The organism is Micromonospora sp. NPDC006766 (assembly GCF_040636055.1).
In the GTDB taxonomy this organism is placed as follows: Bacteria; Actinomycetota; Actinomycetes; order Mycobacteriales; family Micromonosporaceae; genus Micromonospora.
On the sequence record NZ_JBEYIX010000016.1, the window covers coordinates 1 to 109,800 of the forward strand.

Consider the following 109,800-nt stretch of genomic DNA (forward strand, 5'->3'; position numbering starts at 1 on the left):
AAGATCGTGGCCGCCGCACTCATCCTGCTCCACACCGAACACGACCGCACCACATGATCACCTTCGGTGATCAGAACGTTGCGCTGAATGCCTCACTGAGTGACCACGAAGCGGCGAGTCGCAGACGACGGAGTGCGGTGCCGAAGGATTCGGCGCCACCTGCGTGCGACGAGGTCACGATATCGAATCGTAGGGATGTCCGCTGGATGCGCCAAGCGGATTCTGGTGACCATGATGGTGTGCTACTTGCGGCGAAGCCGTCGCAGGACGGTCTCGAGCACGGTGTCGTCGGCGGCCGCGATGAACGGTCCGATCCGGCGGGCCAGCGGGTCAGCCCCATCGTGCTGTTGGAAACAGCGCAGCACGTTGATCTCGGTGTCGGTGAAGTCCACGACGAGACCACCGGCCAGCACCAACGGGATCAGGAAGGCGGCGTCGTGCAGTTTCACGGCCCGGGTCTCGACGACCGAGCCGAGCTGGCCCACCAACAGCGGCGCGATAACCGGGTTCCCCGCGAAGGAGGAGACGTAGAGCCGGCTTTCCCCGTCGTCAGCGCGGGGCTTGAAGTCGAAGTGGTCGTCGAGGTCGGCACGCCTGCCGGTGCTGTACGACACGGCCGCCATCCTGGTGCTCAGTCCGTGGTGAATTTCCGCTTGCGGCCGTCCAGCCCAGGACCCGCCGGCCCGGCGCTTGCGGGCGACCTGTATCCCGAGGGGAGGTCGGGGGATCTGGGTGGCCGGCTGAATCGTGTCCGTCTCGGCGGTCGCGTCGGTGGTCGGCCAGTCGAAATTCTCCGGCCAGTCGATCCAGACCTCGCCCTCGCCATTGCGGAAGTTCTGCCAACTCACGATGGACCCATCGGATGAGGCGATCGCGCCGCCCAAGTGATCGAACTCGTTGCCGGTAAACCGGTCGAAGTACAGCACGACCGAGTAGGCGCCGAACATGGTGAAGGCATTGGTGGTGCCGTCGAGTGGGTCGGCGATGGCGTAGATGTCGCCCGGATCCGGCGACACGGTCTTGCGGTTTTCCTCGCTGATGTAGGTGGCCCCCGGGGACAACTGCCGGACTCGCTGCTCGATCAATCGGTCCATGACCGCGTCGATCCGGGTCGGGCTGTACCCGTCCTGTTCCGAGTCGGCCTGCACGGCCAGCGGGTTCACCTGGCCCGAGACGATCTGGCTGCGCAACTCGGTACGAACGTAGTTCAGCCCCTCGCGCACGATCTGCACCGCGGCGGTGCGGTAGTACGCGGCCAAGGCCATTCGGCCCTCGGGGATTCGCAGACAGGTCATCGCTGCCTCCCGATCAGAAGGGGGTGGGGCGGGTGAACGCCGCCGCGCCGATGGGGCTGGCGGTGGTATGCGATTCCCAGCCTCGCCCGCCGCGCAGCCTTTCGGCAGGGGTGCGCTGTCGCACGGTGTTTCGGAAACACCTGCGCAATTGGCCGGTGCCAGTCACCGGGCATGTCGGGGGCCGCGCCTGCCGCGCGGCTGCGGCGAGTTCCGCTGGTCAGCCCACAGGGGCAACGCTCATTCGCGCGGCGGCAGGTGTACGACCTGGGGCGCGATCGCCGGCCGGACGTAGGTCGGCCGGCCGGTGATGGTCCGGAGTAGATCCGCCGCCCCGTCGATGGTGAAGCCGGTGACTGGGTAGTGGTCGGCCGTCTGGGGCTGGACGAATGCCGGAAGCTCGTCGGCGGACCGCCCGGGTAGGACGACGGGCAGCAATTTCCGCCGCCACGTGGCCCGGTCGCTGTGCAGGCGCTCCCGGATGAGAGCGATTTCCGACTGCATCCCCCGGTTCTTGTCGTTGGCGACCCGCCCTTCCCCCACGGCCTTGCAGATCGGCGAGGCGACCATGATCACGAAGTCGGCTTGGTCGACCTGATCCATAGCCCACAGGTACCAGTCACGGCGCATGTTGAGATCCCACCGATCCATGTGCACGTCGATGCCGCAGGTGAGCAGGAACTCGGCGAACAGGCGCACCTTGTCCACGTGGATCTCGTCGTCATGGGCGTACGAGACGAAAACGCGCGGCGCGCGGGGAGCGGCCAGCGGCGCAGGGGCGTCGACCGCTGACGGGGGCATGGGCGGAACGGTCACCGGTGGCTCATGTCCCGTCAGGTCGAGCGCGAAACTGGCCGGTTGCGTGGCGGGAAGGTAGCCGAGGGTGTCTTCGAGTGCGAGGTCAAAACGCGCGTGCGCGGTGACCCGGAGTGTCTCGGCCCCCGGTGGCAGGAGTAGAACCGCCCAGTGCGCATATGACCCGCATCGGACGGAGTCACCCTGCTCAGCAAAGTGCCGCCAGCGGATCTCATTGCCGCCGATGCCGAATGTCGTGATGGATGACGCACCAACCGACAGGTGGACGGCGTCGTCGCGCTCTGCTCCGGCGGGAACGAAGTTGAGATGAGCATTGACGTGGTACGCCGTGGCAGGGTTCGGGCCCAGGTGTGGCCCGGGGAGAGCGTCGAGGACCGACGGCGTACCGATGTCGGTAGCCAACCGAAAACCGATCTCGAACCAACGCGGAGGTGGGCCGCCCGGCTCGGTATCCAGATCAAAATTGACCTTTATCAGATAGGCATCGGTGTGTCCGAACACTTCGGGTACCGGGCGTACCGGTGCGATCTGCCATCCGGCAAGTTGGATAGCTCCCACCCGTAGCGTGCTAGGTGAAGCGTCGACCCACCTACTGCCCTCGTCAGTCAGCAGGAATCCGATCTCGGCTCTATCCATTGTGTAACTCCAGGCGCGGCCGATACTGGGGGGATGGTATCACCGGGCACCTCGACAAGCGCTGGGGATCAGGGCCGCCGCGGGTACGAACTCATTCAGACCTACCGGATGACGGGAGAAGAGGCGGCGCTGAGGGAAGCGGTCCGGGAGTTCCGGGCCGTAGTTGACAATGCCCGTGACCCGGACGCGTCCGCCTGGTCCAACTTGGGGGCCGCGCTGCAGATGCTCGCGGATCGCAGCGGCGATGCCACTGACCGAGCCGAGGCGGTTCAGGTCAGCCAACACGCCGTCGACCTGACCGCACCATCGGACCCTGAGCGTCTCGGGCGCCTGTCGAACTTGGCGCTGGGCCTGTCGGAGCTGGGCATTCAGCGAAAGGATCGGCCGACGCTGGAACGAGCGGTGGCCGTAGCGGCAGAGGCGGCGAAGTCCACGCCGCCTGGCACCGAGGACAGCGCCGCCCGGGTCACGAATCTCGCGGTCACCCTCCAGGCCCTCTACGACCTGACCGGCGAGGTGGAACTCCTTCACCAGGCGGTGACGCTCACCCGAGAGGCCGCACGAGGCGTCTCCACGGTCGCACCCGGCGCCGAGGCAGTGTGGGCGAACCATGCCGCGGCGCTCAACGCGCTGTTCCAACGTGATCGGGATCCCGCGGTCCTGCCAGAGCTGGTGAACACCTGCGTCGAGGCGCTGTCGTGCGTACCCGGTAACGCCCAGGCGAGGGTGGTGTTGCTCGGTAACCTGGGGTTGGCGTTGCTGAATCTGTACGAGGTGACGGATGAGGCAGATCTGCTCGCGGCGGCCGAACAGGCCACCCGTCAGGGCATTGACGCTGCTGGCCTGGGATCGAACCGGTATTCGCTGCTGTCGAATCTGTGTACCATCCTGCGAACGCGCTTCGGTCGTGACGGCAACATCACCCACCTCGATGAGGCCGTCGAGGCGGGGCGGTCAGCGGTGGCCGGCCTTGATCCGCAGAGCCCACACCTGGTGGCGGCCATGGCGAATCTGAGTCTGGCCGCGGACGCCGCGTTCGGTGTCACCGGCGATATCGACCTTCTCCACGAGGCTGTTGCCGCGGGAGACCGGGCCGTGCGCGCGACGTCCCCCGATCACCCGGAATGGCCGGGGCGGCTGTCGAACTACGGCATCATCCTGCGCAACCTGTTCGAACGCACCAGAGACCCCCAGGTGGCGGTCTCGGCCCTGACGATCCTGCGTCGGGCCGCGGACGCCAGCTCAGGCCACCACCCGCATCACCCGGCGGTCCTGTCGAGCCTGGTCCTGATGCTGCGCAGTGCCGGCCAGGCCGCGGGGGACGCCGCGATGATCGACGAGGCCCGCCGCGCCAGCGATGAGCTGCTCGCTACGACCGCCGTCGATGATCCGGATCGTCCTGGCAGGCTGTCCAACCACATGATCATTCTTCGCTCCGTCTTCGCTGGTAACGGCGACGAGGCGGCTCTCGATGAGGCGGTCATCGCCGGCCGCGAAGCGATCGGACGACTTGACGGCGGTCATGCCCAACTATCGATGATCGCGGCGAACCTGGGCCTGGCGCTCAGCACGCTGGCGACCGTACGTGCCGACGATGAGATGCTGGCCGAGGCGGCAGACAACTACCAGCTTGCCGCGCGGGAACCCGCGGCACCGGTGCTGCTGCGCATCTGGTCGCACCGGGCCCGCGCCAGTCTTGCGGCCGAGCGCGGCCGACTTGAGGAGGCGATGGCGGCGCTGGAGGAGGCGGTAGACCTCATGCCGCGGCTCGCCGGCCGGTGGCTTGACCGGGACGACCGCGACCATGAAATGAGCCGGATCAACGGCTTCGCCGCACAGATAGCCGGGATCAGTGCCCGGTGCGGGCGCGCCGAGCGCGGCGTCGAACTCATGGAACAGGTCAGGACGCTGCTGCTGACGGAGGCCATCCACCAGCGCTCGATAGACCAGGCCGCGCTGGATCGCGTATCCCCGGCACTGGCACGCAGGTTCCTGCGCCTGCAGGAACAGCTCCACCAGCTGGAGCGCGAGCCAGGCGGCACCGCCATCGGCGACGGCTGGGTGCTGGACGCACAGGCTGCGCGTGCCGCAGGCACCCGGTCCCAGCGTCGGTCGGCGCTCGACCGAGAGTGGCGAACAGTGGTGGCGGAGATCCGCGAGGCGGGATACCCCGAGTTCCTGAACCCTGTGCCCTTCGCGCGCCTACGGGAAGCCGCCGCCGACGGTCCCATCGCCTATGCCTTCGCAGGCGAGGCGGGGTGCGGCTTGCTGGTCATCCACCACGATGCGCCGGTTTCCGCCATCGTATTCGAGGGTGCGACCGCTAAGGATGTCTTCGCCGAGGCCAACCGGTTCCGTGCCGGTCTGCAGGCGGCCACCACAGCCGACACCTACGCGGGCAGACGCGCCGGCCAGCAGCGGATGAGCGACGTGTTGGAGTGGCTGTGGGACACCTATGCCGTGCGGGCGCTGGCCGTGCTGAAGCCCGGCGCCCAGCCCCGGCGCCTCTGGTGGTGCCCGGTGGGCGTCCTGTCCTATCTGCCGCTGCACGCCGCCGGCTACCATCGCGAGCGCGCCGGTCGCACCGTGCTGGACCAGGTGATCTCGTCCTACACGCCCACACCGCTGGCGCTGCTGTACGCGCGCCGCCACCGGCCGCACAAGACACCGGCGGTGCTCGTCGTCTCGGTTCCCGAGCCGGCGGGCGCCGCGCCCATTCCGCAGTGCGGGCGTGAGGCATCGGGTCTGGCCGCGATGCTGCCGGACGCCACACTGCTCCAAGATGATGACGCAGCGCACACCGCGGTCCTGGAGGGCCTGCGTACCGCGTCGGTGGTGCATTTCGCCTGCCACGCCGTCGTCGACCTGACCGAGCCGTCTCGAAGCCGTATCCTGCTCGCCGATCACGAGGCAAACCCGATGACCGTACGCAGCTTGGCCCAGGCTGAGGCGCCCCATGGCGCACTGTGTTACCTGTCGGCTTGCGCCACCTCCGACTCGGCACCCCGGATGGCCGACCAGGCGGTGCATCTGACCTCGGCGTTCCTGCTCGTCGGCTTCCGGCACGTCGTCGGGACGATGTGGCAGGTGGACGACCGGAGCGCGGCACGCGCCGCGACCGGGTTCTATCTGACGCTCTGGACCGGGCAGGAGCTGCCCGTCGACCGGGCCGCCGAGGGTGTGCGAACAGCAGTAACCGCGCTGCGCGACCTCCTGCCGGGCGCGCCCTCCCAGTGGGCGGGCTACGTGCACGCCGGCGCCTAACGTGATCTTCGACCGGTTTCGCCTGCTGACGTATGGCCCGGCGACCGCGCTGGGTCGCCGGGCCGTACGTCGTCTATTGGTCAGCAGCGCGGCGTGGAGACCTGATTGGCGACCAGGGACGAGTGGATGTAGCCGGTCGTCGGGCTGTTCACCTTGAACCAGCGGTTCGAGGCGTAGTTCGACTGCGGCGGGTAGACCCACTGCGTGTCGGTCCAGCACACCATGGTCACGCTGGTGCCGTTGCCGTAGTACCCGTTGGAGGTGCACCCGGTGTCGGCGCAGCTGCGGATGTTCGCCCCGCCGGAGTTGGAGCTGATGTAGGGGCCGGCGGCGAACGCCGGCACACCCATCAGCGCGACCGCTGCACCCGCCGCACTGGTGACGGCGGCGAGACGGCCGAGGCGCGTCGTGATCGTCTTGGTCATGCTTCTGCTCCTCGCAGATCGAAGGGACGGGCGACCTTTGCCGGCTCCGGCATATCCCGAGACATCGATGACAGGAGGCCGGTTTCGGTACCTTCGAGACTCGGCCTCACCGAGGCGCACGGGAAGCGGTTGCATGTTGCATGGCCGAACAGGAAACACCTGACGAGCGACCGGTCGCCGTCGTGCGCCAACTACGCCGCGCCGCCGGGCTGTCCCATCACGCCGTGGGTCGGAACTCCGCCCGCCGTACGCTGGCTGACCGTGGATCGCATCATCTTCGGCCGGCCGCTGCGCAGCGTCGCCTTCGACGTGGCCGTCTCCGGGCTGGTGGCGCTCTTCGCCGTCCTCGGGGCCGTCGCCCAGCCCGGCGGCTGGAGCGCCACCCTGGTCGGGGTCGGAATGGCCCTGGTCCTGCTGGTGCGGCGTACCCACCCGGCGGCGGGGGCGGCGGCGGTGGGCGGGCTGGCGCTGCTGCAGGTGGTCGTCGGCTGGGGTCCGCTGGGCTACGACGTCGCCGTGCTGATCGCCCTTTACAGCGTGGTCAAGTACGCCGACCGGCTCCGCGACGGGGTGATCGCCGGGCTGGTCGCCGCGGTCGGCGTGGTGCTGGCCGCCGTCCAGGCGTCCGGCCCGGCGCCCTGGTGGGCGAACACGATCGTCTACGGCCTGGTCACCGGCGCGGTGTGGCTGGTCGGGCTGAACGTGCGGACCCGCCGGCTCTACGTGCTGAGCCTGGAGGAGCGGGCGACCACGCTGGAACGCGAGCGGGAGGCGGAGGCCCGGGCGGCGGTGGCCGAGGAGCGCAGCCGGATCGCCCGCGAGTTGCACGACGTGGTCGCGCACAGCATGGCCGTGATGATCGTGCAGGCCGACGGGGTGCGGTTCACCATCGATCGGGACCCGGCCACCGCCCGCGAGGCGGCCAAGGTGGTGGCGGACACCGGCCGCCAGGCGCTGGAGGACATGCGTCGGCTGGTGGGCGTACTGCGGGAGCCGGGCCGGTCGGAGCCGCCGGGCGTGGCGGCCGAGCCCGACGGCGGCCCTTCCGCCGAGCCGGCGCACCGCCGGCCGGCGCTGGTGGAGCTGCCCGCCCTGCTGGACCGTTTCCGCGCCGCCGGCCTGCGGGTCAACTACGGTGCCACCGGCGAACCGGCCCCCTTGCCGCCAGGCCTGGAGTTGACCGTCTACCGGGTGGCGCAAGAGTCGCTGACCAACGCGCTCAAGCACGCCGGGGTTGGCGCGTCGGTGGAGCTGAGCCTCAACTGGTCCGCGAGCGACGTCGTGGTCCGGGCCGTGGACGACGGGCGCGGCCGGTCCGTGGTCCGCCCGGCGCCGTCCGGCGGGCACGGCCTGCTCGGCATGCGGGAGCGGGTCGGGGTGTACGACGGCAGCCTCACCGCCGGCCCCACCATGGGCGGCGGCTGGCGGGTCGAGGCGCGGCTACCGCTACCGTCGACGCCGGGGGTTGAGCAGGGGGAGGCGGCGTGACCGTTCGTGTGGTGATCGTCGACGACCAGGCGCTGGTCCGCGCCGGGTTCCGCATGGTGCTGGACTCCCAGCCGGATCTGACGGTGGTCGGCGAGGCGATCGACGGCGCCGACGCGCTGCGGGTCCTCGACCGGGTCGAGGCCGACGTGGTGGTGATGGACCTGCGAATGCCGACCATGGACGGGGTGGAGGCGACCCGGCGGATCTGCGCGCGCCCGCCCGCCGGGCGGCCCCGGGTGCTGGTGCTCACCACCTTCGACACCGAGGCGGACGCGTTCGCCGCCCTGCGGGCGGGGGCCAGCGGGTTCCTGCTCAAGAACGTCCCGCCGGAGGAACTGCTCGCCGCGATCCGGGTGGTCGCCGAGGGCGACTCGGTGGTGGCCCCGTCGATCACCCGGCGGCTGCTCGACCGGTTCGCCGGCCAGCTCGGCCCCGGTCCCACCGAGGATCCGCGGCTGGCCCAGCTCACCGAGCGGGAACGGGAGATTTTGCTGCTCGTGGCGCAGGGGCTGTCCAACGCCGAGATCGCCGCCCGGGTGCACGTCGCGGAGGCGACGGTGAAGACCCACGTCGGCCGGATCCTGGCGAAGCTCCAGCTCCGCGACCGGGTGCAGGCGGTGGTGCTGGCGTACGAGAGCGGCCTCGTCACCCCGGGCGGCTGAGCCGGCGTACGACCCGGGTCGTACGGGTTCGCCCGGTCGGGGGCGACCCGGGGCGCACCGAGGTCGAGCGCGCAGGTGGAGATCAGTCCGGGGGTGCCGCGCATAGCGTCGGAGACATGCTGCGACTGATCCTGCGCCAGGCCCGCGCCGACGGGCTGCGCCTGCTGCTCTCCTGCCTGGCCATCGTGTTGGGCGTCGCCTTCGTCGCCGGCACCCTGATCTTCACCGATGGCATGCGGGCCGGGGCGTACACCCGGGCCGGCGCCTTCGACCGGCACACCGACCTGGCCGCGTACGCCGGGAAGGAGCCGTTGCCACCGGTGTCGGTCGAGCGGGTCCGGGCGGTCGACGGGGTGGCCGCCGCCGACGGGGAGCTGCTCGGCTCCGCCGGAGTGGTCGGCTCCGACGGTCGGCCGGTGCTCGGTTTCGCCGTGCTCGCCGCCATCCCCACCGACCCGGCCCTGCAGTCGTACGACGTGGTGGCCGGGCGGCTGCCGCAGCGCCCGGGTGAGGTGGTGCTCGACGCGGCCACCGTCACCGCCCAGGGCTTTGCCCTCGGCACGCCGGTGCGGGTCGGCGGGTCCGACGGCCCGGCCCGGCCGTACACCCTGGTCGGCGCCGTCGACGTGGCCGGCACGTCCCGGGACCTCGGCGGCCCGTTCATCGGCCTGGTCGGGGCCGACGCCTTGAACGTCGGCGGCGAGTCGGGGTACGGCCGGGTCATGGTGGCCGCCCGACCCGGCGTGGACCGGGCGGCGCTGGCCGAGCGGGTTCGGGCGGTGGTCGGTCCGGGGGTGACCGTCAAGGACCGGCAGACCATTCTCGACGAGGCCGTCGCCGACGCGGTACGCAACCGGCAGCAGTTCGGCCTGTTCCTGCTGGCCTTCGCGGCCGTCGCGGTGGTGGTGGCGGGCTTCGTGATCGCCAACACCTTCGCCATCGTGCTCGCCCAGCGGACCCGGCGGACGGCGCTGCTGCGGCTGGTCGGCGCCACTCGGGGGCAGGTTTCCCGGGCCACCCTGGGCGAGGCGGCGGTGACCGGCCTGGTTGCCTCGGCGGTGGGTGTGCTGGCCGGTGTGGGGCTGGCCGTGGGGACCGGCGCGCTGCTGTCCAGGATGGACGTACCGACCGCCGGCACGCTCGTTGTGTCTGCCCGTACGGTGCTGCTCTGCCTCGGCCTGGGCACGCTGCTGACCGTGCTGTCCGCCGCGGTGCCGGCATGGCAGGGCACCCGGGTCGCGCCGGTGACCGCGCTGACCGACGCCGCCGTGCAGCCCGCTCGTGGGGCCGGCCGGGTACGCCTGGCGGCCGGCGGGGTGCTCCTGGCCGGTGGGGTGGCGGCGCTGGTCGGGGCGGGCGGCACCGGCCAGGTGCTGCTGGTCGTCGTCGGTGGGGTGCTGGCCTTCCTGGGCATCGTGCTGTTCGGTCCGGTGCTGGTGCCGGCGCTGGTCCGGGTGCTCGGCTGGCCGGCGCGTCGGTTGCTCGGCGCGACCGGCGGGCTGGCCGTGTCGAACGCCGTGCGTAACCCGCGCCGGATCGCCGCCACGGCCACGGCGATGGTGATCGGGATCGGTCTGGTGTCCGCGTTCGTCGTCGGTGCCGCCAGCGCGAAGGCCGGCATCGAACGCGCGGTGGACAAGCGGGTGCCGGTGGACTTCCTGGTTGTCGGGATCGGCGGGAAACTGCCCGCGCCGCTGGCCGGTGACCTGGCCGCCCGTCCTGAGCTGGGCGTCGTACACGAGCAGCGCAGCCGGGTGACCGACGGTGTCGAGCTGCACGCCGTCCACCCGGCGCTGGTGCGCCGGACGCTGTCCGCGGTGGACGCGGGCGACCTGGCCGAGCTCGGGCCGGGCACGGTGCTGGTGCACCGCGAGTTGGCCGCCGCGCGGGGCTGGACGGTCGGCGAGACGGTTACGCTCGCGGGTCGGCCGTTCCGGGTAGCGGCGCTGGTGGCCGCCGAGGAGCCGGTTCTCGCGGGCGGTCCGGTGCCCGCCGGGTACGTGGTCGACGTCGTCGACGTGGACTTCGACCGCCTCTTCCCGACGGAGCGGGGTTACCTGATCGAGGTGGATCCGGCGGAGGGGATTTCCGTGGGCACCGCCCGAGCCGCCATCGAGTCGGTGCTCACCGGATACCCGACGGTCAACCTGCTGGATCAGACCGCGTACAAGAAGATGCTCACCGGGACCGTGGACATGCTGCTGGCCCTCGTCACCGCGCTGCTCGGCCTGGCCGTGGTGATCGCGCTGGTCGGGGTGGCGAACACGCTCAGCCTGTCGGTGGTGGAACGTACTCGGGAACACGCCGTGCTACGTGCGGTCGGGCTCACCCGGGGCGGGATGCGGGCGGTGCTCGCGGTGGAGGCGGTGCTCACCGCGCTGGTCGGCACCCTGCTCGGCATCGCGCTGGGCACCGGGGTGGGCGCCGGCGCGATGGCGGTCATGGCCCGGATCGGTGGTGATTTCACCCTGGTGATGCCGTGGGGACGGCTCGGCCTCGTCGTCGCGGTGGCGGTGCTGGCCGCGCTGGCCGCCAGCGTCCTGCCGGCCCGGCGGGCGCTGTCCCGGCCGGTCGTGGCGGCGCTCGGCGCGGAGTGACCGGAGCCGGAACGCCGGTGACGGTTCAGCCGCCCGCGCCCATGGGCGGCTGGTTGCCCTCACCGGCGTCCGGGGTGCCCGGTGTCGTGGTGCCGGCCGATGGCGGGTTGCTCGGGGTCGCGGTCGAGTTGCTCGGCGGCGTCGCGGTCGGGCCGGTCGGAGCGGACGACGGCTCCTCGGACGGCGGCTCGGCCGACGCGCTCGGGGAGTCGGTCAGGGGCGGCGTCGGGGTCGAGGTCTCCGACGGGCGGCTGCCCGGCTCGGGCCGGAACGGTTGGTTGCTCTTCTCGGCGGGCACCGACTCGACGGTTGCCGGCGCGTTGTCGCTGGGGGCGACGGCCGGTGAGTTGGTCGGGATGGTGGTCGCCGGGTCGCCGAGGTTTCTGGAGGCGGCCAGCGTCGCGCCGAGCGCGGCCAGCGCCACGAGCGCCGCGGCCAGCGCGCCGATGAGCGTGCCCCGCCGGCCGGCACGCTCCGGGCGCAGCGGCGGTACGACGGGAAGGTCGTCCCTGGTGTCCGTCGCTCCGGTCGGATTCCGTAGCCGGGCCGGCACCACCGAGGCCGGCGAATCGGCGGCCACCGCACGGGCGGCGGCGGCCATCGCCGCGCCGCTGGGGAAACGGTCGGCGGGGTCCTTCGCGAGGGCCCGGGCGACCAGGTCGCGGACCGGCTGCGGGATGTCCGGCGGCAGCTCCGGCGGCTCGTCGTCCAGGTGACGGACGGCCACCTGCAGTGGGTTGTCCCCGGTGAAGGGCGGGCTGCCGGTGAGGCAGCAGTAGGCCACCGCGCCGAGCGCGTAGACGTCGGTGGCGCCGGATACGGGGCGACCGGCGGCTTGCTCGGGGGCCATGTAGAGGGCGGTGCCAGGGACCGCGTTCGTGCTGGTGATGCTGGTTACATCCGTCGACCGGGCCACCCCGAAGTCGATCAGCACCACCGTGCCGTTCTCCTGCACCAGCAGGTTGCTCGGCTTCACGTCCCGGTGGACGATGCCCCGGGCGTGCGCGGCGTGCAGGGCCTGGGCGACCTGCGCCACGATCGACATCGTCTCGGCGACCTCGAGCCGTCCGGCCGCCTCGATCCGCCTCGACAGCGGCTCGCCCTCGACGAACTCCATGACCAGGTAGTCGGCGCGCCCGCCGTCGGGCAGCTCGTCCTCACCGCAGTCGAACACCTGCACGACGCCCGGGTGGCGCAGCGCCGCCATGATCCGCGCCTCGCCCCGGAAGCGGGCGATGAAATCGGGATCGGAGACTAGCGCGGGCAGCAGGATCTTCACCCCGACCTGGCGGCCGAGCACCAGGTCCGTGGCGCGCCAGACGTCGCCCATGCCGCCGGTGGCGACACGGTCGTCCAGGCGGTACCGCCCGCTGAGCACGACCTCCGAAGACAACACCTCCATACCGTACCCAGAGCGGTCGTGAAGTATTTTCCGTGATCTCCCTCATTCTCGGTCGGCTCTGTCGGTGGTGTCGCCGGACGCCGACCAAATTCCGGACAAACATTCATCTCTCCGGCCGCGCGTGTTCCGTCTGGTAGACAGACGATGGTAAGACTGTGCGTGGTTTTTTGATGACACTGCGTGCCAGGCGGTGCAGTGGTCGCCACCCGCGGAGAGGAGCCATCTCTTGGTGATGTCGCCGGAGCTGGACCGGGTCACCGTCCTGCGGGACCAGGCCACCGCGGCCGGGCACCTCGCCGGGATCTGCTTCAAGACCGGCCCACCGATGCTGACCGGTGTCGAGCTGGAATGGACCGTGCACGACGCCGCGGACCCGGCCCGTCCGGTCGACCGCGAGCGACTGCGCCGGGCGCTGGGGCGGCACAGCCCCGTCACCATCGACCCCGGCAGCCCCGCCCAGCGGCTCCGGCACGGGGGTGCCGTGACCGTGGAGCCGGGCGGGCAGGTCGAGATCTCCTCCGCGCCGCGACCGTCGGTCGCCGCCCTGATCCAGGCCACCGAGGCAGACATCGCCGAACTGACCGCCGCCCTGGACGCCGACGGTCTCGTCCTCGGCGGGACCGGGATGGATCCCTGGCGGGCCCCGCGTCCGGTCGTGGAAACACCCCGCTACCAGGCCATGCGCTGCGTCTTCGACCGGCAGGGCCCGGCCGGCCGCGCCATGATGTACAGCACTGCCGGCCTGCAGATCTGCCTCGACGCGGGAGAGCCGGAACGGCTGGCGCAACGGTGGGCGGCCGCCCACGCCGTCGGGCCGCCGCTGCTGGCCGCGTTCGCCACCGCGAGCCGGCACGCGGGCCGGCCCACCGGATGGGCCTCCGCCCGGATGGCCGCCTGGCTGGCCATCGACCCGACACGCACCCGCCCGGTCTGGTCCCCCGACGGGCCCGACCGCGACCCGGTCGCCGCCTGGACCGACTACGCACTCGACGCACCGCTGCTCTGCGTGCGCGGCGACGGCCCCGACTGGACCGCGCCGACCGGCGTCACCTTCGCCGACTGGCTGGCCGGAGCACTGCCTCGCCCACCCACCACCGACGACCTGGAATACCACGTCAGCACGCTCTTCCCACCGGTACGCCCACGGGGCTACCTGGAAATCCGCTACCTGGACGCCCAGCCGGGCCGGGAGTGGATGGTGCCCCTCGCCGTGCTGGCCGGGCTCTTCGCCGAGCCGGCCACCACCCGGGAGGCCCTCGCGGTCGCCGCCCCGGTCGCCGACCGGTGGCACGCCGCCGCCCGGCACGGGCTGGCCGACGCCGCGCTTGCCGCCGCCGCGGCGGCGCTGCTCGAGCTGGCCCTGGCCGCCCTGCCCGGGCTGGACCTGCCGGCCGGGATCCACGAGGAGACGAGCCGAGGAATCCGGCGGCGCCGCGTCGCCGCGGAGAGGAGGCACCAGTGACCACGACCGAGCGGCCGGCTACGGACAGCGAACGGCTACGCAGCCGGATCGCGGTGGAGCTGGATCGCACCCGGGCCCGCACCGCCCTGCTGACCGACGCGGTGGACGACGACGACCTGGTGCGGCAGCACTCCACGCTGATGTCGCCGCTGGTGTGGGACCTGGCCCACGTCGGCAACCAGGAGGAACTCTGGCTGGTGCGCGACGTCGGCGGGCGCCCGCCGGTCCGCCAGGACATCGACGACCTGTACGACGCATTCAAACAGCCGCGCCGGGACCGGCCGGCGCTGCCGCTGCTGCCCCCGACCGAGGCGCGGGCGTACGTGCGTACCGTCCGGGACAAGGTCTACGACCTGCTCGACGGAATCCGGTTCACCGACCGGAAGCTGGTCGAGGACGGGTTCGCGTTCGGCATGATCGTGCAGCACGAGCAGCAGCACGACGAGACCATGCTCGCCACCCACCAGCTGCGCGCCGGCACGCCGGTGCTGGACGCGCCGCCGCCGCCCGAGCCGCGCGTCCGGGTGGCCGGTGAGGTGCTGGTGCCGGCCGGGCCGTTCACCATGGGCACCTCCACCGATCCGTGGGCGCTGGACAACGAACGTCCCGCGCACACCGTCGAGCTGCCGGCGTACGCCATCGACGCGGCGCCGGTCACCAACGGGCAGTACCGGGCCTTCATCGCCGACGGCGGGTACGACGAGCCACGCTGGTGGAGCGTGGCGGGCTGGCGGCACCGGGTCGAGGCGGACCTGACGGCGCCGATGCACTGGCGGCGGGACGGCGACGGCTGGGCGTACCGCCGGTTCGGCCGCTGGTCGCCGGTCCGCGACGACGAGCCGGTGGTGCACGTCTGCTGGTACGAGGCGCAGGCGTACGCGGCCTGGGCCGGCAAGCGGCTGCCCACCGAGGCGGAGTGGGAGAAGGCGGCCCGCTTCGACCCGGCGGCCGGCCGCTCCCGGCGCTACCCGTGGGGCGACGGGGACCCGACGATCGCGCACGCCAACCTGGGCCAGCGGCACCTGTGGCCGGCGCCGGTGGGCGCCTACCCGGCGGGCGCGTCGCCGCTGGGCGTGCACCAGCTCATCGGCGACGTCTGGGAGTGGACCTCGACCACCTTTCGGGGGCACCCGGGCTTCGTCGCCTTTCCCTACCGGGAATACTCCGAGGTCTTCTTCGGCGACGACTACCGGGTGCTGCGCGGCGGCTCGTTCGGCACGGACCGGTCGGCCTGCCGGGGCACCTTCCGCAACTGGGACTACCCGATCCGCCGGCAGATCTTCAGCGGCTTCCGGTGCGCCCGGGACGCCCGGCCGGACGAATCGCAACCCTGATGTGCCGCCACCTGGCGTACCTCGGTCCGCCGGTCCCGCTGCGCAGCCTGTTGTACGACCCGCCGCACGGGCTGGCGCGGCAGTCCTGGGCGCCGCAGGACATGCGCGGCGGCGGCACGATCAACGCGGACGGCTTCGGCATCGGCTGGTATCCGGGCGGCGGCGACCCGGTGCGCTACCGGCGGGCGCAGCCGCTGTGGAGCGACACCACCCTGCCGGACCTGGCCGCGGCGACGGCCGCCGGGGCGGTGCTGGCCGCCGTCCGATCCGCCACCGTCGGCATGCCGGTGCAGGAGACGTCCGCCGCGCCGTTCGCCGAGGGACGCTGGCTGTTCAGCCACAACGGCGTGGTCCGGGGCTGGCCGGACGCGGTGGTGCCGCTCGCCGCCGAGCTGCCGGTACGCGACCTGCTGACGCTGGACGCGCCGACCGACGCGGCGTTGCTCTGGGCGCTGGTGCGGCACCGGCTGCGCGCCGGCGCGGATCCGGCGCGGGCGGTGGCCGCGACCGTCGCGGCGGTCACCGCGGCCGCCCCCGGGTCGCGGCTGAACCTGCTGCTCACCGACGGCACGACAGTGGTGGCCAGCACGGCCGGGCACGCGCTGTCGCTGCGGCGTACCCCGAGGTCGGTGCTGCTGGCCTCGGAACCCCTGGACGACGACCCGGGCTGGCGGGCGGTGCCGGACGGTCAGTTGGTGGTGGCCACCGCGACTCGGGTGCGACTGCGGGACCTGATGGCCGCCGAATGCGAATCTCACGGGAGGGACACACATGAGCGCGGAACCGTTGGAGATCTATCTGGAGGAGCAGGACCTTGGCCGCAGCCTGCGGGAGGACGTACGGGTCGGGCTGACGGCGCGGCCGAAGTGGCTGCCGCCGAAGTGGTTCTACGACGCCCGGGGCAGTGAGCTCTTCGAGGAGATCACCCGGCTGCCGGAGTACTACCCGACCCGGGCCGAGCGGGCCGTGCTGGCCGAGCGCGCCGACGAGATTGTCGAGCTGACCGGCGCGAAGACGCTGATCGAGCTGGGCTCCGGCTCGTCGGAGAAGACCCGGCTGCTGCTGGACGCCTTCACCCGCCACGGCGAGCTGGGCACGTTCGTGCCGCTGGACGTCTCGGTCAGCGCGCTGCGCCAGTCCACCGGGCAGATCGCGGCCGAATACCCCGGGCTGCGGGTACGCGGCATCGTCGGCGATTTCACCCGGCAGCTGGATCGGCTGCCGACCGGCGGCCGGCGACTGGTGGTGTTCCTCGGCGGCACGATCGGCAATCTGCTCCCGGTGGAGCGGGCCGAGTTCCTCACCGCCATGCGCGCCGCGCTGGAGGTCGGCGACTGGCTGCTGGTCGGCACCGACCTGGTCAAGGACCCGAAGATGATCGTGCCCGCGTACGACGACGCGGCCGGGGTGACCGCCGACTTCAACCGCAACGTGCTACGCGTGCTCAACCGCGAGTTGGGCGCGGATTTCGACCCGGCCGCGTTCGCCCATGTGGCGCTCTGGAACCCGGAGCACGAGTGGATCGAGATGCGCCTGCGCGCCGAGCGGCCGATGCGGGTGCACGTGCTGGACCTGGACGTCGAGTTCGCCGCCGGCGAGGAACTCCGTACGGAGATCTCGGCGAAGTTCCGGCCGGAGCGGATCTCGGCGGAGCTGGCCGACGCCGGGTTCGAGCGGCAGGCGTTCTGGACCGACTCGGACGGGCTGTTCGCCGTCAACCTCGCCCGCGCCGACTGAGCGCCCGCCGCCGATGGGCCGCAGCGGCGGGTGGGTTAGGCTGGGCGGCGCGAAGGGGAGTAGCCCAAAATGTCGTGGTCGACATACTGATGCGTCCGCATCCGGCCACGCGGCCTCGGTTTCCGCAGGCGGGCGAGACCTTCGACTCAGGCTGTCGTAGCCGGGTCGAGGGTTCCCCATACCTCTCCCGGCTTGATCGGGAAGGTTCGGATGGACGGTTTCCTCGTCGCGCTGGTGGTCAGCTTCGGCGTCATCTTCGTCGCCGAGTTGGGCGACAAGTCCCAGCTCATGGCCCTGACGTTCGCCACGCGGTTCAAGCCCCTGCCGGTGCTCGTCGGCATCACCGTCGCCACCGCGCTCGTGCACCTGGCGTCGGTGGGCATCGGCTACGGGCTGCACGCCGCGCTGCCCACCAGCTGGATCTCGCTCATCGCCGGTCTGGCGTTCCTGGGCTTCGGCGCGTGGACCCTGCGCGGTGACAAGCTCACCGAGGAGGAGCAGCGCAAGGCGGAGAAGAGCAGCCGCAACGCCGTCATCGCGGTCGGCGTCGCCTTCTTCCTGGCCGAGCTGGGTGACAAGACGATGCTGGCCACCATCACCCTGGCCACCAAGTACGGCTGGTTCGGCACCTGGCTCGGCTCGACCCTCGGCATGGTGGCCGCCGACGCGTTGGCGATCATGGTGGGCCGGCTGCTCGGCCGGCACCTGCCGGAGAAAGCCATCCGGTACGGCGCGGCGATTCTGTTCGCCATCTCCGGCCTCTGGCTGATCATGGAGGCGGTCGCGAAACTGACCTGAGCCGGTGCGGGATCCCGTCGGTCGGGCAGGAACGCAGCGGCGCTGCCGATCAACGCCTAGCTAGCGCGTGTTTCGGAAGTGTCGTAGGTGGCGGGCATGCTGTGGGGCTGTGGGGAGGTTTGCCGCGTTCCGGTTCACGGTTGATGCGTCGCCGTCGCCGTCGCAGGTGGTGGTGTTGGCTCGGCATGCGGGGGCGGCCCGGTTCGCGTTCAACCAGTGCCTGGCTTTGGTGAAGGAAGCCTTGGATGCGAAGCGTCGGGGCGTGCCGGTGGTGGTGCCGTGGTCGGGTTTCGACCTGATCAACGCGTTCAACTCGTGGAAAACCTCGGCTGCGGCGGGTCGCCGTTTCGTGGTCGACGCGGCAGGTTCCGTCGAGATCGTGGCGACGGGGTTGTCGTGGCGGGCGCAGGTGTGTCAGCAGGTGTGTGAGGAAGCCGCTGTCGACGTGGGTCGTGGCCTGGCGGCCTGGGCGGACTCTCGGCGGGGGGAACGGTCGGGCCGTCGGGTGGGGTTCCCGAGGTTCAAACGCAAGGGCCGGACCCGGCCGTCGTTTCGGATCCGCTGCAGAATGAAGGCCGGGCGGCCGAGTATCCGGGTGGGGGATCCGACGGCGGGACCTCGGAGTGTCTGTCTGCCGAGGATCGGGGTGCTGAGGGTGCGGGAGGACACCCGCCGACTGCGGCGGATGATCCGCACAGGCCGGGCCCACATCCGGTATGCCACCGTCTCCTGCAAGGCGGGCCGGTGGACCGTCACCGTGACGGTGGAGGCGGCGGACCTGCATCCCGCCCGCCAACACCCGCCCCGCCCCGACGCCGATGGCGGTGGTTGGGTGGGCGTCGACCGCGGTCTTGCCGCTCTCGTCGTGGCCGCCGACACCACCGGGCGGGAGGTGGCGCGTGTCGATGATGCGCCGCGTCCGCTGCGGGCTGCCCTGCCCCGGCTGCGGCGGCTGTCCCGCCAGGTCAGTCGTAAACAGCGAGGCTCGCGCAACCGGGCCGAGGCTGTCGCCCGGCTGGGGCGTGCCCACCTGCGTGTCGCGAATGTGCGTCGCTACTTTCTGCACGAGGTCGCCAACCAGCTGGTCAAGACCCACGACCGGCTGGCTCTGGAAACCCTGCACACCGCCGGTCTGCTTCGCAACCGGCGTCTTGCTGCCGCTATCTCCGATGCGGGTTGGGCTGACCTGGCCCGCATCATCGGCTACAAGCAACGCTGGCGGGGCGGGCGGGCCACCCGGGCACCCCGCTGGTATCCGTCCACCAGAATGTGCAGTGCCTGCCGCATCGTCGGCCCCGCCCTGCCCCTGTCCGTACGTGTCTTCCGCTGCGGCGAGTGCGGGCATACGGCGGATCGGGACGTCAACGCGGCGGTCAACCTCGCTGTCTGGGCCGAGCAGCACCATGCCCAGACCCGGCACCCCGAAGTACGAGGCCCGGTTATCAACGCCTCCCGAGGGGACGGCTCTGGCCAGCGCCCACGCGCCGGTGAAACCAGCCCCGACGACGGAGGAACCCCGCCGCCACGAACACCCGTGACGGCAGGGACGCCCGAGAAGGGCGGTGTCTCATGACCCAACCGACTTATGAGACACGCTGTAACGTGACCCCACGAGAGGCGAACACTGCCCACGAGCGGAGGTCGAGCGCATGAGCAGGCACGACGAGCCCAACGAGTACGGCTTCGCCGGTGACCCCACGGCTCCCGAGCCACCCCCCGGCGGGCGCCCCGACGAGCAGGACAAGGCCGAGTGGCTCGCGGTGCCGGCCGACGACCTGATGGAGCCGTACGCCGAGGCGGTGGAGGAGGAGACCGAGGAGGAGCCCGAGCACAAACACCGGGGGTGACCGACCGCGTCAGGCGGTCTCCCCCTGATAGACGTCCGGCACGCCGTCGCCGTCGCTGTCCTGGCTCTCCCGTTCCGAGATCCGTCGGTAGACCCGGTTGCGCCGCACCAGCACCGTGCAGGCGAGCAGGGCGGAGACCAGCGACCCGAGCAGGACGGCGGCCTTCACCCGGTCGTCCTCGGGGCTGCCGGCGCCGAAGGCCAGCTCGCCGATGAGCAGCGAGACGGTGAAACCGATGCCGGCCAGCAGCGCCAGCCCGAACAGGTCCGCCCAGGTGATGTCCTCGTCGAGTTCGGCCCGGGTGAACCGGGCGAGCAGGAACGTCGAGCCGAACACGCCGACGGTCTTGCCGAGCACCAGCCCGGCGACCACCCCGAGCACCACCGGGTCGGTGAGTAGGCCGACCGGGTCCACGCCGACCAGCGACACGCCGGCGGCGAAGAACGCGAAGACCGGCACCGCCAGGCCCGCCGAGACCGGCCGCCACCGATGTTCCAGCCGCTCGGCCAGGCCCGGTCCGCCGCCTCGGCGGGGCCGCACCGGCACGGTGAAGCCGAGCAGCACCCCGGCGACGGTCGCGTGCACCCCGGAGGCGTGCACCAGGCCCCAGGCGAGCACGGCGAGCGGGATGAGCGCCCACCACCAGGTCGGCCGTCGCCGCACCAGTAGCGCGAAGACGGCGATCGGCGCGAGCGCCCCGAGCAGCGGCAGGAAGTGAAAATCGGCGGTGTAGAAGACCGCGATGATGATGATCGCGAAGAGGTCGTCGACCACGGCGAGGGTGAGCAGGAAGGCGCGCAGGCCCTGCGGCAGGTGCGAGCTGAGCACGGCCAGCACGGCCAGGGCGAAGGCGATGTCGGTGGCGGTGGGGATGGCCCAACCGCGCAGCCCCGTCCCGCCGGCGGCGACGGTCACCGCGACGTAGCACAGGGCGGGCAGCAGCATGCCACCCAGCGCGGCCACCACCGGTAGCGCCGCCCGCCGGGGATCCCGCAGGTCCCCGGCGACGAACTCGCGTTTGAGTTCCAGGCCCACCACGAAGAAGAAGATCGCCAGCAGCCCGTCGGCGGCCCAGGCGGCCAGGTCGAGGTCCAGGTGCAGGGGGGCGCCACCGGACCACGGCACCCAGCCGGCGAGTGCGGCGTACCCGGCGCGCCAGGGTGAGTTGGCCCAGGCCAGGGCGACGACCGCGCCGAGCAGCAGCAGGCCGCCACCGACGGTCTCGGTACGCAGCACGTCGGCCAGGAAACGCGCCTCCGGCCAGGAACGGCGGGCGAGCAGGCGCTCTGGCCGGCGGGACGCCGGGGCACCGTTGGTCATGCGGGTGTCACCTCGGGAATCGGGGCTGTCGTTGGACAATCGCCGACCAGACTTCCCGGCACACCGCTTCTGACCCTATCCGAGCCATCGCGTGGGCAGCGAATCGGGCCCCGGTGGGACCTTCGTCTCCCGGGGCCCGACGCCGGCCTCAGCGCTGTCCGGGCAGCACCGACAGTGGCGCGCCGCTGCCCTGGCAGAGCGCCGCCAGCCGCTTGATCAGCTCCTCCGGGTCGGCGTACGGGTCCAGCGCGCGGGCCTCCTCGGGCCGGAGCGCCGGCACGTGGACGTGTGAGATGAGCGGGTGCAGCCGGCGGTGGTCGGTCTCGTCGGGCCCGAACAGGTGCTCGTGCAGCTTCTCGCCGGGTCGTAGCCCGGTGTAGACGATCTCGACGGGGGTGTCCGCCTCGGCGGCGAGCCGGCGGGCGACGTCGGCGATGCGCACCGGCTCGCCCATGTCCAGCACCAGCGCCTCGCCGCCGCGGCCGATGGCCGCCGCCTGGAGCACCAGGTGCACCGCCTCCTCGACGGTCATGAAGTAGCGCGTCACCTCTGGGTGGGTGACGGTGATCGGCACCCCGGCCCTGAGCTGCGCCTGGAACGCGGTCAGCACCGAGCCCCGGCTGCTGAGCACGTTGCCGAAGCGGACGCTCAGGTATGACTCGCCGAGCCGTTCGGCGTAGTGGGCGGTGAGCCGCTCGGTGATCCGCTTGGAGTAGCCGAGGACGCTGATCGGGCTGGCCGCCTTGTCGGTGGAGATGTTGACGAACTGGGCGACGTCGCGGCACGCCTCGAGCACGTTGAGGGTGCCCCAGACGTTGCTCTTGATCGCCTCGCCGGGGTGTCGCTGGAGCAGTGTGAGGTGCTTGAGGGCCGCCGCGTGGAAGACCACGTCCGGCTGCCGGTCGGCGACGAGCCGGGCGATGGCCTCCGCGTCCCGGATGTCGGCCAGGATCAGCTCGGGGCCGTCCAGCAGCGCCCGGCCGTGCAGCGACATCTGGAGGGCGTGCAGCGCCGACTCGTCCCGGTCCAGCATCATCAGCTCGCCCGGCTCGCAGCGGGCGATCTGCCGGCACAGCTCCGAGCCGATGGAGCCGCCGGCTCCGGTGACCAGGACCCGTCGTCCGGCCAGGCCCTTGCGTTCCACGGCCAGCTCGGCGACCCGGTGCGCCCGGCCGAGCAGGTCGGTGATCTGCATGTCCCGGACGTCGGTGACCGTGACCGGACGGTCCAGCAGCTCCCGCACCGGGGGCAGCACCTTGAAGGCGGCGCCGGCCTGCAGGGTGCGACCGCGTACGTCGCGCAGCAGCGCGGCATCCGCGCCGCTCATCGAGAAGATCACCGTACGCGCTCCGGTCCTGCGCACCGCCGCGCCGATCTGCTCCCGGCCGCCCAGCACGCGCAGCCCGTTCAAGCGCAGCATCCGGTTGTCGGGGTCGTCGTCGAGCAGGCCCACCGGCAGGTACCGGCTCTGCGGGTCGCCGAGGAGCACCCGGATCAGCCGCTCGCTCGCCGCGTCCACGCCGTAGACGAGGCACCGTTCGGCGCTGCGTACCGGCCGGCGGTGCCGGTCCTGACGACCCCGCCACAGGGCGCGACCGGTGGCCATCAGCACCAGGGCGACGGCGCCGCCCACCAGGGGAGTGGTGGCCGGCACCGGATGTTGGGCGAACGGCAGCAGGCCGGCGAGCGTGGCCAGGGCGGCGATCGCGGTGGTGCCGGCCAGCCGGCGGGCCTCGCCGGCGCTGCCGACCGGGTGGCGTCCGTGCGTCCGGAACGACAGCAGGGTGAGCGCCGCGTGGATCGTGGCGCAGGCCAGCGCGACGGTCAGCACCCGCGCGCACTGGTCGGCGGTGAGCTCGAACTCGTAGCGGGTCCAGGCCGCTCCCAGAAATCCCCCGCACCAGGCGGCGGTGTCCAGCGTTAACAGGGCGAGGGTGGCCGCGCGGCGGGTGACCCAGTCGCGGGGTCGGGCGGCGTCGTCTGTGGCGGCGGTGGCTTCGCGATCCATGGTTGCCCTTCGCGTCAGATCCGGATTTGGAAGGATTTAGACCGTCTATGCGCCTTGGGTCGTTTACATTCGGCGAGGCGCTTGCTGTGATGTTTAGGCGGTTTGGATCCTGACACGATTAATGGATGGTTTGAGCGCTTTAGGGGGTTTCGTGCAGTTTCATCGGCTGATCGGCGTGTCGCGAGGGGGAACGTGATGGAGGTTCTCAATTACCTGCGCCTGATCCGACGGCACTGGTGGATCGTTCTGATCACCGTGATGGTCGCCCTGGGGACAGCGGCGCTGATCACCGTCCGCACCCCGGCCCAATACCAGGCCTCGGTGACCTTCTTCGTGACCACTCCCAGCCAGGGCGTCTCCGACGCCTACGCGGGCGGCCTCTTCCTCCAGCAGCGGGTCAAGTCCTACGCCGACCTGCTCACCAGCGACCGGCTGGCGCAGAGCGTGGTGGCGGCAAGCCCGCTCGGCCTCACCGCGGACCAGGTGCGGGGCCACGTCAGCACCTCCACCGAGACCGGCACCGTGCTGCTGAGGGCCACCTTCACCGACACCGACCAACCCCGGGCTCTGAAGACCACCGAGACGCTCTCCGCGAAATTCGTCGAGCTGGTGCAGAAGGTGGAGACGCCGCCGGACGGCAGGTCGCCACTCATCAAGATCGAGGTGGTGAGCGGCCCGCGGGTGACCGCCAGCCCGGTGTCGCCACAGCCGGTGCGGAACCTGGCCGTCGGCGGGCTGGTGGGCCTGCTGCTCGGCGCGGGGCTGTCCGTGCTGCGCGGGGTGGCCGACGTCCGGATGCGGGACGCGGCCGGGCTCCAGCGGGTGACGGGCAGCCCACTGCTCGGCGAGATCCCGTTCGCGGCGAACGCCAAGTCGTCCCCGCTGATCGTCGGCGAGGCGGCCAACTCGGCGCGCGCCGAAGCGTTCCGCAAGCTCCGGACCAACCTGCGCTTCGTCGACGCGCACGAGCCGGCCCGGGTCATCGCGGTCACCAGCGCACTGCAGGGGGAGGGCAAAACCAGCGTTGTCTGCAACACCGCCATCGCGCTGGCCGAGGCGGGCTGGCGGGTGCTGCTCATCGACGCCGACCTGCGTCGGCCCAAGGCCGCCGACTACCTCGGCCTCGACGGCGCGGTGGGCCTCACCGACGTGCTGGTCGGCGACGTCCAGGTCGGCGACGTGGTGCAGCGGTGGGGCGACAAGTCGCTGCTGGTGCTGCCCAGCGGCGCCACCCCGCCCAACCCCAGCGAGTTGCTCGGCTCCAAGGCGATGTCGGACCTGCTGGCGGCGCTGCGGGAGTCGGCGGACATCGTGGTCATCGACACCGCGCCGCTGCTCGCCGTCACCGACGGCGTGGTGGTGGCCGTGCAGGCCGACGGTGCGCTGTTGGTCACCCAGCAGGGCCGGACCTCGCGCGGCCAGGTGGCCGCCGCCGCCCGCGCGCTGAACTCCGTCTCGGTGCGCATGCTCGGCTGTGTGCTCAACATGGCCAGGATCGCCAAGCTGGACGCCTATCAGTACGAGGCGTACAAGGTGGTCGTGCCGCCCGCGCCGTCGGTGCCCGCCGACCGGGCCCGGGCCGTCCGACACGACGAGGCCGTCGCGGCCGGGGTTCCCGACCGTACGCAGGAACTCACCCGGCTGTCCCGATGAGCGCCAGCAGGGGGAGCCCGCGGTCATGAAGATCGGCATCCTGTCCTACCACTTCCCGCCGGAGCCGGCGTTCATCCCGGGCAGCCTCGCCGAGGAGTTGGCCGCCCGAGGCCACGAGGTACGCGTGCTCACCGGATTTCCGGACTATCCCGGCGGGCACGTGTATCCCGGCTGGCGGCAACGCTGGCGGCACCAGACCCACAGCGAGCGGTTGACCGTTCGCCGGGTGCCCCGCTACGCCAAGGGCGACGGCTCGGCCAAAGCCCGGATGGCCAGCTGGCTCTCCTTCGCCGGCAGCGTGGCGCTCACCGGCCGCCGCTATCTCGGGGACGTGGACGCCCTGTACGTCTTCCAACTGCCGGCGGTGACCTTCGCAGCCGCCGGCCTGCTGCGTCTGCTCGGCCGGGTGCCAACGGTGCTGCACGTGCAGGACGTCTGGCCGGAGGAGGAGCTGGCCCCGGTCGACGAGACTCGTCAGCTCTCCGGACGGCTCGGCACCACCCTGCGCCGGATCTACCAGGAGGCCGACAGCATCGCCATCAGCGCTCCGTCCATGCGGGACCTGCTGGTCTCCGCCGGCGCCGAGCCGGACCGGGTGCGGGTGGTGCTCAACTGGACCGACGAGCGGATTTTCCGGCCCGCCGAGCCGAGCCGGGCCGCCCAGCGGTTGATCCGCCGGGACGACCGCTGCGTGGTCATGCACGCCGGCACCATCGGCGTACGCCAGGGCCTGGAGACCGCTGTGCGCGCGGCGGCGGCGCTGGGCGACCGGATGGACCTGGTCCTGGTCGGCTCGGGAGCGGCGGAGCGGCGGGTGCGGGGGCTCGCCGCCGAGCTGCGGTCCGACAACGTCCGGTTCGTCGAACGGCGGTCGCCGCTGGACATGCCGGAGCTCTATGCGGCGGCCGACTACCAACTCGTCATGCTGCGGGACCGGCCGGAGCTGCGCGGCATGATGCCCGGGAAGCTGCAGGCGGCCCTCTCCTGCGCGTCGCCCGTGGTCGCCTCGGCCGGCGGTGACACGGCGGCGGTCGTGGAGCGGGCCAGGGCCGGGCTCTCCTGTCCACCCGAGGACTGGGCCGCGTTGGCCGACCGGTTCTGGCTGGCTGCGGCGATCCCCCCACCGGCGCGGGTCGAGATGGGCCGGCGGGGGCGCGACGCCTATCTGCGGGAGATGTCGCTGCGGGCCGGCGTCGACCGGATCGAGCAACTGCTCCACGAGGTCACCTCGCGGACTGCCCGCCCGCGCCGGTGAGCTCACCTCGCGAAACACGCCGCCAACCACCAAAAAACCTGATAAGGGGTGATACCTGCCTGTTTGATGCTAGAAAGCGATTAATCGACAAGCCTGTCTGGTTTCGACGTGGGGAGAGTGGTGTGACGGATAGTGGGGTGTCCCGCCGTCGACGGCGAAACTCCCGGCGCTGGTCCCGGGCCCGCGTACGCCGGACCCTGCTCACCGGCCTGGTGGTCTTCTCGCTCCTGCTGGCCCTCGGTGGCTGGGTCGCCTTTCGGGGCTGGCAGGCCCGGGCGCACCTGCTCAACGCCGCCGGTCTCGCGCGCGAGTTGAGTTCGCAGGTCGTGGGCGGGGATGCCGATCGGGCCCAGCGCACCCTGTCCGCCCTGCAGGAGCAGGCGGGCGCGGCGCGCGCCGCGACCGGGGACCCGGCCTGGTGGCTCGCCCAGCGTGCGCCGTACGCCGGGGACGACCTGGCCGCCGTACGCCAGATCGCCGTGGCCGTGGACGACCTTGCCCGCCGGGCCTTCCCGGCCCTGCTGCGGATCGACATCGCCTCGCTGGTGCCCAAGAAGGGGAGCCTGGACCTGACCCGGCTCCGCGCGGTGTCCGGCGAGGTCGCCGCCGCCAACCAGGTGGTGCGGGAGACCGGCGAGCGGCTGCGGGCGGTGCCGACCGGGCATCTGCTCGGGCAGGTGCAGGTTGCGCTCAGCGGCCTGCGGACCGAATTGGACAAGCTCGCCGGGCTGACCGCCGCCGCGGATCAGGGTGCCCGACTGCTGCCGCCGCTGCTCGGCGCCGACGGGCCCCGCCGCTATCTGCTCGTTTCGCAGAACTCCGCCGAGCTGCGCTCCACCGGGGGCATGTTCGGCGCGTACGCGGTGCTGCGGGCCGAGAAGGGTCAGATCCGGATGGCCCAGCAGGGCGCGAGCTCCGAGCTGGGACGGTTCGATCCGCCGTTGCGCGTGGATCAGGAGGTGCGCGGGCTCTGGTCCGACCTGCCGGGGATCTTTCCCGCCGACGTCAACCTGAGCCCGGACTTTCCCGCCGCGGCGGCGCTGTACCGGGAGATGGTCCGGCGGCGGACCGGCACGACGGTGGACGGGGTCCTCGCGGTGGATCCGGTGGCGCTGTCGTACCTGCTCGGCGTCATCGGGCCGGTGGCCGTGCCCGGCCGGCCCACGCTGTCTGGGGGCACCGTGGTGCAGACGCTGCTCAGCGACTCCTACCGCACCCTCGATGGGCAGGCGCAGGACGAGTACTTCGGGCAGGCCGCCGCCGCGGTCTTCACCGACTTTTTCACGAAGGCTGTCAATCCTCGCGAGCTTTTGACCGTTTTCACCCGGTCTGTCGACGAACGTCGGATATTGTTCTGGAGTGGACATCCCGAGGAACAGCGCGTTCTGGCCGGCAGCCGGCTGGCCGGAACGCTCCCCGAGAAGGACACCGTGCCGACGGTCGGCGTGTTCCTCAACGACGGCAGCGGCGCGAAGCTCGGCTACTACCTGAGGTTCTCAGCAAACCTGACGCTCGGCGACTGCCAGTCGGACGGGCGCCGGGAGCTGCGCCTGCGCGTCACGGTGCGCTCCACCGCGCCGCGATCGGGCCTGAACAAGTCGGTCACCGGCCTCGCCCTCTCCGGCGATCCGTACACCGCCCGCACCCTCGTGTCGGTGTACAGCCCGACCGGCGGGGCGGTGCTCGGCGGCCGGCTGGACGGGCGGGACACCGCGCTGGGCAGCGGTCTCGACCATCGCCGCCAGATCGCCGTGGCGAACGTCGAGGTCAAGCCGGGCCAGACCCGCACCCTCGACGTCTCGCTGCTCACCGGGCAGACCGGTGCCGGCACGGCCGAGCTGGTGCTCACGCCCACCGTCACCCCGTGGACCACCCAAGTTGCCACCGCACCAAGCTGTGAACAGTAGGAGGGAATCCATCATGCGGCTATCCCGCATCATCATGGCGCTCACGGTCGGACTGGCCGTGGCGGCCGTGCCGACCGTGGCCGGGGCGGCGCAGCCGCAACCGACGCCGTCGGCGTCGCAGCCACAGCCGTCGCTGTCGCCGTCGCAGCCGCAGCCGTCGGTAACGTTCTATCCGCCCGGCCAGGGCCCCGCCACCCTGACCGTCACCCTGGCCACCATCCGACTTGGCCAGACCTTCACGCTGCACGGCAGCGGCTTCGCGCCGGGCGAGACGGTGGACATCGACGTCTCCATCTCGGCGTTGCCGGGCGCCGCTCCCGCAGCGGGTACGGCGCGGCGCGGCGACGGCAGCACGGTGGCGCTGGCTCCGGTGGCCTACGCGCGGCCGCTGGACGCCCAGCCGCAGCCGGCGCCGCTGCACTTCAAGGTGGTGGCCGACGCCACCGGTGCCTTCACAGTCAAGTACCGGCCGACTGAGGTGGGGCGATACACCTTCACCGCCACCGGGGAAAGCTCGGGCCGGACGGCCAGCGCGACGGGCACCGTGCTTCCGCTGGCGGGGACCCCGTCACCGTCGCCGACCGGGGGAGGCCTCCCGGTGACCGGCTCGAGCCTCGGCACCCCGCTGAAGATCGGTGTCGGCCTGGCGGGCGTGGGCGCGCTGCTGGTGCTGCTCTCCCTGGCTTGGCGTCGCCGCTCCGGGATGGGCTCGCGCTGACCTTGAACGCACCGGGCAGGGCCCGGACCGCCGAACGGGTGCCCGCCGGACGACCGTCCGGCGGGCACCCTGCTTTGAGCAGGCAATATTCGCCGATCGTGATGCGAGGAAAGGAGTCAAATTTGGCTGATGGCATGGACATGAACCCATGGACGGATGGTATAGAAATATAGGACTAGCCGGATCTATCGCGAAAAACAGTCGCAATCTGCCACACGTCCGTCCGCGCGTACATCGAGCGCCGGCCATGCCGTTCGGCGTCGGCGCTCAGCTAGGAGCAGTTATGTCCCTGTCGCACCGCATCCGTCGGCTGGCCGCACCCGCGGTCGCCCTGACGCTGGCGCTGGCGGGCGTGTCGACGCCAGCCGCAGCCCGGGCTCCCGTCCAGACCGGACGAACACCGGCTGTCACACCGGCCGCGGCCACCGCCGCGCTACCCGAGGTGAAGCCGGTCGTCGCCGCGCCGAAGCCGGTCAAGCCCGCCGCCCCGGCCGCCCCGACCGCCGCCAAGAAGGGCGCCACCGCCGTGGTGACCTGGAAGGCCCCGAAGGACAACGGCAGCAAGATCACCGGGTACGTGATCACCTCGTACCGCAACGGCAATAAGGCCACGAAGCTGTCCTTCGACGCCTCGACGACCAGCCGGAAGCTGACGCTGCCGGCGGCGACGGGCACCTGGACCTTCACCGTGGCGGCGAAGAACGCCGCCGGCGTCGGCCCGGCCAGCAAGCGTTCCGCCGCGCCCCGGATCCTCGCCCTGCCGACCGCACCGACCATCATCGCGGCGACCGGCAGCACGGCCAGCGCGACGCTGACCTGGCTGCCGCCGTCCTCCAACGGCGGCTCGCCGATCACCAACTACATCATCTATCCCTACATTGGCGGGGTGCAGCAGTCGTCGCAGACGGTGGGCAACGTCCTCACCGCCACGGTGGGCGGCCTGTCCGCCAACGTCACCTACACCTTCAGGGTCGCCGCGCAGACCGGCGAGGGCGTCGGGCCGCAGTCCGCGCCGACCTTCCCGATCACCACCGGGGTCTCGCCGTCGGTCAACTTCGTCGGCGGCAACGCCGAGGTCGGTGTCGCCTACACCGCAACCGTCCAGACCTCCCTCGGCCGGCCGCCCTACACGTTCGCCATCACCTACGGCAGCCTGCCGCCGGGGCTGACCCTCAACACCAGCACCGGCACCATCAGCGGCGTCCCGAGCGCAGCCGGCACCTACGCCTTCGTGGTCCAGGCGACCGACACCGGCGGACTGCGCGGCAGCCTGCTGATCGGCATCACCGTCATCCCGGCGCCGACAATCGTGGTCACCTCGGTGCCACTCGGCGAGGTCAACGCCTCCTACTCGTACCGTCCCACGGTGGTCGGCGGTGTGGCGCCCTACACCTGGGCGGTGACCGCCGGGCCGATCCCGCCCGGCCTGACCTTCAACCCGTTCACCGGTGAGCTCACCGGCGTACCCACCACGCCCGGCGTGTACGGGCTCAACTTCCGGGTCACCGACGCGGCCGGGCTCACCGACGTCAAGCCGGTCACGATCGTGGTCCAGGCCGCCAGCATCGTCACCCTCAGCGCCTCGTCGACGTCGGTCTTCTTCGACAGCCCGATCACCCTCACCGTCTCCATCAATCCCGGCGAGGGTCAGGGCACGGTGACGCTGTTCGACCGGCAGCCCAACGGCGTGACCGCCAACCTGGGCGTGCAGACCGTGGTGCTCAACCAGGCGAGCTTCTCGGTGAAACTGCCGGCGTTCGGCCTGAACCAGATCTCCGTTCGCTACAACGCCACCAACACCAACGCCGTCGTCACCTCGAACACCGTCAACATCCAGGTCAACGGCAAGGACGCACAACTGCTCATCGACCAGTTCCGGCAGTCCGGGATCGCCGGGCTGCTCGACCAGTACGTCGTGCTCTACAACAACACCTCGATCGACATGCAGATGGCCGGGGTGATCGTGGAGGCCCCCGGCGGCATCTCCTGGACGATTCCCGCCAGCGCGCAGCCGCTGAACCCCAGACGCGGCTATCTGATCGGTGCGCCGGACTATGCCAACCCGACCATTCCCCCCGACCTGACCGTACCCAACCTCGGGCCGGTGCCGAACAACGGCACGGTCGGCCTCCGGGTGCGGGTGCCGGACGCGGCGAAGACCATCACCGACCTGGCCGGCAGCGTGCCGGGCTTCTACGAAGGCACCCCGCTGCCGTCGTTCACCAGCCCGCCGTTCGTGCGCAACGCGTGGACCCGGCTGCGGGTCGCCGGCGTGCCGCAGGAAACCGAGGACAACAAGGCCGACTTCCGGTTCGTGGCGGTCGTGCTGGGCCCGATCAACGGGGTGCCGTCCGCCCTCGGCACGCCCAATCCGCTGCGGCAGTTCGGCCCGTACGAGCAGAGCGACCTGCTGCAGACCACCCTGCTCGACCCGACCCAGAGCCCCACCGCGGCACCCAACCAGGAGGTCGTCCCGGCCAGCGGCAGCACGCCGCGGAAGCTGATCATCCGCCGGACCGTCACCAACCGGGGCGTCACCCCCGCCTCCCTGGTGCGGATCCGGATCACCTCGCTGAGCCAGCCGAACGGGGCGCCCCTTCCGGGCGGGCCGCAGCCAGTGAACCCGGCGCAGCTGCGGGTGGCCAACCCGACGAACCCGACCAGCACCATCATCGTCGGCGGCCAGCCGGTCACCGTGCAGAACCCGAGCATGGACTTCGGGGCCACGGACCCGCCGGGCGGCGGACTCTCCACCGGGCTGACCCTGGAAACGCCGCTCGGCGGCCTGCCGCCAGGCCAGTCCATCAGCTTCTCGCTGACGTTCTACGTGGACCAGGGCGGCACCTACTGGGTCGGCTGGGACATCGACGCCCTCGGCGCCGGTCCCGTCGTACCACCCAGCCCGGCGGCGGCCGCGGCGGTCACCGCAGCCAAGAAGCAGGCGGCCAAGAAGGCCGCGCAGCAGGCGGCGAAGAGCCGCAAGCTGACCAACGTCACGGGCACGCTGCGGCGCTGATCCGGTCGCGGCGTCGGGTGGGGGGCAATCTCGCCTCCCACCCGACGCTGTCCGCGTTCCCGACCACTCCCACGAAGGTGTGACATGCCAGTCAGATCCGCCTACGGGCTGCACATCCGCGGCCTGGACGGCGTCGCTGAACTACCGGCCGCGACCCACCCGCCCGGGAGGAGCCGGACGGTGACCGTACGCCAGCGCCACGCCCCACCCCCCGAACCCGTGCCACTGGACGCCGACCGGATGGTGCGGGTGCTCACCGACGGTCGCACCCTGGACCTGCACCGCCGGCGGGGCACCGCCACCTTCTACGGCCCGCCGCTCGCCCCCGACGTGCTGGCCCACCCGTACCTCGGCCCGGTGGCCGTCACCGTCAACCGCTGGGCCGGACGGGAGACATTCCACGCCGGGGCCTTCGTCCACACCGGACGGGCGTGGGTGGTGCTCGGTGTCCGTACCGCCGGCAAGAGCAGCCTGCTCGCGGCGCTCGCGGCCCGGGGCGTGCCGGTGCTGGCCGACGACATCGTTGTCCTCGACGGCGGCGACGTGCTCGCCGGCCCGCGCTGCGTCGACCTGCGCGAGCCCATCCCGGGCGTGGACCTCACCACCCGTCCGGTACGCCAGGACACCCGGCTGCGGATCACCCTGCCGGCCGTGCCGCAGCGGCTCCCGCTCGGCGGCTGGATCTTCCTCGGCTGGGGCGAGCGTCCGGCGTTGACGCCCATCGGCCCGGTGGAGCTGCTGGCCCGGCTCGCCGCCCGGCGCTCGCTGCCCGAACTGCCCTCGGACCCGGCCGGGCTGCTCGCCCTGGCCGGACTGCCCGGCTACGACCTGACCCGACCCCGCGACTGGGCCGTCCTCGACGACACCTGCCGACTGCTGGACGCCGCCCTCGCCCCCGCCGAGGCACCGCGATGACCGACGCCACCACCGACCTCGACGTGGGGATGGCGCTGCGCTGCCTCGCCCTCGACGCCGCCGCCGCGACCGCCGTCGACACGCTACGCCGGGCCGACGTCGACAGCGTGCTGCTCAAGGGAGCGGGGCTGGCCCGGCGGCTCGGCACCGAACGACTCTACGCCGACGTGGACCTGCTGGTCGCGCCGGCCGCGTTCGGCCGCGCCCAGGCGGCCCTCGCCGCCGCCGGCTTCCGGCCGCATGTCTGCGACGAGTTGACCGGCGAGGGGGATGCCTGGCACCAGCGCTCCTGGTACGCCCCCGGCCCCCTGTCGCTCACCGTGGACCTGCACCGCGGCTTCGCCGGTGTGGACGATCCCGAGGAACTGTGGCGGGCGCTGCGCGCCGGGGCGGAACCCATGGCGCTGGGCGGCGGCACGGTGCCGGTGCCGGACACGGCGGGCTGCGCCCTGCTGGCCGCCCTGCACGCGGCCAGTCCGGGCCGTTTCGTCAAGCCCGCGGCCGACCTCGCCCTCGCCCTCGACGTGTTGCCTGCTGGCGCCTGGCCGGCGGCGGCACGCATCGCCGTCCGCTGCGCCGCCACGCCCGCGTTCGCCGTGGGGCTGCGGCTGCTGCCGGCGGGCGCGGCGGTGGCGACCCAGCTCGCCCTGCCCACGTCCGGCCCGCCGCTGCCCTGGCTCACCGCACACGGGGCCACACCGACCGCGATCACCCTGGCCCGGCTCGCCGAACTGCCGGGCTGGCGGCGGCGGCTTCGTCACCTCGCTCGCCTCCTGCTGCCCTCGGCCACCTACCTGCGTTACGTCGACCCGCGTGCCCGCACCGGTCCGGGCGGGCTACTGCTGGCCCACGCGCGACGGTACGGCCGGCACACCCGCACCCTGCTGCGGGCGCTGCGCGAGCTGCACACCGCCCGGCGGCTGAACCGTGGCTGACCCCGTACGCGCGCTGCGCGCCCTGATCCGGGTGACTCGCCGGCACGGGCCGCCCGGCCTGGCCCTGGTGGCCTGGACGATGCTGGCCTGCCGCCGGGTGCGCCGACAGCTCGCCCGGGGCGGACTGGACGCGGTGCGCATCCCCGCCCCGCCGGCCGGCGGCACCGACGCCCTCGTGCGGCTCGCCCTGCGGCGCGCCGGCGGCAACTGCCTGGAACGCTCGCTGGTGCTGCAGCGCTGGCACGCCCGGCACCGGGTCGATCGGACGGTGGTCATCGGGGTGAGCCCACCCGACGCCGGCTTCCACGCCCACGCCTGGCTCGACGGCGACCCGGACCCCCACCGGCACGACCTACTGGAGATCCTCCGCCGCCCCACCCCACCCACCTGGCTGTAAGGAAGGGCCCCTTGTTAACGCCTCGCGTGGTACAGGGGCCCCCTGTTAACCGTGCCAGGGCGGTTCAGACCCGGTCGACCAGGTCGGCGGACTCCAATTCGGCCAGGAACGCATGCACGTCGGCGGCGGCCTGCTCCTGGTCCACCGGGGTACGTTCGATCAGCGCGGCGGTCAGTTCTGCGGCGGTGGCCCCCGCCACCAGGTGCGGCCAGAGCAACGCGCCCGAGCGGTCCAGGGCGAAGTACACGGACTGCCGGGTGTCCAGCAGCACCGCCTCCTCGCCTGCGGCCCGCCAGGCGACCCGGCCCGCCCGGACCCGGTACACGGTCAATGCCTCGGTGTTCATCTCGGTGCCTCCACGGTCGGTTGCCGCCCGGCCCGGTGCCCGGCCAGCCAGAGATGCTGCACGAGTGCGGCGGTCAGCGAGTTCACCGGCCAGTCGGACCACTCCCGGCGCAGCGCGTTCACGTCCACCAGCGTCTCGTCGACGCCGGTGCCGTCCCAGGACCGGATGAATTCGCGGGTCGCGGCCCGGAGAAACGCCTCGTCGAAGGTGGCCTTCGGTCGGGGCGCGACGACCAGCGGCGGCAACCCGGCGTCGGCGATGTCGGCCAGCAACTCCCGGCGCGACGGCGTGCGCAGCCGGCCCCGGTGCGCGGCCAGGGCGGCGGCGAACCCGTCGTCGACCAACGGATGCACGGCCAGCACATCATGATCGCTGGCGACGGCGGCCAGACCGGCCCGGGTCATCGCCAGATCACGGCGGCGCAGGTGCCAGGCGATCCGCCCGGCCAACCGATGCGGTTCGGCGCGCTGCTCGGCGCGCAGCGCCTGACGCAGCTGCCGGGACACCCGTGAATGCAGCCACGGGAACAGGTCCGGCTGCGGGCGCAGCCAGCGGGCCCGAAGCAGCCCGAGTCGCATCCGCAGCGTGGCGGGGCGCCGCCGCCAGCCCGCCAGGATCTGGTCGCCGCCGGCGCCGGTCAGCAGGGACCCGCCCCGAGCCAGCTCGATGATCGGCAGGTGGACGTGCAGGTTGGGCGGGTGCATCGGCCCGTACCGGGTCAGCAGCCGGCGAGCGACCGGGCCGACCAGGTCCAGGTCCTCGCCGGCCTGCAGAATCTGCCATTCCCGGGCCAGGCCCAGTTCGGCGATGATCTGGTCCTGCCACGGCGACTCCTCGGCCCGGGGTGCCCCGGTGAACCGCCAGGTGACCGGCACCGGATCGGGCAGCCCCTCGCGTCGAGCGACCCGGGCGGCGATGGCGAGGACCAGCGAGGAGTCCAGCCCGCCGGAGAAGCTCACCAGGCACGGCGGACGGCGTAGCGCCGGCAGCACCGCGTGTTCCAGTGCCACCAGGGGGGCCGGGGCCCGGCTGGGCACCGCGATGGGTGCGGGTGCGGCCGGGTCCAGGCCCAGCACGATGCCGCAGGCCACGTCCCGGGCGGTGGGTCGGGGAAGCGCGAGGTCATTCACGGGTCAGCACCCCTCTGCGTTTGGCGATCCACAGCGCCCGGTCGAAGACCCAGGCGGACAGCGGCAGCAGCACGGCGGCCGCCCCGGCCAGGATCAGCGCAGCGCGACCCCAGGCCGCGCCGGTCAGCGCGTGTCGCAGCCCGTCGAGGGCGATCCGGCTGGGCAGCGCCCCGGCCACCGCGCGGGGGGCCGCCGGCAGCGCCGACGCCGGGAAGTACGCGCCGGACAGGAAGGACAGCGCCACTACCGTCAGCCGCGCCACCGAATCGCCGTGGCCGATCGCCACCGCGAGCCCCATCAGCGCCACGCCCACCGGCAGCGTGCCGAGCATGCCGAGGCTCAGCACGGTGACCACGCCGAGCCAGTCGGCGTGCCCGACGTGCAGGCCGAAAAATCCACCCAGCACCGCCAGGTAGAGCCCGGCGCGCACCAGGGCGAAGGCGAACGAATAGCCGGCCAGCCCGAGGGCGAGCGCCCAGCCCGGCACCGGCTGGGTGACCAGCAGTTCGAGCGTCCCGGCCCGCTGCTCGGTGGTCACCCGCACGACGAGTTGCACGGTGGCGGCCTGCAGCACCAGCAGGAAGACGATGCCCACCGCCACGAAATCGAAGTAGCTGGCCGCGCGGGTGAAATCGGCGTGCGGCGACAGGGTGAGCACGCGGGAGACGAAGAGGAACACCAGCAGGTTCAGCAGCCCGAACGCCAGATCCAGCACGAACGGCAGCCGCAGGCCACGGCGCTCGGTCAGGTCGCGGCGCAGCAGCGCGAGCATCGCCCGCCCGGCGGCCGGCCCCCGCACCGCCGTCGCGGAAGAGACCACGGTCGATGCGACATGCGGACCAGCCGAGGATTGTGTTCGCACAACACCCCTCACCGGCGCACCGGCATGGTCAGCACCCGGTCGCACCGCTCGCGGTCCTCGGCCAGGTGGGATGCGAGCACGCAGGTCAGCCCGGGGCGGCGGGCCAGAGCGGCCCAGATCCGCTCCCGCCCGTCGGCGTCCATGCTGCGGCCGGGCTCGTCAAGCAGCACCACGGCCGGGTCGCCGAGCAGGGCCCGGGCGACGACGACCCGGGCCCGCATCCCGGCCGAACAGCGTTCCATGGGTACGCCGGCGTAGTCCTCGATGCCGAACTCCCGTGCCAGCCCGGCAACCGCTGGGGCCGCCTCCCGGGCGGGCAGCCGCATCCGAGCCACCAGCATGAGATTCTCGTGACCGGTGAGCCGGCCGTAGAGACCGTGCTCGGGAGCGAGGGCGGCGCCGACCAGGCGACGAGCCGCCGGTGAACCGGCCGGCTGGCCGGCAACCAGCGCCTGTCCGGTGCTGAACGTCAGGCTCCCCGCCAGGCACCGCAGCAGGGTCGTCTTGCCCGAACCGTTGCCGCCACTGAGCAACAACCGCGTCCCCGCCGCCAAGTGAAGGTCGAGGCCGGAGAAGATCGGGCGTCGCCCGAAGGCGCGCCCGGCACCGATGAGCCGCAGCATCTGGTCGGCCGGCGGGCGGCCTCGCGGGATCAGATGGAACCCTGGGCGCCGGCTTGGCCCACACTGTCCAAGACGCCGGGATTGCCGCCCTGGGTCAGCTCGGCCAGGGTGCCCAGCCGGCGCAGCTGCGGCGGCTGGTAGTCACGTGGTGCCTCGTTGATTTTTTCAGCTTCCGGAAAATTCTTCATAATTATCTCCAATTGGGTAAAATCGACTGCCCGGATCATACCTGTCTTTGGGTGGTTACCGGCCATTTTGCTCCTTCGAGCGCCTCGTCGGCACAATGACCGAATGATCGCGGGGGAAACCTGGACCGACCGGAGTGGGCTGATGCTGCTGCCCGGTGGCGCGACGGTACGCGGGCGGCGGCTCGCCGACCCGGCCACGCCGGCCGACTTCGCGCTCGTCCTGGCCGCCGGACCGATCCCGCCCTGGCCGCACCGCCGGGTCCGCTGGCCCGACTTCTGGGTGCCGCTCGACACCGCCGACGCGCGGGACGCGCTGCGCGAGGCACGGCGGCGGGCGTACGCGGGTGAGCGGGTGGAGGTCGCGTGCCGGGGCGGCATCGGACGCACCGGCACCGAGCTCGCGGCCCTCGCCGTGCTCGACGGGCTGGCCCCCGAGGAGGCGGTGGCCTGGGTGCGCGCCCGCTACCACCCGCGCGCGGTCGAGACCCCGTGGCAGCGGCGCTGGCTGCGCCGGCTGTGAATCGCCCCACCGGCCATCCGCGCCACCCCTTCAGTGGAACGCCATAGACCTCAAACGGCTCCCGTGACCTCCATGATGTTCCACCCACCATCGCGAGCCCACGCCTGCAACCGAACATTCACCCCACACCCGGCAGGTCGTACCCCATCGCATGCTCCGGGGCGGATGGTTCGGCCCGTCGATGCTGCGCGTCAACGCTGAATCAGTCCGATGGTGGTGGTGATGATGCAAGAGCCGTCTCGCAGCAAGTCGGGTGAGGCGTCACGATGAGACAGGGGGGGGATGATCCTGATGAGCGAAGTCGGCTCGACCGTGCCAAGGCGGGAGCTGGGTCGGCTGCTGCGACAAACCAGAGAGCAGGCCGGGATCGGCTTGGAGGCTGCCGCATCCGATCTTGAGTGGTCGCGCGCCAAGATGTACCGGATCGAGTCGGGCAGACTCCCGTCCGGTCCCTGGACGTGGAACAGATGTGCCGGATGTACGGGGCGTCGGCGGATATGACCGAGGTTCTCACCAGCCTCGCGAAGGAGTCGAAGAGTAAGGGCTGGTATCACGCCTATGGCGAGGTGATCCCCCGTTGGTTCGAGCTGTATGTTGGCCTTGAGGCTGCCGCCAGTCGGATTAGGACGTACGAACATGCCTTGGTTCCGGGCCTGCTGCAAACCCCGGAGTATGCCGCCCAGATTGTGCGTACCCGGCCGAATGTCTCCGACGGAGAGGCGGCCAAGCTCGTTGAACTACGTGTCGAACGGCAACGCCTTCTCACGAGGAGGCGGCCTGCCGCTCCAACCCTGGACGTCCTCATCGAGGAGGCGCTACTTCACAAGAGTGTCGCCGGGATGGCCGCGCAGATTGACAAACTGATGAGGGCCAGCGAGGACCCCAACGTATCGATCAGGGTGCTACCACTGAACGGCAGACTGTCTCAGGTGGTGGTGTCGGGTGGCTTTGTGATCCTCGACTTTCCGACCAACGGGGCTAGGTCTGCGGAGCCGACAACGGTCTATAACGAAGGCCTTTCGGGGGCGCTCTACCTCGATCGAATCGAAGAGGTCAGGGCCTACGCCGAGGTGTGGAACACGCTCACCGCCCAAGCGCTGAGCGTCAACGATTCCCGCAAGTTGATGCAGCGGATCAAGGAGGGACATCATGAGTAGGTCAAGCGATGCTCAGTGGCGCAAGTCCACCCGGAGCAGCGCCCAGGGAAACTGCGTCGAGGTGGCGGACAATCTCCCCGGTGTCGTGGCCGTACGTGACTCCAAGGACCCCCAGGGCCCGGCGCTCGCCTTCACCCCGGCGGCGTGGTCCGCGTTCGTGGCGTCCGCCAAGGTGGCCCGGTAACCGGCGGGTGTGACAGCAGCCGAAACCCCCGATCTGCCCGCTCGTCTCACCGGGCGGGTCGAGGGTTTCCGGTACTTGGTAAATAGGGCCCAGTGATCGAGAAGAGGCGATCGGCAGGGTCCACGACGGCGGCCAGCACCGCGCCGGGCACGAGGGCCGGGTCGTCGGCCCGGATCGTGTCTGCCTCGAACGTGGCGAACCCGGGCCCGCTGATCCGCAGGTGGAGTTCCAGCCCCGGGTCCTCTCCGCCCAGGTGGTTCGCCACCCTGAGAATCTCCGCCGTCGCGGCGACACCAGCGGCGGACAGCCGACGCGCGTCGCGGCGCGAGCGGGTGACCAGCCGCCAGCCGAAGACGCCGAAACCGACACCGACGATCGTCACCAGTGCGCCACCGGCGAGTAGGCCCCAGAAGTCCGTGGGCGACCGCAGTGGGTCCCGCGTCATCGCGGCGGCGAGCAGGACCGGCCCGGGCAGGCAGATTGCCAGGAACATCAGTCGGCAGAGTAGTGCGCCGATCGGACCGATGCGCGCTTCCGCTTCACGTGGGATATTCATAAGCCTCGCACTCTAGACGAGTAGGTCGGAAGAGCGGGTAGAAGCGATATGCCTCAGAGGCATATTGGTGTCAAGGATGGTGCCTTCTCGCCCGCGACACGCCCGTACCAGGTCGGCGTCGTCAGCAGCGGTGGCCAGCCTCGCCACCTCTTCATGCCCAGACGACGGCAGGTGGAGGGGGACCGGTGCAGCCCTAGATCGATCTTGCCGGTTACTCTCCCTGGCCATGAGAGCTCGGGCACTGGCCGCACTCACCGCCGCCGTTCTTCTGGGCGTCGGGACCGCAGTCCCCGCCGCGCAGGCCGCCCCGGCGTCGCAAGCCGCGCGGGCCACGACAGCGGCTCAGGTCGTAGCCGCCCGGGCCCCCGTGCCGTGCCCGAAGGCGAAGGTGCCGGCCCCGGCGGTGTCCCACCCGCCCCGGCCGGTGTCCCCGCCGGACGTGCCGGCCGACCGGGTCGTCGGCGGCGAGGCGCTCGACACCCCGGGGCTGATCGCCCCCGCCGGCGCGCCCGCGCCGCCGGCCATCACCGCGCGGTCCTGGGTGGTCGCCGACTTGGACACGGGCGCGGTGCTGGGCGCCTGCGGCCCGCACGAGTACGGCATCCCGGCCAGCACCCAGAAGCTGCTGCTGACCGCCACCATGCTGCCCCGGCTCGACCCGAAGCAGGTGGTCACGGCGACCCGCGGTGACCTGGACATCGAGCCGGGCAGCTCGGCGGTCGGCCTGCTCGTCGGTGGGAAATACACCATCGAGACGGTGTGGCTCGGGCTGCTGCTCAACTCCGGCAACGAGGCGGCCAACCTGCTGGCCCGGCTCGGCGGCGGCGCGGACGGACTGCCCGGCGGGATCCGGGCGATGAACGAGGAGGCCGCGCGGCTCGGCGCCCGGCAGACGCACGCCGTCACCCCGTCGGGCCTGGACGGAAAAGGACAGTTCACCAGCGCGTACGACCTGGCGCTGATCGCCCGGGCCTGCTTCGCCAACCCGCTGTTTCGCCGGTACGCGCTCACCGAGCACACCAAGATCCCCGCCCAACCGGCCCTGAAGAAGGGCGGCTTCCAGATCCAGAACGACAACCAGCTCATCTACCACTACCGGGGTGCCCTGGGCGGCAAGACCGGCTTCACCGATCTGGCCCGGCACAGCTACGTGGGCGCCGCCGAGCGCGACGGCCGACGGCTCGTGGTGACCCTGCTCGGCGCCGAGTCCCGCCCGATACGCGGCTGGCAGCAGGGGGCCAAGCTGCTCGACTGGGGTTTCTCCCTGCCCCGGGACGCCTCGGTGGGCCGGCTGGTCGAGCCCGGCGAGCTGGACGAGGCGGAGACGCCCCCGAGCAACCCGCCGTCCGCGCCCGCACCGGCCCCGGCCCAGCAGTGGCGGGGACCGGCCGCGACCGCGCTGCACCGCATGGCCAACGGCGACTGGCAGGTCATCGTGCCCACCGCCGGCCTCCTCGCGCTCACCGTCGGTGGTCTCGTGGCGGCACTGGCCGCCCGCCGGGACCGCTCCCACCGCGGTCGCCGCCGCGCATAGCGCCGCTGTCCACCGCCGGTGGGCCACCCGCGCGCCGGATGCCGCCGGGTGGAGCGGTGCGTTGCCGCCCGGCGTACGGTGGCACCGCCCTATGGTCGGAGCATGCGGGACAGCGGCGGGAACGGCACCGCCGGGCTGGTCCGCCAGCTCCTCGCCAACCAAGGGGTGTCGGTGCGTGCGGTCGCGCCGCTGCCCGGCGATCGGCGCGGCTCCCACCCGTGGCGGGTCACCACCACCGACGGGCGTGACCTGTTCGTGAAGCTCTCCGCCGGCCGGCAGCGGGACGCGGGCCGCCTGCGCCGGTGGGGTCGGCGGCTGCGCTACCGCCATCTCGGCGACTACCCGGGGTATGCCGCAGCCGCGCAGAAGGCCGAGCGCGAGGCACGCCTGCTGCGGCTGGCCGGACGGGCCGGTGTTCGGGTGCCGCGACCGCTGGACGCGGCTGCCGGCCCGGCCGGGGAGGGGCTGCTCGTCGAGGAGTTCGCGCCCGGTCGGCCGCTGGACGCGCTCGAACCCGGTGAACTCGACGCCGACGCGCTGGCCGACGTCTGGCGGCAGATCGCGCTGCTGCACCGGGCCGGACTCGCCCACCGCGACCTGCGCGGCGCCAACATCCTGGTGACCGAGGCCACGGCCCGGCTTGTCGCGCTGGCCGCCGGCACCGACCGGGCCACCCCCGAGCAGTGCGCCCGCGACCTGGTGGAACCGTTGGTGGTGCTCGCCGGGCTGGCCGGCGTACGCCCGACCGTCGCCGCCGCCGTCGACCACCTGGGCGCCGCGGCGGTGGCCGACAGCCTCCCCTGGCTGCAACCCGCGCTGCTGTCGCGGCCCGCCCGGCGTACGCTGACCGACCGGCCGGGCCTGCTCGACGACCTCCGCTCCGAGATCGCCCACCGCTGCCCGGGCCGCCCGGTGCGCACCGCCCGGGTCGTCCGGTTCACCGGCCCGGACCTGTTCCTGCTGGTCATGCTCGGCGTCCTGGGCTATTTCCTGGTGACCGACTTCAATGAGGTCGCCGTGGCGGTACGGGCTCTGGGTCGGGCCGATCCGGCGGCGGTGTTCGGCGCGCTGCTGGCCGCCGCGGCGACGTACCCGATCAGCGCCCTCGCGCTGCGCATCGCGGCGGCCGGCCGGATCCCCCTCGCCACCACCGTGTCGGTGCAGGTGGCGGCGGGCTTCGTCAACCGGATCGCACCGGGCGCCGTCGGCGGGTTCGCGCTCAGCCTGCGCTACCTGCGTCGACAGGGCCTGCCGCTGCCGGTCGCGGCCACCACGGTCGCCGTCGACCGGGCCGCCGGCTTCCTCGCCTTCACCCTGCTGCTGCCCGTCCTGCTGCCCTTCGCGCGAGGCTCGGCGCAACACCTGCGCACCGCGTTCGCCGGGCGGGGCTGGCTGGTGCTGCTGGTCGGGCTCGGCCTGCTGGCGCTGGCCGCCGTGGCGATGTCCCGGCCCCGCTGGCGGGCCCGTACCCGCCACGCCGCCCGTCAGGCGCTCGACGCGCTTCGCCTGCTGCTGCGCAGCGGTCGGATGTTGCGGCTGCTGGCCGCCGGCCTGGCGCTCACCCTGGCGTACGCGACCGCGTTCTGGCTTTCGCTGTTCGCCGTCGGACTGCCTGCCCAGCCGGCCCTGATCGCACCGGTGGTGCTGGTCTGCATGGTGGGGGAGGGGGTGGCCACGGCCGCGCCGACCCCCGGCGGGCTGGGCGCCACCGAGGCCGCCCTCGTTTCCGGCCTGCTGCTCTACGGCGTCCCGGCGGGCATCGCGGTCGCCGGGGTGCTGATCTACCGGCTCGCCACCTTCTGGCTGCCGGTGCTGCCCGGATACGTGGCGCTGCGGCTGCTGGTGCGCCGGCATGCCATCTGACCCGGCGTGGATGGCACCACCCTGGGTACACCAAGGCGGTGGTTGCCGCGTTGCTGCAGTCCGCGGGCGGCCCCCGGGGGAGGGCTGGTCCCGTGCGGGCCGGCTGGGCCGTGGCGGCAGCGCTGCCGGCGTGGCATGTGGCCCCGATCGTGACCGCGCTGCCGTTCGTCCGGCGTCGGTTCTTCCCTGGCCTGCACGGTGCCGGTCCGCCCGACCGGGTCGCGCTCACCTTCGATGACGGCCCCGACCCCGAGTCGACCCCCCGGTTTCTGGAGGTGCTGGCCGAGCACCGGGTCCGGGCCACGTTCTTCCTGCTCGGCGTGATGCTGCAGCGCTCGCCCGACCTCGGGCGGGAGATCGTCGCCGCCGGTCACGAGGTGGCGGTGCACGGCTGGCGGCACGACAACATGCTGCGGCGCGGGCCGGTGGCGACCGCACGCGACCTGACCCGCGCCCGCGCGCTGATCACCGCCGTGACCGGCCAGACGCCCCGGTTCCTGCGCCCCCCGTACGGGCTGCTGACCGGTTCCACCCTGCTGGCGGCGCGGCGGTTGGGGCTGGCGCCGGTGCTGTGGAGCTGCTGGGGTCGGGACTGGGCCGCCACGGCCACCGCCGACTCGGTGTACGACACCGTGCGGGCGGACCTCTCCGGCGGGGGCACGATCCTGTTGCATGACTCCTCGTGCACCTCCGCGCCGGGCGCCTGGCGGGCCGCGTTGGGTGCCCTGCCCCGGCTGCTGACCGAGTGCCGCCGCCAGGGCTGGACGGTCGGCCCGGTCGGCGCGCACCGGGACGTGGCCGGCTGACCCACGAGGTGCCGGCCGTACCCGTACCGGTCGTCCGCCTAGCCGGTTGCGAGACTGACCGGTCCGTCGGCGGGCGCGGGCCGGGTCGGGCCGGCCGGGGCGGGTTCCGGCACCCGCAGCCCGATCCGGGCACCGCCGCCCGGTTCGCTGTCGACGGTGAGCCGGCCGTGGAGCGTGGCGGCCACCGCGCGGACGATGGCCCACCCGAGACCGGTGCCGGTGGCGGTGGGACGACCGGGTTGCCCGGCGAGGAGATCGGGTACGGCCTCCGGCGGGATGCCCACGCCCGAGTCGATCACCTCGACCGTCCATCCGGTCGTGTCCCGGTGGCCCACCAGCTCGATCCGGTCGCCGGGGCCGGTGAACTTCACCGCATTCTCGATCAGGCAGTCCAGCGCCGCCTCCAGCCGCTCCGGGTTGACCCGGGTGAGCCCGATCGCCGACCGGCAGGACCACTTTCGGTCGGCGGTGGGCGCCCAGCGGCGGGCGATCCGGGCCAGCTCGGTGTCCAGGTCGACCGGGCGGATCGGGTGCTGCTGTTCGAGTTGCATCAGGGTGACCAGTCGGTGCGCGATCCGGGCCACCTTGTCCAGCTCCTCCAACACGACTGCGGTGTCCGCCCGGGTCGACGGGTCGTCGTGGGCGGTGCGCAGCAGCTCGGTGTAGCCGCGGGCGATGGTCAGCGGCGTACGCAACTCATGCGAGGCGAGCCGGACCAGCAGTTCATGCCGATGCGCCCGGTCCCGTTCGGCCTCGCCGATGCGGCGCATCTCGTGCAGCAGCACGTGCCGGCGGTGCACGTGCCAGGCCATCACGCCGAAGACCACCGTCATCAGCGGTTCCTCGCTGGTCTCCTCCCAGCGGATCTCGCCGACGGCCGCGTGGTGGGCCAGGATCACCCCGGTCGTGGTGGTCACCGCCACCAGCGCGGCCACCATCCAGGAGAGCCGCCAGTTGGTGAAGCCGTATACCAGGGCCAGGCTGATCCAGACCAGGTGGAACGGCACCGTCTCCTGCCCGGGCAGGTACCACATCAGCACCGCGTTGAGCGCGGCGAAGGCGATCCAGACGCGGGTCAGCAGCCGGTCATTCGGCGGCGTACGCATAACCCACGCCGCGCACCGTCTCGATCCGGTCCGGCCGGTCCAGCCGGCCACGTAGCCGGCGGACCGACACGTCGACCACGTTGCTGCCCGGGTCGAAGTGCAGGCCCCACACGTCGGCCAGCAGCTCCTCGCGGCTGCACGGGCGGCCGGCCCGACTCATCAGATGCTGCAACAGCAGGAACTCGCGTAGCGGCAGATCAACGCGTACGCCGTCGACGGTGGCCTGGCGCCGGTGCAGGTCCAGCTGCACCGGCCCGATCCGCAGCCACCGGCCCGCGTCCCCGGTGGACGCGCCGCGCATCCGGGCGCGTACCCGGGCCAGCAACTCGGCGACCGCGAACGGTTTGCCGAGGAAGTCCGCCGCGCCCGCCTCCAGCACCGCCACCCGGGTGCTGATCTCCGGTACCGCCGAGAGCACCAGCACGGGCTGGTCGGGCCGTCGCTCCAGCAGCCGGTCCAACACCTGACGGCCGTCCAGGCCGGGCAGCATCAGGTCCAGCACCACCAGGTCGAAGTCGCGGCGCAGCGCCGCGTCCAGGCCGGACGTGCCGGACGACGCCCGCTCGGTCAGCAGGCCACCGCCCTCCAGCGCCCGGGTGACCAACCGTCCGATCCGCTCGTCGTCCTCGATCACCAGTACTCGCCCCACCGTGCCCCCACAGACGTCGGTGACGTTCCATCTATTCATAGAGCATGCTTCATGTTTGTTCGCGCCACCGCTGAACGGCGCACCTTTCTGTCGCGGATCCGACACAGCGGGTTGCCGCCCGGATGACGGTCACATGACGACGCCGTCATGAACGGTCGCGGGCGTGGGGTCACCGCCCATGCTCCTCACACCGGCCCGGCCGCGTACCGGCGCGGCCGTTCTCCGCTGACCGAGGGGGTGAGGGCATGCCGCGCCGTTCCGTCTGGCCGCGCTGGTTCGTGTCCGTCAGTTGCCTGCTACTCGTCGGGTTCGTCGTACCGCCTGGTCCGGCCGCGGCCGCCGCCGAGCCCACCACGGGGGACATCACCCTCAAGGTGGTCAGCGCCCGCACCGTCGGGCCGGCGCCGCAGATCCAGCGGGGCGACCGGGTGACCGACTACCGCTGGATGATCACGGCGGACGACACCGGCGATCCGCACGACGCGCCGGCGCACTGCCTGCCCGCCCGGGCCGGGGTGGCCAGCGCGCCGGACTTCGCTGACCACTGCCGCTGGCCGTCCATCCGCAACACCCCCGGCGCGGTCCCGGTGATCGCCCAGGGTGACCAGGAGACACTCGCCACCGGCAAGGCACTGGGTCACCTGCCGGCCGGCCGCTACCTGATCTCGGTCACCGCCGACGGCTACAAGATCGACGGTGAGCACTTCACGGTCACGCCGGGCCGGACCACCGCGGTGACCGTCGGCATGCAGCCGTACCCGCTGCCGCTCGGCACGGTCCGACTGCGTGTCTTCGAGGACAACGCCCCGGTCGACGGCACGTACGAGGTCGGTGCCGAGCATGGCCTGGCCGGCTTCACCGCCCACCTGTCCGATGTGATGGGGGAGGTGACCGTCGACTACTACGGCAACCCGCTCTGCACCGAGTACGAGCACACCGCGCCGGACGCCACCCATCCGGCCGGAAAGGTCGTATTCGAAGATGGCGCACCGGTCATCGCCGAGGAGTCCACCGGCTGCCGCAGCGACGCCAACGGCGACATCGTCATCCCCAACCTCGGCCCGAACCGGTACGCCGCCACTGTCGTCGCCCCGAGCGGGCAGAACTGGGTGCAGACCACCACGCTGGAGGGCGGCCACGACTGGGACGTCTGGGTGCAGGAGAACGACACCGGCTACGACACCGAGCAGAGCCTCGGCGGCGAGCTGGTGCCGTACGTGGACTTCGGCTTCGTCTCCCCGAAGGCGCTCACCGGCACCGCCACCGGCGCGATCACCGGCACGGTGGTGCAGATCTACACCTACATCGGCGGGCAGGGCGGCGTGACGGTGCCGGAGACCGGGGTGGCCGGCGGGAAGATCGCCGGCCCGGTTCCCCGGCCCTGGGTGGCCCTGTCCGACCTAGGCGACGGCGACCAGATGATCTACCTGGACCGTGGCGCCGCCGACGGCTCGTTCCGCATTCCGCACGTGCCCGACGGCGACTACCAGCTGACCCTCTGGGACGGCCCCCAGGAGATGCTGCTCGACTCGTTCAACGTCACGGTCAGCGGCGGGAAGACCGTCAACGTCGGCACCAAGCCGCTCGCGGGCTGGTTCACCGAGATCACCGGCACGGTCTTCGTCGACACCAACGGCAACGGCCGGCAGGACCCGGGCGAGAAGGGCGTGCCCCGCTTCCCGCTGACGATCAGGGAACGCGACAACTCCTTCATGGACCAGGCCACCAACAGCGTGATCACCGACAGCAACGGCAAGTACTCCATCAAGGAGGTGTACCCGCTGACCAAGTGGCTGGTGCTGGAGGCGTTCCACACCCGCTACAAGACCACCGGCATCACCTACCAGGCGCCGAACGACCCCACCCCGACGACGCTGCTCGGCGAGGCCGTCGACGTGGACGTGCTGCCGATCATCGGGCTGTCGGGCCGGGTGGACTGGGGTGTGCAGCCGTACCGGGGAACGGAGAACGGCGGCATCGCCGGCACCGTCACCTACGACACCACCCGCAACGAGCTGGATCCGGCGTACGCGATCACCGAGCCGTACCAGCCGGGCATCCCCGGTCTCCAGGTGCACCTGCACGCGGTGGTCCGGGACGAGAACGGGGACCCGGTCCGGGACGAGGACGGCTCGCTGAAGAAGGGCCCGGAGCTCAACGACGCGTACACCTCGGAGACCTGGGCGCCCGGACGCGGCTGCACCGCCCGGATGTTCGACGGGCGGCCGCTGACCGACCAGCTCGCGCTGCCGGAGTTCGGCACCGAGGCGGACCAGATGTGCGTCGAGGCACCGATGATGGGCTTCCAGGCCGCACCGACCGACAACGACCCGACCAACTTCGGGCAGACCGTCAACGGCAACTACGGTTTCACCGACTCCAAGCTGAACCTGATCCCGCCGGGCGACCCGGCGAACCCCGGCCCCGACCACGACCTGCCGCTGTACGCGCCGCTGCCGGACGGCGAAACCCAGCCGCTGGTGCCGGACGACTACCTGGTGTCGGTGGAGTTGGGCGAGAACCCGGTCGGCGGCGGGCCGATGTACCTGCCGACCCGGGAGGAGGACGTCAACGTCTTCGACGGCGACGGCTACCTGCCCCAGGAGAACTTCCCGCCCTCACCCGACCAGGCCACCGAGCAGCCGGCGCCGCCCGACCCGCAGCCCAACCCGGGTGAGCCGCCGTCGCAGGGCAACGGCATCACCTCGTCCTGCGCGGGCGCTCTGCACGAGGTGCACGTCACCAACCCCGCCTTCCTCGACGGTGGTGGCAGCCCGTTCGAGGGTCAGCTGCGCCCGCTCTGCGACACCAGGCTGGTCGAGGTCCGGGCCGGGCAGACCAGCGCGCCCGACTTCAGCCTGTTCACCCCGGTGCCGCTGCCCACCCATTTCTGGGGGCTGGTGATCAACGACCTCGGGCTGAGCCACGACAAGCGCAGCGTCAACTACGGCGAGGCCGAGGGCATCCCGAACATCCCCGTCGGCCTGTACGACTGGGCCGGCCGCCTGGTCGAGACCGTCGACACCGACTTCAACGGCATGTACGAGGCGATCGTGCCCTCGACCAGCACGTACAACTGCCCGCTGCCGGCCGGGCCGTGCCCGAACATGTACCGCTTCGTCGGCAACGACCCGGGCCAGCCCGGCCACCTGAACGCCAACTACAACCCCCGGTACCGCACCATCGGCACCAACTTCCAGGCCTGGCCGGGCCTCTACACGGTGACCGACACCGCACCCACCGGGGTCGCGGCCATCGGCATCTCACCCGGCTCCGGGCAACTCGGCCCGGTGAACTGCGACCCGGACGGGGACAACCCGCAGCTGTTCGCGGTCTCCCGGCCGTTCCTGCGCAGCACCGACACCGACCGTCGGGTCACCATCACCGGCACCGGGTTCGGCGCCCGCGGTCCGGGCAGCGCGGTCCGGTTCACCTCGGCCGGCATCAACCCGACGGTGACCGTCAACTCCTGGTCCGACCAGAAGATCGAGGTCACCGTCACCGGTGGCTCGGTCGGCCCGGCGGAGGTGAGCGTCACCGCCGCCAACGGCCGACAGACCATCAACGGCCTCACCTTCCAGATCCTCGGCACCACGACCGGCAGCGGCCTCGGCGGCGCGAACAACCCCCGGCTGTTCCAGGTCAAGCCGCCCGCCTCGGCGGTCCGCGCCGGGGAGACCACCTACGCCAGCGTGCAGGCGGCGCTGGAGGCGGCGGCCACCGCCGGCGGCATCGGGGTCGTCGCGGTCTGGCCGAACACCCCGGGCCCGGACAACCCGGCCGGCGCCTACCTGGAGACCGTGGTCGTGCACTCCTCGGCGCGGCTGCAGGGCGTCGGCCCGGGCGGCCGGTACGCCGACGGGACCGTCGTCGCCGGGTCCATCCTCGACGGCCGGGCGTTCCGCATCGACAACCCGGACGGCACGGCGTGGCTGAACCTGGTCGCGTCCCTGCCGCATGCCGGGCCGGAGGCGGTGCCGGACGGCGCGGTGGTGACCGTGCTGGCCCGCCCCGGGCAGTTCAGCGCGACGAACGGCGTCACCATCGACGGCTTCCGGATCACCGGTGGCAACCAGGCCGACTTCCCCGGCAACCTCAACCCGGTGACCGGCGGGGTGAAAACCCCGTACGGCGCGCCGGGCGCGGTGGTGACCCAGGGTGGCGGCATCTATCTGCACGGCGCGGCCCGCTACACGCGGATCACCGACAACGTCATCGTCGGCAACAGCGGCTCGTACGGCGGCGCGATCCGGATCGGCACGCCCTACCTGAACACCACCAACGATCACGTCACCATCGCCCGCAACCAGATCCGGGACAACGGCGGGACCAACCTGGCCGGCGGCATCGGCATCTTCGCCGGCAGCACCGCGTACTCGGTGGACCACAACGCCATCTGCGGCAACTTCTCCGCCGAGTACGGCGGCGGCATCAGCCACTACGGCCTGTCGTCCAACGGCCAGATCGCGAACAACCGGATCCGGCTCAACCAGTCGTACGACGAGGGCGGCGGCATCATGGTCGCCGGTGAGCTGCCGTCGGACCCGACGAGACTGTCACCCGGCACGGGCACGGTGCAGATCGACGCCAACCTGGTGGAGGCGAACCTGGCCAACGACGACGGCGGCGGCGTCCGGCTGCTCCAGGCCGGCAACGTGCCGATCTCGGTGACCAACAACATGCTGGTCAACAACATCTCCACGCACGAGGGCGGCGGGATCGCGCTCGACGACGCGCCGGACGTGCGGTTCGTCAACAACACCGTCGCCGGCAACATCACCACCGCGACCGCGGCCACCAGCAACGGCCGGGCCGCCCCGGCCGGCCTGTCCACCACGGAAAACAGCAAGCAGCTGCAGGCCACCCTGCGGCCGGGATCGCCCACCTTCAGCGACCCGAAGATGTTCAACAACGTGTTCTGGGACAACCGCGCCGGCGAGTGGACCGGTGAGTACGTCAAGGGCATCGGCGCCACCGGCGCCCCGGCCGGGGACACCGTCCGCCACTGGGACATGGGCTCGGCCGACGGGGTGGGCCCGCTGACCCCGACCAACTCGGTGCTCCAGGACACCACCGGCACCGCGCTCAGCAGCACCAACAAGGTCGGCGTCGACCCCCGGTTCCGCCGCCCGTTCACGGTGTCGGTGCAGATCCTCACCTCGCGTACCTTCCCGTCCTTCCGGCAGGCGGTGATCGTGCTCCAGGAGGTCCCGCTGACCGCGATGGGCGACTGGCACCTGGCCGACGCCGCCTCGTCGGCGCGTGCCCTGGGGGTGCGCTCCCGCACCTACGGCACGGTGACCGTCACCGCCCCGACGGTCGACATCGACGGTCAGGCCCGCAGCATCCTGCGCCCGGACGCCGGTGCCGACGAGCTGTCCGGATCGTCCCTGAGTAACTGGCTCATGCCGATCGTCCGCGGAATCCGCCTGTTCCAGCCATTGAGGAGGAGATCGTGACCGATCCCGTACGGCAGCGGAGCATCAGCCGGCGCGCCCTGCTGGCCGGCGTCACCGGTCTGGGCACCTGGGCGGTCCTGCCCGAGAGCGGCTCCGACGCCCAACCGCGCCGCGCGGCGGCGGTGCTGCCGCGCGCGGTGCCCAACCCGTCGGTGACCCTGCACCTGGCGGCCACCGACGGCTGGGTCTCCATGCCGCAGGGCTCCCCGGCGATCCGCCCGTTCTGGCCCGACCCGCTCGCCCCGCCCAACACCGACCTGTACGTCTTCGGCTTCCGCGACGTCACCGGCCTGTCCGCCACCGAGGTCACCGCCCAGCGCGGCAAGGCGCAGATGACCGCCCCGCTGCTCGGCTTCGACCAGGAGACCGACATCAGGATCAAGCTGACCAACCTCGGCCTGAGCGTGCGCCCCGACCTGGTCGACGGGCACACCGTGCACTGGCACGGTTTCCGTAACGCCATCCCGCTCTTCGACGGCGTGCCGGAGCTGTCCATCTCGGTGCCGATCGGCCGGGAGTTCACCTACTTCTTCCGGCCGCACGACGCCGGCACCTACATGTACCACTGCCACTTCGAAGACGTCGAGCACGTGCAGATGGGCATGACCGGCATCGTCTACGTACGGCCCACGCAGAACGCCGGCACCGTCGACGTCCCGCCCGGGAAGTACGCCTACAACGACGGCGACGGCAGCACCCGGTACGACCGGGAGTTCGCGCTGATGCTCACCGAGGTGTGGGCCGAGGCGCACTACCGCGACGCGCACATCCAGACCACCGACTGGACCGACTACAAGCCGTCCTTCTTCGCCTTCAACGGCCGCTGCTACCCGGACACCCTCGCCCCCAACGGCGACCCGCTCAGCCCCGCCGCCGGGCGGCTGCGCTACCAGCCGATCTCCTCGCTGATCACGGCGAACGCGGGGGAGCGGGTGCTGCTGCGGCTGGCCAACCTCGGCTACTGGAACCACACCCTCACCGTCGACGGCATCGACCTGCAGGTGGTCGGCAAGGACGCCGCGCTGCTGCGCGGCCGGGACGGCAGCGCCGAGTACCAGGTGACCAGCACCGTCGAGATCGGGCCGGGGGAGAGCCGCGACGTCATCTTCACCGCGCCCGACGCCGGCACGTACCTGCTCTACGACCGCGACCTGATGTCCCTGGCCAACGCCGGCGGCGGACGGGGCGGGCAGTTGACCGAGATCCGGATCTCGCCGCCCGGCACGCTCGCGGCGCAGACCCGGGCGAACGCCTGAGATGGGGGTACCGATGCTTCGTCTCGACCACGGTCGGTGGAAGCGGCTGAGCGCGGTGCCGCTCGTCGCGGCCATCGTCGCCGTTCTCCTCGTTCCGGGGCCGCACCGGGTGGCCGCCAGCCCGCCGGCCGGCCTGGAGTGCCTCACGTCCCGCGACAACGCCTTCGACCTCACCGCCACCGGCGGATACGCGGGCATGCCGGACGGCAACACCATCTACATGTGGAGCTACGCGGCCAGCGGCGGCGAGTTCCAACTGCCCGGCCCGACGCTCTGCGTCACCTCCGGGGTGAAGGTCACCGTCGTGCTGCACAACACCCTGCCGGAGCCCACCTCGATCACCTTCCCCGGCCAGGTGGGGGTGCTCGCCGACGGGCGGCCGGCCCAGCCGGAGACCGACAGCGCCGACAACCTCACCTCGCTCACCACCACCGCCGCGGCCGGCAACGGCTCGGTCACCTACACCTTCACCGCCGGCCCGCCCGGCACCTACCTCTACCAGTCCGGCACCGACGTGCAGAAGCAGGTGCAGATGGGCCTCCACGGGGCGCTGGTGGTGCGCCCGGTCGGCCACCCGGACCGGGAGAACAACCGGGCCGACTCGGCGTTCGACCCCGACCACGAGTACCTCTACCTGCTCGGCGAGATCGACCCGGACCTGCACCTGGCCGTCGAGCGCAAGCGGGCGTACGACTTCACGAAGTACAAGGCCCGCTACTTCACCATCAACGGGCGCAGCATGCCGGACACCCTCGCCCCCAACCACGCCGACTGGCTGCCCGACCAGCCGTACGGCGCGTTGATCCACATCCAGCCGTACGACCCGACGAGCAACCCCAAGCCGGCCCTGATCCGCTACCTCAACGCCGGCTCGGTGAGCTACCCGTTCCACCCCCATGGCAGTGACGAGCAGTTGATCGCCCGGGACGGCCGGCCCGCGCAGGGCCCCGGCGGGCAGGACCTCTCGTTCTCCAACTTCCTCATCGACGTCGCGCCCGGGCAGACCGTGGACACGCTGATGGTCTGGAAGGACGCCGAGCACTGGAACCCGAGCACCAACCCGATCCCGGTGCCGCTGCCGTCGTTGCAGGACCAGATCGTCGGCCCCGGGCCGGAGACCTGGTTCGCGGAGAACCCGTACCTCGGCGGTGAGCAGGGCGAACTGCCGCCGGGCGTGGTGCAGAACAACCTGTGCGGCGAGTACTACCACGTCGCGCACAGCCACGCGTTGGAACAGGCCACCAACTACGGGGCGAGCTTCGGCGGAATGATGACGCTGATCCGCATCGACCCGCCCGCCGGGTGCCCGGCATGACACGGCAGGGGAGGGCGACGATGACCTTGACCCGTACGCCTCGGCTGGTCGCCGGGATCGCGGCGGCGCTGCTGGTGCTGGGCTCGGCCCCCGCGAACGCCGCGCCCCAGCACGCCGCGCCCCAGCACGCCGCCGGCCGGGCACCGGCGGTCCTCGCCGGGCCGCCCGGCCCGCCGCAGGGCACGTTGCCGCAGACCGGCTGCCAGCTCACCGCCGGCACGGCGACCTGCGACCTGTGGGCCAAGCCCGGTTCGGTGGTGCTGCCCGGCGCCGCCGCGCCGGTGCCGATCTGGGGCTTCGCCTCGACCGACGCCGCCACGGCCACCCTGCCCGGCCCGGTGCTCGTGGTCGACCAGGGCAACCAGGTGACCATCACCGTGCACAACGGGCTCACCGACAACCTGTCGCTGGCGTTCCCGGCGGTCACCGGGCTCGCCCCGGACCGCACCGGCGCCGCCCCCGGCGGCACCCGCAGCTACACCTTCACCGCCGCCCGCCCGGGCACCTACCTCTACGAGGCCGGTCACACTGCGTACGGGGCGCGGCAGATCGCCATGGGCCTGGTCGGCGCGCTGGTGGTCCGCGCCCCCGCGGTCGGCGGACGGCCCAGCGCGTACGGGGACACCGCCTCGACCTACGACGACGAGGCGGTGCTGGTGCTCACTGAGGTCGACCCGGCGTTCAACGCCGCCCCGCGCACCTACGACATGCGCGCGTACGCCCCGAAGTACCGCCTGATCAACGGCAAGGCGTTCCCGGAGACCGGCGTCGTCGCCACCGACGTCGGCCGCCGGGTGCTGCTGCGCTACGTCGCCGCCGGGCTGCAGCCGCACCCGATGACCCTGCTCGGCTTGGACCAGGCGGTCGTCGGGCAGGACGCCCGCCCGGCCGCGTACCCGGAGGCGGCGGTGACCCTGCCGCTGCAACCTGGGCAGGCGGTCGACGCCGTGGTCGATCTGCCGGCCGGGCCGGACGGGCGACGCTTCGCGCTGTACGAGTCCGGCGGGCAGCTCAACAACGCCGGCCAGCGCTACGGCAGCACGGTCAACGGGGTCAGCCCGCAGCAGGCCTTCGGCGGGATGCTGACCTTCCTGGACACCGACCCGCCGCCGATCAGCGGCGACCATGTCGGCCCGACCTCGGCGAACGTCCGGGTCGCCCCGAACCCGGCCAGCGTGCTGAACATGATCACCGTCACCGCCGACTTCACCGACGCGCGCAACGGCAACTCGGTGGTGGACCGGGCCGAGGCGGTCGTTGACGACCTGCGGATCGCCGAGGGCACCGGCGTACCGTTCACCGCCGCCGGTTTCGGCGCCGGCCCGACTGTTACCGGGGCCACCGCCGTTCTCCCCGGCGACCTGCTCGGCACGCTCAGCCAGGGCAAGCACACCATCTGGGTGCGCGGCCACGACGTCGCCGGCAACTGGGGAGTGGTGGGCAGCACCACGTTGAACCTCGCGGTTACCGGCGCGGTCACCACCGCCGTCAGCCTCAGCCCGAACCCGACCAACGGCACCGCGGACATCGCGATCTCCGCCACCGGCGACGACGGCGGCCTCGGCGGCACGGTCACCGCCGCGGAGTACTTCGTGGACGCCACCGGCCCCAGCGGCACCGGCACCCCGCTAACCCTGGTCAATCCGGGCGGGGCGGTCACCGCCGAAACCGGCGTCATCCCCGCGGTGGTCGCCGCCGCCCTGTCCGAAGGCCGGCACAGCGTACACGTGCACACCCGGGACTCGTTCAACTTCTGGGGCCCGTACGACACCGTCGACCTGGTGGTGGACCGGACCGCGCCGACCCTGCTCTCCGCGGCGGTGCAACCGGCCGCCACCGACGGTCGTACCGGCTCGGCGTCCGACCCGGCCCACCTGCGGATCAACGCGGCGTTCACCGATCCGGTCGGCGGCGGCGTGCACTCGACGATCGCCGAAGTGGAGGGCTTCCTCGACGTCGGCGGAGCGGACGGTGCCGGATTCACCTTCCTGGCCCTGGACGGGTCGTTCAACAGCGCCACCGAGAACACCTACGGGCTGCTGCCGCTGAGCGAGCTGACCGGAGCCGCCGACGGCGTCCACCAGGTGCTGGTGCACGCCCGCGACACGGCCGGGAACTGGGGGCCGCTCGCCGCGGTGACCTTCGTCCTGGACCGGACCGGGCCGGTGATCACCGCCTTCACCGCGACACCGAACCCGACCGCCCGGGCGGCGACGCTCTCCCTGAGCGCCACCGCCACCGACCTCTCGGCGGTCACCGACGCCGAGTGGTACGAGGGCACCGACCCCGGCGTCGGCAACGGCCACCCGATGACGGTCAGCGGCAGCATCGTCTCCGCCACGGTCGCCCTCAACGGGTTCAGCAAGGGCAACCACACGCTGTGGGCCCGGGCCCGGGACGCGCTGGGCCACTGGGGGACGGCCGGCTCGGTGACGGTCACCGTGGACCCGCCCGACGCGATCTTCTCGGACGGGTTCAGCAACGGCACGAGCGCGTGGTCGCAGGTGTTCGGCACGGTGTCGGTCAGCGCCGGCCAACTGGTCGCCGGCACGGTCGGCTACGTCCTGGACGACACGCCGGCCGCCGAGCGCACCATGCACACCAAGGCCGACGTCATCCTCGGCACGTTCAACCCGCAGACCGCCGTGGTCACCGTTCACCAGCTGCGCAACGCCGCCGGCAGCCCCCTCGCCGTCGTGCAGTACCAGCGCAGCAACGGCGTCAACCAGTTCCGGCTCGGGCTGCTCCGGCCGGCGGGGTGGGCGTACACCGCGTGGGCGAACGTGAACGGTGGGACGGTCCGGCTGGACTGGACGTCGGCCACCGCAGGCTCGGCCACCCTCAAGGTCGGCACGGTCACGGTCGGCACCCTGACCGGCGACACCAGCGGCTACACGGTGGAGTCGGCGACGCTGGGCCTGATCGCCCGCACCGCCACCACCACCGGGTCGCTGAGCTTCGACAACTACGCCTCCACCCGCTACACCGCACCCTGAGCCGACCCCTGGGGGCCGGGCCCGCTGCCCGGCCCCCACCCTCCCCGAGGAGTCCTGACGATGGCCGCGATCCCGTTCCGCATCCCGCGTCCCCGCCTTGGCCGGCTGCTGCTCCCACTGCTCGTGCTGGCGCTGGTCGCGGTGTCGATCGTCCGCTTCGGCGGGTACGCCGACGCCCGGCAGGGCTACGCCGTCCCGCAGGACGGGCAGTTGGAGAGCGCCCTGGGAGTCCGCTTCACCCAGGCCGCAGTGGTCGGCGACGGCGGCCTGGTGGAGCTGCGCTACGTGGTGCTGGACACCCAGAAGGCATCGGCGTTCCAGAACGACACCAAGCACCCGCCGCGGCTGCGCAACGAACGCTCCGGCAAGCTGGCCTGGCGGGCGGCCCTGATGAAGCAGGGCCACGAGCTGCGCCCCGGCCAGAGCTATTACCTGCTTTATCTGAACAACGACAACGCCGTCAAGCGCGGCGACAAGATTGAGATCACCTCGGGGCAGCGCCGGCTGGCCCACGTCCCGGTGCGGTGAATTTCGTGCTTCGCCGACTGGGCCGCCTGTTCGCAGTCCTCTCCCTGGCGGGCCTGACCGTGCTGGTCGGGCCCGCGCCGGCGCAGGCCCACGCGTACCTGGTCCGCAGCGCGCCCGCGGACGGCGCGGTGCTCGACCGGGCGCCCGAGACGCTAACCCTGGCCTTCACCGAGCAGGTGGAGCTCTCCGCCGCCCGGATCAGCCTGTTGGACGGCGACGGCCGGCAATGGTCGGTGACCGGGCTGGCGCTGCGCGGCGAGGACGGGGAACCCGCCACGGACGCCGGCACCGAGGAGCCGGTCACCCTGGTCGCCGGCCTGCCCCCGCTGCCGCCGAACACCTACCACGTCGCCTGGCGCACCCTTTCCTCCGACGACCTGCACATCACCAGCGGCACCCTGGTCTTCGGCGTAGGCCGGCAGGTCACCGCCGCAGGCGTCGCCCGCCCGGCCAGCCCCGGCCCCCGGGAGACCGTCGCCCGGGCACTCGGCCTGGCCGGCCTGGCCGTCCTCATCGGCGGCGCCGCCCTGGCCGCGCTGCACGCCCGTCGTCGTGGGCGGGCCGGATCCAGCGCGGATCTCGCCCTGCGTCGCCGGTTGCTCGTGGTCGCCGGGTACGCGGGGGTGGTGGCGTTGCTCGCCGCGCCCCTGCAACTGGCCATCCAGCTCGCCGCGGCGGGCGGCGGGCGGTGGCGACTCCTGGCCGACCAGCTCACCAGTGGCCGCTGGCTGCTGCGCGAGGCCGGCACCGCGCTGCTGCTCGCGGCAGTGGTGACCGCTGCCCGTCGGCTCGGGCCGGGCCGACCGGGTGCCGAGGCTGGCCGGTCCGCCGCCCCCGCCGGTTCGGGCGTCGGCGTCGGCCGGTCCGCCGCCACCCGGTCGGGCACCGCCGGCCGCCCTGTTTTCCGCGCCGTCCCCGGCACACTGGTCGTCGGGCTGCTCGGGGCGCTCGCCGCCGCCACGGGCACCGCGCTGCTCGGTCACTCGATGGGCGGGCCGGTGCGTACCGCCCTGGTCGGCGGTGTCCACGTGCTGGCCGCCGGCGGCTGGGCCGGCGCGGTTCTGGCCGCAGTGCTCGCGCTGCTGCCGTCGGCCCGCCGGGTGGCCGACCGGGCCGCCCAGCTACGCGCGCTGCTGCACGCGTTCGCGCCGCTCGCCGCGGGCTGCCTCACCGTGCTGCTGCTCAGCGGGCTGCTGCTCACCGGCCCTCAGGTGGCCACCGTCGACGCCCTACTCGGCTCCCCGTACGGGCTGCTGCTGCTCGCCAAACTCGGCACGGTCGGGGTGGCGGGACTGTTGGGCCTGCGAACCGCACGTCGCCTGCGCCGGTCCGACCTGCCCCGGCGGGGCCTGCTCGCCGAGGCGGGGCTGCTCGTGGCCGTCCTCGGGCTGGCGGGGGCGCTGGCCGCCGCCGGACCCGGCCGGGGTCCCGCCTTCCCGACGGCCGACGCCCCGCGCGCCGTGCCCCAGGTCAGCGGGCAGGTCGCGGACCTGGTCGACACGGTCGCCGTACGCCCCAACCGGCCGGGCCGCAACATGGTCACCGTCGGCGTCGAGGACACCCGCCGCCCGGCCCCTGGACCGGTGACCGGAGTGTCGCTGCTGCTCACCGGCCCGAACGGGGAACGGGCGGTGCATCCGGTCACCCGGACCGACGACGGCTGGGTGGTGGCGGTGGACGACATCCGTAGCCCGGGCCGGTGGCAGGTCGGGGTGACCGTGCTCCGCGACGGACTACCGCCGGTGACCGACGCCCACCTGTGGCTGGTACCGGCCGGCGACGCCGCCGCCACCCCGGCACGAGTCTCCGCGGCCCCGCTGCGGCCGCTGCTGGACCGGTCCGCGCTGCTGGGCACGCTGGTCGCGGCGGTCGTGGCGGCCATAGCCGGCTGGCGGGGGTGGCGCCGGCATCGGCCCGGCAGCTCAGGCCCGGAGCAAGCCGGCAGGCGCCGCAGTCAGTGACGCTCGCCGGCGGGAGCCGCGCAGCTGTCCCGGACCACGAGCTCGGTCGCCAGCTCGACCCGGGGCGACTCGATCTCCTCGCCCTGACTCAGCCGCAGCACGGTGCGCGCGGCGAGCCGCCCCATCTCGGCCAGGGGCTGTCGCACCGTGGTCAGCGGCGGCGACGCCCACCGCGCCTCCGGTAGGTCGTCGAAGCCCACCACGCTCACGTCGTCGGCGACCCGCAACCCGCGCCGGCGGACCGCCTCGTAGACCCCGAAGGCCATCTGGTCGCTGGCCGCGAAGATCGCGGTCGGCGGGTCGTCGAGGTCGAGCAGGGCGGCGCCGGCCGCGAAGCCCGAGGAGTGGTAGAAGTCGCCCGGCTGCACCAGCCGCTCGTCCAGTGCCACGCCGGCCGCCTCAAGGGCCGCCCGGTAGCCGTCCAGCCGCGCCCGGCTGCACAGCAGGTGCGTGGGCCCGGTCACGAAGCCGATCCGGCGGTGCCCGAGCCCGATCAGGTGCTCGGTGGCGGCGAGCCCGCCGGCCCAGTTGGTCGCGCCGACGCTCGGCACGTCCGTTGCCGGCACCCCGGCTGCCGGGTCGACCAGCACGACGGGCACGTCGAGGCGGCGCAACTGGGCGTGCACCGGGGGACTCAGGTGGGAGGTCACGACGATGACCCCGTCGGAGGCGCGCGCCCGCAGGTTCTGCAACCACTGCCGGGTGGAGGTGGACTGACGGTGGATCGCGGAGACGACGGTGCCGACCCCGGCGGCGTGACTGACGTCCTCCACGCCTCGGATGATCTCCACGGCCCATGGGCTGTCCAGGTCGTTGAAGACCAGGTCGACCAGGTTGGCCCGGCGCGTCGCACGGCTGCCGCGGCGACGGTACCCGTGGTGGCGCAGCAACTCCTCGACCCGCTCGCGGGTGCCCGGGGCGACGTCCGACCGTCCGTTGAGCACCCGGGAGACGGTGGGCACCGAGACGCCGGCCTCCTGGGCGATCGCGGTGATGGTCACCCTGCGCTCGTCGTCCGCGCCCACTCTTGTCTCCCCACCGGCCGGCACACCGACCGAAACCCTGCCGCCGACGCGGCGGCACCGCCCTGCCCAGCCCGCCGACCATCTTGCCGCAGCACGACGGGTTGACGACAACTCGGGGTCGTTCTAGCGTTCCCCGAGTTCCGGAAGTCTGCCGGAAATTTCGCCCATGCCGCGACCCGGCACCCTGAGGAGTCTGAGTGCACACCGATCTGCCTGAGGCGGAGCTGCGCGCCTACCGCAGCGACCTGCGCGAGCCGGACGACTTCGACGGGTTCTGGGCCGACACCATCGGCCAGGCCCGCGCGGCCGGCGGATCCGTCGAGGTGACCCCGCTGAGCACCCCGCTGACCACCGTCGACATCTGCGACGTCACCTTCCCCGGGTTCGCCGGGCAGCCGATCAAGGCGTGGTTGCGGGTCCCGCGCGGCGCCGACCGGCCACTGCCCACCGTGGTCCAGTACGTCGGCTACGGCGGCGGCCGAGGCCACCCGCTGGAGAACCTGCTGTGGGCCTCGGCGGGCTTCGCGCACCTGCAGATGGACACCCGCGGTCAGGGTTCCGGCTGGAGCCGGGGCGCCACCCCCGACCCGGCCGCAGCCGGCCCGCAGGCGCCGGGCGTGGCGACCCGGGGCATCGAGGACCCGCACGGCTACTACTATCGGCGGCTCTTCACCGACGGGGTCCGGGCCGTGGACGCCGCGCGGGGCCTGCCGATGGTGGACGCGGCGCGGGTGGCGGTGCTGGGGCACAGCCAGGGCGGGGGCACCGCGCTGGCCGTCGCCGCCCTGGTGGCCGACCTAGCGGCCGTCGTGGCGTACGTGCCGTTCCTCTGCGACATCCCACGGGCGATCGTGGTCACCGACGCCCATCCCTACCGGGAGATCCGGGACTACCTCGCCGTGCACCGTGATCGAGAGGCGCAGGTGCTGCGCACCCTCGGCTACGTCGACGGGGTCGCCTTCGCCCGGCGGGCCACCATCCCGGCCCGCTTCTCCGTCGCGCTGATGGACGAGATCGTGCCGCCCTCGACGGTCTACGCCGCCGTCAACGCGTACGCGGGAGCGAAGGAACTGGGGGTGTGGCGGTACAACGGCCACGAGGCGGGCGGCATCGACGACGACACGGCGGCGCTGACCTTCCTCCGGCAGACGCTCGGCGCCTGACCGTGGCCGATCGCGGCCGTCGCGTTGTCGGCCCGACAGCCCGCCGACTCTGGTAAACACGGCAGGGTGGGAGCCCGGGCCGGCAGGAAAGCGGCAGCCTGCGCGGCGGCGCTGGCCGTCGCGTCCGTGGCACTCACCGCCGGGTGCCAGCGGCCCGCGCCGAGCCCGCCACCCCCGCCGTCGCCGTCACCCTCCGCGCAACCGTCGCCGTCGGCCCCGCCGACCGGACCCCGCGCGCCCGCCGACTTCGTCAACATCACCGACGTCGATCCCAGCATCCGCACCGACATCCGGTACGCCACCGCGCACAACTTCGTCGGCCGGCCGATCACCGGCTACCCGGAACCGCTCTGCCTGCTCACCCGCAAGGCGGCCGACGCGCTGCACCGGGTGCAGACCGCCGCCCTGGCCCAGGGCCGCAGCCTGAAGGTGTACGACTGCTACCGCCCCCAGCGGGCGGTGAACGAGTTCGTCGCCTGGGCCAAGCTCCCCGGCGAGCAGCAGATGAAGGGTGAGTTCTATCCCGACCTGCCCAAGGACCGGCTCTTCGCCGACGGCTACATCGGCGCCCCGACCGCGCACAGCCGGGGCAGCACCCTCGACCTCACCCTGGTCCCGGTGCCCACCCCTGAGCAGCCCGCGTACGTGCCGGGACAGCCGCTGGTCGCCTGCACCGCGCCCGTCGGGCACCGCTTCCCGGACAACTCGATCGACATGGGCACCGGCTTCGACTGCTTCGACCCGCGCGCCCACACCGCCGCCTCGGCGGTCACCGGGGCGGCCCGAACCAACCGGGACCTGCTGAAAAGCTTGATGGCCGCGCAGGGGTTCGAAAACTACCCCGAGGAATGGTGGCACTTCCGCTACACCGCCGAGCCGTACCCGGACACGTACTTCGACTTCCCGGTGGCCCGGTCCTCGCTGCGCTGACCGCCGCCCCGGCCGCTCATGATCCGGTCCGACCTGGATCGACTACGCTGCGCCCAATGGAGACCGAACGGATCGGCCCGCCCCTGCTGGCCGGCGAGCGGGAGACGCTGCGTGCGTTCCTCGACTACCACCGGGCCACCCTGGCGATGAAGTGCGCGGGCCTCACCGACGAGCAGTTGCGCGAGCAGTCCTCGCCGCCGTCGACGCTGTCTCTTCTCGGCCTCGTCCGGCACATGGCAGAGGTGGAACGGACCTGGTTCCGCCGGGTCATCAACGCCGAGGAGATCCCGCTGGTCTGGTCGGAAACCGGCGACTTCCAGCAGGCGTACGACGCGAGCACTGCCAGCCGGTCGGAGGCGTTCGAGGCGTGGCAACGGGAGGTGGAGCACGCCCGCCGCATCGAGCGGGAGGCCGAGTCGCTAAACGTGACCGGCCACCAGGCCCGGTGGGGCGAGGACGTGTCGCTGCGCCTGGTGATGCTGCACATGATGCACGAGTACGCCCGGCACAACGGCCACGCCGACTTCCTCCGCGAAGCCATCGACGGCACCGTCGGCGCCTGACCCACGCCTATCCAGGCAGCCCTTGCCCGGTCCGCCCGCGTCGCCGCAACGTCGGACCGTCAGTGGATCACCATGGACGTCGCCCGGAATGCCAGTGGCGGCCGCCCCAGGATCCAGGACGGCCGCCAATGGGTTTGTGCGGGTCAGGCGGTCACTTCATCTTCAGCTTGATGAGCTGCGCCTCGTCCGCGCTCGGGTTGTCGTGGCTGACGATCATCAGCCCGAGCGGCGGGGTCTTGGCGAACTCGGCCGCGTTGACCGAGACGGTCTCGGTCGCCGAGGCGCCCGGAGCCACCTCGTTGAACATGCCGGTGCTGACCGCCGGCGCGAACGCGTTGAACGACGCCACGCCGTTCACCACGTCCACGGTTTCGTCGGTCACGCCGAAGGCGACCGCGTGGTACCTCAGCCGAGGGTTGCTCGCCGACAGGCACGGCGACGAGGCGTCACACAGCTGCGAGATGTCCACCGGCAGCACAATGGTGCTGCTGTCGGTCGGCGCATCGGCCAGGTACTCGATCGAGCCGTCGCCGGTCTTCAGGTTGAACACCGCCACGGCCATCAGCCCGTTGAAGGAACCCGACGTCAACGCGCCATAGTCCGAGCCGACCACGGCGTAGTCGTCCACGCCGTCGCCGTTGACGTCCACCAGGATGTCGAACTCGTTGGCCGCCGCGTTGGACCAGCGGTGGTGGGTGCTGATCGCGAACGCCAGCCCACCCGGGAAGGCCTGCACGCCGACGGCGTGGACGTCGTTCGAGCCGAGGCCCTTGGTCTTACCGTCGGTCAGCCCCCAGGCGTACCAGTCGGCGGCGCCCGTGGTGGCGCCCTTCTTGTTCGTCACCGTCGCGACCGCCGAGCCGTTCTTGGTCAGCTTGCTCTCGTCGATCTTCGTCTCGATGTGCGACACCGCCTGCGGCACCAAGTAGTACGGCACGCGCAGCGCCACCCCGGTGTTCCCGCCGCTGGTCGGGGTGAACTGCACCAGGCCGGCGACGTCGCGGAACTTGGACGAGTCACCTGCGGTGGCCGACGGTACGGACAGTTGGACCTTGACCTCCGCATCGCCGCGCGCCGGTACCGTCACCTTGGTCTTGTTGAGCGAGACCGAGTGCGGCTGGCCGGCCCCCCGGGTCGTGGCCACGTCGAACGAGACGGCCGCGCCACCGAAGTTGTGCAGCTTGACGGTCTTCGTGGTCTTGTAGTCCTTGTCCAGTTCGGCGAAGCCGTAGTTGAGCGTCGCGGTGCCCTTGTCACCGAGCGCGACGACCTGGGTCTGGGTCGCCCCCACCGCCTGGACCAGGCCGGCGCCGGCGATCCTGGTGCTGTAGTTGCTGACCTGGCCGGGGTCGGCCGTGTTGACGATCGCGGCCTTCCAGTTCTCCACCTTCTTCCAGGTCGGGTGCGCCTGGCGGACCAGGGCGGCCATGCCCGCGGTGTGCGGCGAAGCCATCGACGTGCCCGACAGCACCGAGAAGCCGTTGCCCGACCCGTTGGCGGCCGAGAAGATGCCGACGCCCGGCGCGGTGACGTCCGGCTTGAGCCAGCTGTCACCGGTACGCGCGCCACCCGAGCTGAAGCTCGCCGGGGCGAGGTAGCTCGGGTTCGGAATGGCGAACGCCGACAACGCCAGCGAGCCGCCGTCCGCGGCCAGCAGTGCCGTGCCGTCACTCGCCCGTACCCCGAAGAACGGGATTGTGACCTGGTACTTGTCGCCGTTGTCCGGGTTCTCGGTGATCGGGCCCTCGTACGCCGGCAGGTTGTTGTCGGTGTTCACCATGATCACCGCCGCGGCCCCGGCCTGCTGGCCGAAGATGGCCCGCGCAACCCGCGCACAGGTACCGCGCTTGACCACGACGATCTTGCCGGTCACGCCGGCGTTGACATACTCCTGCGGGTCGCAGCCCAGCGAGATGGCCGAGCCGGTCTTGAGCACCTTCACCGGGAGCGTGGTGCCGTCGGTGAACACGGCACCGTTGGCGTCGATGGCGTCCACTGTGGTTCCGGTGCTCAACGCCAGGTGGGCACCCGGATTGCTCGCGGTCGAGTCGTTGGCCGCGACGCTGATGACGCCGGTGCCGCTGCCGGGCGAGCCGGTGATGTACGGGTTGGGCCCGCTGTTGCCGGCGGACGTCACGACGATGACGCCGGCCTTGGCGGCGTTGGAGGCGGCCACCGCGCTCGGGTCCTTGGCGCTGCCGAACGGCGAACCGAGCGACATGTTGATGACGTCCATGCCGTTGTTGACGGCCCACTCGATGGCGTCGACGGTCATGTCCGTCGAACCCTGGCAGCCGAACACCCGCACGGCGTAGAGGTCGGCCTTGGGCGCGACGCCCGGACCGACCAGCCACGAGTGACCGCTGACCGTCGTCTGGTTGTACGGGCCGGTGTAGGTGGTGCCGTCGGCGAGCACGCCGAAGCCGACCGCCGAGCCGGCGACGTGCGTACCGTGCCCGTTGCAGTCCAACGGGTTCGGGTCCGGGTGCGGCACCGGCTGGTACGACGGGCTGTCCGGGTTGGCGTTGTAGCTGTCGCCGACCAGGTCGATGCCGCCCTTGACCTTCGGCGCGTTGGGCCCGAAGTAGGCCGGGTTGGCCGGCTGGGTCTCGGCGGCGTGCGCCGCGTCGTAGGCCGCCACGGTGCCGGCCCCGCCGAAGTCGGCGTGGGTCCAGTCGATGCCGGTGTCGATGACCGCGACCTTGATGCCCTCGCCGTGGAGGCCGTTGAGGCCGCTCCACACCGCGGGCGCGCCGATCAGCGGTACGCCGCGGACGTTGTCCGGCTCCATGAGCTGGACACGGTGCAGCCCGACCACGTTCGGCAGGTCCATGAGCGCGGTGGCGTTGCGCGCCGGGATCCGCACCTTGATGCCGTTGTACGCGGACTGGTAGTTGCCGACGACGTTGCCGCCCAACTCCCGCACCCGCTTCTCGACCGGCACCTGCGCGGCGCGCAGTTGGCTGCGGCGGGACTGCTTCTCGCTGCTGGTCAGCGGCGTCGCGGCGTCGGCGTCGGCCACAGTGACCGGATCGCCGGACAGCTCGACCATGACCGTGGTCAGCGCGTTGCTGAGCCCCAGGGGCAGGTGGGTGACGACGGAGCCTGCGGGAGCCGGGGTGAAACGGGGGGTTGGGGCCGCGACGGCCGGGGTGGTGGCACCGCCGAGAGCGGCGAGGCTGGTGGCAAGCACCCCGACGCCGGCAAGCCGGGCGGCTCGCCGCCGGCGGCCCGTGAAGGGCAGCAGTCTCCAGGGACGCATGTCTACTCCACTTCTACGCTTGCATGGTTGCGAAGCGTTCAGGTGACGTTTACACCGCCGGGTGTCGATCAACAACCGACGTTCGGAGGGATGACATCCCGGCCGATTTGTTGTAGCGACAGTCCCCAATGTCGGGGGCGTGCAGCAAGACGGCTCAGGCACCCCCTTGCCCTCGGCGAGGTCGGCTCAGGACGGACCGGAAAGCCAGCCTCGTCCCTGGACCGCGCCGACGAGTTCACACCTGATGGCGCAGCGGCAGCCAGGCCAGCACGTCCTGGATCTTCGTGTCCCAGTACGCCCAGTCGTGGTCGCCGGGGGAGAAGTCCACGGTGACCGGTAGCCCGCGATGTCGGGCGGTGTCGACGAAGCGGACACTGTCCTCGTACAGGAAGTCCTCGGTGCCGCAGGCGACGTAGAACGCGGGCAGGTCGTCACCGGCGCGTTCCAGCAGCGCCACCGTGTCGTCGTCGGTGCCCGTCACCTCCCGGTCGCCCCAGACGGTGTGCCACACGGCGGGGTTCAGCGGGCTGGTCGGATGGTCCCGCCGCCGGGCGACGTCCAATGCGCCGGAGAGGCTGGCCGCCGCCGCGAACCGGCCCGGGGCCCGCAGCGCCCACTTCATCGCCCCGTAGCCGCCCATCGACAGGCCGGCGACGAAGGTGTCCTCCCGCCGATCGGAAAGGCGGAAGTACGAGCGGCAGACCTCGGGCAGCTCTTCGCTGAGGAAGGTCCAGTAGCGGTTGCCGTGCGTCTCGTCGGCGTAGAAACTCCGGGCGACCATCGGCATCACCACCGCCAGACCGAGCGGCGCGACGTACCGTTCGATGGAGGTACGCCGCGTCCAGATGGTGTCGTCGTCGCTCAGGCCGTGCAGCAGGTAGAGCACCGGCGGGTCGCCGTGGGCGGCGCCGCCGGCCATGCCGATCCCGGCCGAGGCCCGTTCCGGCAGCAGCACGGTCATCGAGGTGCCCATGCCGAGGGCCTCGGAGAAGAAGTCACAGCGGATCCGCGCCATGGGCCCGGATCGTACGCCCCCTCACAGTCCCCGGCACCTGCCGCGAACAGCCCCGGCCGTCGACCAGCGATGTCTCCCCGATAGCGGTCGAGTTGACCGTTCCTATTGCCGTGGGGCTTCCCAGAGGGTCAGGATGATCAGCACGCCGGAAACCTCTGCGTAACCTGCGTGCTGCTGGTCTCTGTCACGAGGAAGTGAGAGTCAGTCATGAGCGACGTGTCGAGTGCCCTGGGTGTGCGCCTCTACCCGGACCTGGTCGAGCGGGGCGGTCTGGCTCCCGCGCTCGTCGAGACGGCTGCCCGGTACCAGCTCGACCTCGGCCAGGTGACCGCCCCCGATAACGGGCGCGCCCGGTTCACCTGCGCCGAGCTGGGTTCCGAGCGAGGTGTCGTCTGCGTCGGGCTCGGTTCCCAGGCCCGCTACTTCATGATCGACCTGCGGGTGTCCGGCGAGGTCCAGGCCCGCGGCGACGTCACCGACCTGCTCCAGGTGGCGCAGGTGGCCGCCGCGTGGCGGGCCGGGGCCACCCTCGCCGACCTCACCGCCCAGTTCCCGTTCATGGAGGAGATGAAGCGCCGCCCGGTCGCCCACGCCTAACCGCCCGGCTGTCACCACCGCGTCACCGCCTTCCTGCGGAACGCCGATCAACCGATCGGTCTGGCGCTGCCGGTCACCCGCACGCGGTCGTCGTCGCCGGCCACGTCGACGAGCAGGCGGCTGGGGCTGCCCATGTCCACGCCCTGCAGCAGCGTGATCCGCGCCGGAAGGTCCACGAGCTGAAGGGCCCGTAGGTAGCCCCCGAAGGCGGCCGCGGCCGCGCCGGTGGCGGAGTCCTCCACGACACCGCCGGGCGGAAATGGGTTACGGCTGGAGAACAACAGCGGCGTGTACGCGTGTACGAGTTGGAGCGCGCCGGCACCGCCGAAGCAGCTCTGCTCCTCGAACCGGAGAGTTGGGGCCTCTCGGCGTCGAAGAACTCACCATTGTCGCCGGGGTCGACCTCGATCTGCCGGCGGGAACGCTCACCTGGGCGGTGCTACCCGTCGCCACCGGGTACGCCGAGCTGCGGGAAGGCGCGCTCGTCGCCGTGCCCGGCCCGCTCCCAGCCGCGCCGACGGTGCATCTCGCCACGCATCCCGATCGCACCCCTCAGCGCCGGCGCCACAGTGGTCCTCGACGAGCTTCGCGCGCTGTGGAGCCCGGCGTCACTGGCTCGCAGGTGCTGACACCGGCGTACGAATATCCATTGCGGTCGGCCCGCCGGCCCGCCTACCGTGGGCAGGCAAACGTCAGCCGGTTCCACCCATCCGGGGAGCACACCGTGTCGCAGCAGAACCGCACCCAGGCCGAGCGGCCCACGCCGCGCGGCAGTGCCCTGCTGGCCGAACCCGGCGTGGGCTCCTGCCGACGGCAGCGGTGGCAACCAGGGTGGTGGCGCGACTAGCGCCGGCGCGACACACGCGCAGCCGCCCGCCCCGCGACCTGGGACCGGGCGGCTTTTTCGTCACCCGCTCCAAGGGGCGTACAGCTCAATGTGGACGGCGACCACCGTCCGCGCGGGCCGTTGGAGCAACTGGCAGCTCACCCGGTTCTCACCCGGGAGGCTACGGGTTCGAATCCCGTACGGCCTACGCCGGTCCCACCTCCGGGACCAGCCTTGCGGTTGTAGCGCAGTCAGGCAGCGCGTCACCTCGCCACGGTGAAGATCGCCGGTTCGAATCCGGCCAGCCGCTCGAACATTCCTCAGACCAAGGAGACGACGATGGGCTACACCCCGCTGGCCGGTACCCGGGCACCGGTCCGGGTCTGGACCGACCCGTACGCCATCGAGGCGCAGGCGGCCAAGCAGCTGCGCAACATCGGCGCCCTGCCCTGGGTACAGGGGGTAGCCGTCATGCCGGACGTGCACTTCGGCAAGGGTGCCACCGTCGGCTCGGTCATCGCGATGCGGCAGGCCGTCTCGCCGGCAGCGGTCGGCGTGGACATCGGCTGCGGCATGTCGGCGGTGCGTACCTCGCTCACCGCGGCCGATCTCCCCGACGACCTCGCGCCGCTGCGTACGGCGATCGAGGCGGCCATCCCGGTCGGCTTCGCCATGCGTGACAACGCGGTCGACCCGCGCCGGGTTCGCGGCCTGGAGCAGCGCGGCTGGGGCGACTTCTGGCGGCGCTTCGGCACCCTTGACCGGAAGGTGGCGCAGCTGGAGACCCGGGCCCAGCGCCAGCTGGGCACCCTCGGCGGCGGCAACCATTTCATCGAGGTGTGCCTGGAGCAGGGTGGCCCGGACGACGGCCGGGTCTGGCTGATGCTGCACTCCGGGTCCCGCAACATCGGCAAGGAACTGGCCGAGCGGCACATGGCGGTGGCCCGGGGGCTGCCGCACAACGTCGACCTGCCCGACCGGGACCTCGCGGTGTTCCTCGCCGGCACCCCGGAGATGGACGCCTACCGTCGGGATCTCTGGTGGGCGCAGGAGTACGCGCACCGCAACCGGGCCGTCATGCTCGCCCTGCTCTGCGGGGTGGTCCGCGACGAGTTCCCGCACGTAATTTTTGACGAGCCCATCTCATGCCACCACAACTATGTCGCGGAGGAGACGTACGACGGGGTGGACGTGCTGGTGACCCGCAAGGGCGCCATCCGGGCCGGCAAGGGCGACCTGGGCATCATCCCCGGATCGATGGGCACCGGCTCGTACATCGTACGCGGCAAGGGCAACCCGGACGCGTACTGCTCGGCGTCCCACGGCGCGGGGCGGCGGATGTCGCGCGGGCAGGCGAAGCGGACCTACAGCACCGCGGACCTGGCCGCGCAGACGGCCGGCGTGGAGTGCCGCAAGGACGCCGGGGTGGTCGACGAGATCCCCGGCGCGTACAAGGACATCACGCAGGTGATGGCGCAGCAGGAGGACCTGGTCGAGGTGGTCGCCCACCTCAAGCAGGTGGTCTGCGTGAAGGGTTGAACCGGCCGGCGCCCCACGGGGGTGGGCGCCGGCCACCCGCCCCGGTGGCGCAGCGGAGAGCGCGCCGGTCTACGAAACCGGAGAGCCCAGGTTCGAATCCTGGTCGGGGCACGGTCCGCCGCTCGGCGGACACCATGCGAGCTGGTGCAACTGGCAGCACATCCGTCTCTGGAACGGAAGGTTGGAGGTTCGAGTCCTCCGCTCGCAGCGACCGCCCTCGTGGCCAATCGGCGGGAGGCAGGTGCCGCTCAATGTGCGTCCGAACGAGCGGACTACGCGCGTGTTTGAGAAGTTGGGCAGTCGTAGATGCCTTGGGAGACCGGTTGCCAGGCGCCGTGGTCCTCGCGCGCGCTCAGCCGGTCCGCCTCACGGGCGGCGCGCATCAACTGTTCGGTCGTGCAGGGACGGCGGCCAGGAGCACCGCGCTGACGTGGTGACAGAACATAGGACCGTGGTCTAGGGGCCGCAGTGGCTCGCCCGCGAGCGCGGCCAGGTCCTCCTTGCTCCAGCCCAACGGCCCGGCTACCGCCTGCAACTGCGACAGGTGGTGCCATGCCCCGCCCAGCATGCCCCTGATGGTGCTCATCGACAGCCCGACGAACGGGAACTCCCGCCACCCGAAGCCGCGATTGCGCATGAGGCCGTGCAGGACGGCTGGGAACGGGTCCGGGTCCGCCGGATCGCGGGCCGGCCGAGGCTCGGGTGCCGTGCCCTCATCCGGCATGGCGAGCAGGAACTCACGCAGGGCCGCCAGCTGCGGATGGTTGCAGTACGTCACGCGGTAGACAAATGCGCGCATGACCTCCCTGTCGCGGTCCGGCGGTAGCAGGTGACCCGGCACCGGATGGCCCGCGAGCACGAGCACGTCGGCCACGGGCAGGCCGAGCTCGGCGGCGATCGCCTCCAGCTGCGGCGTGTCGTAACCCCGGCCGTTGTCCAGCAGATCGCGCAGAACCTCGGTCCGCGTCATGGCGATCACCGTACGGCACCTGGCGACAGGCCGATCCGTACGTTAGCTACGGGTCCTGGGCGGTCGTCGGCGACCGACCCCGCCCATCAAATCAACGGCTGCAAGGCGTTGATCTGCATGCCCGACTGCCGTGAGCAGGCCCTGAGCGACGGTGGCCGACAGCATTGCGGGATCCGGCAGACCGGGCAACGATCGGCCTAATCGGCTCGGTGGTAGCGCGAACGACCAGCGTCTTCAGGGTGAGCCGGTTGCGAATCTGGGCCAAAGTGGGCCGGAGTTGGGCCAGAGTGAGGAACGGCGCGGTCATCGGGTCAGGCCGACCAGGGCCGCCAGTCGCGCCACGCCGGCCGCTGCCGGGCCGCTCCGGGCTACCTCGGCGATCACCGTACGCGCCGCCGGCCGCATCCGGACCTCGGCGGGTGCGAGTCGGTCGGCCTCGGCGAGGGCGCGGCCCGCCCGCAGCAGGTCGCCGATCTGGAGGTACGCCCGCGCGGCATCGATCAGGTGCGCGGCTCGGTGCTCGACCGGGAGCCGTGCCCACCCGTGCGCCCTGACGGCCTCCTCGTGCCGGGCGACCGCCTCGCCGCCGTCGCCCAGCTCGACCGCCGCTGCCACCCGCGCCACCCCCACACTCACCGGCCCGAACCCGGTGCGATCAGGGTCCTGGCCGCCGTTGACCCGCTCAGCGACCTCGGCGGCCTGACCAATCAGCTCCACCACGCCACGCTCGTCGCCGCAGGTGGCGGCGGCAAGTGCCGCCTCGACCCACAGCGTCCCGCACAACGCCACCTCGGCCGGCGAGGCGTCACGCGGCACCATCGGGGCGAGCCGGTGCGCGGCAGCGATCGTCACCGCCATCGCCAGCCGGCCCTGCCCCGCCCCGCGCAACGCCTGTCCGAGCGGCACCGCCGCACCCGCCGCCCACACCGGATCACCGGCGGCCACCGTCATCGCCCGATCGGCTGCCAGCCACGCAACGTCCGCCTCACCCAGCTTCACCAGCACCGCCGCCATGACCTGGTACACCCGCACCAGCAGGCCCGCCACATCGCCCCCACCGCCGGCGGCGTGCGCGCATCGGGCGTCGCCGAGCAGGTCAGGCACCAGCCGCACCAACTGCGGATAGTGCGCATGTTGGTACGTCAACCACGCGTGCTCCACCCGCCGACCCAACTCACCCACCGACATCACAGGCCGGCCGCCTACCATCGCCGCAGGAATGTCGTAGCAGGCGAGCGCCGTTCGCACTTCGTCCACACCCTCGCCGCCGGCCATCGTCCCCGGCCGTGCATCGCCACCCACCAGCGCCGCCGTTTCCACCCGCAGCACCTCGGCGATGTCCTGGATGACGGAGAACTTGTCCAGGGCGCGGACCCCACGTTCGACCTTGTCCACCCAGCTCTTGGACTTGCCCAACCGGTCGGCGAGCATCTGTTGGGTCATCCTCCGCCGGGCCCGCCACCACGCGACCCGCCGGCCTATCGGCAGTTCACTATTGTCCACGACGCCACCGCCGGTCCGGCACCGCCCGAGTGGTCTCCTCGACCGGTATCCGCTCGGCCTCGGCCTGCGCGAGAATCCGCTGCTTGGCCGCCTCCCGCTCGGCGGCCTCGACTCGCTCACCCCGGCTCACCGCCGGCTTGTCGCCCTGATCCTGCATCCCCACCTCCGTTGGCAGGGGCGCGGCGGCAAGCTCTTGGAAGGACCGTCATCGCCGCGCCCGGCGTCGGCGACCGGCGTCAACAGCAGGTCACCGCACCACCACAGACTGCTGTGACCCGCGGTGAACGCACAGGTGCGGATGGTGCGATCCGAAGATCGCGCCTCAGCGACTCGGACGCGCCGTACCAGTCAGAGCGCGCAGCCCATCAGTTCGGCCAATTCCGCCAGTTCGTCCGTCACCGCTCGACGGCGACCCGTGACGACGGAGTCCACGATGTACCGCGCGTACCGCTGCTGCCGCAGCCACGTAGGCGCTGTGTCCCGCAACTGCGTCAGCACCGCCGTCGCCTTCCCGTACCGCCGCAACTCCGAATACGCCCACGCCAGGTCCAGCCGATGCCGCCGCCACGCCGACTTGCTGATGGTGGGCACCGGCGGAACCAGCGCGGACAACTCCAGCACCCGACCCGCGTCCCCGGCCACGGCCGCCGCCTCTGCCCGCTGCATCTGCACCTTGGCGGTGTCGAATCCGCCCACCAACATCAGATGATCCGATGCCGGCACGCGCTCACCGATCCGAACCGCAGCGGCAGCGGCAACGCCGATAAGGTCGGCCACCTCATCTGGCCGATTGTCCCTGGCCTGCGCTGCGGCGGCGGTCAGCAGCAGCCAACCCCACGCGGCGAGGTCGGCCGGAGTCGCCCGAGACAATCGCGGCTCGACCCCGTCAGCGGTGACCACCGCCAACTCGGCCGCCTCACCGATTCGCCCCTGGCGCATCAACAGCCAACACATCGTTCGAATGACGGTGGCCGACACGACCTGATCCCCGGACCGCTGAGCGGCGTCGAGGGCTCCCGAGAGCGCAGTCTGCGCCAAATCGTCGGCCCGCAGTTGGATCAGCAGACCACCCGCCAGGTGCTGAGCGCGGGCGAGCAGGTCGTACGCCTCGGCCTGCCGCTCATCGCTGGCAAGGCCGACGGCGGCGCGCACGTTCACCAGCAGCGGCGGCACGACCCGCAACGCGACGGCGTAGTCACCGGCGTTGTAGACCCGGTCGGCGGCGTGCAGATTCCTTCGCAGCGTGTCGAGGCTGGGCGGCTCACCCGCCGGCACGACGAGCGGGACACCATCGATCCCTCGCACCGGGGCGACCACCCGGCGGATCTCCGCCAACGACAATTGCCGGTGGCCCGACTCCCTACGCGCAGCGGCCTGCGATGCATCACCCAGCAGCGCGGATGTCGACACCCCGAGGGCACGGGCGAGCGCGTGCAGGGTGCCGAGGCGAGCCGTACCCCGGCTGCCCTGCTCCAGCTTCCGAATCACCTCGACACTGACACCGGACCGTTCGGCAAGCTGCTCCTGCGTCAGCCTCGACTCACGACGGATCTCCGCAAGACGATCACCGACAGTGGCCCCGGTCATGCCATCTCCCGCCAGAGGACTCAGCGATCACCCGCCGGTCCCACCCCGACGAGCTGCCACTTCGGACGGTACACCCGAGCCCGATCGCAAGCAGTATCCCGACACCTACACTCGGCGATCGTCTGTCTGCTCGCATGCGCATTGGTCATCGCTGTTGGTCGTCAGGCGTCATCGGCCCAACATGCCCACAGTGACTCAGCTTTAGCTGCGGTTCGTCAGGCGGGAGGCGCGGGCGCTTGGTGTTCGAGGAGCGCGGCACGGAGCCGGCCGCGCGCTCGCACCAGTCGCTGCCGGACCGCCGCCGGCGTGATTTCGAGTACGGCGGCGACCTCGTCGGCGGTGAGCCCGTCCCAGGCGGTGAGGGTGATCAACTCCCGATCAGGGTCGGGCAGCCGGTTCAGCGCGTCCCGGATCGCGACGGTCTCGCCTGACGGGTCGGGACCGGGCGGCCGGTCGGCGAGACGCGCGCGGAGCCGGTCGGCGAGGGCCGCGCGTCGGGTCTGGCCGCGGCGGTGGTTGGCCAGTACGCCCCGGGCGATGCCAAAGAGCCACGCCATGGCTTGATCGTCGTCGCCGGGGAGGTCCGCGATCCGCCGCCACGCGACGGTCAGCGTGTCCGCGAGCAGGTCCGCGCCGTCGCACGGCGGGTCCACCCGCCGGGTCAGATAGGACAGAATCCGACTACCTGCGGCCTGGACGAGGTGCGTGAACCGTTGTTCCGAGAGGTTCACCGGGTGCCCTCCACCGCGGGGAGTGGCCGGCAGTCGATCTCCACTGCGCGGCGGACGGGTTCCTGGTCCCCGCGTTCGGCCGCTTCGGCCACCGTACGCAGGTGGTCGACCACCCCGCCGCCGTCGGTAGCCACGATCAGCGGCCAGGACGGCGCATCCCGCAGGATCGCGCTGGCGGCCGCACGGCGGGGTTCGTCACCGACGGCGTGCGCGGCCAGCCAGTCGCGCTCCCACGCGCACACCGCCCAGTACGCGTAGGAGGCCCGCACTTCGTGACCTGGAGCGCCACCCGCTCCTTGGTGTTTGACTCGACGTACGCGTCCACGTTCGCCGCGTACGTGAAACCTGGGGGCACCGGCACCTCGGTGGGACGTAGCTCCTCCACCACCTTCCGGAAGTCGTCTCCGTCGGAGCGTAGCCACTCACTCGTGTCGTTCTCGGTGACGCCGGGCTTGCCGTACTCGCCGGTGCGCGCGCTCACCAGGGCGGTGTACGCGACAGCCGTCGTGGCGGTCAGCAGCGCCGCGACCACGCCCACCACGGCCGCCGCGCTCCACCGACGTCCGCGACCGGCACCGCGACGGTCCGTCGACCGGATCGGGTCGGCCACCATCACCGCCTGCCCAATCTCATCGACCAGCGCCGTGACATTCGGCCCCGGTCCGGGGTCCGCGCTCCGCAGCAGCCGGTCCAGTTCCGCTTCTGCCTCGTGTGGTTCGGCCATCTCACTCCTTCGCTCGCGGTGGCCATTGCTGGTGGAATGTCCGGTCGGACCCTCGGTGTGACAGACTGGTTTGCCTTTTTTCGCCGGCCGGGCAGGTGGCGTCGGGCGACAGTCGGCTAACGCGCCCGCGTGGGCCTCGGCTTCGCTACCGTCAGTAGCGTGGCGATCGTGAGGGTGCGGCTGCGGGGCGGTCCGTACGACGGGGTGGCGGTGAACTGGGACGTGCCGGACGCGGACGACCCGCCGATGACGTACGACCTGAAGCTGCACGGACCCCACGAGTCGACGGAAGACGTCCAATACCGCCGAGTGGAGCGGGCGCCCGAGGGTGCGGCCGAGTCGTGGATCTACGAGACCCCGGAGGCCGCCAGCTAGGACAATTTCGCGTCAACGCCATTGACATGAAAATGGTCGATGGCGTTCACTGAGACGTGTGAATGCCAAACGGGTCTACGTCCAGACGGCGCGGGCGGCCGCGGCGGCGGAGACCAGGCAGCGCATCCTGGACGCCACGGTGGCGCTGGTCCTTCGGCAGCTGTCGATGGAGATCGTCCTCAACGATGTCGCGGAGTCCGCCGGGGTGAGCGTGCAGACGGTCCTGCGGCACTTCGGCAGCCGGGACGGCCTGTTCGAGGCGGCAGCGACGCACGCCGTGCAGCAGGTCGCCACGGAACGACGCGCCCCGGTCGGCGACATCGCCGCCGCCGTTCGGACGCTGTTCGACCACTACGAGCGCTGGGGCGAGGTGATGTTGCGCCTCCTCGCCCAGGAAACCCGCGACCCGAAGGCCCACACGGTGACCCAGCAGGGGCGCGAAGTGCACCGTGACTGGGTCGGTGAGGTCTTCGCGCCGATGCTCGCCGCCCGATCGCCCGACGCACGGGAGACGGCCCTTGATCTGCTGGTCATCGCAACGGACCTGTACACGTGGAAGCTGCTCACCCGAGACCGCCGGCTGCCCAGGGAACAGGCCGAAGCCCGCGTCCGACACCTCATCACCGCGATCCTTGGAGGGGCACGATGACGTCTGCGCTCGTCGTCACCTGGGACGGTGGCGGCAACGTGCCGCCGGCACTCGGCATCGCCGCCGAGCTGCGTCGTCGCGGCCACGCGGTTCGCGTGCTCGGCCACCCGCGTCAACACCAGGCGGTGGAGGCGGCCGGGTTGCGCTTCGAGCCGTACCGGCAGGCCCGCGCCTGGTCACCGGTGGCGCGCACCAGCAGCCCGCAGTGGGCCGTGAAGTATGTGCGCCTGTTCACCGAGCAGGCCGTGGGCGCGGACGTGGCCGAGTCCCTACGCCGCGAGCCGGCCGACGTCGCCGTGGTCGACTGCATGCTGCTGGCCGGCATCCAGGCCGCTCAGGATCTCGGCGTGCCGCAGGTCACGCTGATGCACACCGTCTACCGCTACCTGAGCGGTAAGGGTTGGGCTCGGGGGCCGATCGGGCTGGCCGCGCGGGCCAAGGGCATCCCGCCGGCTCGGCTGTGGGCTCGCAGCGAGCTGAGTCTCGTGGCGACCGCCCCGGATCTGGAGGAGGCTGCCGCCGCGCTGCCCGCGAACGCGCGGATCACCGGCCCGGTGTGGCCCGTCGGTGCGCCCGCTCCGACGCCCCACGCCCGGCAGCCGCGCATCCTCGTCAGCCTCAGCTCGATCTACTACGTGGGTCAGCGGGCCGCGCTTCAGTCGATCATGGATGCGGTCGCCGGCCTGCCCGTGCAGGTGGTGGTCACGACCGGCCACAGTATCCGGCCCGACGAGATCCGCCCACCGGCCAACGTCGAGGTGCACCAGTTCCTGCCGCACGCACCGATCCTGCCGACGGTGAGCCTGGTCGTGGGGCACGCCGGGCACAGCACCACCGTCCAGGCGCTGGCGCACGACCTGCCGATGGTTCTCATCCCCATGTCTGCGCTCGGCGACCAGCCTGCGGTGGCCCGGGCAGTTGCCCGTCAGGGCGCTGCCACCGTGCTGCGCAGGTCCGCGTCGGTCGGCGACATCCGCGCCGCGATCGAACGCATGCTCGGCGACGGCCCGCATCGTGCCGCCGCTGCCCGGCTCGGCAAGCAGATCCGCTCGGCCGACGGCGCGACCGCCGCCGCGGACCTGATCGAGCAGGTGGCCGTCCCTACCCAGCGGCGGCCATGACGACGGGAATCGCCACGACGTTGATCCGGGAGCCGTCCCGGGCCGACACCTCGGCGGTGCCGGTGACGGTGACCGGGCTGGTGATCCGGTCGCCGATCGTCGGGGCGGTCGCCACGATCGGCGGCAGCAGGTCGGCGTAGTCGTCGCGGCCGGTCGGTGCGGCGTCGGCGAAGGCCACCCGGCGCACGGTGGGGAACTGGGTCAGCGTCCAGACGATCTGGGCCCGGCGGAGCCGGACGCTCGTCACACCGCCACTGTCGAGGCCGGCCGGCGGCACCAGTGTTGCCACCCTGCCGGCTATCCGGGTGACCTGTCCGCCGGGCGGGACCAGGCTGGTCATGCCGGTGGCGGTCTCGGCCAGGGACGGGCCGGCGGCCAGTTCGGTGAGCGCCAGCCGGGAGGTGGCCACGGTGGCGGGCAGCGTACGCCGGGTCGGCACGAGCTTTCCGTCGCGGGTGAACCACAGCTGCACGGTGATCGTCCCCGCCGGGCCGGTCGTCTCGACGGTGGTCGCGGCGGACGGGGTGTGCTGTCCTCCTGTCGATCCTCAGGACGATCACCAGACCGTTTCGGTGGTCCCGTGGCGGTCGATCGCCGGGACTGGCGCAGAAATCGGGTGCCGCCACCGCAAGGGAGGCCGGCATACTCGGCCCATGCCGATTGACGCCGGACAGACCGCAATCGTCGTCGCGGTGCCGGAAGCAGAACCGGTGGTGGAGCGATGGCGGCGGCTCTACGACAGATCGGCTTCAGTGGGGGTGCCGGCGCACGTCACCCTGCTGTACCCGTTCCTGGAGCTCAGCCGGATCGACGAGTCGGTGATGGAGCAGCTTCGCGCGCTGTTCGCTCGTCAGCCGGCGTTCGAGGTGGCCTTTCCTCGTTGCGGCAGGTTTCCGGGCGTCCTGTACCTGGATCCGGACCCAGCCGATACGTTCCGGAGTCTGACCGCTGGGATCGTGGAGCAGTGGCCGGAGGCGCCCCCGTACGGCGGCGCACATGACGTGGTCGTGCCGCACCTGACCGTGGCCGAGGGCACCGATGAGACCACCTTCGCGCTGATTGAAAGCGAGGTTGCCGCCCGGTTGCCGGTGGCAGCGGTGGCTACGGAAGCGCGCCTTCTCGCCTTCGACGGCAGCCAGTGGGTGACTCGGGCCCGGTTCGCCCTTGCTTCTCGGTGACCGGCAACGAGGCCGCCCTTCGGGGCGCGCAGAATGAGTGGATGTCCACGCGTACCCCCTCGGTGTCCTGTGTCTTTGTCTGCCACGACGGTGCCGGCCGGCTGCTGCTGGCCCGGCGCGGTGCCGGCGCCCGCGACGAACCGGGCACCTGGGACACCGGCGCGGGCGCGCTGGAGTTCGGGGAAACCTTCGACGCGGCCGTCACCCGCGAGGTCGGCGAGGAATATGCCACGGCCCCGCTGGCGATCACCCTGCTCGGGGTCCGCAACGTGCTGCGCGACGACCCGCCGTCGCATTGGGTGGCGGTGGTTTTCGCGGTCCGGGTCGACCCGGCCACGGTCGCCATCGGTGAGCCGCACAAGTTCGACCGGCTCGGCTGGTACACCCGGGACGCGCTGCCCGCGCCGTTGCATTCGCAGGTCGCGTCCACCCTGGCCATGTTGCCGGATGCCCTGGACCGGTTACCGTGATCGGATGCCGCTGAGCCGACGCCGCCTGTTCCAATCCCTCGGCGCGGCCGTCGGGCTCGTCGGGCTCGGCGGGGCGGGTGTCGCCCTGGTCGACGCCGAGGTGCTGCCGGGCCGGTCGGTGCTCAACCACGCGCTCGGCCGCTGCGACGCCCGCCCACCGGACGCGCCGCGCGCGCCCGCGCCGCCGCCGGTCACCGGCAGCTTCCGCTCCACGGCCCGCCGCCGGGAGGTCGGCTTCGCGCTCTCCTACCCGCCCGGGTACGCCCCGGGCGCGCGGCTGCCCGTCTGCCTGGCCCTGCACGGGTACGCGGCGGACGCCCGCAGCGCCGTCGGCGCGGGCGGGTTCCCGGAGTTCCTGGCCGGCGCGCTACCCGAGGGGGCGGCCCCGTTCGTCCTCGCCGCCCCCGACGGCGGGAACGGTTACTGGCATCCGCACGCCGACGACGACTCGCTCGGCATGCTCGTCGACGAGTTCCTGCCGCTGCTCGCCGAGCGGGGGCTGCGTACCGACCGGGTCGCGGTGGCCGGCTGGTCGATGGGCGGGTACGGTGCCCTGGTCGCCGCGCTGACCTACCCCGACCGGTTCCGGGCCGTGGTCGCCACCTCGCCGGCGATCTTCCACTCGTACGCCGACGCTAAGCGGGTCAACGGGGGCGCGTTCGACAGCGCCGCCGAGTGGGACCGGTACGACGTGACCGCCCGAGCGCGCGAGTTCGCTGGCCTGCCGGTGCGGATCGCCATCGGCGCGGCCGACCCGTTCGCCGAGGCGGTTCGCGTGCTGCGCGGCCGGCTGCCCGACCCGGGTGCCGTGGAGATCAGCACCGGCTGCCACGACAACGACTTCTGGCGGTCGGTCGCGCCCGGGCAGGTGCGTGCGATCAGCGCGGCGCTGGCGGACTGACCTGTCCGGGTCGTCCGCCTCCGGCGACGGTGCTCAGCGGGGCTGCCGCTGCTGGCAGGGGACGCAGTAGCGGGCCGACGGCCGGATCTCCAGCCGGGCGACCGGGATCTCGTCGCCGCAGCTCTCGCATCGGCCGTAGGTGCCCTCGGACATGCGTCGCAGTGCCCCCGCGCTGTCCGCGATGCCCTGGCGGGCCGTCTCCATGAGCGCCCGCAGGGTGTCGGGGTCGTGGCCACCATGGTTGGGTTCCCGGCTGTACGCGGTGAGCTCGAGGAGCTGACCGGTGTGCGCCTGGAACTGCCGTTCGAGGATGTCGCGCAGGGCTGCGGTGCGACTGAGCAGCGTGTCCGTCATGGTGGGTGCCTTTCGGTGGCGGCGCCGGTACGGTCGGTGTGAACGGTGATGGGGTCAGGGCTCGGGTTCAGTCGTCGACAGCCGGATGGCGGGCCGCGGCCGCGGCGGCCAGGCTGGCGCCGGTCAGTGCGGCCGTGCGCGGCCCGGCGGCACGGTGCACCGGGATGCCCGTCGTCGCGGCGAGACGGTCTCTGAGGTCGGGTCGGGTGGCGCCGTCGCCGACCAGGACGATCCCGCGGGCCAGCGCGGTGACGGCCGCCGGCACCGCGTCGGTGCCCTGGGTCAACTCCCGCACCAGGCGGGCGAGCCGGTCGGCGAGCACGCCGACGGTCGCCCCGTCGGTGAGGTCGCAGGTGCCGAGGTTCACCCGTCGGCCGGCGATGACCTGGCTGTCGCGCAGGACGGCCACCTCGGTGATCTGGGCACCGACGTCGGCCACGAGAAGCGTGCCGGCGCCGGCCCCGGCACCGATGGCGGCGGCGCGCACGGTGTCGATGAACAGCAGCCGGGTGGGCGCGAAGACAGCGTCGAGGACCCGCCGGGTGGTGTCCTGGTCGGCCGCCGTCGCCAGCAACGGCCGGCACACGACGACCAGTGGCCGGGCCGGCATCCCGGGCTGATGCTGGCGCAGCAGCTGGGTCAGCGCCGTGGCGCATCCGGGGCCGTCGATGATTCGACCGCGCCGAACCAGCGGATACCTGCGAGCCGACCGGTCGGCGACCAGGGTGGTGATTGGCTCGTGACCGCCGAGCCGGATCCGCAACTGACCGCTGCCGAGATCGACGGCGATCGGGCTGGGACGGGTGGTGGGCGTCCCGTTGGTGGTGCGGTGCGCGGAGGCGGTGCCAGCGGTGCCCAACGGGCGACCGATCGGGGCCTGGATGACGGGCATGCTGACCTCTTATTCCACAGTGGATATGACGATGCGCCGCCCCGTGTCGGGGGCGGCGTGGAAGATGGCGGAACGCGTGGGCCGGAGGGGCGCTCGACGGCTCCGGTCAGCCGCTGACCGGGCCCGGAGTGCGGCGCGAGGCGGGCCGGTGGGACAGGGGCCGGAACGCCGGGCGGCGGGACAGGGGCCGATGCGCGGGCCGCCGGGACATCGGCCGACGCTCGGTGGTCGTCATCACGCACCTCCTCGCCGGTCAGAAACTGTCGAACTTCCAGCGTCGGTCGGAAGCGACGGACCGACATGACCTACGGCCGGCTAACTTCCAGCGTCCTGGTTGCCGGCCGTCGGCGATCTGCCTCGGCGTGGGGCCACCGGGAAGCCGGCCGCAGCCGGCGGTGACAACGACGGCGACGGGATGCCGATCGTCGGACTATGGTGGGCCGCATGGCAGACCTTCGGCTCCGACTCGACGTCGCTTCGCGCACCGCGCTGGCGATGTTCGTGGTCGTGGCTGTGCTCACCGCGGCCCGGCGAGCCGGCCGCGCGGTGCGCCTGTGCTTCGTGCTCGGGCTGGCGAGGGCCACCCCGGGCTGTGTCCCGGCCTGGTCGGCCGACCGGGCGCCGCCGGGCCGGCCGGCCGCCGCCTGAGGCCGCCGTCCCACGTTCTATCGCACCCCGGTCCGGGCCGCGCCCCGAGCCACCGGCCGGGGTCGCCGGCCGACCGGCCGCACCCCTCGGGGCTTCCTCATCGGCCCTTCCCGTACGGAGCACAGTTGATGAACATCGAACACACGCCGTTGCCGGGGATCGGGATACGGCACACCTTCACCACGGCGCAGGGCCGCCGGGTCGGGGTGGTCGAGTACCTCGGGCTGGACCGCCGGGACGTCATCTACGACGATGCGGACGACCCGGACAACACCTGCGGCCTCCGCCTCACCCGCGCCGAGGCGGTCAAGCTGGCCGGCCTGCTGGGCCTCGACGTTGTCGCCGACGACGACCGGAGTTGACGCTGCCCGGCCCGCCCGTCACGACGCGGGCCCGGGTAACGGCTGGCGCGGCCAGTCCAGCGCCCTCGCGCCGTACACCGCGGCCTGCAGGGTGAACCGGTCGCGTGGGTCGTTCGGGTCGTAACCGCTGAGCGTCCTGATCCGGTCCAGCCGGTAGGTGACCGTGCGGACGGACACGTGCAACCGGCGGGCAGCCTCGGTGGCGACCCCGCCGGTGGCGAAGTACGCCTCCAGGGTGTCCAGCAGCGGCTGGGCTCCGCCACGGGCGTGGCACAGCGGGCTCAGCGCCGCCTGGACGAGATCGACGATGGCGGGCTGGTCCCGCAGCAGGACGCGGTAGACCAGCAGGTCGCGGGCGTCGATGACCGGGGCGTCGGTGTTCAGCCGCTGCGCCGTCAGCAACGCCTCGCGGGCCTCCTCGTAGGAACGGGCGATGCCGTAGAGGCCAGGGTGCGGGCGGCCGACCGCCACCTGCCACGGGCCGCCGCGCGGCATGCGATCCAGCTCGGCGTGCATCAGGCGCCCGAGATCGCCGGCCGGCTCCCGCCTGCGGGCGCCCCGCTCGGTCGGCACCGCGTCGGCGGGAGCGATCACCACGAGCAGCCCTTCCTTCGTCGCCACCAGCACGTCGCGGTCGCCGAGCCGGTCGAAGATGACCCCTTCCAGCGCACTGATCGCCGCGTCGGTGTCGGGAAGTCGCCGGCGCGGCGCGGCCAGCGCCACCTGGTGCACCCGGGCCAGGTCCAGCCCGAACGGCTCGGCGCGCCCCACCAGGCCACCCAGGTCGGAGTCGCCGCGCAACAGGTCGTCGACGAGTTCCCGGCGCAGCGTCTCCTCGCGCCGGATCAGCTCCCGGCGGGCCGCGGCGTAGCCCTCGGCGAGGGTGGCCACCGCGCTGTCGACGACGTGCAGCACCGCCTCGGCCGCCGCGCGTACCACCTCGCTGTCGGTGGAACTGGTCAACTGCGGCAGCTGCTGCCACAGCCGCCGCGCCGCCGACAGATACAGCTGGACCGCCCGCCCCGCCGACACGCCCTGCTCGGCGGCGCGCCGCCCCAGCACGCCCACGGCGTCGAGCTCGGCGCGCCGGGGCCGCCGCCCGGTCACCGCCGCCTCGGCGAGCAACCACAGGTAGTCGCCGAGCAGGTCCACCGGCACCCCGCCGGCGTCGGCGCTGGCGGCCCGGGCGATCGCCGCCAGGCACGCGTCCCGGCCGGTCTCGTCCGCGGCTCCCTGGCCGGACCGCCGGCTGCCACCGGTCATCGCCGCCGCTCCCTCTGGCCCGTCGCCCGTTCCCGCCGATCCGGTCCCGGCCAGCTTACCGAGGCGTCGGCGCGGTCGCCGGAACCGACCGGCGGTGGCCTCGGACCTCGTGGGCCGGCGGCGCGTGCGGCACGCCGCCTCGCCCCGCGGAGCGGGGCTGTCTACGGCGACCGCAGTGGAGGTTGCATGGTCGAGCCGCCGATCGGAGCCCTGTCCCGCAGCGCCCAGGCGGACGGTCGGCGGGCGGGCGGTGCCGGTCTGCCTGGACGCCACCCGCAGCCTGCCGTTCCGCGCCGGCAGCTTCGCCGGGCTGGTCACCGGTGAGCTGATCGAGCACGTGTACGACCCGGTGGCGCTGCTACGGGAGTGCCACCGGGTGCTCGCGCCGGGCGGTCTGCTGGTGCTCACCACCCCGAACCTGGCCACCGTCCAGGACCGGCTGGTACCCCGGTCCTTCGGCGACCGCGAGGTCGCCGACATCGTGGGCCAGGCCGTCCAGGCGAGGAACCCGTACGCATGATGAGCTACGCCGACCTCGAACGCGAGATCGACCGGGGCACCCGGCCGGAGTTGCTCCGTGGCTGGGTGTTGACCGTCCTCGACGACATCGCCGAGGGGCGGCGGCCGCTGCTGGCCGTCCGCCACCCGCTCGGCTTCACCTGCCTGCCGATCGAGCGCGCCGGTCCCGACGGCATCTGCGTGCACGCTTGGCCGGCCGACCCGCCGACCGTGCGGCCGACCACGTCCGCCATGCACTCGCACAGCTGGGACCTGCTCAGCCACGTGCTCTACGGGCGGGTCCCCGGCGGGTGCTGCAACTGTGGGCGCCGCTGCTGTCCTGGGTGATGCTGGCCCGGGGCGACATCGACGGCATCGTCGGCTACCGGCCGGAGGCGGTCGACCTGCCGGCCGGGATGCTGCTGGCCGTCGAGGCGGGCATGGCGGTCCGGGCCCTCGACGGTGGCCGCTTCGACGACCGGTACGGCTGCCCGGCAGACCGGCGCAGCTGTGTGGCCGGGCCGCCGGAGACCATCGACCGGCTGGTCAAGCTGGTGACCGCGGCACAGTGGATCGAGCCGCAGGTCCGCCAGCTCACCCCGATCGGCCTGGCGACCGTGGGCTGGTGACCCTGGACGACCAGGGGGCGACCCCTTTTGCGTTGACGGGTGACGACCACGCCCGCCAGGCCGACGCCGCGTGACCGGGCAGGGCGGTACGGCGAGGGCGTGCCACTGAACCATTTCCCGGCATGAGCGCGCCCCTCATTCGGCAGGTCTGTCTGTCCCGGGCGGGGGCGCGCCGGTCGGCCCGGTCGCGGGTCGGGCGCGCAGGTGGGCGCGTTCGCCCTGCTGGCCGAAGAGACTGAGAAACTCCACCGGCTCGGCGTCGGCGGCGCCGAACCAGTGCGGCACGCGGGTGTCGAACTCGGCCGCCTCGCCGGGGGACAGGACCAGGTCGTGGGCGCCAAGGACGAGCCGCAGGCGACCGTTGAGAACGTAGAGCCACTCGTAGCCCTCGTGGGTCTGCAGATCCGGTTCGCTGCGGCGGCTGCCGGCCGGAATCACCAGCTTGTACGCCTGGATGCCGCCGGCCCGGCGGGTCAGCGGCAGCATGGTCATGCCGTGGCGGGTGATCGGGCGCAGGTGGATGCGCGGGTCGCCGGTGGGCGGGGCGCCGACGAGTTCGTCGAGCGTGACGCCGTGGGCTCGGGCTAGGGGAAGCAGGAGTTCCAGGGTCGGCCGGCGGGCGCCGGACTCCAGCCGGGACAGGGTGCTCACCGAGATGCCGGTCGCCGCCGACAGGTCGGCCAGCGTGGTGTTGCGCTGCCGGCGCAGCGCGCGTAACCGAGGACCGACGGCGGTGAGCGCCTGGCCGAGGTCGTCGTCCATTCCGTCAGTTTGCCATAATGGCAAAGGAGCTTGCTGGTTTCCCCGTATGCCCGGATGGTTGGCCTGGGAGGTGGTCAAGGTGACCGAGCAGGTCGGGGAGAGCTACGACGTGGTGGTGATCGGCGGGGGCGCCGCGGGGTTGAGCGGCGCGTTGACGCTGGCTAGGGCCCGCCGGTCGGTGCTGGTGGTCGACGCCGGCGCCCCACGTAACGCACCGGCGGACGGGGTGCACGGTCTGCTGGCCCGGGAGGGAATCCGGCCGGCCGAGCTGCTGGAGCGCGGCCGGGCGGAGGTGCGCGGCTACGGCGGGCAGGTGATCGACGGTGAGGTCGGCGCCGCGGCGCACGAGGGTGACCGGTTCACGGTGGCGCTGACCGACGGCCGGCGGGTGCGGGCGCGCCGGCTGCTGGTGACGACCGGGCTGGTGGACGAGCTGCCGGAGGTGCCGGGACTGCGGGACCGGTGGGGGCGGGAGGTGCTCCACTGCCCGTACTGCCACGGATGGGAGGTTCGGGACCGGGCCATCGGGGTGCTGGCCACCGGGCCGTTGTCGGTGCACCAGGCGTTGCTGTTCCGGCAGTGGACCGCCGACGTCACCTACTTCACCCACACCATGCCGCCGCCCAGCGGCGAGCAGGCGGAGCAGCTGGCCGCCCGGGGCATCCGCACGGTGGACGGTGCGGTGGCGGCCCTGGAAATCGTCGAGGACCGTCTCGTGGGTGTACGGCTGGGCGACGGCCGGCTGGTCCGCCGCGACGCCCTGGCGGTCTCGCCGCGAATGGTGACGCGCGCCGGCTTCCTGGCGGCGCTCGGGCTGCTGCCGGCGGCACACCCTTCCGGGGCCGGAGAACAGATCCCCGCCGACGCGACCGGCCGTACCGACGTGCCCGGGGTGTGGGCCGCGGGCAATGTGACCGATCTGGCCGCCCAGGTCGGTGCCGCCGCCGCAGCCGGCACCGTGGCCGCGGCGGCGATCAACGCCGACCTGGTCGCCGAGGAGACCCGGCAGGCCGTCGCCGCTCACCGAGACCCGTTCTCGGCCCAGTCCGAGGCCCGGACCAGCGAGCTGGTGATGGGCGACCGCCGTCACGGGGTGTGATTCAGCGAGGAAGGCCGACGCGTCCGCCGGGCTGCGGCAGCCGCTCGGCCAGGAAGGTCTCCCAGGTCCGCGCGCCGGTGTCGGCGCCGTCGAGGGTGAGGTTGTCGCCGTTGCGGTACGCCCGTCTGGCCTCACCGGGCAGCCGGAGCTGCCCCGGGGCTACGTGGACGACGCCGGCACGCTCGCCCCGCACCAGGGCCGGGTGCGGGCGGTCGCGTTCAGCCCGGACGGCGAGACCATCGCCACCGGCTGCGACGACCGGCTCGTCCGGCTGTGGGACGCGGCGACCGCGACCTGCCGGCGCACCCTCGAACACCACACCGACCGGGTATACGGGGTGTCCTTCAACAACGACGGAACGCTGCTCGCCAGCGCCGGCGACGACGGCACCGTGCGTTTGTGGGACGTGGCGGACCCGGAGCACGCGCAGCTGCGGGCCACCCTGATCGGCCTGCCCGACGGCTGGGCGGCGGTCAGCCCGGACGGGCGATACAAGCTTGATGGTGACCCGGGCGGGCAGTTCTGGCACGTCATCGGCACCTGCCGGTTCGAGGTGGGGGAGTTGGACCCGTACCTCACGCAGGTGCGGCGGCTGTCGGTGGACGCGCCGTTCTGATCGGGAGCCGGCCGGGTCGGACCCGGCCGGCTCCCGGCGCTCACCGGGCCGCGCCCGGTCCTGCTCCGCTCAGCGTCGCCACTTCTGGTTCGCCCCGCCCGTGCAGTCCCAGATCTGCAACGGGGTGCCGTCGGCGGAGCTGACCCCGGTGGCGTCCAGGCACTTGTTCGACTGTGGGTTGACGATGTCCCCGGCGGAGCTGAACGTCCACCGTTGTGCCCCGGTGCCGTTGCAGTCGTAGAGCTGCACCTTCGCGCCGTTGGCGGTCGACCCGCCGGTGACGTCCATGCACTTGCCCAGGGCGCGTACCGAGCCGTCGGCGTTCCAGGTCCAGCGCTGGGCGGCGGTGCCGTTGCAGGTCCAGAGCTGGATCGGGGTGCCGTTGGCGGTGTTGGAGCTGGCGACGTCCACGCACTTGTTGCCGTACCCGACGATCTGGCCGGCGGTGCCACCACCGCTACCGTTGTCCCAGGCCTGGACCCGGACGTAGTCGATGGTCATCGTCTGCGGGTAGACACTGCTGCCGTCCGGCGAGCCGGGCCAGGTGCCGCCGACCGCCACGTTCATGATCATAAAGAATGGGTGGTTGAAGACCCAGCGGTTGTTGCCGGCGTCCGCCGGCGTCTTGCGCAGGTAGGCCACGCCGTCGAGATACCAGGTGATGGAGTCCGGCGCCCAGTCGACGGCGTAGGTGTGGAAGGCGTCGGCGAGGGCCTGGCCGCCCGGCAGCGACGTCTGGCCGGTCAGCGGGTTACCGCCGGAGTAGCCCGGCCCGTGCAGGCTGCCGTGCACCGTGGACGGCTCGCGGCCGATGTTCTCCATGATGTCGATCTCGCCGCTGTTGGGCCACGGGTTGGTGGCGATGTCGTTGCCCAGCATCCAGAACGCGGGCCAGATCCCCTGCCCCCTCGGGATTTTGATCCGCGCTTCGAACCGGCCGTACGCCTGGCTGAACGTGCCGTTGGTCAGCAGCCGGGCCGAGGTGTACTGGCAGCTGCCGTACCAGCACGAGTAGCCGGACGGGTTCTCCTTGCGGGCGGTGATCACCAGGTTGCCGTTGCCGTCGAGGGCGGCGTTGCGGGTGCTCGACGTGTAGTACTCCAGCTCGCTGTTGCCCCAGCCGCCGCCGCCGATGTCGTAGCGCCACTTGCTGGCGTCCGGCGCCGCGCCGGCCGGACCGTTGAAGTCGTCGGACCAGGTGACCGCGCCGGGTCCCGCCGCGGCCGGTGCGCTCGTGGTCGCGATGACCGCGACCGTGAGGCCCACGCTCGCCAGCGCCACGGCGGCGATGGTGCGAATACTGCGCACAGTGCCTCCCTTGACCGGTCGGCCCGTCACCGGCAGGGCCGGGACGGATCGAACAGTTAACAAACCATATTAATAGACATACTTAAAGATATGGATTAAGTCTGTCAAGGGAGCGCTCTCCACCTCGCCGTTATGGGCCGGCACCCGAGGCGGCCTGCAACGCGGGTGCCGCCGCTTCGACACCCCGCCCCGGCGGGCCTGACCGACCACACCGCTGTCACCGTCGGTATCGGCAGCTGGCATCGGACGGGATCACCCCGACCAGCCTTTGCTCTGCAGCCACGGACGCAACGGTCACGCACAGCTTCCGATGCGGATATGGCTGCACAGCAAAGGCGGAGGCAAGGGCGGGGCGGGGCGGAAGCCGATTCGTGGAAATCCCTGGTCAGCGAGTCGGGACGGCGACAGTCGTCGGCGCGGCGTCGATCAGCGACATTACGCGGCGTGACCGAAGCCCTTTGGGCTCTATTCGTTACACTGTTACCGCGAGGAAGGGATTAAGTGCCGCCCCGCCGGCCGTCAGGCCCAGGGGCAGCAGGCGGAGCGCCGGGAGCCGGGCCAGGGTCAGCGGGCCGAGCGGGCGCCCTTGAGGTGGCGGCCCAGCTCGCGGGCAATCTCCCGGTTGGCGTCCCGCTCGGCGAGGGCCTGCCGCTTGTCGTACGACTTCTTGCCCCGGGCCAACGCCAGCTCGACCTTGGCCCAACCGTCGGAGAAGTACATCGACAGCGGCACCAGGGTCACCCCGCCCTCACGCAGCTTCTCCAGGATCCGCGCGATCTCGATCCGGTGCAGCAGCAGCTTGCGGGTGCGCCGCGGCTGGTGGTTCGTCCAGGTGCCATAGCCGTACTCGGCGATGTGCAGGCCGTACAGCATGATCTCGCCGTCGCGCTCCTGGGCGAACGCGTCGACCAGCGACGCCCGCCCCTCGCGCAGCGACTTCACCTCGGTGCCGGCCAGCACGATGCCGGCCTCGTACGTCTTGAGGATGGTGTAGTCGTGCCGCGCCTTCTTGTTGGAGGCGATCAGCTTGCGCCCGTTCTCCCTGGCCACACGCACCTCCCGCTCGCCGACCCGGAGCAGGATACCCGCCGCCGCCGGTCGGGGTCGGCGCCGGCGGGGTGGTCAGCGGGCCGGATCCGGACCGCCAAGCGTGCCGAGATGAACTCCACGATTAGCCGCTGCCTCACTCCGCTGGGGGCGTCGGGGCCCGAGGCGGTGCAGCCGAGCCGGACGGCCGGGCCGGTGACGTGACGCAGCCATCTGGGCTGTAATACGGACATAGCTGCACTAACTATGGAAAAGTTCGCTTATCCACACCTGCATTTCAGTGCGATCTCCCGACGCACGCCACACGGCATCTCGCGAGACGCACTCGTGAAAGGGCGCATCGTGACAGTCGAACCAATCCGTCATCTCCGCCGCGCGGTGCTGCCAGCACTCGCGGCCGTCACCGCTTCCTGCGCTACCGTCGCCCTGCTGATTTTCAGCGGAACCGGTGCCAGCGCGGCCGAAGCGCCGGTCGGCCTTGGGACAGCGGCGAACTTCTCCGTGCTGGCCGGCTCCACCGTTACCAACACCGGCCCGAGCTTCCTAGGGCAGAGTCTCGGCGTCTCCCCCGGCAACACCGCACCAGGCTTCCCGCCGGGCATTGTCGCCGGCGAGACCCACCTCGGCGACGCCGTCGCCCTGCAAGCCAAGAACGACCTGACCACCGCTTACAACGACGCTGCCGGCCGGACCCCGTTCACCAACCTTCCCGCGGAACTCGGCGGATCCACGCTCACCCCCGGGGTGTACCGGATCGGCGCCGCGCAGTTGACCGGCACGCTGACGCTGAACTCGCAGGGCGACCCGGCAGCCGTGTTCATCTTCCAGATCGACTCCACCCTCATCACCGCGTCCAACAGCAGCGTGGTGTTCATCAACGGCGCCTCGCCCTGCAACGTCTACTGGCAGGTGGGCAGCTCGGCGACGATCGGGACCGGAACCGAATTCGTGGGCAACATCCTGGCCCAGACCTCGATCACCATGAACACCGGCGCCACCCTCCAGGGCCGCGCTCTGGCGCAGACTGGCGCCGTCACCCTCGACACCAACACCATCACGGCACCCCTCTGCCTCCAGCCGACAGGAACTCCCACGGGCACTCCGACAGGCACTCCCACCGGCCAACCCACAGGAACTCCCACGGGCACTCCGACAGGCACTCCCACCGGCCAACCCACAGGTACCCCCACGGGCACTCCGACAGGCGGCCCTACCGGCCACCCCACGGAAACCCCGACCGGGCTACCGACTCCCAGCCGCACGGTGCTCCCGGTGACGGGCAGCAGCGGCGGTAGTGCACTGATACCCGTCCTGACGGGAGTCGGCAGCGTCGCTGTCGCGACCGGCGCGATCCTGCTTCTCCTCTTCCGCCGCCGGACGTCCAAGTCCTGACCGGGCATGCCCCGGCGGCCGGTCACCGGCCGCCGGGGCTCGCTCGTCGGCGAGCTGCCAGTCCTCGTACCGTTTTCCGGAAAAGACTGGGCAGGCGTCGCCGCAGCCCATGGTGACGATGACGTCGCTGGCCTCGGCGGTGTCCCAGATGAGCCGGGTCGGGGTCTGGTCGGTGATGTTGATGCCGACCTCGCGCATGGCCTCGACGGCGGCCGGGTTGATCTGGTTGGCGGGTGCGCTGCCGGCGGAGCGTACCTCGATGGGTCGCCGGCGAGGTGGCGCAGCCAGCCGGCGGCGGAGGTTAGCGATCTTGGCTGGGACCACGCTGAGCGCCGCGGGCGGCGTACCAGAGGGTGCCGAACGCGAAGAGAGTGCCAGCGGTCAGCCAGGAGGTAATGACCGACGAGGGTTGCGCCGGCCAGGCCCAGATGCCTGCCGCCCCGCCGATCTGACGCGGAGTCGCCGCGTAGACGGCGCAGACGTAGCCGAACGCGGGCAGCCAGGCGAGTCGGGCGCGGAGGAACGCCGCACCGAGCGCGACCAGCCCGACGCAGCCGAGCGTGTTGCGCAGCAGGGCGTACGCCCCGAAGACCTCCGGCGCCCGCAGCCCGGTCAGCGCCAGCAGCCCGCCGATCGTGGCTGCGGCGAGCAACAGGTGGCCCAGGCGCCACCGCTGCCACGGCAGCGCGGTGCCGCGTTCCAGCTCATCGTCTGCGCCGGCCAGCGTGGGGGCGAGCAGCACTGCGGCGATCAGCGGAGCGAGCAGGACGACCGGCATGCGGGCCACCGGCCCGGCGAAGTACGGCCTGGACGCGAGCCAGTCCCCAGCACTCCACGCGAGGAGCGTGGCCAGTCCGAGGCCGGCCCCGAAGACCGGCCCGCCCCGGGCTCGCAGATGCAGTTGTGCCAGGCGTGCGTTCGCTTGCGCGGTCCGTCGCTTGTGCCCCTCGGGGGCGCGGGATCGGTTCACAGCCGCTCCCCGAGCTCGGCCAGGCGCTTCCCGTCGCAGGCTCGCGCGGCGGCGAGATACTCGCCGAACCAGGCCCGTTGCTGGTCGAGCGGCAACGCCCGGAGTCGATCGGTCGGCAGGTCAGACAAGGGCTGCTGCTCGTCGAGCAGCCATTGCAGGGCGACGGTGCGGGCCTTGTCAACCTCGGGCGAGTAGTCCAGATGCGCGTGATCGCAGAACGGTTCGGTTATCTGGCGGAAGCCGCTGCGCAGCTCGCTCACCTCCGCTAGGCCACCAAACACCTGCGGCTGCTCGAGCAGATTCAGCCAGACGGTCTCGGCCTGCCCCGGGACCTGCCCGTCGGGCAGGATCGTGCTGTCTGCCGCCCGGGTCGGAGCGCCGGGAATCCCCGCCATCCGGGTCAGCAGCGGCTGGATCGCTGCCGCTACGTCGTCGAGGAGGAAGGCGTTGACGCGCGCCATGCAGACCGGCGGTCCGTCGGTGGTGCAGACCGGTTCGACGGCGCGCGGGTCGGTCGGGAGTCGACTGACCCGCGGCCCGGTGACGATCGGCACCGCAGCGGCGGCGGTGAGAGCGACGGCGACCACCGTCACCCAGCGTATCCGTGCCGCGAGCGCGAGGAGGGTGGCGGTCAACGCGAGCAACCACGCCGCCTGCGCCAGGTGGAGTTCGCCGGGGATCAACAGTTCGGCGCGCAGGTTGTCACGGACCGGGGAGAGCCAGGTGGCCCGGTAGACGTCGACGTAGGTGGTGGCACCGAGCCCGACGTAGGTGGCGACGCCGGCGATCGGAGCGATCGCCCGGTACGGGACGAGCCGTCCGACGAGGACCCCGAACGCGGCGGCGGCCCAGAGGGCGAGCAGCCCAACCAGCAGCACCCACCACCAGTCGCGTCCCGGATACGTGGCCTGCGCGCCGACCAGCGCCGCTGCACCACCGAGTACGGCTACCGCTCCCGCCGAGCCGGCAACGGCTACCGACAGCCAGGAGACCAGCAGCGGTTGCCAGGCCGGACGGGGCGTCGAGGCGAGCAGCTCGCCCATCCCACGGCGGCGCTCGCGGCCGGCCTGCCAGGCACCGGCGGCAACCATCAACGCGCAGAGGATCAGCAGGCAGACCCGGAAATAGCCGACGAGCCCGGCCCAGCGGCCCGCCCAGACATCGGCGTGCACGCAGAGCATCCAGACCGTGCCGCCGAAGATGGCCAGCGCGGCGGCCGGGGCCGTACCCCGGAGAAGTTCTACCTGCAGCGGGCGCCTCACCCGGCGACCTCGGCCCGCGCGCCGCGCAGCACGGCCGTATAGCCTCGCTCGATCGCGGAGTCGCCGCTGTCGCCATCCCCGCCCGCGTCGGCCAACTCCTGCGGAGTGCCGGCGAAGACCAGCCGGCCGCCGTCGACCAGACTCACCCGGCTGCAGGCCGCGGCGACATCCTCGACCAGGTGCGTGCTGACCAGGACACAGGCGTCGACCCCCAACTCCCGCAGCAGGGCCCGGAACTCGACCCGCTGCTCCGGGTCGAGGCCGGCGGTCGGCTCGTCGAGCAGGATGAGACGCGGGTCGTTGACTATCGCCTGCGCGATGCCAGCCCGGCGCAGCATTCCGCCGGAGAGATGCTTCATCCGATCATCGGCCCGCTCCAGCATCCCGACCCGGGCCAACGCCCGGTCGACCGCGAGCGGGATCTGCGCCCGGGGCATCTCCCGCAGCCAGGCGAAGTACTCGACGAACTCACGGACAGTGAAGCGCGGATAGAAGCCGAACGTCTGCGGCAGGTAGCCCAACTGCCGGCGTATCGCGCGCAGCGCCGCGCGGTCCGAGATGTCCCGGCCCAGCAGCCGCACCCGGCCGCCGCCCGGCCGGGCCACCGTCGCCAGCACCCGCATCAGCGTCGTCTTGCCCGCACCGTTCGGCCCGAGCAGCCCGTGCACACCCGCGGTGAGCGCCAGGTCCAGGCCGTCGTGGACCACCCGCTTTCCGTAGCTGACTCGCAGGCCCTCCACGGTCACCGTCGGCGGCCCTTCCACGTTCACCGTCATCCCCGTACCCCGATCTCCATCCGATCCCTCCGCCAGAACATCAACGCGCCGCCGAACACCGTCACCGCCGCCCACGCCAGGCCGGTCTCCGGCGCTACCAGCCACGCCTTGCCGACCGGCGCTAGCACCGTCCCCGTCCACTCCCTGCCGACCGGCGCCAGAACCATTGCCGCCCAGCCCGCCGCCACCACCGCAGCAGCTCGTCCGATCTCCAGCAGCGTGCCGAGCCCGAGCGTGAGCGCGGTCAGCGCGAGGCAGGGCAGCAGCCAGAGCACCGGTACGCCGATGCCGGAAACCTTCCCCGCCGCGAGCGCGACCGGCGCGGTCGCCGCGAAGACTGACAGGCACCGCCACAACACGATCCGCAATCCGGCGTACGGGGTCGCCCCCACCAGTTCGTGCAACGGGTCGGCCCGCAGCCCGTACGAGGCGGCGACTCCGAGCACCGGCAGCACCGGAGCAATGAGCAGCAGCCACGACCGGGCCTCCGCCGGACCGGCAGCCAGCGCCACCAACAGCCCAATCGTCGCCGCAACCGAGCCGAGCCAACCGCGCCGCGCCGCCGGCCCCGCCCCGACCAGGACGGTGACCTGCCGCCAGCGGGAGCCGGACCGGACCTTGCCCTGCTGCGGCAGGTTCGCCCGCAGCGTCGCCCCGAACGTGGCAAGCCGCTGTCCCATCTGTTCGTCGGGCACGAGACGGGCGCGGCAGGCCGGGCAGTGGTCGAGGTGCGCCTCGACCGACCAGGCGTCAGTATCGCCGAGCCGATCCTCGGCGTAGGCGCGCAGTACGAGGTCATGGAGGTGATAGTCACCGGTGATCATGACAGCGAGGCCCTCAACTCTCGGCGGGCGCGCATCGCGCGGGTCTTGACGGTCCCCTCCGGCAGCCCGAGCACCAGGGCCGCCTCCCGGACGGTCAGGCCGTCCAGGACGGTCGCCTGAAGCACCGCCCGCAGCTCGGGCGACAGTTGGCGCAACGCCTGCTCCAGCCTGGCGTCGTACGCCCCGGCCATCGCCTCCTCCTCAGCGGACGGCGACCAGGCCAACTGCGCGTCATCAGGCGCGTCGACGGTCTGCGGACGGACCCGGGCCCGCCGGTTCGCGTCGATCAGCCGGCGTGTGGCGATCGACCACAGCCAGCCGACGGCCTCACCGTCGCCCCGGTAGCTGCCGGCGGCCCGCCAGACCGTGAGAAAGACCTCCTGCAGCATTTCGTCGGCGAGTTCCGCGTCGCGACAGCGGCGGCGCAGTCGCAGCGCGAGCCAGGGCGCGTTTCGGGCATAGAAGAGATCAAACGCCCGTCGGTCACCTTTGCCGACGAGGCGCAGCAGCTCTCTGTCGTCCGCCTCCATCACAGAAGGTTAGGACGCACTCCCGCGCGGAACGGTTCTCGCCAGCCGGTGCCGGATACCCCGCCGGCCCGGGCCGCCGGATGCGCCGAAATTGTGGCGGCCGGTGTCTTCTGGGCGTCCCGTCCCGTGCCTACGGTCAACCGTATGGATCGCCTCACCGAGATCGCCTTCCGCCTGCCGAGGACGCCGGAATCGGCCGCCTTCCTCGGCCAGCTGCGCACCCTGCTCGCCGCCGTGGGGTACGCCGACTCCGTCGGCGCGTCGGGCGGGGCGGTGGATCGGCTGACCCTCACCCCGCCCCGGCCGGCGGGTGCCCGTCCGCTGACGATCTTCGAGCTGGCCGACACGCCCACGCCGGCGGTCGCCTTCGACACTGGCCTGTACCTCGGTGTCGAGGGCGACGTGCTGTCCGACGTGCGGCCCACGGTGGACCTGGTGGAGCTGACCCGTAGGCTCGCCGGGCACGTCCGGCGGGTCGACCACACCGGCGTGAACCTGCCCGGCCGTACCACCTCACCCGAACAATGGCGCGACCTTCTGCTGACTCTCGCCTCGACCTCCACCCTGTACCGCTATCCCACCGGCGAGGAGTGGCCGTTCATCCTCCCGTCGACCTCCGACGAGCTGCGCGGCGACATTCGCGACTTCGTGGTGGGCCGCGAGCCGCGGTTCGAGCTGGTCTACGAGGATTGGCGGACGCGCACCGAGTGGCAGTTCGCGCTCTGGACCGACCTGACGCGGTCGGAGTTGGAGCTGCTCTTTCCCGAGCCCGAGGGGATTACCTTCCCCGGCCTCGATGAGATCTTCCGCGTGGTCCCGGTCGATCACCCCTGGTGGCCGGAGGTGAGCATCCGATTCGACCTGTGCTACCGCATCGAAGGTGGCCCGACGGACTGGGAGACCGGGGAGTGGTTAATCACTGCGGGCGGCCGCATCCGCTGACGCCGCACCACCCGGCGGGCGCACGGCAAAGCGCCGTACGGGAGGAATACCCCGCTGAGCAGACACAGCGCCGCTGCGACGACGAGCGAGAGCCGTATCGAGGTCGTGGCGGCGACGATCCCGCCGACGGTGATGAAGGCGGGCTGGACGGACTTGGAACTCACCGACCACGCGGCGCCGACGCGGGCCATGAGATGGTCGGGTGTCGCCTCCATGCGATACGTCGCGAACACCGGATTGAACAGACCTGCGGAGGTCAAGAGCAGGAAATTTGAGGCCGTGATAACCGCGATTCCCACCGTGCCGGATCCGGCGAACGGCACGGCGAGAGGCCAGGGGACGCGTGACAGTCCAAGCACGAGCAACGCGCGGCGCTGCCCGAACCTCGCTACTACCCCTGATGAGAGCACGGCGCCGAGCAGGCCGCCGAGGCACGGTACGCCGAGCACGAGGCCGTATTCGAGAGGTGTTGCCTGCATCTGTTGCAGTACCAGGACGGCCAGCAGTGGGCTGCTCCACATGATGGCGCCGCCGAAAAGCATCGCATTGATGTACAGCATCCGAAGCGTTGGCTCGCGGAAGATCCACTGCCATCCGCCAAGGAGCCTTGCGCGTTCGCGGCCAACCGTCTGCGCCGCGATGGGTGCTGCTGCCGGGATTCGGCGCAGCAGGAGGGCGGAGGCGAGGTAGCTCAGCGAGTCTATGACCACTGTTGCGAACGGCGTCGTAGCTGCGATGAGGGCTCCACCAGCGGGTGGGCCGGCAGACTGGGTGATCCAGTTGACCGAATCGATCCTGGCGTTGGCGGAGGTCCGCTGTTCGGCCGGCACCACCGCCTTGACGTATGCGAAACCCGCCGCGTTGTACGCGATGGTGCCGGTGGTCTGGACGATCGCTACGCCGCACAGCTGCGCGAAGGTCAGGGCGTCAGCGACGATCGCGACCGGAATCGTTGCCAGCGCGGCGAACCGGACGGCGTTGCTGACGACCATCACCCGGCGCTTGTCGCGCGCGTCGATGAGCGACCCCAACGGAACGGAAATGACGGCGCTGGAAACCGCGCCGATCGCCGCCAGTGTGGATACCTCAAAGGCACCCGCGTGCAGGACGAGAATCGCGATGAGCGGGAGCGCGCCCGCGCCGACACCACTGCCGACCGCGCTGACGGCGTATGCCTGCCAGAAACGGCGGAACGCGACCGGACGGTTGGGCGACATCGTTGGTTCGCTCACGCGAACTGCTCCTGACGGAACGACATGATGCGGGTGTACGTCGCCCGGTGATTCCGGGGGTAGCCGTGAGATCGGCAGGGCATGCGGGGGCCCGGCCGTCACCCTACGCGGGTTGCGGGCCCCGTGGTTGTCAGGATGGCTTGGCGACCTGGGCGACGAACGCCCGCCACGTCGACGGCTCGAAGGTGAGGAGCGGGCCGGTTGGGTCCTTGGAGTCGCGTACGCCGACGACGCCGGGCAGGTTGTCGGCGACCTCGACGCAGTTGCCGCCGTTGTTCCCGCTTTTCGTGCTCTTGCGCCAACGCGCGCGGGTCAGGTCCATGATGCCGCCGCCTTCTTGATGAGGTCCAGGGACTGCGCTCGGGGAAGCGCCTCTCCAGTGATACGCGCCCAGCGTCGATCCAGGGTAGCAATTTTCGCCCTGTCCTCTGTGATGAGTGCTTCGACCTGCCCGTCCACGTGTGCGGCCCGAGAGCCGTCCGAAAGATCGGCCATGACGAAGGGCCCACCCAGGCCGCAGTACATGCCGGTGGCTGCCGGCACGACGTGAACCTGAACGGACGGCAACCTCGCACACTCCACCAGATATTCGCACTGCTCCCGCATCATCTCGGCGTCGCCGCCGGCCGTCCGCCACAGGACGCCCTCGTCCAGCACTGCGATCAGCAGCGGCGAGCGCTCGCGCCGCAGGACGGACTGTCGCCCGATCCGGGCGGAGACCAGTCGATCCACCTCGTCGGCCGTCAGCGCCTCGCCCGCGAGGGTCGCCCGCGCGTAGCCCTCGGTCTGAAGAAGGCCGGGTACCCAGGACAGCTCAAAGCACCGCAGGGTCACTGACTCGCGTTCGATATCGGACCACGGTCGGAACCAGGCCGGCTCGCGTCGCTTGAGGACGTCCGGCCAGAGGTCGGCGACATCCTTGCCGAGGAGCGCGGCGACGTCGGCGCGATGCCGCGACTGCGGGATTCGCCCGGGATTCGCCCAGCGTGCCGCTGTTTTCGGATCCACCCCGAGCTGACCCGCCAGGCTCTCGGCGGTCTCGCCCGCCTCGGCCAGCGCGGCGACGAACGCGTGGTTCATGGCACCTCTCCTTAGAACAAACTGAACGTCTGTAAGCCATCCTCTAGCGGAGTGTGATTGCCTGGCAACCCTTGGCAGGGTTCTTCGTAGACGGCGTGGCCGGTGGAGGCGAAGCCCGGCGGCCGCGTCCCGTGGGGGCCGTCCACGGGCGAGCACTCTGGGGCGGCCCCCGTCGAATTGACCTTGAAGGGGGAGACGTGCCGAGGGAGAAAGAGCAACCGCAGCCGCCGGTGCCCGTCCCGAAGCCGGACGTACCGCCGGCAACTCCGGACGTCCCTCCGGCAAAACCGTTCGTCCCAGGGCCGATTGGGCCGCTGATCCCGCCGTACCGTGGTCCCGGCCGAGTGAACCGCGGACCTGGCCTCGGGATGCCGTCCGCGCCGGGGCGCACGTTGCTCGCCGCGCATTCGACCGCCGCGCCGGAGTGGGTCTGTGACGGCTGCGGCGCGGACTGGCCGTGCCCGGCGTGGACGGCGGCACCGATGGACGCGGCTCGGCGGGCGGATCTCCTGCCGGAGTTCACGCGGCTGACCCGCCAGGCGATCCGGGACCTACGCGGGCGGCCGGGCGGCCCTCAACCGCCCGAGATCGTACGGCGCTTCCTGTGGTTCCTGCCGCTGACGGACGAGGAGGCGCGCGCCGTGGCGCTGAGGTTGCGTTGAGTCGTCGCCGGCCCGAGCATCTTCCGTCGCGGCCGACCTGGCGTTGCCAGGCGTGCGGCATCGCCTGGCCCTGTTCGGCCGCGAAGCTGCGCCTGCTCGCTGAGTATCGCGGCCAGCGGGCCAGCCTGCTGATCTACCTGGCGAGTCTCCAGGCTGAGGCCGCCGTCCAACTCGCCGAGCTGGGCGGCGGCACCGCACTGGCGGGCTTGCATGACCGCTTCCTCGGCTGGGCGAGACCCCGCGGCTAGCCGCCCCGGCGGCGGGGCGGGCCACCGCTGCTGACCGACTCCGAGCCGGTCCGGGCGTGTCGCGAGCGAGGGGGCACATTACTCGAGACCGATATGCCTCTGAGGCATGTTTATGCCCCAGAGGCATATCACTATCACCCGTACTTCAAACGGCGCGCACTACCCTCAGTAATCAAGACTGACCGGTTACGGGCGGGCGTCCGCCGCCACCCTGCCGTGGCCGGGTGGACACGCCTCGTATCCTTTCCGCCGGAAGGCCCGCAAAGTGGAAGGGAGTCGGTGTGAGCGACCAGGTCGAGACGTTGGAGTTCCAGGCCGAGGCCCGTCAGCTGCTGCAGCTGATGGTTCACTCGATCTACTCGAACAAGGATGTCTTCCTGCGTGAACTGATCTCGAACGCGTCCGACGCGCTGGACAAGCTGCGGCTGGAGTCGCTGGTCGACAAGGATCTCACGGTCGACACCGCCGACCTGCACATCGAGATCGAGGTCGACAAGGAGGCCCGCACGCTGACCGTGCGGGACAACGGCGTCGGCATGTCCCGCGACGAGGTGGTCGGGCTGATCGGCACGATCGCCAAGTCCGGCACCGCGGAACTGCTGAGCAAGCTGCGCGAGGCGAAGGACGCCGCCGCCTCTCAGGAGCTGATCGGCCAGTTCGGTGTCGGGTTCTACGCCACCTTCATGGTGGCCGACAAGGTGACCCTGCTGACCCGCCGCGCCGGGCAGGACGGCGGCACCCGCTGGGAGTCCACCGGCGAGGGCACCTACTCGGTGGAGTCGGTCGACGAGGCGCCGCAGGGCACCTCGGTCACCCTGCACCTCAAGGCCGCCGACGACGAGGACAACCTGCACGACTACACGGCCGAGTGGACGATCCGGGAGATCGTCAAGCGCTACTCGGACTTCATCGCCTGGCCGATCCGGATGACCGTCGAACGGTCGGGCGAGGACGGCGTCACCACCCGCGAGGAGCAGACGCTCAACTCGATGAAGGCGCTCTGGGCCCGCTCCCGCGACGAGGTCGACGAGGCCGAGTACAAGGAGTTCTACCGGCACGTCGCGCATGACTGGGCCGACCCGCTGGAGATCATCCACATGCGGGGCGAGGGCACCTTCGAGTACGAGGCCCTGCTGTTCCTGCCGTCGCACGCCCCGCTCGATCTCTTCTCCCCGCATGGCCGGCGCGGGGTGCAGCTCTATGTCAAGCGCGTGTTCATCATGGACGACTGTGACGCGCTGATGCCCAACTATCTGCGCTTCGTCAAGGGCGTGGTGGACGCGCACGACCTGTCGCTGAACATCTCCCGGGAGATCCTCCAGCAGGACCGGCAGATCAGCGCGGTCCGTCGCCGCCTGGTCAAGAAGGTCCTCGCCACCCTCAAGGACATGTCGGCCGAGTCCTACCGCACGTTCTGGGCGGAGTTCGGCGCGGTGGTCAAGGAGGGGCTGCTGGAGGACACCGACAACACCGAGGCGCTGCTCGACCTGGTCCGGGCCGCCTCCACCCACGACCCGGCCGAGCTGACCACCCTGCGCGACTACGTCGAGCGGATGAAGGACGGCCAGTCCGAGATCTACTACGCCACCGGTGAGTCCCGGGCCACCATCGAGAACTCCCCGCACCTGGAGGCGTTCCGCGCCAAGGGCTACGAGGTGCTGATCCTCACCGACCCGGTCGACGAGGTCTGGGTCGAGCGGGTCGGCGCCTTCGACGGAAAGACCCTCCGCTCGGTGGCCAAGGGCCAGGTCGACCTGGAGACCGAGGAGGAGAAGGAGAAGACCGAGGCCGAGCGCAAGGAATACGCCGACCTGCTCACCTGGATGAGCGGCGCGCTCGCCGACAGCGTCAAGGAGGTGCGGCTCTCCTCCCGGCTCACCACCTCGCCGGCCTGCGTGGTCGGCGACGCGCACGACATGACGCCGACGCTGGAGAAGATGTATCGGGCGATGGGGCAGGAGGTGCCGCAGGTCAAGCGGATCCTCGAGCTCAACCCGACCCACCCGCTGGTCACCGGGCTGCGCAAGGCGCACGAGCAGGGCGGCGACGCCGCCGCCCTGACCGAGACGGCCGAGCTGCTGTACGGGATGGCGCTGCTCGCCGAGGGCGGCGAACTGGCCGACCCGTCGCGGTTCACCCGGATCCTCGCCGACCGGCTCGCCCGTACGCTGTAGCACCCGCTCTTCCGCCGGCCGCGGCAGTCACGCCGCGGCCGGCGCAGGCGGCCCGTCGTCACCCGGGTGCGCTGGCGGTCTGCTGGGTGGCCGCGGTGAGGGCCGCGGCGAGGGCTGCGGCCTTGTCCTTGCCGATCGCGGCGACGATCGCGGCGGCGGCATCGGCCGGGGACTCCCCGCCGAGGGCCTCCACGACCGCCGCCGCGATCTCGGTGGCGGTCGGCGCGGCATGGGCGGTCTGATAGAGGTTGTTGAGCACGCCCAACGTCGACATGCCGGTGGGGATGCCGCCACCGACGTACTGCCAGGGCAGCGCGCGCATCTGGGCGGCGACGGTGGGGTCCTTCAGGATCGCGAGGAATTGGGCGGGGGTCATGGTGTCGTCCTTCGTCAACAGGGCCCGCAGTTGGGCGAGCGTGCCGCGGTAGGCGTTGCAGTCGGTCGTCCTGGAGGCGCCGGGGCAGGCGATGTTCGACCCGTACTGCCAGATCGACGGGTTCACCCCGCCGTACGCGGCCCAGCCCGGGCCGCTGTCCCCACCTGCTTTCGCGTACACGGCGCCCGGCGCGCCGGTGGGGTTGCTGCCGTAGTTGCTGGCGACCAGGGCCATGTCGAGCACCCGCAGGTCGGGGCGGCCGAGGTTGCCCTCCCAGAACCACTTCGGAAGGTAGCCGGTCAGCAGTCGGTGGTCGACCGCGTTCCAGCGGTCCACGAACCGGCGGATGTCGGTCCAGCGGGGCCACAGTCCGTTGGCGACCAACTCCGGGTAACGCTCGGCGTCGACCATCGCCCAGACCGCGCCGATGTCGTCGAGGCTGCGGCGCAGGTAGTCGACCTGCCGGTTGGTGCTGGCCTGATCGCCCTTGATCAGGTTGTGGTAGCCACCGATCGTGTCGAAGCCCGCCTGGGCCGCGCCGCGCGCCATGTCGAGGGCGTGGCGGCTGGGCGGGTTGAAGCCCTTCGGGTCGCCGTAGGTGACCCGAAGGCACAAGACGGGAGAGGTGGCCTTGAGGACGGCCGGCCAGTTGAACTTGCCCTGGACGCGATCCCAATCCGCATGAGAGAGGTCAACATAGATCACAGTCATTGCCATCACCTCTGTGGCAGACGGTAGCTCGACCGCTCTGACCTGCGCAAATGTGAAGTCTGGTCGGTGTGGCGGAGCCCTCGCCCGGCCGAGTGAAGAAATTCGCATCAAGTGGGCGTTTGCCGCAAATCGCTTATCGTCGGGTGCGTTCGCGATCGCGGACATCACGGGCCGGCAACGCCTAATCCCGCCGCCGGGTCGTGGTACCTGGACCTCAGGCGGGAGCGGGGGACCCACACGTTTCTCGGTGCTCGACACCTCGGGGTGAAGCCGCCACCCGGCGGCCGGGCTCCTCGGCCCGAACCCGACAGCTCACCTCGTCGGCGTGGAGGAGACCCACATGGCAACTGAACACGTCGTACCTCACAGAGGTAACACCCGGCGCCGGATCGCTGCCGAGGCGCTTGTCGTCGTCGCCGGCGCCGCCGCCCTCCTCACGCCGGGCTCGGCCGCGAGTGCGTCCAGCGTGAACTGGGACGCCATCGCGCAGTGCGAGTCCGGCGGGAACTGGCACATCAACACCGGCAACGGCTACTACGGCGGCCTCCAGTTCTCGAAGGGCACCTGGAACGGCTACGGCGGGCAGGCGTACGCCAGCCGGGCCGACCTGGCCAGCCGCACCGCGCAGATCGCCATCGCCGGAAAGGTCCTCGCCAGGCAGGGCATCGGCGCCTGGCCGGTCTGCGGCAGGAAGGGCGGCTCGACGAAGCCCACGTCGGTGTCCGCGAGCCGGAAACCGGCGAGGATCGCGACCAGCGAGCCGGTGTCGCGCCGCGACCGGCCGGCGACCCGCAGCCATCGGCGTGCCGCGCCCAGTGCCGTCGGTGCCGACACCTATGTGGTCAAGAACGGTGACACCCTGTCCGAGATCGCCGAGGACCGTGACCTCGCCGGCGGCTGGCACCCGCTGTACGAGCGCAACAGGCGGGTGGTCGGCCGCGACCCGGGCTTGATCTTCCCGGGTCAGCGGCTGCGGCTGCGCTGACGGCATCAGGGGTGGAAACTGCCCTCGGGTCCGGTTGCTATGGTCACGGTGCTCCGGAAAGACGTGAAGAAAGCGCGGCTATGACCAACGATCCGTTCACCGCGGCCGCGAGCCTCGACGAACTGCTCACCAGGACCCAGCAGGCGCTGTCCGCGATGCGTTCGCGGGCCGCTGATCAGGTCGACGGCGACCCGGCGCAGCTGCTCCGCGCCGAGGGCGTCGCGGCCGGCGGCCAGGTTCGGGCCGTGGTCGTCCAGGGTGGCCGGCTCGAGTCCGTCGTGGTCGACCCGGAGTTGGCCGAGGCGGGGATGGAGGCGGTCTGCGGGCATGTCGTGGTGGCCGTCAACGCGGCTCTTGCCGACCTCGACGCCCAGGTCAGCGCCTCGGCGCGAGCCGACGTCGATGCTCTGGCCGCGCGGCTCGGCGGGCTGCAGGATCAGTCGGTGCGGCAGATGGAGCTGTTCAGCCGGGCGATGGAGGACGTGGTGGCGCGGCTCAACCGTAGCGGCGAGGCGGCCGTGCGGGCGGACGGCCCAGGCTGATGCGGGCGGCCTCGCGGCGCCCGGAGGGCCGCCGCTCGAGGAGACGAGGCGGCCGGCCGTGGCAGGTACCACGGCCGGCCGTCTCGTTCCTGATCAGGAGAGGGTGACCGCCGCGTCGTCGATGACGAAGGAGGTTTGCAGCATGACGTCCTCCACGCCGGTGAACGAGATGGTGGCGGTCGTGCCGGCCAACGATGAGATGTCGAAGGACTTCTGCGTGTAGCCGGAGGCCTTGTTGAGGTTGGAGTAGGTGGCCAGGGTGGTGCTGCCCGCCTTCACGGTCAGCTTGTCGTAGGCGCTGGTCGTGGTCGTCTCCGCGCTGTCGATGTGCAGCCAGAAGCTGAGGGTGGCCCGGCAGCCGGCGGGGATCGTCACCGACTGGGACAGGGTGTCGGTGTGCGTGCTGCCGTAGCCGTCCAGCCACGCCTTCCACGAGCCGCTGTGCGCCGCCTGTCCGGTGGAGCTGGTGATGACGCCGGAGGAGGCGCTCCAGTTCACGTTGCCGGACTCGAAGCCCGGGTTGGCCAGCAGCTGGCCGGAGCAGGACCCGGTCGGCGGCGTGGTGGTCGGCGGCGGGGTGGTGCTGCCGGAGCAGGTCGGGTCACCGGACTGCGCCGGCACGCTGACGGCGTCCCAGGCGGCCTTGACGGTGTTGAACTCGGTGCAGCTGGTCGGGAAGAGGTTCTTCGCCGCCTGCAGCGTCCAGGTGCGGTACTTCAGGTACGACGACCCCGTGGTCTTCAGCAGCATCGCGTTGTACATGATCTTGATGGCGGTCTGGACGCCCAGGCCGGTCACCGAGCTGCTGTTGCAGGTGGGGCTGGTCGGCTGGCCGTTGGTCGGGTTGCTGCCCATGGCCAACAGGTAGAACCAGTGGTTGCCCGGGCCGGCCGCCTTGTGCACCTCGGTGCTCGGGATGCTGCTGGAGTAGCAGTTCGGGTCGCCGAGCGCCGACGGGTTGTACATGTTGCGGATCGGGCCCTTGCCGACCAGGTTGACCATCTCGCCGACCAGGAAGTCCGGCGTGTCGTACGGGGCCGGCTCGTTGGCGAACCACTCGGTGGCCGCGCCGAAGGTGTCGGCGACGAACTCCTGGGTGCCGCTGCCGGAGATGCCGCCCGGGGTCTTGTCGTCGATGCCGTGGCCGATCTCGTGGGCGACCACGTCGAGCGAGCCGATCCACTGACCGGCGGTGTTCTTGCCGATCTGGACCTGGGTGCCGTCGTAGTAGGCGTTCTGATCGTTCAGGCCCACCCGGATCGGCCAGGCACCACCGCTGCCGTTGGCGCCGTTACGCCCGAGCCACTGCGCCAGCATCTTGTGCTCGGTCTGCGCGGCGAACAGCGCGTCGACGCAGCCGGTCTCCTTGTTGGTGGCGGTGCCGTTGCCCCACACGTCGGTCGACTTGCTGAACGTCGTGTTGTTCGCGGCGTCCTGGCAGCTCAGGTTGGTGATGGTCGGGTCCTTCATGGAGTACGTGCTGCCCGACAGCGTGGTGTTGAGCGTGAGCGGGCTCGGGCCGTTCCACGCGCCGGTGCCGGTGCCGTGCATGACGTGCTCCTGCGTACGCAGGACGGCGCCGGTCGAGGCGTCGACGTCGACGGTGAGGCGGCTCGGGCCGTCGGCGTCGGTGCCCTGGACCGTGGTCTCCCAGGCCAGGGTCGGCTGGGCATCGAGCGTGTAGACGACAAGTTTGGTGCCCTCGACGGCGCTGACCGTCTTGAGCTGGGCCCGCGCGGTCTGCGCCGCGGCGGTCGAGGTCAGCATCGGGGTGATGGCGAGGTTGCCGATGCTCCGCTGCTGCGCGACGGAGGCGTACTTCAGGTTGCCGGCCGCGTCGGTGGCCAGCACGAAGTCGCCGCCGACCACCGGCAGGCCCTTGTAGGTGCGCTCGTAGGGCACGTACTGGGTGCCCTCGGAGGAGATGACCTCCTGCTGCACGAACGCGTCGTCGGCGCTGGCGTGCAGGTAGGCGGGTCGCCCGGCGACCATTTTGCTGGCCGAGTTGGCGGCGAGCGTACGGGCCTGGGCGGCGTTGGGGCTGGGAGTGTGGGAGGGCGCGGCCTGCACGGCCGCGGCGGTGCCGGCGGCGATCAGGCCGGCCGCGGCCGCGCCGGCGACTGCGGCGAGGCGAGGTGAGAGCTTCACGGGGGTGTGCTCCTGTTCCTAGGCCGCGCGGAGCCCGGTCAGGATGCGCGGCGTGGTGAGGCAGGACGACGATTGGTCTCCGGAGCTGCCGGCGTGGCCCCGGTTCGACAGACCGACCGTGCGAGGCCGCCGGGTTCGGGGGACTCGCTGGTGCACAATCACACGCCCCCCGGGCGCGGAGCAATGGGTGAGCCGGCCCACCGGCGTCCGTCGATCGCCGTCCGAACACGCCCGATCATATGAACCATGATCTTCAATAGCCGCTGATCAGGGCGTATGTTCTCGGCGCTGGACGGTCAGTCGCCCGATACACGACCAATGCCGCTGTCGGCTGATGGCGCGTACTCGCCCCTCGGCCGAGATGTCGATCAGTCCTGACCTGTCCGGACCGTTCGCCGCTACCGCCCGGGCTGGTACTGGCCGGTCAGGCGGGCGAGTTTCAGCGCCAGATGCAGGCAGAGCCGCTCGTTGCCGTCCTTCAGATCGGTGTCGGCGAGCAACTCCACCCGCTGCAGCCGGTAGTAGAGCGTCGTCCGGTGCAGCCGCAGCCGCTCCGCCGTGGCGTGGGCGTTGCCGGCCAGGTCGAGGTAGGTCTCCAAGGTTTCGAGCAGCACCTGGTGGGCCTCGTCGCCGAGCAGCCGACCCAACCCCGGATGCACCCGCGCGACGTCCAGGTGCCGCGCGTCGACCCCGGACAGCAGCCGGTAGATGCCCAGGTCGGACCAGTAGACGATCGAACCCAGGGCCGGCAGTTGCACGCCGACCCGGGCGGCCTGGAACGCCTCCTGGTACGACAGCAGGCTCTCGTACAGGCGAGGCCGCGCGTCGCCGACGCCGAGGACCGTACGCGCCATCGACGCCAGCCCCCGGACCGCCCCGCGCAGCGCCTGGTCGAGGTGCGCGGCGGCCTCCTCCGCGGGCCCTCGGCCGGCGTGACGCCCGCAGAGCAGCAGCACCCCATGGTCGTGCCGCACCAGATGCAGCGTCTCGCGCGACCCGACCCACTGTCGAGTGGCGACCAGGGCGTGCTCCAGGGCCAGCCGGGCCGTGTCGTCGAGCACGTCGTCCGGGGTCGCGACGAGATGGGCGACCAGGGCGGTGACCTGGCCGTCGCTGCCGACCAGGCCGTCGGTCAGCAACGACCGGACGGCCTCGCGCCGGGCCTCCGGGGACTCGACGAGCAGCGTTCGGGTGGCCTCCGCCTCCCGCTGCGAGGTCAACTCGCCGAGCAGGTTCTCCCGGTAGAGGGCAAGCGACAGGTCCGGCATCGCCTCGGTCACCACCGAGATGTCATCGTCGGTCATCCCCTCGGACTCGTCGATGAACCACACAAAGCCCAGCAGCAGGTCCTGGTGCCGGATCGGCACGCACACCCGGGGAAGGAGATCCAGCTCGGGGGAAGCCGGGGTACGCACCGGCTGCCGGGCCTCCATGATCCCGAGATCACGCGCCCAGGCGATCATCTCGGGGGTGGTGTGCCGGCGCAGGATCGAGCTTCGGCGCACCCCGTCGATCACCCCGGTGTGCTCGCTGTAGACGACGACCCGCTGACGCCGGTCCTCGATGAGAGCCGGTCGTTTCACGCGTGCCGCAATCCGGTCGACGATGCGTTGCAGTTCCATGCGCATGCGATGCTCCCGGAACAGCCCGATCCGCGCGGATCTCACCGCTTGTATCGGACTGGATATGTGCTGGTAGGACGGTTGGCCTACCTTCGATGATGTTGGGCCTGCGGCGCAATCCCCGTAACCGCACCGCAACATCCGTACTCCGATTAGCCTCGGCAGTTTCGGCATCTGTCGGAAGACCGCGAGGGTGCACCCCCCTAACGTGGTGCCATTGCCGGCCCGACGGGCCAGGGGAGCCGTGGTTGGGCACACCATGAGTGGAGTGTCCGGAAAGGGAAACGTCGTGGCCGTAACCAGGCCCTGGCAGGGCGTCATCGTCGCCGTTCCCACGCCGTTCCGGGCCGATCTCTCGGTCGACTACGACCGGCTGCAGGAGCACGTACGGTGGCTCACCGACGAGGGCTGCCAGGGCGTGGCGCCGTGCGGGCCGCTGGGGGAATACCGGTCCCTGTCCGACGGTGAGCGCGCCGACGTGGTCCGCGCCGCCGTCGAGGCCGTACCGAACGGCCGCGCGGTGGTGCCGGGCGTCGGCGGGTACGGCAGCCGGCAGGCCCGGCGTTGGGCCGAGCAGGCCCAGGCCGCGGGCGCGCAGGCGGTGCTCGCGCCGCCACCGGTCGGTTATCCGGGCGACGCCGCCGCCGTCGTCGCCCACTACCGTGAGGTGGCCGCGGTCGGGCTGCCGGTGGTGGTGTGCGGCGACCCGACCGAGACCACGGTGGACCTGACGCCGGACCTCCTCGCCCGCATCGCCGAGACCGACGGCGTCGTGGCGGTACGGGAACGCGACGTGCGCTGGCTGCACCGCGTCCGCGACCTGTGCCCGCACCTCGACGTGCTGGTCGGGGCGGACGACGTGCTGCTGGAACTGACCGTATGCGGTGCCACCGGGTGGATCGGGCACTGTCCCAACGCCCTGCCCGGGCTCTGCCAGCGCCTGCAGCGGCTGTGCGCCGCCCGCGACCTGGCCGCGGCGCTGCCGTTGTACGCCCAGCTGCATCCCCTGCTCAGCTGGGGCTCCCGACCCGAGGCGGTCCAGGCCGTCAAACTGGCGATGGGACAGGTCGGCCGGTACGGCGGCCCGTGCCGGCCACCCCGTGGCCCGTTGGCGCCCGAGACCGAGGCCCGGGTGTATCGGGACCTGCGGCGGGCGCTCCGGGCCGCCGACGGGCCACCGCGCGGTCAGGCGCCGGGCTCGTCGAGCCTCCGGCGCGGCGGATAGCCGGTCCCGGTCACCCCGTTCTCCGGGTCGCCGACGGTGACCTGGTCGCCAGCGGATCAGCGAAGGCACCGGATGGGCGTCGGCGGGGGACCCACCATCGCGGTGACGGACCGGAGCCGGGGCCGCCTCGTGCGCGGAGGCCACCCCGGCCCGGCTGTGGCGTCGTCAGACCCGGCTCAACGCAGGGCCCAGCCGTTCAGCCGGCCGCTGCGGTTCAGCGCGGCCGGCCGGCCGGCGTTGCCGCCACGGCGGCCCGTCCAGAACGGCGAGGTTCGCCACATCGGATGGGCGATGGCGCCGTTCGAGATCGGGAAGGCGGCCCGCTCGGCGTATCCGTGCCCGCCGAGCAGGTCCCGATCGGCCTCGGTGAAGGCCTCCGCGTACGTCGGCAGGCCCAGCGTGTCCATCCGGCGCTGCGTCCCGGTGATGAGGTCGGCCCGCCGCGCCGGGGTCTGCCCCGGCGCGGCCAGCAGCGCGAGCCGCGCGGCAGCGGGGTGAAGCGACCGGCGGGTAACCGAGGCTGCACCTCTTCCCGTCCGAGGTCTAGGCTGGCCCGGTGACGGTGGGAC

Annotated in this window: 99 protein-coding genes, 4 tRNA genes, 5 pseudogenes and 1 riboswitch; of the genes and pseudogenes, 62 read left to right on the forward strand and 46 right to left on the reverse strand. The window is 71.9% G+C overall.

Annotation, left to right across the window (positions count from 1 at the left end):
* Nucleotides 1-242 precede the first annotated feature (242 nt).
* Nucleotides 243-1,295, reverse strand: a complete 1,053-nt coding sequence (locus tag ABZ671_RS16235; RefSeq protein WP_357857793.1) for a hypothetical protein — start codon at nt 1,293-1,295, stop codon at nt 243-245.
* 237 nt (nt 1,296-1,532) lie between these two features.
* Nucleotides 1,533-2,744, reverse strand: a complete 1,212-nt coding sequence (locus tag ABZ671_RS16240; RefSeq protein WP_357857796.1) for an SEFIR domain-containing protein — start codon at nt 2,742-2,744, stop codon at nt 1,533-1,535.
* Nucleotides 2,745-2,852: 108 nt separating this feature from the next.
* Here ABZ671_RS16240 and ABZ671_RS16245 point away from each other — a divergent pair, with 108 nt between their 5' ends.
* Entirely contained in the window at nt 2,853-6,008 is a 3,156-nt protein-coding gene (locus ABZ671_RS16245) for a CHAT domain-containing protein (RefSeq protein WP_357857799.1), read from the forward strand.
* 80 nt (nt 6,009-6,088) lie between these two features.
* Here the strand turns inward: ABZ671_RS16245 and ABZ671_RS16250 are convergent, their stop codons facing one another.
* Nucleotides 6,089-6,433 (reverse strand): hypothetical protein, encoded by a 345-nt coding sequence (locus tag ABZ671_RS16250; protein WP_357857802.1) that lies wholly within the window; start codon nt 6,431-6,433, stop codon nt 6,089-6,091.
* A 255-nt stretch (nt 6,434-6,688) separates the two neighbouring features.
* Here ABZ671_RS16250 and ABZ671_RS16255 point away from each other — a divergent pair, with 255 nt between their 5' ends.
* The 3 genes from ABZ671_RS16255 to ABZ671_RS16265 all read left to right on the forward strand — a co-directional run bounded on the left by ABZ671_RS16255 (nt 6,689) and on the right by ABZ671_RS16265 (nt 11,180).
* The gene (locus ABZ671_RS16255; RefSeq protein WP_357858077.1) at nt 6,689-7,921 is read left to right on the forward strand and encodes a histidine kinase; all 1,233 of its coding nucleotides are present in this window, start codon (nt 6,689-6,691) and stop codon (nt 7,919-7,921) included.
* Nucleotides 7,918-8,583, forward strand: a complete 666-nt coding sequence (locus ABZ671_RS16260) for a response regulator transcription factor (protein ID WP_357857805.1) — start codon at nt 7,918-7,920, stop codon at nt 8,581-8,583. The genes ABZ671_RS16255 and ABZ671_RS16260 overlap by 4 nt, the downstream gene beginning before the upstream one ends.
* Nucleotides 8,584-8,699: 116 nt before the next feature.
* Entirely contained in the window at nt 8,700-11,180 is a 2,481-nt protein-coding gene (locus ABZ671_RS16265) for an ABC transporter permease (RefSeq protein WP_357857808.1), read from the forward strand.
* Nucleotides 11,181-11,205: 25 nt separating this feature from the next.
* Here ABZ671_RS16265 and ABZ671_RS16270 read toward each other — a convergent pair whose 3' ends face one another.
* Nucleotides 11,206-12,582: a protein kinase gene (locus ABZ671_RS16270; RefSeq protein WP_357857812.1), complete on the reverse strand. Its 1,377-nt coding sequence runs from the start codon at nt 12,580-12,582 to the stop codon at nt 11,206-11,208.
* 226 nt (nt 12,583-12,808) lie between these two features.
* Between ABZ671_RS16270 and egtA the strand changes: the two genes are divergently transcribed.
* From egtA to ABZ671_RS16305, 7 genes and pseudogenes are all read left to right on the forward strand, one after another.
* A complete protein-coding gene (gene egtA, locus ABZ671_RS16275; RefSeq protein WP_357857815.1) occupies nt 12,809-14,044 on the forward strand; it encodes an ergothioneine biosynthesis glutamate--cysteine ligase EgtA in 1,236 nt (411 codons plus the stop codon).
* The gene (gene egtB, locus ABZ671_RS16280; RefSeq protein ID WP_357857818.1) at nt 14,041-15,378 is read left to right on the forward strand and encodes an ergothioneine biosynthesis protein EgtB; all 1,338 of its coding nucleotides are present in this window, start codon (nt 14,041-14,043) and stop codon (nt 15,376-15,378) included. The genes egtA and egtB overlap by 4 nt, the downstream gene beginning before the upstream one ends.
* Nucleotides 15,378-16,118, forward strand: a pseudogene (egtC, locus tag ABZ671_RS16285) (ergothioneine biosynthesis protein EgtC); the annotation flags it as partial. The gene egtB and the pseudogene egtC, both read left to right, overlap by 1 nt.
* A gap of 31 nt (nt 16,119-16,149) precedes the next feature.
* Entirely contained in the window at nt 16,150-17,115 is a 966-nt protein-coding gene (egtD, locus tag ABZ671_RS16290) for an L-histidine N(alpha)-methyltransferase (RefSeq protein ID WP_357857821.1), read from the forward strand.
* 210 nt (nt 17,116-17,325) lie between these two features.
* Nucleotides 17,326-17,913, forward strand: coding sequence for a TMEM165/GDT1 family protein (locus ABZ671_RS16295; RefSeq protein WP_357857824.1), 588 nt, complete (start codon nt 17,326-17,328; stop codon nt 17,911-17,913).
* Between the two features lie 109 nt (nt 17,914-18,022).
* Nucleotides 18,023-19,486: an RNA-guided endonuclease TnpB family protein gene (locus tag ABZ671_RS16300; protein WP_357857827.1), complete on the forward strand. Its 1,464-nt coding sequence runs from the start codon at nt 18,023-18,025 to the stop codon at nt 19,484-19,486.
* Between the two features lie 76 nt (nt 19,487-19,562).
* Nucleotides 19,563-19,760 carry a hypothetical protein gene (locus ABZ671_RS16305; protein WP_357857830.1) on the forward strand — a complete coding sequence of 66 codons (198 nt, stop codon included), beginning with the start codon at nt 19,563-19,565 and terminating at the stop codon, nt 19,758-19,760.
* 9 nt (nt 19,761-19,769) lie between these two features.
* Here the strand turns inward: ABZ671_RS16305 and nhaA are convergent, their stop codons facing one another.
* Together nhaA and ABZ671_RS16315 are read right to left on the reverse strand one after the other, a co-directional pair.
* Nucleotides 19,770-21,080: a Na+/H+ antiporter NhaA gene (gene nhaA, locus ABZ671_RS16310; RefSeq protein WP_357857833.1), complete on the reverse strand. Its 1,311-nt coding sequence runs from the start codon at nt 21,078-21,080 to the stop codon at nt 19,770-19,772.
* A 148-nt stretch (nt 21,081-21,228) separates the two neighbouring features.
* Nucleotides 21,229-23,088, reverse strand: coding sequence for a polysaccharide biosynthesis protein (locus ABZ671_RS16315; RefSeq protein ID WP_357857836.1), 1,860 nt, complete (start codon nt 23,086-23,088; stop codon nt 21,229-21,231).
* 195 nt (nt 23,089-23,283) lie between these two features.
* On the opposite strand from ABZ671_RS16315, the gene ABZ671_RS16320 reads away from it, so the two are divergent.
* The 8 genes from ABZ671_RS16320 (at nt 23,284) to ABZ671_RS16355 (ending at nt 33,884) form a co-directional block, all read left to right on the forward strand.
* Entirely contained in the window at nt 23,284-24,741 is a 1,458-nt protein-coding gene (locus ABZ671_RS16320; protein ID WP_357857839.1) for a polysaccharide biosynthesis tyrosine autokinase, read from the forward strand.
* A gap of 25 nt (nt 24,742-24,766) precedes the next feature.
* Nucleotides 24,767-25,996 (forward strand): glycosyltransferase family 4 protein, encoded by a 1,230-nt coding sequence (locus ABZ671_RS16325; RefSeq protein ID WP_357857842.1) that lies wholly within the window; start codon nt 24,767-24,769, stop codon nt 25,994-25,996.
* A 122-nt stretch (nt 25,997-26,118) separates the two neighbouring features.
* The gene (locus ABZ671_RS16330; protein ID WP_357857845.1) at nt 26,119-27,903 is read left to right on the forward strand and encodes a DUF4012 domain-containing protein; all 1,785 of its coding nucleotides are present in this window, start codon (nt 26,119-26,121) and stop codon (nt 27,901-27,903) included.
* A 13-nt stretch (nt 27,904-27,916) separates the two neighbouring features.
* Nucleotides 27,917-28,621 carry a hypothetical protein gene (locus ABZ671_RS16335; protein WP_357857847.1) on the forward strand — a complete coding sequence of 235 codons (705 nt, stop codon included), beginning with the start codon at nt 27,917-27,919 and terminating at the stop codon, nt 28,619-28,621.
* A gap of 283 nt (nt 28,622-28,904) precedes the next feature.
* On the forward strand, nt 28,905-31,637 hold the full coding sequence (locus ABZ671_RS16340; protein ID WP_357857850.1) for a putative Ig domain-containing protein: 2,733 nt from the start codon (nt 28,905-28,907) through the stop codon (nt 31,635-31,637).
* Between the two features lie 84 nt (nt 31,638-31,721).
* The gene (locus ABZ671_RS16345) at nt 31,722-32,552 is read left to right on the forward strand and encodes a hypothetical protein (RefSeq protein WP_357857852.1); all 831 of its coding nucleotides are present in this window, start codon (nt 31,722-31,724) and stop codon (nt 32,550-32,552) included.
* Nucleotides 32,549-33,487, forward strand: a complete 939-nt coding sequence (locus ABZ671_RS16350) for a nucleotidyltransferase family protein (protein WP_357857855.1) — start codon at nt 32,549-32,551, stop codon at nt 33,485-33,487. Before ABZ671_RS16345 ends, ABZ671_RS16350 begins: the two co-directional genes overlap by 4 nt.
* A complete protein-coding gene (locus ABZ671_RS16355) occupies nt 33,480-33,884 on the forward strand; it encodes a lasso peptide biosynthesis B2 protein (protein ID WP_357857858.1) in 405 nt (134 codons plus the stop codon). The genes ABZ671_RS16350 and ABZ671_RS16355 overlap by 8 nt, the downstream gene beginning before the upstream one ends.
* Nucleotides 33,885-33,948: 64 nt before the next feature.
* On the opposite strand, the gene ABZ671_RS16360 is transcribed toward ABZ671_RS16355, so the two are convergent.
* The 5 genes from ABZ671_RS16360 to ABZ671_RS16380 are packed head-to-tail and all read right to left on the reverse strand — an operon-like array spanning nt 33,949 to nt 37,099.
* The gene (locus tag ABZ671_RS16360; protein ID WP_357857861.1) at nt 33,949-34,230 is read right to left on the reverse strand and encodes a PqqD family protein; all 282 of its coding nucleotides are present in this window, start codon (nt 34,228-34,230) and stop codon (nt 33,949-33,951) included.
* On the reverse strand, nt 34,227-35,360 hold the full coding sequence (locus ABZ671_RS16365; protein WP_357857863.1) for an asparagine synthase-related protein: 1,134 nt from the start codon (nt 35,358-35,360) through the stop codon (nt 34,227-34,229). Before ABZ671_RS16365 ends, ABZ671_RS16360 begins: the two co-directional genes overlap by 4 nt.
* Nucleotides 35,353-36,180: an ABC transporter permease gene (locus ABZ671_RS16370; RefSeq protein ID WP_357857866.1), complete on the reverse strand. Its 828-nt coding sequence runs from the start codon at nt 36,178-36,180 to the stop codon at nt 35,353-35,355. Before ABZ671_RS16370 ends, ABZ671_RS16365 begins: the two co-directional genes overlap by 8 nt.
* Nucleotides 36,181-36,230: 50 nt before the next feature.
* The gene (locus ABZ671_RS16375) at nt 36,231-36,845 is read right to left on the reverse strand and encodes an ABC transporter ATP-binding protein (RefSeq protein WP_357857869.1); all 615 of its coding nucleotides are present in this window, start codon (nt 36,843-36,845) and stop codon (nt 36,231-36,233) included.
* A gap of 29 nt (nt 36,846-36,874) precedes the next feature.
* Nucleotides 36,875-37,099 (reverse strand): lasso RiPP family leader peptide-containing protein, encoded by a 225-nt coding sequence (locus ABZ671_RS16380; protein ID WP_357857872.1) that lies wholly within the window; start codon nt 37,097-37,099, stop codon nt 36,875-36,877.
* Between the two features lie 37 nt (nt 37,100-37,136).
* On the opposite strand from ABZ671_RS16380, the gene ABZ671_RS16385 reads away from it, so the two are divergent.
* The 3 genes and pseudogenes from ABZ671_RS16385 (at nt 37,137) to ABZ671_RS16395 (ending at nt 38,894) form a co-directional block, all read left to right on the forward strand.
* Nucleotides 37,137-37,553 (forward strand): protein-tyrosine phosphatase family protein, encoded by a 417-nt coding sequence (locus ABZ671_RS16385; protein WP_357857875.1) that lies wholly within the window; start codon nt 37,137-37,139, stop codon nt 37,551-37,553.
* A gap of 291 nt (nt 37,554-37,844) precedes the next feature.
* Nucleotides 37,845-38,710 (forward strand): annotated as a pseudogene (locus tag ABZ671_RS16390) (helix-turn-helix transcriptional regulator).
* Complete coding sequence (locus tag ABZ671_RS16395) at nt 38,703-38,894, forward strand: DUF397 domain-containing protein (RefSeq protein ID WP_357857878.1); 192 nt, start codon at nt 38,703-38,705, stop codon at nt 38,892-38,894. The pseudogene ABZ671_RS16390 and the gene ABZ671_RS16395 overlap by 8 nt, the downstream one beginning before the upstream one ends.
* Nucleotides 38,895-38,940: 46 nt before the next feature.
* Here the strand turns inward: ABZ671_RS16395 and ABZ671_RS16400 are convergent, their stop codons facing one another.
* Nucleotides 38,941-39,387: a hypothetical protein gene (locus ABZ671_RS16400; protein WP_357857880.1), complete on the reverse strand. Its 447-nt coding sequence runs from the start codon at nt 39,385-39,387 to the stop codon at nt 38,941-38,943.
* 289 nt (nt 39,388-39,676) lie between these two features.
* Here ABZ671_RS16400 and ABZ671_RS16405 point away from each other — a divergent pair, with 289 nt between their 5' ends.
* From ABZ671_RS16405 to ABZ671_RS16415, 3 genes are all read left to right on the forward strand, one after another.
* A complete protein-coding gene (locus tag ABZ671_RS16405) occupies nt 39,677-40,984 on the forward strand; it encodes a D-alanyl-D-alanine carboxypeptidase (protein ID WP_357857883.1) in 1,308 nt (435 codons plus the stop codon).
* A 102-nt stretch (nt 40,985-41,086) separates the two neighbouring features.
* Entirely contained in the window at nt 41,087-42,847 is a 1,761-nt protein-coding gene (locus tag ABZ671_RS16410) for a lysylphosphatidylglycerol synthase domain-containing protein (protein WP_357857886.1), read from the forward strand.
* A 92-nt stretch (nt 42,848-42,939) separates the two neighbouring features.
* Complete coding sequence (locus ABZ671_RS16415) at nt 42,940-43,653, forward strand: polysaccharide deacetylase family protein (RefSeq protein ID WP_357857889.1); 714 nt, start codon at nt 42,940-42,942, stop codon at nt 43,651-43,653.
* Between the two features lie 38 nt (nt 43,654-43,691).
* Here ABZ671_RS16415 and ABZ671_RS16420 read toward each other — a convergent pair whose 3' ends face one another.
* Together ABZ671_RS16420 and ABZ671_RS16425 are read right to left on the reverse strand one after the other, a co-directional pair.
* Entirely contained in the window at nt 43,692-44,759 is a 1,068-nt protein-coding gene (locus tag ABZ671_RS16420; protein ID WP_357857891.1) for a HAMP domain-containing sensor histidine kinase, read from the reverse strand.
* Complete coding sequence (locus ABZ671_RS16425; RefSeq protein ID WP_357857894.1) at nt 44,740-45,447, reverse strand: response regulator transcription factor; 708 nt, start codon at nt 45,445-45,447, stop codon at nt 44,740-44,742. The genes ABZ671_RS16420 and ABZ671_RS16425 overlap by 20 nt, the downstream gene beginning before the upstream one ends.
* Nucleotides 45,448-45,653: 206 nt before the next feature.
* Here ABZ671_RS16425 and ABZ671_RS16430 point away from each other — a divergent pair, with 206 nt between their 5' ends.
* From ABZ671_RS16430 to ABZ671_RS16455, 6 genes are read left to right on the forward strand one after another with little or no spacing between them, the layout of a single operon-like run.
* A complete protein-coding gene (locus ABZ671_RS16430) occupies nt 45,654-50,867 on the forward strand; it encodes an SdrD B-like domain-containing protein (protein ID WP_357857897.1) in 5,214 nt (1,737 codons plus the stop codon).
* Complete coding sequence (locus ABZ671_RS16435; protein WP_357857900.1) at nt 50,864-52,123, forward strand: multicopper oxidase domain-containing protein; 1,260 nt, start codon at nt 50,864-50,866, stop codon at nt 52,121-52,123. The genes ABZ671_RS16430 and ABZ671_RS16435 overlap by 4 nt, the downstream gene beginning before the upstream one ends.
* A gap of 13 nt (nt 52,124-52,136) precedes the next feature.
* Entirely contained in the window at nt 52,137-53,438 is a 1,302-nt protein-coding gene (locus ABZ671_RS16440; protein ID WP_357857903.1) for a multicopper oxidase domain-containing protein, read from the forward strand.
* A gap of 20 nt (nt 53,439-53,458) precedes the next feature.
* Nucleotides 53,459-56,434: a multicopper oxidase domain-containing protein gene (locus ABZ671_RS16445; RefSeq protein WP_357857906.1), complete on the forward strand. Its 2,976-nt coding sequence runs from the start codon at nt 53,459-53,461 to the stop codon at nt 56,432-56,434.
* A 60-nt stretch (nt 56,435-56,494) separates the two neighbouring features.
* Nucleotides 56,495-56,962, forward strand: a complete 468-nt coding sequence (locus tag ABZ671_RS16450; protein WP_357857909.1) for a hypothetical protein — start codon at nt 56,495-56,497, stop codon at nt 56,960-56,962.
* 5 nt (nt 56,963-56,967) lie between these two features.
* On the forward strand, nt 56,968-58,923 hold the full coding sequence (locus ABZ671_RS16455) for a copper resistance CopC family protein (protein WP_357857911.1): 1,956 nt from the start codon (nt 56,968-56,970) through the stop codon (nt 58,921-58,923).
* On the opposite strand, the gene ABZ671_RS16460 is transcribed toward ABZ671_RS16455, so the two are convergent.
* Nucleotides 58,917-59,948 carry a LacI family DNA-binding transcriptional regulator gene (locus tag ABZ671_RS16460; protein ID WP_357857914.1) on the reverse strand — a complete coding sequence of 344 codons (1,032 nt, stop codon included), beginning with the start codon at nt 59,946-59,948 and terminating at the stop codon, nt 58,917-58,919. The genes ABZ671_RS16455 and ABZ671_RS16460 overlap by 7 nt on opposite strands.
* 197 nt (nt 59,949-60,145) lie before the next feature.
* Between ABZ671_RS16460 and ABZ671_RS16465 the strand changes: the two genes are divergently transcribed.
* The 3 genes from ABZ671_RS16465 to ABZ671_RS16475 all read left to right on the forward strand — a co-directional run bounded on the left by ABZ671_RS16465 (nt 60,146) and on the right by ABZ671_RS16475 (nt 62,604).
* Nucleotides 60,146-61,111 carry an acetylxylan esterase gene (locus ABZ671_RS16465; RefSeq protein ID WP_357857917.1) on the forward strand — a complete coding sequence of 322 codons (966 nt, stop codon included), beginning with the start codon at nt 60,146-60,148 and terminating at the stop codon, nt 61,109-61,111.
* A gap of 66 nt (nt 61,112-61,177) precedes the next feature.
* Nucleotides 61,178-62,041, forward strand: a complete 864-nt coding sequence (locus ABZ671_RS16470; RefSeq protein WP_357857920.1) for a M15 family metallopeptidase — start codon at nt 61,178-61,180, stop codon at nt 62,039-62,041.
* A 56-nt stretch (nt 62,042-62,097) separates the two neighbouring features.
* Nucleotides 62,098-62,604: a DinB family protein gene (locus ABZ671_RS16475; protein ID WP_357857923.1), complete on the forward strand. Its 507-nt coding sequence runs from the start codon at nt 62,098-62,100 to the stop codon at nt 62,602-62,604.
* Between the two features lie 151 nt (nt 62,605-62,755).
* On the opposite strand, the gene ABZ671_RS16480 is transcribed toward ABZ671_RS16475, so the two are convergent.
* Both ABZ671_RS16480 and ABZ671_RS16485 read right to left on the reverse strand, forming a co-directional pair.
* Nucleotides 62,756-65,866 carry a S8 family serine peptidase gene (locus tag ABZ671_RS16480; RefSeq protein ID WP_357857926.1) on the reverse strand — a complete coding sequence of 1,037 codons (3,111 nt, stop codon included), beginning with the start codon at nt 65,864-65,866 and terminating at the stop codon, nt 62,756-62,758.
* A gap of 235 nt (nt 65,867-66,101) precedes the next feature.
* A complete protein-coding gene (locus tag ABZ671_RS16485; protein ID WP_357857929.1) occupies nt 66,102-66,881 on the reverse strand; it encodes an alpha/beta hydrolase family protein in 780 nt (259 codons plus the stop codon).
* A gap of 207 nt (nt 66,882-67,088) precedes the next feature.
* On the opposite strand from ABZ671_RS16485, the gene ABZ671_RS16490 reads away from it, so the two are divergent.
* Nucleotides 67,089-67,478: a hypothetical protein gene (locus ABZ671_RS16490; protein WP_357857932.1), complete on the forward strand. Its 390-nt coding sequence runs from the start codon at nt 67,089-67,091 to the stop codon at nt 67,476-67,478.
* Nucleotides 67,479-67,525: 47 nt separating this feature from the next.
* Here ABZ671_RS16490 and ABZ671_RS16495 read toward each other — a convergent pair.
* A pseudogene (locus tag ABZ671_RS16495) lies at nt 67,526-67,768 on the reverse strand (PhzF family phenazine biosynthesis protein); the annotation flags it as partial.
* Between the two features lie 434 nt (nt 67,769-68,202).
* Here ABZ671_RS16495 and ABZ671_RS16500 point away from each other — a divergent pair.
* The 6 genes from ABZ671_RS16500 to ABZ671_RS16525 all read left to right on the forward strand — a co-directional run bounded on the left by ABZ671_RS16500 (nt 68,203) and on the right by ABZ671_RS16525 (nt 70,051).
* Nucleotides 68,203-68,325, forward strand: a complete 123-nt coding sequence (locus tag ABZ671_RS16500; protein ID WP_357857935.1) for a hypothetical protein — start codon at nt 68,203-68,205, stop codon at nt 68,323-68,325.
* Between the two features lie 114 nt (nt 68,326-68,439).
* Nucleotides 68,440-68,512 (forward strand) — tRNA-Glu (locus ABZ671_RS16505).
* 28 nt (nt 68,513-68,540) lie between these two features.
* Nucleotides 68,541-68,614, forward strand: a tRNA-Gly gene (locus tag ABZ671_RS16510).
* 29 nt (nt 68,615-68,643) lie between these two features.
* On the forward strand, nt 68,644-69,843 hold the full coding sequence (locus ABZ671_RS16515; protein ID WP_357857938.1) for an RtcB family protein: 1,200 nt from the start codon (nt 68,644-68,646) through the stop codon (nt 69,841-69,843).
* 38 nt (nt 69,844-69,881) lie between these two features.
* Nucleotides 69,882-69,954: transfer RNA gene (locus ABZ671_RS16520), tRNA-Arg, on the forward strand.
* A 24-nt stretch (nt 69,955-69,978) separates the two neighbouring features.
* A tRNA-Gln gene (locus ABZ671_RS16525) sits at nt 69,979-70,051 on the forward strand.
* A 174-nt stretch (nt 70,052-70,225) separates the two neighbouring features.
* Here the strand turns inward: ABZ671_RS16525 and ABZ671_RS16530 are convergent.
* The 7 genes from ABZ671_RS16530 to ABZ671_RS16560 form a co-directional block, all read right to left on the reverse strand.
* Nucleotides 70,226-70,813 carry a hypothetical protein gene (locus ABZ671_RS16530; protein ID WP_357857940.1) on the reverse strand — a complete coding sequence of 196 codons (588 nt, stop codon included), beginning with the start codon at nt 70,811-70,813 and terminating at the stop codon, nt 70,226-70,228.
* 303 nt (nt 70,814-71,116) lie between these two features.
* Nucleotides 71,117-72,316 (reverse strand): helix-turn-helix domain-containing protein, encoded by a 1,200-nt coding sequence (locus tag ABZ671_RS16535; protein WP_357857943.1) that lies wholly within the window; start codon nt 72,314-72,316, stop codon nt 71,117-71,119.
* Nucleotides 72,306-72,473 carry a hypothetical protein gene (locus ABZ671_RS16540; protein ID WP_357857946.1) on the reverse strand — a complete coding sequence of 56 codons (168 nt, stop codon included), beginning with the start codon at nt 72,471-72,473 and terminating at the stop codon, nt 72,306-72,308. The genes ABZ671_RS16535 and ABZ671_RS16540 overlap by 11 nt, the downstream gene beginning before the upstream one ends.
* Before the next feature lie 191 nt (nt 72,474-72,664).
* Nucleotides 72,665-73,903 (reverse strand): helix-turn-helix transcriptional regulator, encoded by a 1,239-nt coding sequence (locus ABZ671_RS16545; RefSeq protein ID WP_357857949.1) that lies wholly within the window; start codon nt 73,901-73,903, stop codon nt 72,665-72,667.
* A gap of 215 nt (nt 73,904-74,118) precedes the next feature.
* Nucleotides 74,119-74,634, reverse strand: a complete 516-nt coding sequence (locus ABZ671_RS16550; RefSeq protein WP_357857952.1) for a sigma-70 family RNA polymerase sigma factor — start codon at nt 74,632-74,634, stop codon at nt 74,119-74,121.
* Nucleotides 74,631-74,768, reverse strand: coding sequence for a hypothetical protein (locus ABZ671_RS16555; protein WP_357857955.1), 138 nt, complete (start codon nt 74,766-74,768; stop codon nt 74,631-74,633). The genes ABZ671_RS16550 and ABZ671_RS16555 overlap by 4 nt, the downstream gene beginning before the upstream one ends.
* A 2-nt stretch (nt 74,769-74,770) precedes the next feature.
* On the reverse strand, nt 74,771-75,358 hold the full coding sequence (locus ABZ671_RS16560; protein ID WP_357857958.1) for a hypothetical protein: 588 nt from the start codon (nt 75,356-75,358) through the stop codon (nt 74,771-74,773).
* Between the two features lie 159 nt (nt 75,359-75,517).
* Here ABZ671_RS16560 and ABZ671_RS16565 point away from each other — a divergent pair, with 159 nt between their 5' ends.
* From ABZ671_RS16565 to ABZ671_RS16575, 3 genes are read left to right on the forward strand one after another with little or no spacing between them, the layout of a single operon-like run.
* Nucleotides 75,518-75,733, forward strand: coding sequence for a hypothetical protein (locus tag ABZ671_RS16565; RefSeq protein WP_357857961.1), 216 nt, complete (start codon nt 75,518-75,520; stop codon nt 75,731-75,733).
* 58 nt (nt 75,734-75,791) lie between these two features.
* The gene (locus tag ABZ671_RS16570; protein WP_357857963.1) at nt 75,792-76,382 is read left to right on the forward strand and encodes a TetR/AcrR family transcriptional regulator; all 591 of its coding nucleotides are present in this window, start codon (nt 75,792-75,794) and stop codon (nt 76,380-76,382) included.
* A complete protein-coding gene (locus ABZ671_RS16575; RefSeq protein WP_357857966.1) occupies nt 76,379-77,503 on the forward strand; it encodes a glycosyltransferase in 1,125 nt (374 codons plus the stop codon). The genes ABZ671_RS16570 and ABZ671_RS16575 overlap by 4 nt, the downstream gene beginning before the upstream one ends.
* Here ABZ671_RS16575 and ABZ671_RS16580 read toward each other — a convergent pair.
* Complete coding sequence (locus tag ABZ671_RS16580) at nt 77,484-77,975, reverse strand: GerMN domain-containing protein (RefSeq protein ID WP_357857969.1); 492 nt, start codon at nt 77,973-77,975, stop codon at nt 77,484-77,486. The two genes, ABZ671_RS16575 and ABZ671_RS16580, sit on opposite strands and share 20 nt — an antisense overlap.
* A gap of 181 nt (nt 77,976-78,156) precedes the next feature.
* Here ABZ671_RS16580 and ABZ671_RS16585 point away from each other — a divergent pair, with 181 nt between their 5' ends.
* From ABZ671_RS16585 to ABZ671_RS16595, 3 genes are read left to right on the forward strand one after another with little or no spacing between them, the layout of a single operon-like run.
* Nucleotides 78,157-78,681 (forward strand): 2'-5' RNA ligase family protein, encoded by a 525-nt coding sequence (locus ABZ671_RS16585; RefSeq protein ID WP_357857972.1) that lies wholly within the window; start codon nt 78,157-78,159, stop codon nt 78,679-78,681.
* A 41-nt stretch (nt 78,682-78,722) separates the two neighbouring features.
* Nucleotides 78,723-79,151 carry an NUDIX domain-containing protein gene (locus ABZ671_RS16590; protein ID WP_357857975.1) on the forward strand — a complete coding sequence of 143 codons (429 nt, stop codon included), beginning with the start codon at nt 78,723-78,725 and terminating at the stop codon, nt 79,149-79,151.
* Between the two features lie 4 nt (nt 79,152-79,155).
* Nucleotides 79,156-80,052 carry an alpha/beta fold hydrolase gene (locus ABZ671_RS16595; protein WP_357857978.1) on the forward strand — a complete coding sequence of 299 codons (897 nt, stop codon included), beginning with the start codon at nt 79,156-79,158 and terminating at the stop codon, nt 80,050-80,052.
* A gap of 33 nt (nt 80,053-80,085) precedes the next feature.
* On the opposite strand, the gene ABZ671_RS16600 is transcribed toward ABZ671_RS16595, so the two are convergent.
* Both ABZ671_RS16600 and ABZ671_RS16605 read right to left on the reverse strand, forming a co-directional pair.
* On the reverse strand, nt 80,086-80,406 hold the full coding sequence (locus ABZ671_RS16600; protein WP_357857981.1) for a TraR/DksA family transcriptional regulator: 321 nt from the start codon (nt 80,404-80,406) through the stop codon (nt 80,086-80,088).
* A 67-nt stretch (nt 80,407-80,473) separates the two neighbouring features.
* Entirely contained in the window at nt 80,474-81,298 is an 825-nt protein-coding gene (locus ABZ671_RS16605) for a rod shape-determining protein (protein ID WP_357857984.1), read from the reverse strand.
* A gap of 444 nt (nt 81,299-81,742) precedes the next feature.
* Between ABZ671_RS16605 and ABZ671_RS16610 the strand changes: the two genes are divergently transcribed.
* Both ABZ671_RS16610 and ABZ671_RS16615 read left to right on the forward strand, forming a co-directional pair.
* Nucleotides 81,743-81,946 (forward strand): hypothetical protein, encoded by a 204-nt coding sequence (locus ABZ671_RS16610; RefSeq protein ID WP_357857987.1) that lies wholly within the window; start codon nt 81,743-81,745, stop codon nt 81,944-81,946.
* A 128-nt stretch (nt 81,947-82,074) separates the two neighbouring features.
* Nucleotides 82,075-82,308, forward strand: a complete 234-nt coding sequence (locus ABZ671_RS16615) for a potassium transporter TrkA (protein ID WP_357857989.1) — start codon at nt 82,075-82,077, stop codon at nt 82,306-82,308.
* Between the two features lie 18 nt (nt 82,309-82,326).
* Here ABZ671_RS16615 and ABZ671_RS16620 read toward each other — a convergent pair whose 3' ends face one another.
* Nucleotides 82,327-83,571 (reverse strand): helix-turn-helix domain-containing protein, encoded by a 1,245-nt coding sequence (locus tag ABZ671_RS16620; RefSeq protein WP_357857992.1) that lies wholly within the window; start codon nt 83,569-83,571, stop codon nt 82,327-82,329.
* A gap of 250 nt (nt 83,572-83,821) precedes the next feature.
* On the opposite strand from ABZ671_RS16620, the gene ABZ671_RS16625 reads away from it, so the two are divergent.
* Genes ABZ671_RS16625 through ABZ671_RS16635 form a run of 3 tightly spaced genes read left to right on the forward strand, consistent with a single transcriptional unit; the run spans nt 83,822 to nt 84,698 of the window.
* Entirely contained in the window at nt 83,822-84,091 is a 270-nt protein-coding gene (locus tag ABZ671_RS16625) for a methyltransferase domain-containing protein (RefSeq protein ID WP_357857995.1), read from the forward strand.
* The gene (locus ABZ671_RS16630; protein ID WP_357857998.1) at nt 84,088-84,417 is read left to right on the forward strand and encodes a hypothetical protein; all 330 of its coding nucleotides are present in this window, start codon (nt 84,088-84,090) and stop codon (nt 84,415-84,417) included. The genes ABZ671_RS16625 and ABZ671_RS16630 overlap by 4 nt, the downstream gene beginning before the upstream one ends.
* Nucleotides 84,381-84,698, forward strand: a complete 318-nt coding sequence (locus ABZ671_RS16635; protein ID WP_357858001.1) for a hypothetical protein — start codon at nt 84,381-84,383, stop codon at nt 84,696-84,698. Before ABZ671_RS16630 ends, ABZ671_RS16635 begins: the two co-directional genes overlap by 37 nt.
* 135 nt (nt 84,699-84,833) lie before the next feature.
* Here the strand turns inward: ABZ671_RS16635 and ABZ671_RS16640 are convergent, their stop codons facing one another.
* Nucleotides 84,834-85,460 carry an XRE family transcriptional regulator gene (locus ABZ671_RS16640; RefSeq protein ID WP_357858004.1) on the reverse strand — a complete coding sequence of 209 codons (627 nt, stop codon included), beginning with the start codon at nt 85,458-85,460 and terminating at the stop codon, nt 84,834-84,836.
* Between the two features lie 79 nt (nt 85,461-85,539).
* On the opposite strand from ABZ671_RS16640, the gene ABZ671_RS16645 reads away from it, so the two are divergent.
* The gene (locus ABZ671_RS16645) at nt 85,540-86,559 is read left to right on the forward strand and encodes an NAD(P)/FAD-dependent oxidoreductase (protein ID WP_357858007.1); all 1,020 of its coding nucleotides are present in this window, start codon (nt 85,540-85,542) and stop codon (nt 86,557-86,559) included.
* Between the two features lies 1 nt (nt 86,560).
* Here ABZ671_RS16645 and ABZ671_RS16650 read toward each other — a convergent pair whose 3' ends face one another.
* The gene (locus ABZ671_RS16650) at nt 86,561-86,752 is read right to left on the reverse strand and encodes a hypothetical protein (protein WP_357858009.1); all 192 of its coding nucleotides are present in this window, start codon (nt 86,750-86,752) and stop codon (nt 86,561-86,563) included.
* A gap of 9 nt (nt 86,753-86,761) precedes the next feature.
* On the opposite strand from ABZ671_RS16650, the gene ABZ671_RS16655 reads away from it, so the two are divergent.
* Nucleotides 86,762-87,175: a hypothetical protein gene (locus ABZ671_RS16655; RefSeq protein WP_357858012.1), complete on the forward strand. Its 414-nt coding sequence runs from the start codon at nt 86,762-86,764 to the stop codon at nt 87,173-87,175.
* Between the two features lie 69 nt (nt 87,176-87,244).
* On the opposite strand, the gene ABZ671_RS16660 is transcribed toward ABZ671_RS16655, so the two are convergent.
* Both ABZ671_RS16660 and smpB read right to left on the reverse strand, forming a co-directional pair.
* Nucleotides 87,245-88,483, reverse strand: coding sequence for a family 16 glycosylhydrolase (locus ABZ671_RS16660; protein ID WP_357858014.1), 1,239 nt, complete (start codon nt 88,481-88,483; stop codon nt 87,245-87,247).
* A 564-nt stretch (nt 88,484-89,047) separates the two neighbouring features.
* A complete protein-coding gene (gene smpB / locus ABZ671_RS16665; RefSeq protein ID WP_357858017.1) occupies nt 89,048-89,533 on the reverse strand; it encodes an SsrA-binding protein SmpB in 486 nt (161 codons plus the stop codon).
* A gap of 243 nt (nt 89,534-89,776) precedes the next feature.
* Between smpB and ABZ671_RS16670 the strand changes: the two genes are divergently transcribed.
* A complete protein-coding gene (locus ABZ671_RS16670; RefSeq protein ID WP_357858020.1) occupies nt 89,777-90,922 on the forward strand; it encodes an ice-binding family protein in 1,146 nt (381 codons plus the stop codon).
* 51 nt (nt 90,923-90,973) lie between these two features.
* Here ABZ671_RS16670 and ABZ671_RS16675 read toward each other — a convergent pair.
* From ABZ671_RS16675 to ABZ671_RS16700, 6 genes and pseudogenes are all read right to left on the reverse strand, one after another.
* Nucleotides 90,974-91,272 (reverse strand): annotated as a pseudogene (locus ABZ671_RS16675) (hypothetical protein); the annotation flags it as partial.
* Nucleotides 91,224-91,892 (reverse strand): hypothetical protein, encoded by a 669-nt coding sequence (locus ABZ671_RS16680; RefSeq protein WP_357858023.1) that lies wholly within the window; start codon nt 91,890-91,892, stop codon nt 91,224-91,226. The gene ABZ671_RS16680 and the pseudogene ABZ671_RS16675, both read right to left, overlap by 49 nt.
* Nucleotides 91,889-93,154, reverse strand: a complete 1,266-nt coding sequence (locus tag ABZ671_RS16685) for an ABC transporter permease (RefSeq protein WP_357858026.1) — start codon at nt 93,152-93,154, stop codon at nt 91,889-91,891. Before ABZ671_RS16685 ends, ABZ671_RS16680 begins: the two co-directional genes overlap by 4 nt.
* Entirely contained in the window at nt 93,151-93,930 is a 780-nt protein-coding gene (locus ABZ671_RS16690) for an ABC transporter ATP-binding protein (protein ID WP_357858029.1), read from the reverse strand. The genes ABZ671_RS16685 and ABZ671_RS16690 overlap by 4 nt, the downstream gene beginning before the upstream one ends.
* On the reverse strand, nt 93,927-94,754 hold the full coding sequence (locus tag ABZ671_RS16695; RefSeq protein ID WP_357858032.1) for a zf-HC2 domain-containing protein: 828 nt from the start codon (nt 94,752-94,754) through the stop codon (nt 93,927-93,929). The genes ABZ671_RS16690 and ABZ671_RS16695 overlap by 4 nt, the downstream gene beginning before the upstream one ends.
* Entirely contained in the window at nt 94,751-95,287 is a 537-nt protein-coding gene (locus ABZ671_RS16700; protein WP_357858035.1) for an RNA polymerase sigma factor, read from the reverse strand. Before ABZ671_RS16700 ends, ABZ671_RS16695 begins: the two co-directional genes overlap by 4 nt.
* A gap of 141 nt (nt 95,288-95,428) precedes the next feature.
* Between ABZ671_RS16700 and ABZ671_RS16705 the strand changes: the two genes are divergently transcribed.
* The gene (locus tag ABZ671_RS16705; RefSeq protein ID WP_357858039.1) at nt 95,429-96,226 is read left to right on the forward strand and encodes a hypothetical protein; all 798 of its coding nucleotides are present in this window, start codon (nt 95,429-95,431) and stop codon (nt 96,224-96,226) included.
* On the opposite strand, the gene ABZ671_RS16710 is transcribed toward ABZ671_RS16705, so the two are convergent.
* The 3 genes from ABZ671_RS16710 to ABZ671_RS16720 all read right to left on the reverse strand — a co-directional run bounded on the left by ABZ671_RS16710 (nt 96,151) and on the right by ABZ671_RS16720 (nt 98,538).
* The gene (locus tag ABZ671_RS16710; protein ID WP_357858042.1) at nt 96,151-97,458 is read right to left on the reverse strand and encodes an MFS transporter; all 1,308 of its coding nucleotides are present in this window, start codon (nt 97,456-97,458) and stop codon (nt 96,151-96,153) included. The genes ABZ671_RS16705 and ABZ671_RS16710 overlap by 76 nt on opposite strands.
* Before the next feature lie 130 nt (nt 97,459-97,588).
* Entirely contained in the window at nt 97,589-97,780 is a 192-nt protein-coding gene (locus ABZ671_RS16715; protein WP_357858045.1) for a DUF397 domain-containing protein, read from the reverse strand.
* Nucleotides 97,771-98,538 carry a Scr1 family TA system antitoxin-like transcriptional regulator gene (locus ABZ671_RS16720; RefSeq protein ID WP_357858048.1) on the reverse strand — a complete coding sequence of 256 codons (768 nt, stop codon included), beginning with the start codon at nt 98,536-98,538 and terminating at the stop codon, nt 97,771-97,773. The genes ABZ671_RS16715 and ABZ671_RS16720 overlap by 10 nt, the downstream gene beginning before the upstream one ends.
* A 344-nt stretch (nt 98,539-98,882) precedes the next feature.
* Here ABZ671_RS16720 and ABZ671_RS16725 point away from each other — a divergent pair, with 344 nt between their 5' ends.
* From ABZ671_RS16725 to htpG, 3 genes are all read left to right on the forward strand, one after another.
* Nucleotides 98,883-99,200: a hypothetical protein gene (locus ABZ671_RS16725; RefSeq protein ID WP_357858050.1), complete on the forward strand. Its 318-nt coding sequence runs from the start codon at nt 98,883-98,885 to the stop codon at nt 99,198-99,200.
* Nucleotides 99,197-99,448, forward strand: coding sequence for a flavin reductase (locus ABZ671_RS16730; RefSeq protein WP_357858053.1), 252 nt, complete (start codon nt 99,197-99,199; stop codon nt 99,446-99,448). Before ABZ671_RS16725 ends, ABZ671_RS16730 begins: the two co-directional genes overlap by 4 nt.
* 281 nt (nt 99,449-99,729) lie before the next feature.
* Complete coding sequence (gene htpG, locus ABZ671_RS16735) at nt 99,730-101,622, forward strand: molecular chaperone HtpG (protein WP_357858056.1); 1,893 nt, start codon at nt 99,730-99,732, stop codon at nt 101,620-101,622.
* Between the two features lie 58 nt (nt 101,623-101,680).
* Here htpG and ABZ671_RS16740 read toward each other — a convergent pair whose 3' ends face one another.
* A complete protein-coding gene (locus tag ABZ671_RS16740) occupies nt 101,681-102,709 on the reverse strand; it encodes a hypothetical protein (RefSeq protein ID WP_357858059.1) in 1,029 nt (342 codons plus the stop codon).
* Between the two features lie 168 nt (nt 102,710-102,877).
* A riboswitch (cyclic di-AMP (ydaO/yuaA leader) is annotated at nt 102,878-103,050 on the forward strand.
* Here ABZ671_RS16740 and ABZ671_RS16745 point away from each other — a divergent pair.
* Both ABZ671_RS16745 and ABZ671_RS16750 read left to right on the forward strand, forming a co-directional pair.
* Nucleotides 103,050-103,694 (forward strand): transglycosylase family protein, encoded by a 645-nt coding sequence (locus ABZ671_RS16745; protein ID WP_357858062.1) that lies wholly within the window; start codon nt 103,050-103,052, stop codon nt 103,692-103,694. (Overlaps the previous riboswitch by 1 nt.)
* Nucleotides 103,695-103,774: 80 nt before the next feature.
* Entirely contained in the window at nt 103,775-104,236 is a 462-nt protein-coding gene (locus tag ABZ671_RS16750; protein WP_357858065.1) for a YbaB/EbfC family DNA-binding protein, read from the forward strand.
* 93 nt (nt 104,237-104,329) lie between these two features.
* On the opposite strand, the gene ABZ671_RS16755 is transcribed toward ABZ671_RS16750, so the two are convergent.
* A complete protein-coding gene (locus tag ABZ671_RS16755) occupies nt 104,330-106,384 on the reverse strand; it encodes a M4 family metallopeptidase (protein WP_357858068.1) in 2,055 nt (684 codons plus the stop codon).
* Nucleotides 106,385-106,782: 398 nt separating this feature from the next.
* Nucleotides 106,783-108,012, reverse strand: coding sequence for a helix-turn-helix domain-containing protein (locus ABZ671_RS16760; RefSeq protein WP_357858071.1), 1,230 nt, complete (start codon nt 108,010-108,012; stop codon nt 106,783-106,785).
* A 283-nt stretch (nt 108,013-108,295) separates the two neighbouring features.
* Between ABZ671_RS16760 and ABZ671_RS16765 the strand changes: the two genes are divergently transcribed.
* Nucleotides 108,296-109,231 carry a dihydrodipicolinate synthase family protein gene (locus ABZ671_RS16765; protein ID WP_357858074.1) on the forward strand — a complete coding sequence of 312 codons (936 nt, stop codon included), beginning with the start codon at nt 108,296-108,298 and terminating at the stop codon, nt 109,229-109,231.
* 176 nt (nt 109,232-109,407) lie between these two features.
* On the opposite strand, the pseudogene ABZ671_RS16770 reads toward ABZ671_RS16765, so the two are convergent.
* Nucleotides 109,408-109,800, reverse strand: a pseudogene (locus tag ABZ671_RS16770) (hypothetical protein); the annotation flags it as partial.

What these genes read in the sequence shown, in the direction of transcription:
- ABZ671_RS16315 (WP_357857836.1), bottom strand. Translation starts at nt 23,088, where the DNA reads ATGGATCGCGAAGCCACCGCCGCCACAGACGACGCCGCCCGACCCCGC.
- ABZ671_RS16760 (WP_357858071.1), bottom strand. Translation starts at nt 108,012, where the DNA reads ATGCGCATGGAACTGCAACGCATCGTCGACCGGATTGCGGCACGCGTG.
- ABZ671_RS16350 (WP_357857855.1), top strand. Translation starts at nt 32,549, where the DNA reads ATGACCGACGCCACCACCGACCTCGACGTGGGGATGGCGCTGCGCTGC.
- ABZ671_RS16630 (WP_357857998.1), top strand. Translation starts at nt 84,088, where the DNA reads ATGATGAGCTACGCCGACCTCGAACGCGAGATCGACCGGGGCACCCGG.
- ABZ671_RS16420 (WP_357857891.1), bottom strand. Translation starts at nt 44,759, where the DNA reads ATGCGTACGCCGCCGAATGACCGGCTGCTGACCCGCGTCTGGATCGCC.
- ABZ671_RS16320 (WP_357857839.1), top strand. Translation starts at nt 23,284, where the DNA reads ATGGAGGTTCTCAATTACCTGCGCCTGATCCGACGGCACTGGTGGATC.
- ABZ671_RS16335 (WP_357857847.1), top strand. Translation starts at nt 27,917, where the DNA reads ATGCGGCTATCCCGCATCATCATGGCGCTCACGGTCGGACTGGCCGTG.
- ABZ671_RS16345 (WP_357857852.1), top strand. Translation starts at nt 31,722, where the DNA reads ATGCCAGTCAGATCCGCCTACGGGCTGCACATCCGCGGCCTGGACGGC.
- ABZ671_RS16515 (WP_357857938.1), top strand. Translation starts at nt 68,644, where the DNA reads ATGGGCTACACCCCGCTGGCCGGTACCCGGGCACCGGTCCGGGTCTGG.
- ABZ671_RS16265 (WP_357857808.1), top strand. Translation starts at nt 8,700, where the DNA reads ATGCTGCGACTGATCCTGCGCCAGGCCCGCGCCGACGGGCTGCGCCTG.
- ABZ671_RS16640 (WP_357858004.1), bottom strand. Translation starts at nt 85,460, where the DNA reads ATGGACGACGACCTCGGCCAGGCGCTCACCGCCGTCGGTCCTCGGTTA.
- ABZ671_RS16405 (WP_357857883.1), top strand. Translation starts at nt 39,677, where the DNA reads ATGAGAGCTCGGGCACTGGCCGCACTCACCGCCGCCGTTCTTCTGGGC.
- ABZ671_RS16425 (WP_357857894.1), bottom strand. Translation starts at nt 45,447, where the DNA reads ATGAATAGATGGAACGTCACCGACGTCTGTGGGGGCACGGTGGGGCGA.
- ABZ671_RS16295 (WP_357857824.1), top strand. Translation starts at nt 17,326, where the DNA reads ATGGACGGTTTCCTCGTCGCGCTGGTGGTCAGCTTCGGCGTCATCTTC.
- ABZ671_RS16250 (WP_357857802.1), bottom strand. Translation starts at nt 6,433, where the DNA reads ATGACCAAGACGATCACGACGCGCCTCGGCCGTCTCGCCGCCGTCACC.
- ABZ671_RS16575 (WP_357857966.1), top strand. Translation starts at nt 76,379, where the DNA reads ATGACGTCTGCGCTCGTCGTCACCTGGGACGGTGGCGGCAACGTGCCG.
- ABZ671_RS16600 (WP_357857981.1), bottom strand. Translation starts at nt 80,406, where the DNA reads ATGACGGACACGCTGCTCAGTCGCACCGCAGCCCTGCGCGACATCCTC.
- ABZ671_RS16545 (WP_357857949.1), bottom strand. Translation starts at nt 73,903, where the DNA reads ATGACCGGGGCCACTGTCGGTGATCGTCTTGCGGAGATCCGTCGTGAG.
- ABZ671_RS16715 (WP_357858045.1), bottom strand. Translation starts at nt 97,780, where the DNA reads ATGGACCTGACCCGCGCGCGTTGGCGCAAGAGCACGAAAAGCGGGAAC.
- ABZ671_RS16695 (WP_357858032.1), bottom strand. Translation starts at nt 94,754, where the DNA reads ATGATCACCGGTGACTATCACCTCCATGACCTCGTACTGCGCGCCTAC.
- ABZ671_RS16395 (WP_357857878.1), top strand. Translation starts at nt 38,703, where the DNA reads ATGAGTAGGTCAAGCGATGCTCAGTGGCGCAAGTCCACCCGGAGCAGC.
- ABZ671_RS16740 (WP_357858059.1), bottom strand. Translation starts at nt 102,709, where the DNA reads ATGACTGTGATCTATGTTGACCTCTCTCATGCGGATTGGGATCGCGTC.
- ABZ671_RS16325 (WP_357857842.1), top strand. Translation starts at nt 24,767, where the DNA reads ATGAAGATCGGCATCCTGTCCTACCACTTCCCGCCGGAGCCGGCGTTC.
- ABZ671_RS16610 (WP_357857987.1), top strand. Translation starts at nt 81,743, where the DNA reads ATGGCAGACCTTCGGCTCCGACTCGACGTCGCTTCGCGCACCGCGCTG.
- ABZ671_RS16480 (WP_357857926.1), bottom strand. Translation starts at nt 65,866, where the DNA reads ATGCGTCCCTGGAGACTGCTGCCCTTCACGGGCCGCCGGCGGCGAGCC.
- ABZ671_RS16305 (WP_357857830.1), top strand. Translation starts at nt 19,563, where the DNA reads ATGAGCAGGCACGACGAGCCCAACGAGTACGGCTTCGCCGGTGACCCC.
- ABZ671_RS16380 (WP_357857872.1), bottom strand. Translation starts at nt 37,099, where the DNA reads ATGGCCGGTAACCACCCAAAGACAGGTATGATCCGGGCAGTCGATTTT.
- ABZ671_RS16560 (WP_357857958.1), bottom strand. Translation starts at nt 75,358, where the DNA reads ATGGCCGAACCACACGAGGCAGAAGCGGAACTGGACCGGCTGCTGCGG.
- ABZ671_RS16400 (WP_357857880.1), bottom strand. Translation starts at nt 39,387, where the DNA reads ATGTTCCTGGCAATCTGCCTGCCCGGGCCGGTCCTGCTCGCCGCCGCG.
- ABZ671_RS16340 (WP_357857850.1), top strand. Translation starts at nt 28,905, where the DNA reads ATGTCCCTGTCGCACCGCATCCGTCGGCTGGCCGCACCCGCGGTCGCC.
- ABZ671_RS16490 (WP_357857932.1), top strand. Translation starts at nt 67,089, where the DNA reads ATGAGCGACGTGTCGAGTGCCCTGGGTGTGCGCCTCTACCCGGACCTG.
- ABZ671_RS16605 (WP_357857984.1), bottom strand. Translation starts at nt 81,298, where the DNA reads ATGCCCGTCATCCAGGCCCCGATCGGTCGCCCGTTGGGCACCGCTGGC.
- ABZ671_RS16245 (WP_357857799.1), top strand. Translation starts at nt 2,853, where the DNA reads ATGACGGGAGAAGAGGCGGCGCTGAGGGAAGCGGTCCGGGAGTTCCGG.
- ABZ671_RS16540 (WP_357857946.1), bottom strand. Translation starts at nt 72,473, where the DNA reads ATGCAGGATCAGGGCGACAAGCCGGCGGTGAGCCGGGGTGAGCGAGTC.
- ABZ671_RS16530 (WP_357857940.1), bottom strand. Translation starts at nt 70,813, where the DNA reads ATGACGCGGACCGAGGTTCTGCGCGATCTGCTGGACAACGGCCGGGGT.
- ABZ671_RS16375 (WP_357857869.1), bottom strand. Translation starts at nt 36,845, where the DNA reads ATGCTGCGGCTCATCGGTGCCGGGCGCGCCTTCGGGCGACGCCCGATC.
- ABZ671_RS16690 (WP_357858029.1), bottom strand. Translation starts at nt 93,930, where the DNA reads ATGACGGTGAACGTGGAAGGGCCGCCGACGGTGACCGTGGAGGGCCTG.
- ABZ671_RS16410 (WP_357857886.1), top strand. Translation starts at nt 41,087, where the DNA reads ATGCGGGACAGCGGCGGGAACGGCACCGCCGGGCTGGTCCGCCAGCTC.
- ABZ671_RS16590 (WP_357857975.1), top strand. Translation starts at nt 78,723, where the DNA reads ATGTCCACGCGTACCCCCTCGGTGTCCTGTGTCTTTGTCTGCCACGAC.
- ABZ671_RS16595 (WP_357857978.1), top strand. Translation starts at nt 79,156, where the DNA reads ATGCCGCTGAGCCGACGCCGCCTGTTCCAATCCCTCGGCGCGGCCGTC.
- ABZ671_RS16585 (WP_357857972.1), top strand. Translation starts at nt 78,157, where the DNA reads ATGCCGATTGACGCCGGACAGACCGCAATCGTCGTCGCGGTGCCGGAA.
- ABZ671_RS16615 (WP_357857989.1), top strand. Translation starts at nt 82,075, where the DNA reads ATGAACATCGAACACACGCCGTTGCCGGGGATCGGGATACGGCACACC.
- ABZ671_RS16475 (WP_357857923.1), top strand. Translation starts at nt 62,098, where the DNA reads ATGGAGACCGAACGGATCGGCCCGCCCCTGCTGGCCGGCGAGCGGGAG.
- ABZ671_RS16270 (WP_357857812.1), bottom strand. Translation starts at nt 12,582, where the DNA reads ATGGAGGTGTTGTCTTCGGAGGTCGTGCTCAGCGGGCGGTACCGCCTG.
- ABZ671_RS16360 (WP_357857861.1), bottom strand. Translation starts at nt 34,230, where the DNA reads ATGAACACCGAGGCATTGACCGTGTACCGGGTCCGGGCGGGCCGGGTC.
- ABZ671_RS16750 (WP_357858065.1), top strand. Translation starts at nt 103,775, where the DNA reads ATGACCAACGATCCGTTCACCGCGGCCGCGAGCCTCGACGAACTGCTC.
- ABZ671_RS16485 (WP_357857929.1), bottom strand. Translation starts at nt 66,881, where the DNA reads ATGGCGCGGATCCGCTGTGACTTCTTCTCCGAGGCCCTCGGCATGGGC.
- egtD (WP_357857821.1), top strand. Translation starts at nt 16,150, where the DNA reads ATGAGCGCGGAACCGTTGGAGATCTATCTGGAGGAGCAGGACCTTGGC.
- ABZ671_RS16235 (WP_357857793.1), bottom strand. Translation starts at nt 1,295, where the DNA reads ATGACCTGTCTGCGAATCCCCGAGGGCCGAATGGCCTTGGCCGCGTAC.
- ABZ671_RS16430 (WP_357857897.1), top strand. Translation starts at nt 45,654, where the DNA reads ATGCCGCGCCGTTCCGTCTGGCCGCGCTGGTTCGTGTCCGTCAGTTGC.
- ABZ671_RS16445 (WP_357857906.1), top strand. Translation starts at nt 53,459, where the DNA reads ATGACCTTGACCCGTACGCCTCGGCTGGTCGCCGGGATCGCGGCGGCG.
- ABZ671_RS16670 (WP_357858020.1), top strand. Translation starts at nt 89,777, where the DNA reads ATGGAAAAGTTCGCTTATCCACACCTGCATTTCAGTGCGATCTCCCGA.
- ABZ671_RS16620 (WP_357857992.1), bottom strand. Translation starts at nt 83,571, where the DNA reads ATGACCGGTGGCAGCCGGCGGTCCGGCCAGGGAGCCGCGGACGAGACC.
- ABZ671_RS16705 (WP_357858039.1), top strand. Translation starts at nt 95,429, where the DNA reads ATGGATCGCCTCACCGAGATCGCCTTCCGCCTGCCGAGGACGCCGGAA.
- ABZ671_RS16720 (WP_357858048.1), bottom strand. Translation starts at nt 98,538, where the DNA reads ATGAACCACGCGTTCGTCGCCGCGCTGGCCGAGGCGGGCGAGACCGCC.
- nhaA (WP_357857833.1), bottom strand. Translation starts at nt 21,080, where the DNA reads ATGACCAACGGTGCCCCGGCGTCCCGCCGGCCAGAGCGCCTGCTCGCC.
- ABZ671_RS16385 (WP_357857875.1), top strand. Translation starts at nt 37,137, where the DNA reads ATGATCGCGGGGGAAACCTGGACCGACCGGAGTGGGCTGATGCTGCTG.
- ABZ671_RS16450 (WP_357857909.1), top strand. Translation starts at nt 56,495, where the DNA reads ATGGCCGCGATCCCGTTCCGCATCCCGCGTCCCCGCCTTGGCCGGCTG.
- ABZ671_RS16440 (WP_357857903.1), top strand. Translation starts at nt 52,137, where the DNA reads ATGCTTCGTCTCGACCACGGTCGGTGGAAGCGGCTGAGCGCGGTGCCG.
- ABZ671_RS16745 (WP_357858062.1), top strand. Translation starts at nt 103,050, where the DNA reads ATGGCAACTGAACACGTCGTACCTCACAGAGGTAACACCCGGCGCCGG.
- ABZ671_RS16240 (WP_357857796.1), bottom strand. Translation starts at nt 2,744, where the DNA reads ATGGATAGAGCCGAGATCGGATTCCTGCTGACTGACGAGGGCAGTAGG.